A 115,343-nucleotide genomic window follows, 5' to 3' on the forward strand; every position below is an offset into this window, starting at 1 on the left:
TAAAAATCTTCCCTATTCGCACGCCAGCTGCGCAGAAACGCTCATAGGGAATAAAAATCTTCCCTATTCGCACGCCAGCTGCGCAGAAGCGCCAATAGGGAATAAAAATCTTCCCTATTCGCACGCCAGCTGCGCAGAAGCGCTCATAGGGAATAAAAAAATTCCCTATTCGCACGCCAGCTGCGCAGAAGCGAGAATAGCCCGGCACGCATAGGAAAACATTGGTTTTTGGTCAATGTGCAACAAGAAATGGAGTCATCTCGTCAATAATAAGGAATGCAGCAATGACAGTTCAACGAAATGCAAGGAGATGATGTGATGAACCGATTGCTTCAAATGAACAAGCGCGTCGTCATAATGCTCGCGAGCATTGCGCTCACCGCCATGTTGTCCGCATGCGGCTCCAATGCGACGCCTAACGGTCCGCTTCAGCCAACTTCGCCTGCTCCATCGACGGGGACGGAGCAGCAGGATTCCGCGGATCGAACAACAACGCCAAGCCCGAATGTAACGGTACATCCGGTAAAAACCACGAAGCCAACGCCAACCGAGGCGACGACCGATTCGCAGCTTCGCAAGCAATATGTAGAGAGGATTTACAAGCTTGCAAAGTCCGGCAAAATGGTTAATGCAGGCGATTTTGTCGTCGGCAAGACGCTGATCGATGAGGTGCACAAAGCATGGGGCGAGCCGAATAAATCGGAGGGCGGCTACGATTTCTACGCGCCAGGAATGATGAAGGGAACGATTGCCTTCGGCGTTGGCCGTGGCGATGTCGTGAAGGAAATCCGGATTTTCGGAACGGCGCTCGATCCGATTAAAGACGGCGTATTGCTGAAAGTGTCTGATGTGAAGGCTGCGCTTGGCAAGCCAAGTACGACTCGCACAACAGGCAAGCAGCACATTCTGGTTTACAAAACAGGCTCTTATGAACTGAAATTTGTCTATACGCCAGGCAAGTCTAATGATCCAACTTTGGATCACATTAACCTATTCTCGCCGAAAGCCGCAAAAGCAATGGGTGAAGGTTAACCGCTTTTCCTGCTCTCATCGTAAGCCCGCATCCCATATGGGATGCGGGCTTTTTGGCATTTTTGAGCGGAGCAGAGGAAGGAATGAAGGTGGACTATAAGCAATTCTTATTATCCAGATAAGATTTCTTGAAAATATTCGTTGACAACTTGAACGGATGCCTGCTATTATTTTCCCATAACCTACTAAACAGATAGGAATTAAACAAATTCAAATTCGATTGATGAGGGGTGTAAGGAAATGAACAAGTCTAAAACGATCAAATGGTTTGCCGTATTGCTAGCTATCTCGGTGGTGCTAACCGCTTGCTCTTCCAAAGAAAAAGAAACGAAGAGCGACCCGGCACCAGCAGACACGAAGGAGCAAACGACAACGACGGAGGCAGCTAAGGAGCCTCTCAAGCCAGTAGAACTGCTTAACGTATCCTACGATCCAACCCGTGAACTTTATGAAGCTTATAACAAAGCATTCGCAGCATATTGGAAGAAAGAGAAAAACCAAGAAGTTACGATCAAGCAGTCGCATGGCGGCTCCGGCAAACAAAGCCGTGCAGTAATCGATGGACTTAAGGCAGATGTTGTAACGCTTGCACTCGGCTACGATATTGACGCGATTCAACAAAAAGGACTCATTAATGAAGGCTGGCAAAAGAAATTCGAGCTGAACAGCTCGCCATACACGTCGACGATCGTCTTCCTCGTTCGTAAAGGCAACCCGAAGGGGATTAAGGACTGGAACGATCTCGTGAAGGACGGCGTGCAAGTCATTACACCGAATCCGAAAACATCGGGCGGCGCGCGTTGGAACTACCTTGCAGCTTGGGGCTATGCACTGAAGCAAAACGGTAATGACGAAGCAAAAGCGCAGGATTTTGTAGCTAAACTGTATAAAAACGTACCGGTACTCGACTCCGGCGCACGCGGCTCCACGACGACATTCGTAGAACGCGGCATCGGCGACGTCCTGCTCGCTTGGGAGAACGAAGCTTATCTGTCGGTTAATGAGCTGGGCAAAGACAAGTTCGAAATCGTCTATCCATCGATCAGTATTTTGGCTGAACCGCCGGTTGCCGTCGTCGATAAAGTAGCTGACGATCACGGAACGCGTGAAGTCGCAGAAGCTTACCTGAAATACCTGTACTCCGAAGAAGGCCAACGCATTGCTGCTCAGAACTATTATCGTCCGACGCTGCAATCGGTAGCTGACGAGTTCAAGGATCAATTCAAGCCGCTTGAGCTGCTGACGATCGACAAGGACTTCGGCGGTTGGAAAGAAGCGCAAACGAAGCACTTCGCCGATGGCGGCATCTTCGATAAAATCTACGTTCCAGGATCGAAATAATACATTCATGAATGCGAATGCTTAAGGAGCTGACTTCACATGAAAGGTTCCGCTAACCGACGGGCACTTCCGGGGTTCGGATTGTCGCTCGGCTACACCATCTTCTACTTGTGCGTCATCGTCCTCATCCCGCTTGCCGGCGTGTTCATCAAAACCGCCGGCATGGGCTGGACGGACTTCGTGCACACGATATGGAACGCACGTGTCATCGCCGCTTACAAAGTAAGTTTTCTGACTGCGCTAGCGGCAGCTGGCATTAATGCGGTGTTCGGTCTGCTAGTCGCTTGGGTGCTTGTGCGGTATCGATTCCCCGGGAAGTCGCTTATCGACAGTCTGGTGGATCTGCCGTTTGCACTGCCTACCGCGGTAGCTGGCATCGCGCTGACGACGATTTACGCGCCGAATGGCTGGATTGGCTCCAAGCTGGAGCCGCTTGGCCTCAAGGTAGCGTTCACGCCGCTTGGCATTACGATCGCGCTCGTATTCATCGGGCTGCCGTTCGTCGTGCGTACGGTGCAGCCGATTTTGCAGGATCTCGAGAAGGACACGGAGGAAGCGGCCGTCATGCTCGGCGCTTACCGCTGGAGAACGTTCCGACGCATTATTTTTCCTGAGATTGCCCCTGCACTGCTGACTGGCTTTGCGCTTGCTTTTGCCCGCGGGATTGGCGAATACGGCTCGGTTGTCTTCATCTCCGGCAACATGCCGATGAAGACGGAAATTGCTCCGCTGCTCATTATGACGAAGCTAGAGCAGTACGATTATGCGGGCGCTACGGCGATCGCGCTGGTTATGCTGGTCGTTTCGTTCATCGCGCTGCTCATTATCAATTTCCTGCAAGCCCGTATTAGCCGCCGTACGACCTCTGCATAAGAGGCGGGAATCGGCAGGAGCATTGCAAGTCAGGTTAGATCAGGGGGGATTTACATGGCTGGCGTAGTTACCGCGCATCTGTCGGAGAAAGCCGCCGTCAGGCCGCGCCACATTAATGAATCAGGCTGGGTACGCGTCGTACTCATCACCGTTGCACTTGCGTTTCTCGCACTTGTTGTGTTACTGCCGCTTATTACGGTCTTTATTGAAGGACTTAAAAAGGGCTGGGATGTCTATACCGCATCCCTCCGCGATGCGGATGCCATGTCTGCGCTGAAGCTGACGCTTATCGTCTCGCTTATTGCGATCCCGCTAAACACCGTGTTTGGCGTCGTAGCGGCATGGGCGATTACGAAGTTTAAGTTCCGGGGGCGCAACGTCCTCATCACGCTGATCGATTTGCCTTTTGCGGTATCGCCCGTCATCTCGGGTCTCATCTATGTGTTGATGTTCGGTGCGCAAGGCATGTTTGGTCCATGGCTGGATGATCGCGGGATTCAAATTATTTTCGCGCTGCCGGGCATCGTCTTGGCGACGGTCTTCGTCACCTTCCCATTCGTTGCAAGAGAGTTGATTCCGCTCATGGAAGCGCAAGGCGTCCAAGAGGAGGAAGCGGCGGTAAGCTTGGGAGCGCGCGGCTGGAAAATGTTCTGGCACGTCACGCTGCCCAACATTAAGTGGGGATTGCTGTACGGCATCATTTTGTGCAACGCGAGGGCAATGGGAGAGTTCGGCGCAGTATCGGTCGTATCCGGCCATATCCGTGGCGAGACGAACACGCTGCCGCTGCATATTGAGATTTTGTATAACGAGTATCAGTTTTCTGCATCGTTTGCTGTCGCTTCGTTGTTGGTCATGTTAGCGCTGGTCACATTGGCCGCGAAGAAATTTGTCGAGTGGAGGGGATCGAAATGGGAAAACAAGTAGAGCTCAATGAATGGTGGCAGGATCGCATCGCCGATCAACTGGAAGGCATGGAGTATGGTTCCGTCGTCATCACGGTACATGACGGGAGAATCGTCCAGATCGACCGGACAGAGCGCAAAAGGTTCGACCCTTCCGCGGGCGCAGTGCCGGCAGCAAAGGCAGGAGCGGAGCAGCCGCTGAAGGGCGTTAACCCTTCTTTGAAGGCGGCGGGGAAGGTTGCCAACGGGTAGTTAGAACAATTATATGACCGATGGAGCGGTTAATCGCTTCATCGGTTTTTTGTATGGGAAGGCGCAGGCAAGTGCTGTAACGAAAAAAGGCTCCGCATACGGCATGCGCCGAGCGGAACCTTCTAACATCCCTTAGGATTGAACAAACTTGATAATAACCATTGCTGCGAATACGATTGTCATGAAGCCCAGCATGCCGCCGAAGCCGAACATAACATCCTGCATATCGTCGCGTGGTTCTTCGTTAACGTGCGCGCGCGGATCTTCCGCTGTGTATTGAGCGTTGTTCATAACTCCAATATCCCCCTCGTACGTAACCGTAAGTACATATATACTGTAGTATACCCAACACCGTAAACAATTGTAAAGTGAAATCCGGACAAACCTTTGACCTTGCGTATGCTACAATAGTAAGGATGGCGCATCGCGCCGTAATTCATGCATATATTTCGACCATTGGAGGTAGATCGATGGAACGGCGGGGACAGACAAGTGAACGAGATGCCGCCGCGGAGCTTATCCGAGGCAAGCTGGCGCTGCTGCCGGACGCACCGGGCTGTTACTTAATGAAGAACGGCGAAGGCACGATTATTTATGTAGGTAAGGCGAAGGTGCTGAAGAACCGGGTTCGGTCTTATTTTAACGGATCGCATAATGGGAAGACGCAGCGGCTTGTTTCTGAAATCCGCGACCTCGAATATATCGTAACGGGCAGCAACATGGAAGCGCTCATCTTGGAGTGCAACCTGATCAAGCAATATCATCCGCGCTATAACGTTCTGTTGAAGGACGACAAGACGTTTCCATATATTAAAATCACGAACGAGCGCCATCCGAAGCTGGAGGTGACCCGGCGGGTGCTGAAGGATAAAGCCAAATATTTTGGCCCGTATCCGAACGCATTCGCGGCTCAGCAGACGAAGAAGCTGCTGGATCGGCTGTATCCGCTTCGCAAATGCAATACGCTGCCGGACAAAGTATGTCTTTATTATCATATTGGTCAGTGTATCGCGCCTTGCGAGTTTGACGTGGAGCAGTCCGAATACGACCGCATGGTCAGCGATATTACGAAGTTTCTGAATGGCGGTCAGGACGAAGTGAAGTCGGAGTTGCAGCGCAAGATGGAGGAGGCAGCCGAGTCGCTGGAGTTTGAGCGGGCGAAGGAGTATCGCGACCAGATCATCGCGATCGAGGCGATCGTGGAGAAGCAGAAGATTACGATGGCAGATGCAGTCGATCGAGACGTATTCGGTTATGCTGTCGACAAGGGCTGGATGTGCGTGCAGATTCTGTACATGCGTTCGGGCAAAATGGTAGAGCGCCGCTCGTCGTCGTTCCCTTACTATGGCGAAGCTTACGACGATTTTGTTACGTTCGTCGCGCAGTATTACAGCGATAACCCTGCGCTGCCGCGCGAAATCTTGCTGCCAGAGCCGCCGGAGGAAATGCCCGTCGATGTGCAGGAGGGAGAGACGACTGCAAGCGAGTCTGCCTCGATCCCCGTGCAGGAGGAGCGCGCAGCTGGAAGCTCGCGCTCTGGCGCGCAAGCCGAATCTGGCGAGCTGACGGGGGGGACGGAATCCGATGAGGAGGCGCCTGCTGGCTCACGTGCCGATGATGTACGCGAATCGCTTCAGAAGTGGCTGAAGGTCAAAGTGTTCGTCCCTCGCCGCGCGCGGAAGCGGGAGGTCGTGGAGATGGCCTGCAACAACGCCAAGGTGGCGTTGGATGAGAAGTTCCGGCTGATCGAGCGCGATGAAGAACGCAGCGTGAAGGCGTCGGAGTCGCTCGCCGGATGGCTCGGGTTGGAATCGGTACGCCGCATCGAAGCGTTCGATAACTCCAACATTCAAGGCACGAATCCGGTATCCGCTATGGTTGTATTCATCGACGGCAAGCCGGAACGGAAGGAATACCGCAAATACAAGGTGCGTACAGTCGTCGGAGCGGATGATTACGAGACGATGAGAGAGGTTGTGCGCAGGCGCTACGAGCGGGTGCTTAAGGAAGGGCTGGAGCAGCCTGATTTGATCGTCGTCGATGGCGGGAAAGGCCAAATTGCCGTCGCGCTTGACGTGCTGCGCAATGAGCTGGGGCTGCAGATACCCGTATGCGGTCTCGTGAAGGATGCGAAGCATAAGACGGCGCAGCTTATGACAGGCGATCCGCCTGAGGTTGTCCCGCTGCCGCGGGACAGCCAGGAGTTCTACTTGCTTCAGCGCATTCAAGACGAGGTGCATCGCTTCGCGATCACCTTCCACCGCGAGCAGCGCGGCAAGTCGATGGTGGCGTCGCAGCTCGATGCGATACCCGGCATAGGGGAGAAGCGGCGCAAGGCGCTGCTGAAGCATTTTGGCTCGCTCAAAAAGATTCGGGAAGCTTCGGTGGAGGACTTCAAGCCGCTATCGATCGGAGAGAAGCTGGCGGAGCAGATCCTAGCCGCGTTGCGGGAGGGCGAGGAATCGGCGGGAACGGAAGCAGCAGTGGGTGAAGCGGGCGATTAAGATAGCTGACAACGAAAAAAAGCGCTGCAGGACTATGTTCCTGCAGCGCTTTTTGTATTAGCTGTGCAATCCGCCCGCAGACGGCAGGTCGGAGCGAATAGGGAATAAAAAAGTGTGCTATCCGCCCGCAGCATTCATCCGGCGATTGGTGATCGTCCGCAGCACCCAAGCAATGCCAACAGGCAGCACCAAGTAGAAGAGCGCAGCGAGCCAGTTGACGACACTGCCGATTGTAATAAGATCGAATGCCATGAGAAGCGTATCGAGCACAGCATGCGTGAAGACAGCCGCGATGAAGCCGTAACGCAGGAACAACCAGCAGAACAACAGACCGACGATCGTTAGCTCAATAAGCCGGCTGTATGAGGGATAGACGGGATACGTGACATGCCCCAGCGCCCAGATAATCGTCGGAAGCAAGCAGCCTATAAACTTGTTGCGGAACAGCTTCGTAAACAATGCGATGCCGAACAGCCGGTACAAGGCTTCTTCCGAAATAGCCGCACACCATGCAAGCAGCGGATACAGGAGCGGGATCGCAAAATTATAAGGTGAAGATTCGACACTGGTCGTTGACCAAGAGCCGATCGACCGATCGAGGCTGTACAGCAAGATGGACTGTGCGCCAAGCATCGCCAATGCCAGCGGGTAGGACAGCTTCATTGCCCGCCAAACGTGGTCCCCATAACCGGGCTCCCGATAACGCGCCCATAGTCGGCGTCCATCCCGTCTCCAGATGCCGTCCCCGCCGATAAGCGAGAACCAGACGGAAATCGCCATAAGCGCTGTAAATAAATTAGAGAACAACAGCCCGGCGACGGTGAGCGTCTCAGCATTCGGACGTTCGCCGTAGGAAGCCCGAATGCCGTCTGCCATGTTGTAGTTGTTCACCACATAGAACAGCAGGAACAGCCCAGCAAGCAGGAGGCCGCGCCGGAACGATGTGCTCCGTCTCGTACGTATAGCCATGATAATGGCGAGCAGGAACAACAGCGCATTCATCAGCAGGCTTCCGAACAACGAGAGAGAGGCCGCGAGCTTATCCTGCGATTTGACGTTGACAATATAGCCGCTCGGCGCTTCGAAAGCTGCGTGATAGCTGATTGCCGTCAATGTGCCTGAACGGTCCAGCGCCTGAACGGTTACCTGAAGGCGAAGCTGGGCTTCCTCCATTTTATAGCTCTTCGGCTCAAAGGTGGCGACATTGCCGTTAACCTGGCCGTCACGCAGGTCCGTGCTGCGGAAGCCTTCAGCGATTGCGGTCTTTCGTGCAAATTGCAGCTTTGTCCATTCGGAAACGTAACGGGATGAGGCTTTTGTACGATCATCCCCTACAGGGAACAGCCGCCATCCCACAATACGGCCCGATTCCATATGCGTGTAGACGAATAGCTCGCCATACTTGGTATTGACTTGCGATTGAAACGTGTCCGTCGGGAACCGGGCATCGTACGTGTGCGCAAAGTCCGTCAGCTTGTTCTCCTTGGACAAATAGCCGTACAACAGGCTGTCGGATTGATGGACGGTATGCGGCGCTTCCGTAGCTCCGCCGAATCGCTCCTCCGCCAAGGCGAGTGCCTTCTTGTCTGCCGTTTCGCGCGAAATCACGCTGGCGCTCGCCTGATTGTCTGGGTCTTCCGGGGAAGAGACAGCGAAAATCGGGAGCAGCTGAATACATACGAATAATAACAAGCCGACAGTGCCCAAAAACAGCAGAATTCGGGGGATGCGCTGCGGCAACAATGGGTTTTCGGTCATGAGACCCTCCTTGAATGCTGAGTGTAGCGGCGATGAGCTTGTTTCCCTTCTATCTACAGTAGCATATGTGTTTGGCGCTCCGTCAATGTCTGTCTTGTCCGTCATAAGCAGCAAAGCACTCAAAATTCGCGATAATGGATGCAAATACGTAAAATAACGAACAGCGTCCTGATACGGACAAGCTTATTCAGTGGAATTGGCTGTTTTTCGATTCATAGCGCCTCAATCCGTTCGATTTGCCAGTTGGATATTGCAACCATTTCGCTATATAATCGTTTACGTCACTCGACAATAACCGCATATTCAACAGCCGAATTTCCGATGGAAAACGGGGGAACCATATAGTTGCCGTCTTAAAGGATTATCGAATGAAAGCTAGCACTCGATGACTCTCGGCAGCAACTCGGGGTGAATTCTGCGCAGGACATGCTGTTCTGCCGCAGATAGGGCGATCTATCCAGCCCGAATCCGACAGCTAACCTCGTAGGCTGCATGGACAGAACTCATCGCAGACGGCATTGGGTTTCCAATGTCTTTTTTTGTGCCTTGCGGCGGGTTCCGCTTCGTTGGATGAAGGAGAGGAACGTGGAATGGAAAAGAAAAAGAAATGGTTCAAATGGTCTCCGCCGCGCATACTGGTGACTGGATTTGCTCTTATTATTTTGCTCGGCGCTGTGCTGCTGTCCCTGCCAATCTCGAACACGAGCGGCGAATCGCTTCGATTCATCGACGCGTTGTTCACGGCTACCTCCGCTACCTGCGTTACCGGCCTCGTCGTCGTGGACACAGGGCTGGATTTTACCGTGTTTGGCCAGATTGTGATCATCGCGCTTATTCAAGTTGGCGGTCTCGGCTTCATGACGATGGCGACGCTCATCGCGCTGGTGCTGCGCAAACGCATTTCGCTCAAGGAGAGGCTGATTCTCCAAGAAGCGATGAACCAGTCGAGCATGGAAGGTATCGTTCGCTTGATTCGTAAAGTTATCATTTATTCCCTTGCGATCGAAGCGACAGCTGCCGTACTGTTCACTTCCCGTTTTGTGTTCGATATGCCGGTTGGCAAAGCGATTTATTTTGGCGTCTGGCATGCCATCTCGATGTTTAATAATGCAGGCTTTGACCTATTCGGCGAGTATCGGAGCTTGACCATGTACGTGAATGATCCGATCGTCAACTTTACGGCAATGGGACTTATTATACTCGGAGGGCTCGGCTTTATCGTGATGTCGGACCTTATTGAATATCGAACAAACAAACGGCTTTCGCTGCATTCCAAAGTTGTGCTTACGATGACGGGCATTTTGCTTGCCGTCGGCGCCATCGTTATTTTTATTTTCGAATTTTCCAATCCGAAAACGTTAGGCTCGCTGGGCTGGGATGGGAAGATCTGGGCATCTCTCTTCCAATCGGTTACGCCGCGTACGGCTGGTGCGAACACGATCGATATCGGCGCTATGCGCCAAGCTTCCATATTCTTTATGGTCATCCTCATGTTCATCGGCGCATCGCCGGGGTCAACAGGGGGCGGGATTAAAACCACGACGTTCATGACGCTGGTCGGCGCGGTTATCGCGATGATTCGAGGCAAGGAGGACATTGTGCTGTTCCGATTCCGTTTGGCGCGCGAGCGCATTTTCAAAGCATTGACGATTACGCTCTTGTCGCTTGCGCTGGTCATTGGCGTAACGATGCTGCTGTCGACGACGGAAGACCGTGACTTCTTGCGTATCCTGTTCGAAACGACCTCGGCGTTCGGCACGGTTGGGCTGACGACGGGCATTACGACGACGCTGACCGATTTTGGCAAAATCATATTAAGCCTCACGATGTTCGCGGGTCGACTTGGGCCGCTAACGCTTGCATATGCGCTGGGGCCTCGTGCGGAGAAAGAGCTGTACCGACATCCGGAAGGCAAAATCATTATCGGTTAATAAGTCAATACACTCATCGGAGTAGGGGAGAACCACATGAAACAATTCGTTATTATCGGCTTGGGCCGATTCGGCTCCAGTCTGGGGCAAGAGCTCGTCCAGCTCGGTTATGAAGTGCTCGGCATTGATAAGAATGAAGAAACCGTCGACGATATGAGCCGCGTGCTTACGCATGTCGTCGCAGCAGACGCAACGGACGAGGAAACGCTTCGCGCGCTCGGCGTACGCAACTTTGATTGCGGCGTTGTCGCGATTGGCGACGATATTCAAGCGAGTATTCTTGCAACGATTCAATTAAAGGATATCGGCGTAAAAAAAGTAGTGGCGAAGGCGCTAAGCGAGCTTCACGGCCGTGTGCTGGAGAAGCTGGGCGTGGATCGCGTGATCTACCCGGAACGGGATATGGGCATTCGCGTGGCCCATCAGCTCGTATCGCCAAACCTGCTTGATTACATCGAGCTGTCCAAGGAATATACGATTGCCGAGCTGGCTGTTCCTAGCTGCCTTAACGGCAAGACGCTGCAGGACATCAATACGCGCGCGCGGTTTGGCTGCAGCATCGTTGCGATCAACAAGCCGAAGGGCGGCGTTATCATTGCACCGACGGCAGTCGAAGAGCTGGAAGAGAAAGATATTATGGTTGTGATCGGCACGAACGAGCAGATCGAAAAATTTGAAGCTAGCGTGGCTCGTTAACGGATGGAAACTGCAACAGCAATTGATATTCGCCATATTTTATCGTTATTTCTTATTATTGCGGCAGCAGGCATGTTATCGGGCCGAGTAGCGGCGCTGATCCGATTGCCTGACGTCGTCTTGTTCATTGGCGCAGGCATGCTGCTTGGTCAAGGATTGCATTGGATTGATGAGTCGGCCGGCACGCTGCTTAACCAGCTAATTCTTACTGCGGGCTCTACGCTCATCCTGTTCGATGGCGGGCGCAATATTCAGTTGTCAGGCTTGCGCAAGGTTGGCTGGACTGTCGGTTTGCTAAGCGTTCCCGGTGTGCTGATTACCGTAGGTGTCGTAGGCGCGGCAGTCCATTACGTGTTTGGGCTGGAGTGGCTAACGTCGCTGCTTGCGGCGGCGGTTATCGCCTCCACCGACCCGGCATCGATTATTCCGGTATTTCGCCAAGTGGCCGTACGCAAGAAGGTAAGGGAGACCGTTGAAAGCGAATCGGCTTTTAATGATGCGACAGGTTCCATTATTACGTTTGCTTTATTAGCGGCAGTAACCGGCGAGTCTGCCCTTCAAGCCGGGCCGCTGGTTTTCGATTTTGTGAAAACGGCTCTTGGCGGCATCGTTATTGGGATCGTGTTCGGAGTTGCTGTCGTTTATCTCGTTGCGCATCTGCGTTTAGGGCTTTTGCGGGATTATACGACGATCGCGATGATCGGCACGGCGATTGGCGCTTATTTGATCGGGGACATGCTGCATGTGAGCGGCTTTATGGCGGCTTTCGTGGCAGGCTTGATTTGGGGCAACCCGGACGTGCTTCGGCTTCGACTGGATGAGAAGCAGGAGGAGCTCGTTCATTTCTCTGACAACGTAACGATTATTATGCGGATGCTTATTTTCATTCTGCTTGGCAGTCAGGTTGACTTCAAGCTTTTAGCGGACTACGGCTGGCAATCCTTAGCTGCTGTGCTCGTCATGATCTTCATCGCGCGGCCTTTGACCGTTTTCTTGTGTGCGCTGCCAGACAGAAAGTCAAAGTGGACATTGAAGGAAATGCTGTTCATGATCTGGGTAAGGGAGACAGGCGTTATTCCGGCCGCGTTGTCAGGCATGCTCGTCGGAATGGGCGTTCCGCATGCTGACGTTATTGCGTCGATCACGTTCATGGCAATTGTGTTGACGATCATGCTGCAAGCGAGCACGACCGGATGGTTGGCGCGGAAGCTTGGCATGGACGTTGAGGAGAAGGAATAAAGCGGGAGTAACGTGCTCGCTGCTGTATAAATGTGTGAACACAGGCGATTACTGACGAGTTATTTCGTTCATACTACATAGTGACTACGATGAATAAGTCGCGGCTGCTCTCGTGCAGCCGCGACTTCTCGCATGTAGAGGGCCATTCTAATGGGCGCAATTGACGCTAAGCGCGTTGGTTACAGTTACAGTCGAGGGTATGCGGCTGCAAGGCTATCGACCCATAAACGAACGTCTGGACTAAGGCCCGAAGGGGAAGCGTAGATGAGCGATGTCGTTCGTTTGGTTTGCTCCAGCTCGCGGATCGGCGCGACGGTCAGCTCATTATCGTCCAGCAATTCCTCGCGAACGTAGGAGCGGGGCAGCAGCGTTGCGGAACGGCAAGTGACCAGCAAGCGCAAAATCGCTTCGAACGAGTCGATTTCCATGCGAACATCCGGCTCCAGCTTATACTTGTCGAACACTTCATCGGTTAGCGTGCGATACCAGGTTCCTTTGGTAAACAAAATCATCGGAAAGCCGTTCAGCTCGCTGATCGACATGGGACCGCGGTCTGTGACGAACAGGTTGCGAGGCAAGACGAGTACGAGGTGATCATCAAACAACGGGACGCAATGCAGCTGCGGATCCTGGATACGCGAGGCGACGATACCGAAGTCAACCTTTCGTTCGCGCACGAGCGATACGATTTCATGGGTTTTGCCGGTTACGGCCTTGATGTCCAGATCGGGATGGCTGGAGGTTAACGATTTGATAAAGTCGGGCAGCGTGGTTTGAAGCGTTGTCAGGCTTGCGCCAATCGTAACCTCCGTCGGCCCCTCGTTGCGGAAGCCGGATACCGTGTGCAAGTATCGCTGATGAAGCGAGCGAAGCTCCAGCGCGTATTCATACGTTAGCTGCCCGACTCTCGTCAGCTCCAGCCGCTTGCCAATGCGGCGAAACAGCTCGACGCCTAGCTCTTCCTCCAGCTTTGCAATTCGACGAGATAAGGCAGGCTGCGACAAATTCAGCAGCACGGAAGCCTTGTTCATGCTCGATTGCTCAACCACGATGGCGAAGGCTAACATGTCTTCCAGCATAGCGGCAGCTCCTTCTAATAGGAAATACAGGTCTTATGCATAAACGTTATAAGAAATTATCAACAATAAGCAATTCCATTATAAGCGGAAAAGGAGTAGGATGGAAAGTGTGGCTAAGTTGTGTCGACTTTTGTTGACGCTGTACGGGCTCGTGCGTACCATGTAAAATGTTTTGTTGGGTTAAGCAATCTAATCGGGTAAGTCTGGAAAGGAGAACGCAATACTTATGAAAGCAAACTCGTACCATTGGCGGAAGCTTCATTCCCTGTTGGGAGTCATTCCGCTCGGCTTGTTCATTATCGAGCATGCCATTACGAACTACTCCGCATTCGAAAGCGGACCGGAAGGGTTCAACGACAGCGTTAAGTTTCTGAATGACTTGCCGCTTGTGTACTTCCTGGAGATCTTCGGGATCTTCCTGCCGCTCTTGTTCCACGGCGTATACGGCCTGTACATGGCTTATCAGTCCAACATGAATGCTGGCCGATTCAGCTATGGCCGCAACTGGGCATTCGTCGCGCAGCGCGTAACGGGTGTCATTACGTTTATTTTTATTTTCTGGCATCTCTACGAGACGCGCTTCCAAGTGGCCATGGGCAACCTGACGCATGAAGAGCTGGGCGCGCATATGCATGACATCTTTACGCATCCGGTAAGCCTCGTGCTGTACGTCATCGGCGTCCTGTCGGCTGTATTCCACTTCAGCAATGGCTTCTGGGCATTCCTGATTAGCTGGGGCATTACGGTAGGTCCTCGCGCACAGCGGATTTCGTCTGTGATTTGCATGGGCTTGTTCGTCATTATTTCCGTACTCTTCCTGCTGTCGATCGTTGCTTTCACGGGCGATGAATTCAAAGAAGCGGCATCCGCAGCATCTTCGATCTTAGTAGGCTAGCAACAGAACTTCCGAAAGGAGAGCATTCGATTATGGCTAAAAATAAAGTAATCGTCATCGGCGGCGGCCTTGCCGGCCTTATGGCGACGATTAAAGCGGCGGAGGCAGGCGTTCATGTTGACCTGTTCTCGCTCGTTCCGGTTAAACGTTCCCACTCCGTATGCGCGCAAGGCGGCATCAACGGAGCGGTTAATACGAAGGGCGAAGGCGACTCCCCATGGGAGCACTTTGACGATACGGTATACGGGGGCGACTTCCTTGCGAACCAGCCGCCTGTAAAAGCAATGTGCGACGCAGCGCCAGGCATTATCCACTTAATGGACCGGATGGGCGTTATGTTCAGCCGTACGCCTGAGGGCTTGCTCGACTTCCGCCGCTTCGGCGGCACGCAGTACCACCGTACAGCGTTCGCGGGCGCGACGACTGGCCAACAGCTGCTCTACGCATTGGACGAGCAAGTACGCCGTTGGGAGACGGCAGGCCTCGTTACGAAATACGAGCACTGGGAATTCCTCGGTGCGGTGCTTGACGACGACGGCGTATGCCGCGGCGTGTCGGCGCAGGACCTGCGCACGATGGAAGTGCATACGGTACGCGCGGATGCGGTTATTCTCGCAACGGGCGGTCCTGGCATTATTTTCGGCAAAACGACGAACTCGGTTATCAATACGGGCACGGCTGCGAGTGCCGTGTATCAACAGGGCGTTAACTACGCCAACGGCGAAATGATTCAAATTCACCCGACGGCTATCCCGGGCGACGACAAAAACCGGCTCATGTCGGAATCGGCGCGCGGCGAAGGCGGACGGATCTGGACCTATAAAGACGGCAAGCCATGGTACTTCCTTGAGGAAAAATATCCGGCTTACGGCAACCTCGTACCGCGTGATATCGCGACGCGTGAAATTTTCAGCGTTTGCGTCGATCAGAAGCTCGGCATCAACGGCGAGAACATGGTTTACCTCGATCTGTCGCATAAAGATCCGAAGGAGCTGGACGTTAAGCTCGGCGGCATCATCGAAATCTATGAGAAGTTCGTAGGCGACGATCCGCGCAAGCTGCCAATGAAAATCTTCCCGGCAGTCCATTACTCGATGGGCGGCATGTGGGTTGACTACAACCAGATGACGAACGTGCCGGGCTTGTTCGCATGCGGCGAGTGCGAGTACCAATACCATGGCGCGAACCGTCTGGGCGCGAACTCGCTTCTGTCGGCCATTTATGGCGGCATGGTGACGGGGCCGAAAGCCGTTGAGTATATCAAAGGCTTGAAAAAATCGGCTGAGGACGTTGCTTCTTCGATCTTCGACCGTGCGAAAAACGAGCAAACGGCGAAATACGAAAGCATCCTCAAAATGAACGGTACAGAAAACGCGTATGTGCTTCATAAGGAGCTCGGCGAGTGGATGACGAACAACATGACCGTCGTTCGCTACAACGACCGTCTGGAGCAGACGATCGCCAAGATCAAAGAGCTGAAGCAGCGCTACAACAATATCAACATCAACGATACGGCGCGTTGGAACAACGCAGGCGTAGCCTTCACACGCCAATTGTGGAACATGTTCGAGCTGGCTGAAGCGATGACGCTGGGCGCACTGCTGCGCAACGAAAGCCGCGGCGCGCACTACAAGCCGGAGTTCCCTGATCGTAACGACGATGACTTCCTCAAAACGACGATTGCAAAATGGACCAAAGACGGCCCGCAAATTTCGTACGACGAAGTCGATACGTCGCTGATCGCACCGCGTAAGCGCGACTACTCGAGCAATAAGTAATCGATCGAACGGATTCACGCAAAACCTAAGCAAGCGTATGCTTACGTGAGCGAACGGATTCACGCAAAACCTAAGCATATGCTTACGATGTGGTTTTGCTTCATAGGATTACCTCTAAATTCGGTAATCTGATTCACGCAAAACCTTTAGGAGGGATAACCGATGGCCGAAACGACTGTTGCAGCCAAAACGGTGAAGCTCGTTATCTCCCGTCAGGACGGCCCTGATTCGGCGCCGTATACGGAAGAATTCGAAGTGCCTTACCGTTCCAATATGAACGTGATTAGCGCGCTGATGGAAATTCAGCGTAATCCGAAGAAAACAGACGGAGCCGACACGGCGCCCGTCTGCTGGGAATCGAACTGTCTGGAGGAAGTGTGCGGCGCATGCTCGATGGTGATCAACGGCAAGCCGCGCCAGGCGTGCAGCGCGCTGATCGATAAGCTTGAGCAGCCGATCCGTCTGGAGCCTATGCGCACATTCCCTGTCGTTCGCGACCTTGTGATCAACCGCGAGCGCATGTTCAACGCGCTTAAGCGCGTGAAAGCATGGATTCCGATCGACGGTACGTACGATCTCGGACCAGGACCCCGCATGGCGGAAACAAAGCGCCAATGGGCTTACGAGCTGTCCAAGTGCATGACTTGCGGCGTTTGTCTGGAGTCCTGCCCGAACGTAAACGATCGCAGCAGCTTCATCGGGCCAGCAGCCATTTCGCAGGCTCGCCTGTTCAATACGCATCCTACGGGCGAAATGCACAAGGAAGAGCGTTTGGACGCCCTGATGGAAGATGGCGGCATCGAGGGTTGCGGCAACTCGCAAAACTGCGTACGCGCATGTCCGAAGGGCATTCCGCTGACGACTTCGATTGCAGCGATCAACAAGGATACGACCAAGCACTTGTTCAAAAAATGGCTCGGCATGTAGCATAACGCTGCATCCGGGTGGAAGCCGGCAGCTTAAGACGCTGCCGGTTTCTTTTTATGCGAATCGCTTTGCATTCTGGAAGTCTTTACGCTCTCCCGCCCGTATGGTACGCTCATACAAGATTGTTAAGGGGGTCGCTAGAAGGTGGATGTCTCGAACGTAAAAGCCTATTGCCTCTCCAAGCGCGGGGCAGAGGAAACGTACCCATTCGGGCCGGAGCCGCTCGTATGCAAGGTCGGCGGCAAGATGTTTGCGCTGCTGTCCCCGGACTCGGTTTCGTTAAAATGCGATCCCGTCATCGCATTGAATTTGCGCGAGCAGCATGATGCTGTGAAGCCGGGGTATCATTTGAACAAAAAGCATTGGAATACGGTGGAGTTTCATTCATCGCTTACAGAGGGCGAGCTATGGGATATGATTGACCATTCCTATACGCTCGTCGTGAACAGCTTAACGAAAGTGCAGCGAGCTGCTTTGGGGGCTTAGGGCTGCATGTAGGAGGGGAATTTAATGGCCAAGCGCCCAAAAAACAATAACGGTTCGAATCGCGGCCATGCACAGAGCTATCAGCAAGGGCATGAGCTGCCTAAGGATAAGCCAACGACATTGAAAGACTTGCTCGGCGGGGACGTGCTTGAGAAGCTCAAGCAGCAGCAGGATCAGCTGAAGGCTGCCGAGGAGCAGCGGAAGGAAGCGGAGCGCATCCGGGAAGAGGAAGCGCGCAAAGCGGAGCAGAAGCGGCTGGATAACGATTTTGAATATTTGCTGGGCAACAGCAAGCTGGATTGGCGCAAGCACAAGTAAGCAGGACGCGAGTGTGCCTGCCAGCAATAAAAACGTAGCTGCCCGAAAGTCGTTTCCAATCGACTTTCGGGCATTTTTTCATTTGGGATAAAGGAGAGGATGCAGCGCAAGATGCAGGTTGGCGGAGTTAAGCGAGGTTCTTCCTTATTCATCATTCATCTCATTGCGATGCCGTTGCAGTTTGTACAACGAGCAAAACAGGATTCATCTGCCTCGAGGTTTCCCATTGCAGTTCATGCAACGAGAGACGGTCCAGAGGAGTCAAGATGTGCCTAAAACATAAAAAGCAGCCCTCCCCGTTGCACGATTTGCAACGAGGTCTTCTCGCTTCCGCGTTCAAGCTGATTTTATTGCACGAACTGCAATGAGCACGCTGATACACGCTGCGGCAAGCGCCGACAAGCCGCATGTCGCGATGGCATCGCATGCCGCTATGGCGCCGCATGCCGAAAACGGCATAGCTGCTGCGATGGCAGAGCATGCCGGGAGGCGCGCAACACGCCTTCAATACGACGTACGCCGCAATCGACGCAAAATCAACGCCGACGCTGCAGCGCACAAAAAAGGGATGCCTCCAGCCGTTGCGGCTTAGGGGACACCCCTTCTTTGTGTTGTTCAAGCATTCCTGCGAAGCGGATTACATCCACTTCTCGCCCCAATTTTGAATGGAGGAGATGACGGGTTCGAGGTCATGTCCTCTATCTGTCAGTTCATATTCGATACGAACAGGCATCTCAGGGTAAACCGTCCGTTTTACGATATTCGTCGCTTCAAGCTCCTTCATGCGGTCGGTCAGCATCTTGTCGCTCATCTCGGGAATCTGCTCTTTAATTTCTTTGAACCGTTTCGGTCCGCCGAGCAGCACGCGAATGATCAGTCCTGTCCACTTTTTGCCTAGCAGTTCAGCAGCAGCTTCGTATCTCGGGCACATTTTTGAGTAATCCAACCGTATCACCCCTTTATCTGACCTTATTGTAACATATGAACTAAGGAAAGGTAAGTGAATCTGGCTGGTAACGCAAAAAAACTTTATTTTCGTTATATACTTGACTAAAGTAAGTCACTTACGATATGATTAGCTCATCAAAACATTACGCATCGATTCCACGGTGGAATCGGAAAGGTGAGGGTACACATGTTGGATACAGGATTATTGATTATTCGGGTCGTTATTGGTTTGTTATTTGTAGGACACGGCGCGCAAAAGCTGTTTGGCTGGTTTGGAGGCTACGGACTCAAGGGGACGGGCGGCTGGTTCGAGTCGATCGGAATGAAACCGGGCGTACTGATGGCGTTCGGCGCAGGAGCTGCGGAAGTGCTGGGCGGCCTGCTGTTCGGCTTCGGTCTTGTCACATGGCTCGGAGCGGCGTTTATTATCGGCACGATGCTTATCTCGATCGTGAAGGTCCACGGAGCGAATGGGCTGTGGGCAACGCAGAACGGCTACGAATATAACCTGGTACTGCTTGCAGTTGCGCTGGGTGTCGCGTTAACCGGTGCTGGCGAGTATTCGATTGATGCTTGGTTGAAATAATACAAAAAATAAACGAAGCCGGAACTCCGGCTTGCGAGGAGAGATGGCGTTATGATCCAAACTTTTGCGGCAAATCAACGGTACCATACGAACCATGGCTGGCTCGATTCGTACTTTAGCTTTTCGTTCGCTGATTATTATGATCCTAACAACCTGCAATTTGGCCCGATGCGCGTGCTGAACGACGACCGAATCGATGGCGGAACCGGGTTCGGCATGCATCCCCATCGCGAGATGGAAATCGTATCGCTCGTGCTGAGCGGCCAACTGGAGCATCGCGATAACATGGGCAACCAAGCGGTAACGACGTGGGGCGGCATTCAGCGGATGTCAGCAGGGACGGGCGTTCATCATTCCGAGAAAAATCCATCGCCAAGCGAGCCGGTCGAGCTGCTTCAGATGTGGTTTTTACCCGCAGAGCGCGGAATAGCTCCTTCGTACGAGACGAGCTCGTTCGATCCGAATGAGCTGAGCGGCAAACTTGTACCGATTGTAAGCGGCAATGCCGAGCTGCAGCAGCCAGGGCGCGTGGCGAAGATCCATCAGGATATGACGATGTATTTGACGGAGCTGTCGGGAGGACAGTCGGTTACATTCGAGCAGCAGCCTGGACGCAAACAGTTTGTGTTCGTTCTTGCAGGCAGCGTTTCGTTAGAAGGCGGCAGCGAACAAGCCGAGCTTCACCGCCGCGATTCCGCTCGAATTGAAGGGATCACGTCACTGAAGCTGACGAGCAGCGATACGGCGGCGCAAGTGTTATTGATCGACCTTCCATAATAGAAGGAGGAGAGGCAGTAACGCACCAGCTGCGTCCTTGGGAACGATAGTTCCAAGGGCGCGGCTTTTGCCGTTTGTGCGCAGGCATTGGAGAAACCGGGCGAATCGTAGGTTGGTTCCTTCGACCGAGTGCAGTATAATAGGCTCAATGCATGCTAATCAATCGGTTAATGATATAGCGACATCATGGCAGGATAGAGAGGTAACGAGCGGGAGATGGCGGGAGAAGACTGGGGTTTTTTTGAACGGCGCATGAACGGCGAGCACCTGCGGCTGCTCGTTAATTCCGGCTACAAATCGGAATATCCAATCGCTTCGTTCGATGAGCTGTTATCCGTTACCGTGAACGTCTATCGGCTTTCGCACAGCGGGAAGCGTAGAGCGGACGCCGTCGCGCAGCTTGAACAGTGGGCGAGTCGACTAGAAAAGACGATGCAGCAGTCAGGGGAGTTCCATTATATTGGACGGCTGCATACGGAAGCGAAGCTCGAATTTTATTATTATGTGCCCGACAGCTTCGAGGATGAAACGATACGGGCGTTACTTCGTAACGAGGGCGATGTTCGGGCACAGCTTTATCGCAAGCTGGACCCGGAATGGAGCTTTTATGCGTATATGCTGCCCGATGAAAGGGAGCAGCTGCTTATTCATAATGCGCAGATGGTGTATGCGCTGGCGCATCATGGGGATCAGATCAATCGCCAGCGGACCGTATATCATTGGCTGCTATTTCGGCACAATGATGACCGGACGGGCATTAAGCGATCGTTGGAGCAGCTGGGTTATCACATTGAAGACGGCAAGAAAGGCGATCCGGAGCCGGACTATCCGTATCCGCTGGTCATAAGCAGGCAAGACGACGTACGGCTTGATACGCTAAACCGCCGAGTCGATGAGTTATATGGCCTGTTGAAGGACCTGGAGGGCAAATATGACGGATGGGGATCGGCGATGCAGCTGTCGTTAAGTGCTCGCATCAAAGCATATTGGCGCCGTCTGCTTACCGGTTCTGCTAGCAGCAAGCGTAATGGCATGTGGAAATAAAGGATATATAAACAGAACTTTACGCACGAGGCTGTGGTGCGTGAGGTTCTGTTTATTATTTTTGTAAATAATTACATTAATGTATTAAGATTGTGTATGGTTTGACTCGAACGGATTGCGCCCTGCCCTATTCATCCGTACCATAGGTTTTGAAATGGATGACTTGATCACATAATAGATGGTGGAGGAGAGCGAATTCATGAGCAAGCTTATGTTATGGAAAAGCGCGTTAGCTGCCGTTACAGCATTGGGGACGATGGCAGCGCCTGCAACTATTATAGGGGCATCGGCGGCAGAGCCGGCATCCTCAGCTGCAACGGTACAGCTTCGCGTGCTGGAGACGACAGATTTGCACGTCAATTTGATGAACTATGACTATTTTGCGGACAAGTCTACCGATGAGTACGGGTTAGCAAAAACAGCGACGTTAATCAAGCAAGCACGTGCAGAGCGCGCGAACAGCCTGTTGTTCGATAACGGCGATCTCATCCAAGGCAATCCGCTAGGCGACTATGTCGCGAAGGTTGATCCGCTGCAGAAGGGTGAAACCCACCCTGTATACAAAGCGATGAATTTGCTCGACTATGATGCGGGCAATATCGGCAATCATGAATTCAACTATGGCCTCGATTTCCTCAAAACCTCGCTTCAAGGCGCCAAGTTCCCCTATGTGAATGCAAACCTGTATGTGGATGACCATGACAATAACCCGGCGAATGACCAACACTATTTTACCCCTTATCTGCTGCTTGATCGAACGGTAACGGACGATGCGGGCGCAAAGCATGCGATCAAGGTCGGGGTAATCGGTTTCGTGCCGCCGCAAGTGATGCAGTGGGACAAATCGAATTTGCAGGGCAAGGTTATCGCCAAAGATATCGTTGAGACAGCCAAAAAGCTCGTGCCGGAGATGAAAGCGAAGGGCGCTGACTTGATCATTGCGCTGCCGCACTCGGGCTTCGAGGATATTCCGCAGACGGAAAATATGGAAAACAGCGTGCTCTACCTAAGCCAAGTGCCGGATATTAACGTCATCTTGTTCGGCCATGCGCATAAGGTGTTCCCGAGCGCTGCGTTTGACGGCAAGAAGGGCGTCGATCTGGCGAAAGGGACGATTAATGGCGTTCCTGCGGTCGAGCCAGGCTTCTGGGGCAACAATCTTGGCGTGGTTGATCTGGAGCTCGCGCTTAAGGACGGTCAATGGACGGTTCAAAATTCGAAGGTTGACGTTCGACCGATCTACGATGCGGCGAACAAGAAGGCGTTGGTTGATGTCGATCCTGAGATCGCCAATGCGGTCGAAGCGGACCATAATCATACGCTCGATTACATTCGGGGGCCGGTCGGAACGACGAAAGCGCCGATCAATAGCTTCTTCGCTCTCGTGCAAGATGATCCATCGATCCAAATCGTAACGAGCGCGCAAAAATGGTATGTCGAGCAGCATCTGCAAGGAACGGAGTACGAAGGACTGCCTGTATTGTCAGCCGGCGCGCCGTTCAAGGCAGGCGGGCGTCAAGGCCCGAGCTACTACACGAACATTCCGGCCGGCAAGATTGCCATTAAGAACGTGGCCGATTTGTACCTGTACTCGAATACGGTGAACGCGGTCGTGCTGACAGGCGCGGAAATGAAAGAGTGGCTGGAATGGTCGGCGGGGCAGTTTAATACGATTGATCCAAAAGGGACAAGCGAGCAGCCGCTCGTCAATGACAATTTCCCGACGTATAACTTCGATGTCATTGACGGCCTGAATTATCAAATCGACGTGACGCAGCAGGCAAGATATGATGCGGGCGGAAAGCTGACTGCACCGGATGCGCATCGCATCCAGAACTTGTCGTACAAGGGCAAACCGATCGACCTGAAGCAAAAGTTTATCGTTGCAACGAACAATTACCGCGCTTCCTCCAGCAAGTTGGCGAATCCGGACGGCAAGCGGATCGTGCTCGCTTCGCCGGATGAGAACCGCCAAGCGGTCATTGACTACATTAAGACGTTCAAAACGATCGACCCGGCCGCTGACGGCAACTGGTCGTTCCTTCCGATTAAAGCAAACGTGAATGTCACGTTCAAAACGTCGCCGGACGCCAAAGCGTTCGCTGCAAAGCTGCCTTCAATGAAATATGTAGGCGATAGTGAGGATGGCTACGCGAAGTATAGGCTGTCGTTCGATGCGGTGACAAGCTCAACCGGAACGGCTGCGGGAGCGGGGCAATCGACAAAGCCGACGTCGAAGCCGACGACGGGAGGCTCAGCTCCATCCCCGGCAGAAGCGGGAACGAAGTCCGCAAGCACGGGAGGTTCGCATGCAGGCGCCAAGCCGGCACCTGTTGGCTCAACGCCAGCTTCGATTGCGAAGAATACGGTCTATATCGTGAAGTCCGGGGACACGCTGTCGCAAATCGCAGCGCATTATGGCACAACGTGGCAGAAGCTGGCGGCGTATAATGAGCTGCGTAATCCGAACTTGATTTATCCTGGCCAGCAAATCCGCATTCCTGCGAATGAGCTATAAGCGGATCACGACGAGGCCTGCAATGGTAAGCGCAAACGCCATCCATTGCAGCTTCGTCAACCGTTCGCGATAAAGCACGATGGCCCCGAGGGCCACAACCAGGCTATTCGTAGCGAAGATCGGTGCGGCAATGCTGGCTTTTCCCGTTTCCAGCGCGACAGCATACAGCTGAAGCCCTGAATACGAGAATATGCCGGCAAGCAGTCCCCATCGAAACCCGACACGGCTCGCAATCACGGGATTAGCTGCGGAGAGAGGGACGATCGCTGTCCGTTCCTTGTGGTCGAGTGCCCAGAACCAAAGCAGAGACAATGCGTAGCCGACGAACAGGACTGGGGCGCTAGCCAGCCCGAGCTGCTCGGTTACTTTTAGCCCGCCATTGCGGAAGGCGAACAAGAGGATTGCAGCGAACACAAGTACGAACCATCTGCGTTCGGTAACGGTCAGCCGCTCTCGCCCTCGAATGGACACGAAGATGACGGATAGCAGCAGCAGTGCAATGCCAATGGATTCGGCAGCGGATACAGGTTCGTCATAAATGATGATGCCCATGCCGACAACGAGTGCAATATTCATGTTGGTCAGCGGCGATGTCAGGCTGGCAGGGCCGTATTGCAGTGCCTTCATAAACAAGGCGTTTCCCCATGCAGAGCCTGCGCCGATAATAAGCCCGCCGAGCAGCAGGCGCGGATCCAGCAAGCTGCCGAGCGTGCCTTCCACGGCGCTGTGAATGCCGAATCCGAGCGTGCCTGACACATACAGGCCGTAGAGCAGGCCGTTCGAAGCGCCGCCCTTCATTTGGCTCACCTTCATCCACCAGCCGGCTAATCCGAACAGTATTGCGCTTCCAATCGCTGTTAACCACCACATGAGCAACCATCAAACCTTTCTAAGCCGATGCGAATTTGTAACACAACGGTAATGTTCCTGTTATCGTCTCATCACATTAAGGGGCTATTATAATAAGCAAGACCCCCTTTTTAATATACGATTTGAGCCTTCCCTCTTGGGAAGGCTCCTTTTTTTGTCTATAACGCTAATCTACAGCGCAACGGTGATCCGTTCCTTGTTTTTGAAGTACACCCAATGCTTAAAGCCGATTTCCTTCAGCCGCTGCCGGACGAGCTCCCAGTCATCGCCTACGCGCGAAGGGACATGCGAATCCGAACCGAACGTTACATCTACGCCGTAATGATACGCGCGCTCCAGCATGGCGTCGGAAGGGTACCAGCCGCCGACATCTTTCATTTTGCCGGATGTGTTGATCTCGATCGCTACGCCGCACTCGGCAATGACGCGCAGCGCTTCTTCAACTGCATCATCAGCCGCGATGTCCGCGAAAGGCGGATAATAGCCCTTCATTGCATCGATGTGGCCGAGAATATGGAACAAGCCGGTGCGGGCGGATTGCGCGATCAGCTCGTAATAGTGCCGTTTTTCATCGATTTGCTGCTCGGCATTGAGACTTTTCCAACGGTTTTTGTTGAAAATGCTAACCCCTCGCGTCTGATGCACCGAGCCGATCAAATAATCGAACGGATATGGTGCATAAGCTTGGCGATACACCTCGACGTGGTCAGGGAAGTAATCGGATTCCATGCCGAGCAGGACGTCGATCTTCCCTTCATATTTGGCCTTAAGCCGAAGCACCTCGTCCACGTAGTTTTTGAGCTCGCTTCGGGCCATGGCGATTTTGGGAAAAGGCTGCTCGTCCTTGTGTGCAAAGTACGGCGAGTGATCGGAAATGCCAATAGCGTGCAGCCCGGCTTCAATGCCGGCTTGAATGTATTGTTCAATTGTGCCATCGGCATGGCCGCAGCGATAATGGTGGGTGTGCAAGTCGAATTTCATGGAAATCCCCTCCTAATAACTGAACTTCACTATTCGGTACTAACAAACTGGCTTTCCGACATTCCGCGCAAATCGCTAATAAACTGCTTGATCGCGGAATTCAAATAACGCCCGGAACGATAGACGACACTGACGGGATGCGTGAGCTCCAGCTCGTTGACCTTGATCATGCGTAGTGTGCCCAGCTTAAGCTCGTTGGCAATCGACAGCTTGGACACGACAGCCGCGCCGAGATTAATCTCGACCATCCGTTTCACCTCTTCGCTGCTGGACAGCTCCATAACGATGTTCGGCTGAATTTTATATTTCTCGAAAATTTGATCGACGAAACGTCTTCCGAATGTGTCGGGAGAGAGCATGATGAGAGGGGTGTCCTTCAAAGCCTCCACGGTCGTATGTTTCAAATGGCTCATGGGGTGACCGGGCGCGACGACGAGCTCATAGGTATCATAGTAGAGGGCAGCCGTTTCAATGCTGGGGCTTTTATCCGAAATGTAGGTAATGCCGATATCGATTGTGCCGTTTTCCACAGCGGGCGTAATTTGCGAGGAGGGCATGGAATGAATCGTTGTCTTGATCATAGGAAATTGGTTCTGAAAATAAGCTAAGACACGAGGCAAAATTTGAATGGCAATTGTGCTTGTCGTGCCGAGCACGATATGGCCTTGCGGAATTTGGTTCAGGTCGGACAGCTTCTGTTTCAATTCTTCGACAATACCGAGAATTTGCTCCGCGTGTTCAAGGAAAACCTGTCCGCGATCGGTCAGCGTGACGGGCTGATTCCGGTCGATGAGCACGGTTTTGAATTCATCCTCCAGACTTTTGATCTGGGCGGATACGGCAGGCTGCGTCAGATTGAGCAGTTCTCCCGCTTTGCGAAAGCTCATCGTCTTGGATATTGTAAGGAGCGTTTCAAGCTGATTGATGTTCATGAAAAGCCTCCTCGATAAGAGATATTTATCACCACTATCTTTTATTATAAATGAAAGAGCCGTCTAGGGCAAAGTGTAAGTAAACTTTACATAACCTTTAGGAGGAGTCCGAATCAACTTGTCGAACATGTTGTCGCAACCTGTATTTTGAAAGGTTTAGCATGATGAGGAGGTTGGACATTCGTGAATAACAAGAAGGCGATAAGAGGGTGGCTAATGTATGATTGGGCAAACTCCGCATTCGTAACGACGATGATCGCCGCTGTTATGCCTGTTTATTATGAGAAAGTGGCTGCTAAAAATCTCGGCGGCAATTTGCCGGAAGTTTATTGGGCGAATACCTCGAGCATCGCGGCGTTAATTGTAGCCGTATTATCGCCCATCATGGGAGCGCTTGCGGATTATACCGGCTCCAAGCTGAAGTTTCTCGGCTTTTTCGCTGTTCTAGGCTCGATTGCTAGCCTGCTCATGGCCTTGATCGGCGAAGGGGACTGGCTGCTGGCCTCGACGCTCGTCATTCTAGGTACGATTGGCTTTGCCGCAGGCAACACCTTCTATGATGCGCTGCTCGTCGATGTTGCCCCACCGGATCGGCGGGATCGGATTAGCGCGCAAGGTTATGCTTGGGGATATTTGGGCGGAGGCGTTTTGCTGGCGATTAACGTCATGATGATTCAAAAGCCGGCGCTGTTCGGTCTCCCGACTGAGGGGAATTTGAGGACGCAGATCGTCTTCTTAACGGTCGGCGTATGGTGGCTGCTGTTTACGATTCCGATTCTGCGCAGCGTCAAGGAGCGGAAGCGCAGCGAGGCGACGGCTAGCGGCACAGCCATTTCGTTCACGCAAGCGCTCGGGGCTTCCTTCCATCGGTTAGGCCAGACACTGCGGCAATTCAAGCGTTATCCCGAGCTGCTTAAATATATGATCTCCTATTGGTTTTTCAATGACGGCATTAATACGGTTATCGTGATGGCGACGATCTACGGCAGCGGCATCGGAATTGAGATGAACAATCTGATCGTTGCTTTGCTGATTACGCAGCTGATCGGCTTTCCGAGCACGCTGCTGTTCGGGCGATATGCCGAGAAGCTCGGTGCCAAGAAGGCGTTGAACGTTTCATTGGCGATTTATATCGTGATCGTAACGTTAGGCTTCTTTATGGAAAATGCGACGCACTTCTATATTCTCGCGACGATGGTCGGGCTTGTGCAGGGCGGAAGCCAGGCAATCGCGCGCTCGATATACGCCGAGCTGGTGCCGCCGGCGCGGACGGCTGAGTTTTTTGGCTTTCTGACGATTTCAAGCAAATTTTCTTCCGTGGCGGGACCGTTCGTGTTCGCCATCGTAGCTGGCAATACGGATTCGAGCCGAATTGGCATTCTCTCGCTGATCGCGTTCTTTATTATTGGAATTATCCTGCTTCGATTCGTAAATCTGGATAAAGGCAAGCGAGAAGCGTTAGTAGGGGAAGATGGAGGAGCGGCATAAAATAAAAAGCGGGGAGCTGTCCGGCATTAGCCGAATGCTCCCCGCTTTGTTCGTCATAGCCAATCCTTCTTGCGGAAGATGTAGAACATGCCGAGTCCCAGAAACATCATAAACCCGAGCAAAACATAAGATCCGTTGTGCATGTGCAAGCCGGGGATGAAGTCAAAATTCATTCCATAGACGCCCGTTACGAACGTAAGTGGCATGAAGATCGTCGTCAGCGCCGTGAACACGCGCATGATTTCATTGGCGCGGTTGGATAGGCTGGACTGGTAGGCCTCGCGCAAGTTGCTCATGAGATCGCGGTACGTATCGAATGTCTCGGAAATTTTGACCGCGTTCTCGTATATATCGCTGAAGTACTTTTGGAGCTGGTCATCGATCAGCTTCAGGTCCTTCTTATTTAAAGTTGCAATAACCTCGCGCTGCGGGCCCAGCACCTTTTTAAGCCATAGAATCTCGCTTCGCAAGCCGATAATTTCATTCAGATGCGTTTTCTTCGTGTGCATGAGGATATCTTCCTCAAGATTGTCGATCCGAACCTCGATTCGGTCGCCGACGAAGAAATAGTTGTCTACGACAAGGTCGACCAGATGGTACAGGAACCGGTCGGGCTTATCGACCTCTTGCTCCCATAGCACAGGCTTAAGGGAACGAAGCTCGTTGATCTTCTGTTTGGTTACCGTAATAATGAAATGCCGTCCTAGGAAAATGTTCAATGCCCGCAGGAAAATTTCCTCGTCATCGAATCGGATGCTGTTAATAACGATAAAATAATGGCCGTCATGAATTTCAATCTTAGGACGCTGCTCTTCTTCGCTTAAACAGTCCTCTACAGCCAAGTCATGCAGGTTGAACAAAGGCTGCAGGACAATCAAGTCCTCCAAGTCGGCGTCGATCCAATAAAAGCCGGTAGCCGGCGGAACCAACACTGCTTGAATATCTTCAGTAGGTGTAAAAATGCCGTTGTGGACGTGGCGGATTTTCATGCCGCGTTCTCTCCTCTCGTCAAGTCGTCCGATGCCGGACGGCCATGACAAACGAAAGCCGCGTATGCCGCTCCGCCGGTAACGTCACTCATCGGTTAGCGCAGTGGCTCAACAACCTGTAAGTGAAGTCGCATGGCAGACAGATACGGGCGCCGTTTGACCGTCGGTATCGCTATGCGCGAATCATTCGTCTGATTAGGACTAGACCCATCGCCTTCCATGCCGCTACCCCCTTCGTAAATGTACGATTTTTCCAAACGGAATCGTGCTTTGCCGCCCCTTGGGACGGTTTTCAGCCGTTTCACCTTGTCTAGTATACTCCTGCATGGTAAGACGTACAAGAGGCAGTGCAACAAGGTTTTTGGAAGCATAGAGACCAAGGCGAATGCCCTCTATGGCCGTAGCATATGCTGGCATGCCGAATGCGGTTCAACGTCCATTTTTTCGGGTGAATTTCCGGCTTGACGCGTACCGAAGAATAACCTATAGTATAGACTATATTAGCGATTTATCATTCAAGCGAAGCAGAAGCATTCGGTTGAACGACTTCTAATTAAATATCGATCTTTCTTATCAAGAGCAGGCGGAGGGACTAGCCCGATGAAGCCCGGCAACCGGCGTTAAGCACGGTGCTAATTCTTGCGGATCAGATAACAGTTATCTGATCTGGGAGATGAGAGAGTCATTATGGATACCATAAGACCCCTCTCATTTGACGAGCGGGTTTTTTTTCGTTATAATCCGCCATTTTATGAAGTGCAGGCTTGGCAGAAGAGAATACTTAAACCATGCAAGACAGAAGGAGTGATCGTACATGCCGATCAAAGTACCGGACAGTTTGCCGGCAAGAGAAGTTTTAGCGAATGAGAACATCTTTGTGATGGATGAGAGCGTTGCTTATCATCAGGATATCCGCCCTCTGCGCATCGCCATTTTGAACCTGATGCCGACGAAGGAAACGACAGAGACGCAATTGCTTCGTTTGATCGGCAATACGCCGCTTCAAATCGAGGTCGTGCTGCTGCATCCGGCTACGCATACGTCGAAGAATACGTCAGCCGAGCATCTGGAGATGTTCTACAAAACATTCGACGAAATCAAGGACCAATGGTATGACGGACTGATCATTACGGGCGCTCCGGTCGAGCATATGCCCTTCGAGGAAGTAAACTATTGGAAGGAATTGCAGCGCATTATGGAGTGGTCCAAGCGCCGCGTGACTTCTACCCTGCATATCTGTTGGGCCTCGCAGGCAGGCCTGTACCACCATTACGGCGTTCCGAAGCACGACATGGACAACAAAATTTTCGGCGTGTTCCCGCACACGATCGAGAAACAGAATGTGCCGCTGCTTCGCGGGTTTGACGAGTGGTTCCACGTCCCGCAATCCCGGCATACGGAAGTGCGCCGCGAAGACATCGAGAAGGTTGCGGAGTTGGACATTTTATCGGAATCCGAAGAATCAGGCATCTATATCGTAGCTTCCAAGGACGGCAAGCAAGTGTTCGTCTCCGGCCATTCCGAATATGATCCGCTGTCGCTAAAATGGGAATATGATCGCGACAAGGCCAAGGGCCTTCCGATTGAAGTGCCGCGCAACTATTTCCCGAATGATGACCCAACGCGCGAGCCGCGCTCGTCATGGCGTGCCCATGCGAACCTGCTGTTCTCGAACTGGCTGAACTATTATGTATACCAGCAAACGCCATACGATATGGGCGCATACATCTAATCCATCATTCCACCTTCCATATAAAAGGAGATCTCGTTCATGAAAATCGAAAGCCGCTTGGCACAGATTGGCTCCACGAAAGAACCGAAGACCGGAGCAGTCAGCTTTCCTATCTATCATTCGACTGCTTTTCGCCATCCGAAGCTTGGCGAGAGCACGGGCTTTGACTATACGCGGACGAAAAATCCGACACGCTCGGTATTAGAGGAAGCTGCGGCGCAGCTGGAATCCGGCGATGCAGCGTTCGCATGCAGCTCAGGCATGGCAGCGCTCCAGACGGTATTCTCGCTTTTCGGCCAAGGCGATCATCTGATCGTATCGCTTGATCTTTATGGCGGCACCTACCGACTGCTGGAACGGATTATGACTCGTTTCGGCGTTACGGCTTCTTATGTGGATACGAACGATCTCGATGGCATCAGCGAGCTGTGTACGCCGCAAACGAAAGCGGTCCTTATTGAAACGCCGACCAACCCGCTCATGATGATCACGGATATTGAGCGCGTCAGCGCTTGGGCGAAGTCCAAAGGATTGCTCACGATCGTGGACAATACGCTATTGACGCCGTTCTTCCAACGCCCGATTGAGCTGGGTGCAGACATCGTCGTGCATAGCGCGACCAAATATCTTGGCGGCCATAACGATGTGCTGGCTGGGCTGATTGTTACCAAAGGCAAAGAACTGTCAGAAGAAATGGCGTTCTTGCATAACTCGATCGGTGCGGTGCTTGGGCCGCAGGATTCCTGGCTGCTGATGCGCGGCATGAAGACGCTTGCGCTTCGCATGGAACGGCACCAATATAACGCTACGCGCGTTTCGGAGTACCTGATGTCTCACGAGGCGGTCGAGGAAGTGTTCTACCCGGCGCTGCCGCACCATCCGGGACATGACGTGCAAAATCGTCAATCGTCGGGCAATACGGGAATCTTCTCCTTCAAGCTGAAGGATGCGCGCTATGTTGAGCCGATTTTGCGCCATATTCAGTTGATCGCATTCGCGGAGAGCCTTGGCGGCGTTGAGTCGCTGATGACATATCCGGCCGTGCAGACGCATGCGGATATTCCGCTTGAAATTCGCCAGAAGATTGGCGTAGACGATCGGCTGCTTCGTTTCTCCGTCGGTATCGAGCATGCAGACGATCTCATTGCCGACCTTGAGCAGGCGCTTGCTGCAGCAAAGCGCGAAATTGAGGAGGCATAATTAGATGGGCATCAAGTACGATTTTGATAAAGTCATCAATCGCTATGGTACAGCATCGTACAAGTGGGATCAGTCGGAGAAGCTGTTTGGACGGGCTGATCTGCTCCCGCTGTGGGTGGCAGATATGGACTTCGAGCCGCCGCACGAAGTTGTCGAAGCCATCAAAGAACGTGCAAATCAAGGCATCTATGGCTATACGATTCGGACCAAGGGTTATCATGAAGCGGTGGAAGGCTGGCTGCTGCGCCGCCATGGCTGGCAAATCCAGCATGATTGGATTTCGTCGAGCCCGGGCGTTGTCCCTGCGCTTAGCTTGGTTGTACAAGCCTTCACGAAGCCGGGAGACAGCGTTATTCTGCAATCCCCCGTCTATTATCCGTTCTATGACGTTATCCGCATGAATGATCGCGTCGTCGTTGACAACGCGCTGGTTCTCAAAGAAGGTCGTTACGAGATGGACTTCGACTTGCTGGAGAAGCAGGCTGCGGAAGGCGCCAAGCTGCTGCTGCTTTGCACGCCGCACAATCCGGGCGGACGCGTATGGACGCGCGAGGAGCTGGAACGGGTAGCGGAAATTTGCATCAAGCATGGCGTGCTGGTTGTTGCAGACGAGATCCACCACGACCTCGTGTACAGCGGGCATAAGCATACGCCGTTCTCGGCGCTGTCCGAAGAGATTGCCCAGCAGACGATTACATGCATCGCAACGAGCAAGACGTTCAATCTGGCTGGTCTCCAAGCAGCGACGGTTATCATTCCGAATGACAAGATTCGCAATAAATACAATTACTTGCTCAAGACGTTGTCCATACATATGGAGAGCTATTTCGGCTTGACGGCGGTCGAATCGGCTTATAATCATGGCGATGAGTGGTTGGATCAGCTGATTCCTTATTTGGAGGAGAACGTAAATCTTGTGCTCGCGTTCGTACAGAAGCGTCTGCCGCAAATTAAGGCAATGAAGCCGGAAGGCACGTATATGGTGTGGCTGGATTGCCGCGCCATATCGGAGGACCCGCAGAAACTGAAGAAGCTGATGTTTGAACAAGCAGGCGTTGCCTTCAGCGAAGGCTCCGTCTTCGGCAAGCAAGGCGCAGGTTATCTGCGCATTAACGTTGCGTGCCCGAGATCGATCCTGACCGAGGCGTTGGAGCGTTTCGCCGCGGCTATCGAGGCCATTGGCGAATAGCGAGCTTTGCGGTAACGAGCCGGTTTTGGCTCGTTTTGCCGCGGCAGTCACATTTCTGTCGAGTGACTGCCGCGGTCTTTTTGTGTTAGGATAAGGTGATGGACATTACCACGACCGGATGATAGCGTAGATGTTTTTATAAGGCGCAATCCTTAAGGAGGGCTTCAGGATGCATACTGTAGATTCCGTATTGGAAAAGGCGCTTCGCGGCGAGCGAATCAGCCTCGAAGAGTGCGTCGTGCTTCTTGAATCAGACGAAATTGAAAAAATGGGGCAGGTTGCAAACCAAATTATGCTCCGTAAGCATCCCGAACCGATTACGACGTTCGTCGTCGGCCGGAATGTTAACTATACGAACGTGTGCGATGTATATTGCCGATTCTGTGCATTTTATCGCGCGCCAGGCTCGAAGGAAGGATACGTTCTTCCTAACGAGACGATTATGCAGAAAATCCAGGAAACCGTTGATGTGGGCGGTACCGAAATTTTAATGCAGGGCGGAACGAACCCGGATTTGCCGTTCTCGTATTATACGGACGTGCTGCGTGAGATCAAACAGCGCTTCCCGCAAATTACGATGCATTCCTTCTCGCCAGCCGAGATCATGAAGATGAAGGAAGTGTCGAACGGATTATCGCTCGACGAAGTTATCCGCCAAATTCATGAAGCGGGTCTGGACTCGCTGCCAGGCGGCGGGGCAGAAATTTTGGACGACCGGACGCGACGTAAAGTAAGTAAGCTCAAAGGCTCATGGACGGACTGGATGGATGTCATGAAGTCCGCGCATAAGCATGGCATGAACACGACGGCTACGATGGTGTACGGTTTTGGCGAAACGATGGAGGAGCGTGCGCTTCACCTGCTCCGCGTGCGGGATGCGCAGGATGAGTGCATCGCGAACAACTATGATTCCAAAGGCTTCTTGGCCTTTATTTCATGGCCGCTCCAGCCGGACAACACGAATATGCGCGTAGAGAAATCGAAGCCGGAGGAATATTTGAAAATGGTTGCGGTCAGCCGCATCTTCCTCGATAATATCGATAACCTGCAATCGTCTTGGGTCACGATGGGTCCGGAATACGGCAAGCTGTCGCTGCAATATGGCTGCAACGATTTCGGCAGCACGATGATGGAAGAAAATGTTGTCTCGGCCGCTGGCACAACGCATAAGGTCAACATCGAGCTGACGCTGCGCCTCATTCGTGAAGCTGGCAAGATTCCAGCGCAGCGGAACACGAAGTATGAAATTATGAAAGTGTACGAAGAGAACGAAGAAGCGCAAGTCGATTTTGTTATGCAGAACTAATGGATGATATTGATTAAAGGGAGGGTCCCAAAAGCCGCAACGGCTGGGGGACGCTCCTTTTTTTGCATTGCAGCGGTTGGCGTTGTGATTGATGCGGGCTGCGGTGCGGGGTACGTCGTAATGGAGGTAGAGTTGGCGTGTGCAGCGGGCGTACTCATTGCATTTCGTACAATGGAAACAGCTTGAATGCGGTAATGAGGATTTATTCATTGCATATGGTACAACAGGAAAGGCGGCGTTCTATGTTTTAGGCGCATAGTGACCCTTCTGGATCGTATCTCGTTGTATGAACTGCAATGGACCCCTTCGAGGAAGGGTGCTCTTGCCTTTCTCATTGTACAAAATGCAACGGCAGGGCAGATGCATCAGATAAATGGAGCACCGGTCCCGACGGACCGGACAAATCAAAAGCTGTCTTAAAAGTCTATTAGTAATGGCTTTTAAGACAGCTATTTCGATTTATAAGCCTGCCTAATTCCTCAAATAGCTCATTAAGATCTGTTTAAGGATCGCCAGCTGATTTTCAGGCGGAACATCCTGCTCGAATAGCAGAATGTTCTTCTGCAGGGAGAGCTTGCGTGCGAACATACTGAACGTATTCATTACGGTCGTTAGCGTTTCTGGAATCGGCAGGTCTGGACGAATGGAGCCGTCCTGAACCCCTTGCGTGATGACAGAGGAAAAGACGCTAGATATCTCTCGGTAGACGGCGTTGAACGCCTCAATATCTTCGAGAGGCTCCGTATAGTGTGCGGCGTAGTTTTCGAAATTTTCCATAAGCTTCACGTTTGAGCTGTCCTGATTGTGCAGTAATGAAATGGAATGATCGAACAGCAGCTCAATTTTGTCCAGACAGGATACTGACATAGCCGCAATGGATTGGAAGGCGTGCAGCACCTGCTGAAGATTGCTCGTGACAACGGCGACGATCAGCTTATCCTTTCTCGGGAAAAAGCGGAATACGGTAGCGACGCCGAGGTTTGCTTCTCTTGCCACATCCTGCATGGTGGTATTTTCAATTCCTTTTATCGTAAATACACGTTCAGCTGCCTCAATAATATGGCGTGTCCGATTATGCCGGGTCGTTTGAATTTCTTTCTCGTACCTTGCTCTGGGATCCATGTGATACCTCTCGTTTCCTCATCTTGAATGACTTGTATTATAGCATATTGGCTAAAACGATTGTATGAATGAGCAAGGTCTGATATGATTAGTATCAAGGTGATAGACACGCTATCACCCCTCCATTGGAGCATTGAAAGTAGCATCGAGACAAGGGAGAGATCAACATGGCACAACTGACGAATAAAGTGGCGTTGATTACGGGTGCAGGCAGCGGCATGGGACGTGAAGAAGCGCTCTTGTTTGCACAAGAGGGAGCCAAAGTTGTAGCGACGGATATTAACGAAGCGGCTGTACAAGCAGTCGTGAAAGAGATTCAAGCAGTTGGGGGCGAGGCGATCTCATTTGCGCACAATGTAGCCTCGGAGGAGGACTGGCAGCGAGTTTTGGAGGGAGCCTTCGCTTCTTATCATAGAATTGATATATTGGTGAACAATGCCGGCATTTCCTTTGCGCAAGGCATGCTGGACACGACCACTGAGCAATGGGATCGCGTGATGAACATTAACTTATCGAGCGTATTTCTTGGCATGAAGCTAGTTATTCCGCATATGCAGCAGAACAACGGCGGATCAATCGTCAACATTTCGTCGATTGCTGGACTTTCGGGCAGCAGCGGGGCTGGCGCGTATACAGCTTCCAAAGGGGCTGTTCGCATGCTCACGAAGGCGGCGGCAGTCGATTACGGCAAAGATAACATCCGTGTCAATTCCGTACATCCCGGCTTTATTGAAACGCCGATGAGCGCGGAGTTCGTAAACAATGAGCAGATGCGCGCATGGTTCCTGTCGCAGACGGCGCTTCCGAGAATTGGACAGGCGCGTGAAGTGGCGCAGGCTGTATTGTTCCTCGCTTCGGATGCCTCCGCCTATATTACAGGCGTCGAGCTGCCAGTGGATGGCGGCGTCATTGCCAAATAAAAGCATAAGACAAAACAGCCCGTCCTAGTTGTAGGACGGGCTGTTTGTTATTGCTGCTAAGCGCTCGTTGAAGCGGCTTCGGCATTGCCGCTATGCGGGTCTATTTCGTCAGCATGGACGATCTGGTTTTTACCCGATTTTTTAGCCATATAAAGGGCTGCATCGGTTCTAGCGAAAAACACTTCTTTGCCTTCCCACGGGCGATAACGCGAAAATCCGATGCTGATCGTAACTTTCTTCCCATCCAATAGATCATGGGTTTCGGCAGCGATTTTGACCCGAAGCTTCTCGAGAAGAGCGAGCGATTGCTCAGGCATTTTGTCGGTCAGCAGGATTGCGAATTCTTCGCCGCCATATCGAGCCGCTACGTCGTTGGCGCCGGATTCGGTGCGAATAATTTCGGATACTCTTCGCAGAATCGCGTCCCCGGCGCGATGGCCGTATTGATCGTTGACCAGCTTAAAGTTGTCGATATCGATCAAAGCAAGCTGCAGCGACAAATCGTTCGCTTCATGCTGTATGATTAGATGCTCCAGATATTCATGGAAGGTAATGTGATTGTACAGCTCGGTCAATGCGTCTGTCTTGATGAGCTTATCCATAAGCACGGTTTTGACCAGCAGGTCCTGATTCGTGTAGTGGATTTTGGTCGAATATTGAATGAGTGCTTGTCCTCTGCGTATGGTTGCCCATGAGATGAAGGCGACGAATGCAAAAATGATTGTCGTGCCAAGCTGCTCGTGGAGCGGCGGAGAGGTGTGAGCAAATAACGCGCTTCCTGCCCAATAATAAAATTGCAGCGGCAGCAATGCGATGAATGCCGCAAGCAGCAGCTTTCGCGTATCCAGATAATAAATGGTAAGCAGAATAGGTAGCAGCAGCAGGAAACATAAATAGTCGGTATCGTAGCTGAATATGTAGACGGAGGCTAGAAGCGTTGAACTCATAATCATTACATACTCATGTAAGGTTTTATTCAAACGTGTCAAACCATATTGCGTAATGAGCATAATGACGAGCTGAAGGACGCTGGGCATCAAGACGTCGGATCGAGCTGTAACTCCCCAATAGGCTAGCTCAACGAGTACCGACAACGCCAAAAAGGTCCAAAAGCCGAGCATTAATCGTCGATTCCATCTTTCTCGCGCGTCGTTTAATGAATCTAAATCCATGCAGGCCATTCACCACCAAAAAGCTCTCATAATACGTTCCAATATATCATGATTCGACCGCCGTTTAAATACCTTTCCAATCGTGCCAAACGGTTCATCGTATATACACGGGCTGACGGCATATACTTTTAAGGAAGGAAAGGGGTGAGCGCATGGAGCTTTTTTCCATATCCTTGCACGACGCTGAACAAAGTCAGCGAATCAAACTATATGAACTGTTAGTTCGGGAGTACACGCAGTTACATAATATCCCCGCCGTGCCGCGGCTCGAATGGAAGTCGGGGATGGATCGGCTTATCGGCTGGATCGACAAGCAGCCGGAATTCCGTCTGACCCAGCATGGAACAGCATTGTATCAGAGCACGGCTTCGGCTATTGCCGAGTATATTGTATCGGAGCTGGAGCAGTTGCTGCTGTCTTCGATTATTCGCAAGCAATATCGAATCGAACGGCCTGAGGAATTGGATTCGATCGTTCGTTTTTGCTCCGAGATGCTCGGCTCGATTCCTGTTCCATTGCCTGAACGGGATGCTTTCAGCGAAGTAGACCGCAAACGAAGAAAGCAGAAAGTAGCGGACGAGCTGGAAGCGTATCTGCAGGAACAAACGGAGCTTCATCTGACAGGTTTTGTAACGTTTCGATTACAAAACTATTGGAGCGAGCTGCGGGACGCAGCGGAGTATGCAGTTGATGAGTTCGTAATGGATAAACAATATCAGGAGTTTATTTCGCTGCTGAAATATTTTGTCGACCTGCAAGAGCCTAAGCTGCCGCTTGTTCATCTCGTTCATAAAACCGGCCACGAATTTATGGTTTGCGACGAACGGCTGCAGCCGCTTGAACATAAGCCTGTCGATCGAATTGTAGCCGAGATGGTGGAGTATGAAATGAATGTGGAGGATATGGTGATCAGCACGCTGGTGACGATTTCTCCCAAGCAGATCGTTATTCACACAAGGCAGCCGGAGCTCCAGATCATACGGACGATCGAATCGATATTCGGCATTCGCGTTAGCGTATGCGTTGGCTGCGGCTCATGCCACTCGTCATTCGAGCACCATGTTTAGCGCAATGGCCATATTGACCGCATGTGATCGCTTAGGTATAATGAAGCGAGCACAATTGTTAATTGTCGAACAGCGTTGACGAAGACAATAATTTACCGATGATGCGCGGTACAGAGAGAGAAGCCTAGGCTGTAAGCTTCTTCCGAGGCGGCGGTGAATTTACCCCTTTGTAGCTTTGCGGTTGAACCTGAGCGTAATGTAGAGCATTATTTCGCTTGGCTGTAAGCCGTAACGGATCATTCCCGTTATCGAATGTCATGAGGTTCGCGCTTCCCGCTCTTGGCAGTTGGTCTGAAGGCGCGTACGAATGAGGGTGGAACCACGAGTATACAAGCACTCGTCCCTTTGCGGGACGGTGCTTTTTTTGTTGTTTCCAGGCACCCCTCGCTAAACTTGTTGGATGTGAATAACGCATATACGCAGAGGAGAATGAACATGGCAATTCAAGTAACGCTGCCGGACGGCGCAGTCCGGGAATACGAGTCAGGCGCAACGATTGACGATGTTGCTGGGTCGATTAGCAAAGGGCTTCAAAAAAACGCAGTTGCAGGCAAAATTGACGGAAAAGTCGTTGATATTTATACGCCGATCGAAGCGGATGCGAAAGTAGAGATCGTAACGCTGGATTCCGCGGACGGTCTGGAAGTGTACCGCCATAGTACGGCTCACTTGATGGCGCAAGCGATCAAACGCCTGTACGGCAATACAGCGGTTAAGCTCGGCATCGGACCTGTTATCGAAGACGGCTTCTACTACGATATCGATCTGGAGCAATCGCTGACGCCTGAGGATCTTGTGAAAATCGAGAAGGAAATGGCCAAAATCGTCAAAGAAGACCTGCCGATCCGCCGCCGTGTCGTTGGCCGTGAGGAAGCGATCGCGACGTTCACGGAGCTGGGCGACCCGCTTAAGCTTGAGCTTATCCGCGACCTGCCCGAAAATGTTGAGCTGACGATTTATGACCAAGGCGAATTTTTCGATTTGTGCCGGGGCCCGCATCTTCCGTCGACAGGACGCATTAAGGCATTTAAGCTGCTGAGCATTGCCGGCGCTTACTGGCGCGGCGATTCCAAGAACAAAATGCTGCAGCGCATTTACGGCACTGCTTTCCCTAAGCAGGCGCAATTGGACGAGCATCTTCATTTTCTCGAGGAAGCGAAGAAGCGGGATCACCGCAAACTGGGCCGCGAGCTGAAAATGTTCACGTTCTCTCGCGAAGTCGGCCAAGGCTTGCCGCTATGGCTGCCGAACGGTGCGCGCGTACGCCGTACGATGGAGCGTTATATCGTCGATCTCGAGGAACGACTGGGCTATTCCCATGTATATACGCCGGTTCTCGCGAACGTTGAGCTGTATAAAATTTCAGGACACTGGGAGCACTATTCGGAGGACATGTTCCCTCCGATGGCGCTTGATAACGAGGAGCTTGTGCTTCGTCCGATGAACTGTCCGCACCATATGATGGTTTACAAAAGCGACATGCGCAGCTATCGCGATCTGCCGATCCGCGTAGCAGAGCTTGGTACGATGCACCGCTACGAAATGTCCGGCGCGCTGACAGGGCTGCACCGCGTACGCGCGATGACGCTGAACGATGCGCACATCTTCTGCCGTCCGGATCAGATCAAAGAGGAGTTCGCGCGCGTTATTAACTTAATCCGTCAAGTGTACGCAGACTTCGGCATCAAGGAATACCGATTCCGCCTGTCGTACCGTGATCCGCAGGATACGGAGAAATATTTCCCCGACGACAACATGTGGGAAATGTCGCAGCGCATGCTTCGCGAGGTTGTCGAAGAGCTTGAGCTGCCATTCTTCGAAGCAGAAGGCGAAGCGGCGTTCTACGGTCCGAAGCTGGACGTGCAGATCAAGACGGCACTTGGCAAGGAAGAGACGCTATCGACGGCTCAGCTGGATTTCCTGCTGCCTGAACGGTTCGAGCTGGAGTATGTGGGTGACGACGGCAAGAAGCATCGTCCTGTCGTTATCCACCGTGGCATCATTAGCACGATGGAGCGCATGACGGCTTACCTGCTTGAGAACTTCGCTGGCGCGCTGCCGCTGTGGCTGTCCCCGATGCATGCTCGCGTCATTCCGGTATCGTCCGCATACGATGGTTACGCGCGCGAAGTGGAAGAGAAGCTGCTTGCAGCTGGCGTTCGCGCAGAGTCGGATTTGCGCAACGAGAAGCTTGGCTATAAAATCCGCGAGGCGCAGCTCGAGAAGCTGCCTTACATGCTGATCGTAGGCGACAATGAAGCGCAAGCTGGCACCGTATCGGTCCGTAAACGCGGCGAAGGCGATATTGGATCGAAAGAGGTTAGCGAGCTGATTGCGCTCCTGACGGAAGAGATCGCAACGAAAAAAGTGTAATCGATCCAGCAACGGATCAGATGGTATGAAAATGATGGTTGAGCGGCCCTGGGAATGGGCTGCTAAACCATCATTTTTTTTGTGCATAATCGGAAAGCGAATGGGGCAACCTTCTTCATAAGGAGGAGATAACTTATGTTATCAAGCTTCGCTCGGGTACGGCTTCGTGCTGCCTCATTCCTATGCCTAGCGACATTTGCTGCCAGCGCAGCGTTAGTAGGCTGGGAAGGGGGGACGCTAACCGTAAACGCAGCAGTCATCGACAAAGCCGATGGCGATGAATTAGAAGGGCCGGCGACCGTTGAGGTCGTGGCGACCGGCTATACCGCAGGTGTCGAATCGACAGGCAAACGCCCGGGACACCCGCAATACGGCATTACTTATTCTGGGGTTAAAGTGAGACGAGGCCGAATGTCGACGATAGCAGCCGACCCCAAAGTTTTTCCAATCGGCACCTTGCTGTACATTCCGAATTATGGCTATGGCGTAGTGGCGGATACAGGCTCTGCAATTAAAGGTAAACGAATCGACCTGTATTTTGAGTCGATCAAGCAAGTATATTCACAATGGGGCAAGCGTAAAGTGAAGGTGCGAGTACTCAAGAAAGGGAATGGCAAGCTATCGCAAGCATGGCTTAATTCCGTGAACGAGGCACTGGCCGCTAGCCGCTCCATTCCGCAGGCTTATCTAGAATCTTAAACGGCGATGCTGCCGGCTAACATAATGGAGAATGTATTCGTCTATAGCAAGAGCCCCTGTGCCGTCGACACAGGGGCTCTTGCTATACCTTTAGAAAACCTCAAAGCCGTTGCCGGCTTTAAAACGCTTAATGACGAGCTGCGTTTCGACGTTCACGACGCCCTGCAGCGTATAAATTTTTTCGTACAAAAACTTTTCTACATCTTCTTCGTCTTTCAGCTGGGCATGCATATGCAGCGTTGTCGGTCCAGTCATTTGGTAGATGCTGATGACGCATGGCTCTTCCGCCAATTGGTTGCCGACCTGCTCTACAAAACGAGGTTCTACAACGACTTCAAAGAAAGCAGACACCGCTTTGCCAAGCTTGGCGACGTTTACACGAATCGTAAAATGCTCGATGATGCCATCTTCAATAAGCGATTCGACTCGCTTCTGGATGGCAACGCGCGATAAGCTTAACGATTCTCCGATTTTCGCATATGGCAGCCGCCCGTTTTCTAGCAGCAGATCGACGATTCGTTGATCAATTCCGTCCAAATGTGGAAGCACCATAAGCAGTCCACCTTTCCTTCTGTATGTAATAAAACATAACATAAAAATGCTTGTTTGGAAATAGAACTTTCGAAAACCGATGATCAAGGTTGTATTTCACCGCATTTGACGTCAACCAGAGGGCATCTATATAATATGAAGATAGAATAGTTAACATTGGAATTCTGTCGATTCATTATTGAGACGATTCGATAATAAAATTCGTAAAATGAGTTTACGAACGAAAGGGGAATGATCGGTGAAGGTTGCTGATTTGAATCAAATGCCGAAGGAAACGTTTATGGAGGCAGTGGGCTGGGTTGTAGAGCATTCGCCATGGGTGATGGAGCGGGTCTACGAGAAACGGCCGTTTCACAATGTCGAGCAAATGCACGGGGCGTTAAAGCAAGTTATCGCAGCGCTTGATGAAGCCGATAAGGTGAAGCTTCTTCGCAGCCATCCGGATTTAGGCAGTCGGCTTCAGATGACGGACGCGTCGGTAGCTGAGCAGAGCGGTGCGGGATTGGATCGCTTGTCTCCTGCGGAATACGAGCAGCTTGTTGCGTTAAATACCCGTTATACGGCTGCTTTCGGCTTTCCTTTTATCCTGGCGGTCAAAGGAAAAACGAAGGCTGACATTATAGAAGCGATGATTAAGAGGGTGGAGAACACAAGGGCGGATGAGTTGCAAACGGCGATTAACGAAATAGGCAAGATTACAGGTTTCCGCCTCGCAGATCGTGTGCAAGACGAAGTGTGAGTTGAAAATGTGAGCAATTTGAACGCGTAGGCCGAGCTGCCTATGCGTTTTTTATAATGGAAGGAAATATGACGAGGATTTTAAATAATCAGGAGGATTATGACATATCATGTCGAATAAAGTGACATTGGTGGGTTTATTGGATTGAAGGCAAACATCAGACGTGGGAGTGAAGACATATGGCAATCGGACTACAAAAGTTGTGGAAAAGAGGCAGCGCAGCGTCGATCGCTAGTCATTCAGAGGGGGCGTCAGCAGACAAACGGATGTTGGCAAGATTGTTTAATGAATCGGAAGTCATTTCTAATCAATTGCAGGCTGCTGTAGTTGAAGTAAATTCATCGATCGGGCGATTAACCTACGTGGCCGATCATTCCTCCGAGCAGGAGGCGCTGCTGCATGCTCGAAGCAGCCAGGCGGTGTCGCGTATCGAGGAGGCTTTTTCCGCGCTGCAAGAGGTTGCTTCTGCAGCCGACGAGATTAGCGCAGCTTCGTCAAGGCTGAACGTCGAGAGCAAGGATGCCAAGGACGTTGTACTTGATGTTTGCCGCTCCTTGCAGGCTACGGATCAGGTTATGAACGATCTAACGGGGCATAATCAGTCGATGGAGTCGCATTTTAGGTCGCTGATCGACCAAATGTCCAATATTTATGAAATCAACACGTTTATCCAAGATATCGTATCCCAAACGTCGTTGCTGGCGCTTAACGCCTCGATTGAAGCGGCGCATGCAGGAGAGTATGGCAGGGGGTTCTCTGTCGTTGCACAGGAAATCAGAAAGCTGGCAGATCAGAGCCATGCGGCAGTACGTCGTTCGACCGGCATCGTCGATCAGATTGAGCAAGGGATTCAGAATGTGGTGCAATCCGTCGAGCAAGAACGACTGGCAGTCGAGCGCGGCGTGGCCGAGATGGCCAAAAATAAGGAAAGAATGGACATTATTTTTCAACGTATTACTGAAGTGGATCGATTGGTTGGGCATACGGACAAGGCGAGCACGCAGCAAGCCGGGCATATGGAGGAGCTGTCCCAGATGCTGAAGGAGGTTGTTGATTCTGTGAACGAGACGCTGAGCAGTGTCGATGGCACCATTGCGATTTCGCAGCAGCAGCGCCAGCAAATTTCCAAGCTGGGACTCGTTAGTCGCAACTTGAATAAAACATCGGATGAGTTGGGACAAACCTTGCGCCAAATCGGCTATCGTTCCGAAGCGACAACGGTCAGCGTAGATGCGACGGAGTTGCTGAGATGGCTGCAAGCGGAAGCGTCCAATCCTGAGATTAGTGCGATGGACGAGCTCGCGCATGAACGGGTGCTCACGGCGCTTCTGCGCGGCAAAGCGGATATTGAGGCGATCTGGTCCAATCGAGCGGATGGAACATTCGTATTCTCGTTGCCGGAGGCTGGGCTTGTGAATGCCAATGGGCGCGACTGGTGGAAGCGATCGATGGAAGGGAAGGCGTTTACGTCCGACGTTTATATATCGGCGATTACGAAGCGGCCTTGCGCAACGATTGCTGTTCCGGTGTATGATCAAGAGGGGCAGCCGATCGGTGTCATTGGAGCTGACATCAGAGTCAAGGAACTCAACGAATCGACATAAAAAGTTGCGAGACGAAATGATTTTAGGGGTTTTCAAATCGTTTTGGTTCATGTAAAATGGTGATATTGATCAAATGTAATGTATTATTACATGAAAGAGTCAGGTGAATTGACGTGACTGATCCCATTCCTACAATGAGCGCGTTTGGTTTGAAAGCTCCTAATAAGCCTGCGGACGTTGTCCCGTTTTTGGATGCTTACATCGCTAAGAAAGAAGCGGAGATTGCCGAGATTGAAGAGATGGTAGAACGTTATGAGAAGCGCCGATTGAAAGAAGAGCGCGCTTATCAGGCAATGTCCTCGTTTCGTCGGTTGCTGTCAGGAAGAAAGCCTGCGCATCATCTCGCTGTCGAATATATTCATTACGTAAAAAAGCCGATGGAAAAAGCGCGCAAGCTTCGAATAGAAGCTGAACGGGCGCGCCATCTGCTGGATAGCCCGGATTCTTCGGTTGAGAAGCTGTCTGCACTGGAGACGTTGACGTAATGCAAATGAAAACGCCCTGTATCTGATGAGAATCAGACAGGGCGTTCTTTGTTGCGATTGTGGAGCGTATAAGCTAATGAGGGCGCTCTTGCTTGAGTCGTTCGAGATCGAGGAAGTCATGCTCTTGGCTGTAAGCTGGAACGCCGTGGATGCCGACGTCGAGACCGACGAGTTCCTCGTCCTGGCTCACGCGTACGCGTACAAATTTATTAATGATTTTGAGCGAGATCCATGTGAGCGAGAATCCCCACACGCATACGACGACAAGGCCGAGCGTCTGGATGCCGAGCAATTGCCAGCCGCCGCCATAGAAGAGGCCGTAGTAGCCTTGTCCGACTTGGGAAGTCAGCTCCTCCTTAGCGAACAGGCCGAGGGCGATCGTGCCGATGCTTCCGCTTATGCCGTGGACGGCGAATGCGCCGACAGGATCGTCAATCTGGCGCGACTCCAGCCATTCCGTGGCAAGCAGCATGGCAATGCCGCAGATAATGCCGATCAGGATGGCGACATCGTCAGATACATATGCGCAGCCTGCGGTTATGCCGACAAGCCCTGCGAGCGAGCCGTTGATGACCATGGGCGGATCGGCTTTTTTGTAACGGAACATTGTAAATAGGATACAAGCTGCGCCCCCTGCGGCAGCGGACAGCATGGTTGTAACTGCGATATGGCCGATTGAACCGTTCGTGGCGCTCATCGTACTACCGGAATTAAAGCCGAACCAGCCGAACCATAGAATGAACGCTCCGACAGAAGCGAGTGGCAGGTTGGAGGGCGGGACGATGTTGGCTTGTCCATCTGCTGAAAACTTGCCGATGCGCGGTCCGATGAAGATGGCTGCGGCCAAGGCTGCGAAGCCGCCCAAGCCATGAATGACGGCGGAGCCGGCGAAATCGAGCATGCCAAGCTTTCCTAACCAGCCGCCAACTGCCCAGATCCAGTGGCCGGCGATCGGATAGATAAGTCCAGTCATAGCAATCGTAAACAAAATATAAGCACGGAAGTTGATGCGTTCAGCTACTGCGCCTGATACGATAGAAATGACCGCGATTACGAATGCGCTTTGGAATAACCAATAGGTATCGAGTGAAACGTTAAGCTTGATGTGGGACAGATCGCCGTTCATGAAAAATCCAGATAGACCGACGAAGCCTCCGGCATCTTTGCCGTGCATGAGTGCGAATCCGAAAGCGAAATAAATGAGAGCTCCGAAGGTAATATCGACAAATACTTTCATAATAATGCTGACGGCATTTTTTTGGCGGACGAACCCGGCCTCCAGCAATGCGAAGCCGCCTTCCATCAACAAAATCATTGCAGCGGTGAGTACAATCCAAATCGTATCAAGGCCTTGCGATAAGGTTAACAAATCCATATGCGGCTCACTCCTATTTGATCAAGCTACACGTCAGGTTTTATACAAAATATGAAGCCGAAATTTATTATAAGTTTACGAAGTTAACTATGTCAACACGATATGTAACAATACGTTACATAAATTAATGAATTCTGTTAAATCGTGAAGGCTCGGTCTCAAGACGGATACGGGGTTCAACCACGCGACGGTTAACGAAACGTAAACCTTTCGTTATAATCAATCGTAACAACGGCATATTTAGGAGCTGAACGAGAATGAATGGACGACAATACGCAAGTCGTTTCCTGTGGGGATTGTTTATCGTCGCGTTAGGAAGCGGCTTTCTACTTAAGCAGTTCGGCATTATCGACTTCGACATTGGAGAAATTGCCTCCACATTTTGGCCTGTCGTCTTAATGTTTGCCGGATTGAACGGATTATTATTCGCGAGCAGCGTTGGATCGGCCATTTGGAGCGGAGGGGTCATGTTCTCGATCGGCTTCATCTTCCTTGGCCGCAATCTGGATTGGTTCGAATGGTCAGTGGGCGATCTGATGAGATTTGTAGGCCCTGTGATCCTTATCATGTTCGGCCTCAATATGATTTTCAAACCGAAGCATTACGGCAAGCGCGAATATGACAAGAGGGACGATTGGCAATCCTTCAAGCCGACTGGTTATGTGCCGCCCGCGCCGCCGCTGCATCCAGATCCGACCGCATACCCAGGCACGCCTGATGCGATAGGGCAGGAGGAGCCAGCGCCTCCGTCGCCTCCCAATCCGCCAACAGGTCCAAACTTGAGCAAGGAGCCGAATCATAAGTATGAGAGCCGACATGCTCAGCATCTCGCGGATCGTCTGAACCGGCATCAGCAGAAAATCGAGCGAAAAATGGAACGCATTCATCAGAAAATCGAGCGCCATGCAGGGGGCTCCTACCGGAAGCATCGCAATCCATGGGAGCGAGTGGAATGGTGGGATAATGATCCGAATACGCAGACTCGTTCCGGATTTATTGGGGATATTCATATCGGCAACGACCACTGGGAGCTGAAGCCTCTGAACATTTCCCATTTTGTAGGGGACACTGTGCTTGATTTGACGAAAGCTCAAATTCCGGCAGGCGAGACGAAGATCACGATTTCATCCTTTATTGGGGATGTCAAAATCTACTTGCCTAACGATTACGAGATTGGCATTCACGTCGTATCAAGCGCTTTTATCGGCGATGCGCGGGTGCTTGACATGCGGGATTCGAGACTGTTCCGCAGCATGGATGTTGAAAGTCCCTATTATAAGGAAACGGAAAAACGGATTAAACTGGTGTGCAGCACATTTATTGGTGATGTACGGGTGACGAAGGTAGGGTGAATGCGGCATGATGGTTCGGTTGTTTCGCAGCGGTAAGCTAGAAATCATTGCACTGTTCGCCGTGTCCGCCCTGCTGTCGGCAGGAAGCATGTACGCGCTTCGCGGATGGTTCTCGGATGTTAGCGGCATAAAGGGGTTTGAATTCGGCCTCAGTGTGATTGGGGTCATTCTGCTCGTAAGTTCGGGATTTGGTTATTGGACGGCGCAGACGATTCAGAGGCGTGTTGACGCTCTGCATCTGGCAATCAAACAAGCAAATAACGGGAATTGGGCTGTGCGGCTGCCCGCTAGCGGTGCACGATCCTTCGAGGCGGTTAATACGGAGTTTAATGAAATGGCTGCCATGGTGGAGGAGCGTTTGCAGTTGGTTCAAATCGCCGGAGAAGAGCAGGTTATGCGGGAGATGGCGTCTAATGAGGCTGCCGTGCATGAAGAACGCAAGCGTCTCGCGAGAGATCTGCATGATACGGTCAGCCAACAGTTGTTCGCCATTCATATGTCCGCTTCGTCCTTGCCCAAGTTGTTAGAGCTCAGGGCGGACCATGCGGCTGAAGTAATGAAACAGTTGATTGCTATGTCGACGACCGCTCAGAAGCAAATGCGAGGTTTTATTGCCCAACTGCGGCCAATGGAGCTGGAGGGGCGGTCGCTGCAGCAGGCGTTGGACAAGTGGTTTCCGGATTATTGCCGCCAGAATCAGCTGCAAGGCGAGATGGACTGGCGAGTCATCGATCCGTTGTCGGAAGCGAAGGAGCATCAGCTCTTCCTAATTATACAAGAAGCGATGGCTAACATCGTGAAGCATGCCCGGGCGCATCGGGCCGTACTGACGCTTTCGGAGACCGACCATCAAATCATCATGACATTGCAGGATGACGGGGTAGGGTTTAGGCCGGAAAATGTGCGCGAAGGCTCTTACGGACTATCGACTATGCGCGAGCGCGCACAGAAGCTTGGCGGAGATGCGATTCTCTGGAGTAAGCCTGGCGGCGGAACGCGCATTCGGGTCACGATACCGAAATATACGGATAAGCGAGGTTTGATGGATGACGGTGACGGGGAAAAGTAGCTATACGGTAATGATCGTAGATGATCATGATATGGTTCGAGCCGGCTTGAAAACCTACCTGATGCTAGAGCCAAAGTTTGAGGTCATTGCGGAAGCGGGCAACGGGGAAGAAGCGCTCCGCGTGCTGAATGAAATCGAAACGCTGCCGGATCTCATTCTAATGGATTTAATGATGCCCATCATGGACGGCGTGCAAGCGACAGCAGCGATTATGGAACGGTTTCCTGATTTGAAAATCGTCATGCTGACTAGTTTCCTGGAGGATGATAAAGTGTTGGCCGCGGTAGAGGCGGGAGCGGTGAGCTACGTCTTGAAGACGGTTTCGGCCGAGGAGCTTATCTATGCGTTGACTGGCGCGGTCAAAGGAATGCCAGTCATGACATCAGACGTCTCTCAAGCGCTGACGCGCGGGCTTCGGCAGCGTTCTGCACAAGGGGCTGACGAGGGGCTGACCGAGCGTGAGAAGGAAGTGCTGCTGCTGATCGCGGACGGAATGGCGAACAAGGAAATTGCAGAAGAGCTGCACATTAGCATCAAGACGGTTAAAACGCATGTCAGCAACTTACTAATGAAATGCGAGCTGGAAGACCGGACGCAGTTGGCTGTTTATGCGCATCGCAAGGGCTGGGCGAAACCGCAGGTTTAAATGAAAATAAAAGTGCCGAGAAGTCCGTTGGACTTTCTCGACACTCTTGAGACAGCTCTAATGGAGCTGTCTTTTTTCTTGAATTAATTTCGACGCGCCTAGGGGATGCTAACTAAATGAATGTATTTGTTATTTTATATTTCAATTTTTATGATAATTAAATGATTTTTTTGTTTGTTCAGTGTGGTATTCTTATTTTGCGAAAGCTCTTCAAGATTGAATATAATATGCGATGCAGGAGGTCATACGTGGCTAACGATAAAGTGGAAGATTTATTGAAGTATATGGGGAGCAGCCCTAGACCGGATAATTTCGATACTTATTGGATCAGAGCATTGAAGGAGTTAGACAGTCAGTCACTTGAATATGAGTTGGTGCCAGCAAAGTTCCAAACCTCGGTTGCGGAATGCTACCACCTCTACTTTACAGGCGTCGGCGGAGCACGCATACATGCGAAATACGTGAAGCCTATTCAGTCGACCGGTAAGGGGCCAGGCGTTGCCCTGTTTCACGGTTATCACTCTAACAGTGGGGATTGGTTCGATAAAGTTGCTTTTGCGTCTCACGGGATTACGGTGCTGGCAATGGACTGCCGCGGTCAAAGCGGGCTTTCCGAAGATAATCTGTGTGTAAGGGGAACAACCTTGAAGGGGCATATCATACGGGGGATCGATGAGGAAGATCCGGACAGGCTGTATTATCGCAATGTATTCCTTGATCTGGTTCAAACGGTTCGAATCCTGCAATCATTGGAACAAGTGGATCCAAGCCGTATTGGGGTACATGGCTGCTCCCAAGGCGGCGCGTTGACCTTAGCTTGCGCTGCACTTGAGCCGACGGTAAAACTGGCGATTTCGGTATATCCGTTTCTTTCGGATTATAAGAAGGCCTGGGAGATGGAGGCTGTTTCTTCAGCCTATGAAGAGATAGCATACTACTTCCGTTTTATGGACCCTGTTCATTCTCGCCAGGATGACGTATTTGATAAGCTTGGTTATATTGATATCCAAAATCTAGCGGACCGTATACAAGCTAAGGTTATTTTTGTCACCGCTTTGGCAGACTCCATTTGTCCGCCTTATACGCAATTCGCTGCTTATAACAAGATTCAGTCGGAGAAGGAGCTGGTCGTGTACCATGAGTACGGCCATGAATATTTGCCTGATTTGAGTGATCGGGTACTCCAAGCGTTTTTGAAGCTATAAAATTTGGATCTCTGTCAAGAAGCCCTTTGTTTTTGTCGGTTGGCATAAAGCGGAAGCAAGCAGGACAACCTACGGCTATATAGGATGTTACCATCTCGCGGTGCGACGAGCCGCGCAGTTCGAAAGGGGTTTATGCTAGTGATACCGCTGGAGTCCGACATTCAATCGAGAGAATATGCATTTGTGGAAGCTAAAGAACGGCTGGAGCAGCAGGATTTCACGCTCGGAGGCAATTGGGATTATGAGAAAGGATCATTTGACCGCTCCCTTGATGAAGCGAATAAAGTATGGCTTCGGCTGCCGTTTGAGGTGTTGTCCGGCGCGATCGATAATCTGGATTCGGATAATGATGCGACGATCAGGCTCGGTACGCCTTACGTGCTCAAGCATGTATACAATGAAGGCAACGATGAGGAAGCGTCGGTTCGCATTGCCGGCAGCTTGATCGACCAGTTCCAATCGCCCGTTGATCCGGATGCGAAGATCGAGGCGAAATGGATCGATAAAGCGAAGCAAGTATTGTCTGGCGCAGAACAAGGATTGCTGCTGCATTAGTTCTGCATTTCTCATATATCTAGCAGCCTCTTGGTGCGCGTTCTTTTTGAACGAGCTGAAGAGGCTGTTTTTTATAGGCTTTCATCATCCTTTTAATTCTTTTTAAGTTTGTTTTAAGGTAGAATGTGCATGATAGAACTATAGAAACGGCAATCATTTGTTTGGAGGGATTTCAAAATGGACGATCAGAACAAAAAAGGATCTTTTGATGATTTTTTCGCAAATAAGCCCGATCACAATAGCGATCGCAATGATAACGAGCAGACGCGAGCATCTAGCCAGCCGCATGAGCAGCATCATGATGATATAGACAGCCAGCAAGGCGGCGATTCATCTTCCAATAAGTCCTCGTATTATTATTCTTACGGGCCGTTCAAGCCAGGCGCGCAGGACGGCAGATACAACAGCTTCCGCCAGCAGCCTGAATCAGGTGAGCACCCGGAAGACGAGCTGCCGGAGGATGAGCAATATGATCGCGGACAAGTCGTGACGCCCCAAGCGGCTGCTTCGGAGACGGAGCAAGATCCAGAAAACGTGATCGTATCGTCGCCGCAGCTTCGTTCACTAGCGCCAGTAGCGGCAACGCGCAATGGATGGCAGGTGAAGGAGAAGCGCAAGTCTCCTTTGAGGGCTGTATTTATCGCATTTTTAGCAGGCGTGCTTTCAGTGGGCGGCTTGATGTATGCAGCGGATTCGAACAACTGGTTTACGGGCAAAGAATCGCTAGCGGCGAGCGGGACGGTTCAGACGGGAACGAACGTATCCAGCGACGGCTCGGGCGCCGGCGTATCGAATGCAGCCGATGTCGTTCGACCGAACAATATTGCCAAAATTTTCGAACAAGCGAGCCCAGCCGTTGTTAAGGTTGAAACGTATGTCAAGCAGCAGCAACGCGCAAGCAACGGCGGCGGAATGTTTGACGATCCTTTCTTCCGCCAATTTTTCGGTGACGATACTCCCAATGGCGGCAACGGAAACGACCAACAACAGAACCAGTCGCAGGGCCAGCTGACGCCAGCGGGCATTGGTACAGGATTCTTCTTTGACCAAAGCGGCTATATTCTAACGAATCAGCACGTTGTTGCTGACTCGGATGAGATTCAAGTAACTGTGCAGGGCTATGATAAGCCGTTTACGGCCAAGCTGCTCGGTTCAAGCTATGAGCTCGATCTTGCGGTGCTGAAGGTCGAAGGCGCGAAGCCTTTCCCAACGCTGGCGCTAGGCAGCTCCGATGGCATCAATATCGGTGATTGGGTCATTGCGATCGGCAACCCATATGGCTTTGACCATACGGTCACGATCGGCGTATTGAGCGCGAAGGAACGTCCAATCGATATTCCGGATGAAAACGGCACGCGTCAGTATAAGCATTTGCTGCAAACGGATGCTTCGATTAACCCGGGCAACTCCGGCGGCCCGCTGCTTAATCTGAAGGGCGAGGTTGTCGGCATCAATACGGCAGTCAGTTCGCAGGCGCAAGGGATTGGCTTCGCCATTCCGACGAGTACGATTCAAGAGGTGCTTGAGAGCCTGAAAAACAACAAAGAGATACCGAAAGCGCCAGTGCCGTTTATCGGCGTGGAGCTGCAGAATATGACGGAGGAATACGCGAAACAGCTCGGTCTAAGCTCGACTGATGGCTCGTTGGTAAGAGCAGTAACCTTCAAATCACCGGCTTATTTGGCAGATGTTCGCCAATACGACGTTATCACAGGTGCAGATGGTACGAAATACGCGTCCTATGATAAGCTTGTAGAGGCGATTCAGAAGCATCAAGTAGGCGACAAGATCGTCCTGAACGTTATTCGAAACGGCAAGAATATCGATTTGACCGTTGAAATTGGCAACAGAAACGACTTTAACGTTGAACAGCAGCAGCAGCAGCAACAGCAGTTGCAGCCATAATAGAATGAAAAGGGAGACGCAGGCCGGCGCATAACCGCCTGCGTTTCTTGTCGTAGGGGGCATGAAGGATGAGACAACGGATTTTTGTAGTGGATGATGATGAGAAAATAACGTCGCTGCTGCGGCGAAGCCTTGCGTTCGAAGGGTACGAGGTGACGATTGCAAACGATGGTCAGGAGGGGCTTAAGCTGATGGGACAGTCCGATCCGGACCTGCTTATCCTCGATGTAATGATGCCGCAAATGGATGGCTGGGAAGTATGCCGGCGCGTCCGAGAAGCGGGCAGCGGCGTTCCGGTGCTTATGCTGACGGCGATGGACGATGTTCAAGATCGTGTCAAAGGGCTGGATCTCGGCGCAGATGATTATTTGGTCAAGCCGTTTGCGCTTGAGGAGCTGCTGGCGAGAGTCAGGGCGCTGCTGCGGCGCAAGCCGGATCGGCAAGAGACCGATGGCAGGCTGCAATTCGAGGATATGACGCTGGATCTGGACTCGCGGGAGGCGATTCGCGGAGGCAGGCGAATCGATTTGACCGCGAAGGAGTTTGATTTGCTTCATCTGTTCATGCAGAATCCGCGCCGCGTTTTGACGCGCGACTCCATTATGGACAAGATATGGGGCTACGATTACAGCGGCGAATCGAATGTGTTAGAGGTTTATATCGCCATGCTGCGCCAAAAAACGGAGGACGGCACGGCGAAGCGCCTCATACAAACCGTCCGTGGGACAGGCTATGTGCTGCGCGGGGAAGGCGGCTAAACAGCATGACGATACGACTTCGACTTACGTTATGGTACTCGGGGTTGCTTGCGGTGGCGTTAATGCTGCTTTGCGGCTCCATTTATTTTTTTACTTATTATAATTCTTATGGCGAAGTTCATTCGCGGCTTGAAGCCGGGGCGAAGGAGCTGCTGGAGGAGAGCAGGGGCGTCTGGGGTGAGGGGATTCATCTAAATCGCCTGACGCGATCGTCGATTCAAAGCGAGTTATACGTGCAGCTTGTGAATATGAGCGACAAAAATATCGTGGACAAATCCAACAATATGTTGTCCAACAATCTCCAATTTCCAATACCGAACGATACAAGCCTGGACGACGCCGTATACCGTAAAGTAAAAGCGGATGGCTATCCGTTCATGTTATGCGAAATTACGCTCGTCAGCCAAAGCACTAATGAGAAGTGGGTCGTCCAGATCGGCGCATTCACTGGCAGCCAGGCGGATTATTTGTACGACCTGCGCAATATATTAATCATTTCGTCATTGGCGGCGGTCATCATCGCCTTTACGATCGGGATGTTTCTCGCACGCCAAGCGCTGCGGCCAATCGAGAACGTCATTCAAGCCTCGCGCAAAATCGAAACCGGCTCCGATCTGACGCACCGGATTCCGCGCGAATCGCCGAATGACGAGATTGGCCGATTGACCGATACGCTGAACGGGATGCTCGGCCGCATGCAAAACGCCTATAACGAGCTGGACGAGGCCTATAACTCGCAGCGAAGATTCGTGTCTGACGCATCGCATGAGCTGCGCACGCCGCTGACGACGATACGCGGAAATATTGAATTGCTGGAGCGGATGTGGCGTCCGGCGCTTGAGCCGCAAGATGGCAAAGTCGTGGCACTATCAGAGGAAGAGGCGGATCGTCAAGCGATGACTAGGGAGGCGATGCGCGACATTGCAGAAGAAGCGATTCGCATGAGCCGGCTTGTGAACGATCTGCTGTCGCTGGCCCGCGCGGATGCAGGCTTCGTTATGGAGAAGTCTAATGTTGAATTGATGCCTATTGTAGAGGATGTGTGCAGGCGCGCCCAGCATTTGCCTAGAAAAGCAGAATGGATCATCGGCGATTATTCGCAGCTGCAGGATGTGCGTGTTTATGGCAATCCTGATTTTTTAAGGCAGCTCTTGTTTATTTTTATTGAGAATGCGTTCAAATACACGCCAAGCGGAACGGTCGAGCTGACAGCCATTCGACAAGATGACCGTGCGGGCATCGTGGTCCGAGATACCGGAATCGGAATGAAGGGCGACGAGGTACCGAAAGTATTCGATCGGTTCTATCGAGCCGATGTATCCAGAGGCAAAACGTCGGGCACTGGGCTTGGATTGTCCATTGCCAAATGGATCATCGATGAGCATAACGGCTTCGTCGAGGTGACGACGCGCGAGGAGGAAGGAAGCACCTTTACCGTATGGCTGCCCGTTGCCTTTTCTCGACAACATGAATCAGGTATAATGGAGTGAACGGATAACCGACCGAGCTAGCGGGTTGGGCAGAAAGCAGGTGTTTCTTTCATGGAAGTCGTCAAAATATCACCGCGCGGCTATTGCTATGGCGTCGTTGATGCGATGGTTCTAGCATTGCAAACAGCTCGAAATTTAGATTTGCCTAGACCGGTTCATATCTTGGGCATGATTGTGCATAATGCGCATGTAACGGACGCGTTCGAGAATGAGGGCATCATTACATTGGATGGTCCTAACCGGCTTGAAATATTGGAGCAAATTAAGGAAGGCACGGTTATCTTTACCGCGCACGGCGTTTCGCCGGAAGTTCGCCGTCGTGCCGTCGAGAAGGGGCTGACTGTCGTCGATGCGACTTGTCCGGATGTGACGAAGACGCATGATCTCATTAATGAGAAGACGGCAGATGGCTACGATATCATTTACATTGGCAAGAAGGGCCATCCTGAGCCGGAAGGCGCAATCGGCATCGCGCCGGATCGCGTTCACATTATTGAGAACGAACAGGATATCGCGGAACTGGAGCTTAGCAAAGAGCGACTGCTCATTACGAATCAAACGACGATGTCGCAATGGGACATTCGTGTTCTGATCACGAAGCTGCTGGAGAAGTTTCCGAAGGCTGAGATCCATAATGAAGTTTGTCTTGCTACGCAAGTTCGCCAAGAAGCAGTAGCGCAGCAGGCGGATCAGGCACAGCTTGTTCTTGTCGTCGGAGACCCAAGAAGCAATAACTCGAATCGCCTTGCGCAGGTCTCGGAAGAAATCGCTGGAGTCAAGGCATACCGAGTGTCGGATCTCAGCGAGGTCGATATCGAGTGGCTTAAAGGGCTTGAGCGTGTCGCGGTTACTTCCGGCGCTTCAACGCCGACGCCGATTACGAAGGAAGTTATCGCATTCGTTGAGCAATTTGATTCTAACGATCCGACTACATGGGAGAAGGTTCGTACCATCAATATGAACAAGCTGCTCCCGACTATTCGTACGAAATCGGCGGGCGCGTAAAATGAGGGCCATGGAGCGGGGCGGCAAGCGGAAACCGGGCAACGGTACGTCTGCACGTGACCGTGGGCGCAAGCCGCTGCAGTTGAAGCGTTGGTTTCGTCATAAGCTATTGATGCTCTTGCGCGCGCCTGGCGGGGCTGCGTTCGTAGCGCTCGGATTTTCGATCGGCATTGCAATTGAGATGGTTACGCTGCCTACAATGGGTCTTGCGTTTTTCCTCATCTTCCCATTGGTCTACTTGCTGCGTGCAAGCATGGCGGGAGCGCTTGTTGGCTTCCTTATCGGGAAAGTCATATTTATTCCCATTGCTTTCCTTAGCGGGATCGTTGGGGGATGGATTCTTCCAGCCCATTTGCATGTGCATATTTCATTTTTGCCGCACTTCGTCAACAAGTTTATCGGATATAACTTGAAGTTAATCGTAGGCGGCCTTATTAACGGCATTCTGTTGGGCATCTTGTTCTATTTCCCTGTAAGGCAGAGCATCTCGTTCTTTACGGAGCGCAGGCGCAAGAAACGGAAGGAACGTCGTACAGATACGCTGGCATCCAAGCCAGCGGTCGAATAAGCGCAAGCGGCAGTCTTAGCAGCTATAAGCTTGCTAGAGGCTGCCGTTTTTTATTCCGAAAGGACAGCTTGCTCGGAAAGAAAATGATTTTATGCCGCAGGGGTTGACGAAAAGTCCGTTCATCCTGTATATTTGCTTTAGCGGTTAAAAGCATAAAAGCCACAAAGCATAAAAGCATACAAGCGTTGAAGCGCGAAACTATCATTTATTGAATGTCTACTATAATCAATATGATCTTAAAGGGAGATGGATCGAATGATCGTAATTACACAGTCCAATATTACCGAGGAACGTATCGCAGAGATTGTGCACCAAATTGAAAAGACAGGCGTGCAAGCGCATGTATCGCGCGGAACGGACCGTACGGTAATCGGCATCATCGGCAAAGCCGAGCCGACGCTCGCTGAACATTTGCGCCAGCTTAAGGGCGTAGACAATGTCATTAAGATTTCCAAGTCATACAAATTGGCTAGCCGAGAGTTCCATCCGGACGACACGATCATCGAGTCTAAAGGGGTCAAAATTGGCGGCGAGCATTTGGTTATTATGGGCGGCCCTTGTGCGGTTGAAACGCCTGAGCAAATCAACGAAATCGCACGACTTGTGAAGAATGCAGGCGCTCAAGTGCTTCGCGGAGGCGCATTCAAGCCACGCACAGGGCCATACAGCTTCCAAGGCGTTGGCGTAGAGGGCTTGAAGATGATGGCGGATGCAGGCGAGAAGCACGGACTGCTTACGATCACGGAAGTGATGACGCCGGAATACGTCGACGTATGCGCAGAATACGCAGACATCCTTCAGGTCGGCACGCGCAACATGCAAAACTTTGACTTGCTTCGCAAGCTAGGCACGATTAACAAGCCAGTCCTTCTGAAGCGCGGCTTCAGCGCTACGTATGATGAATTCCTCAACGCGGCGGAATATATCCTTGCAGGCGGCAATCCGAATGTTATGCTTTGCGAGCGCGGAATCCGAACGTTCGAAACGTACACGAGAAACACGCTCGACCTGTCTGCCATTCCGGTTTTACAATCGCTCAGCCACCTTCCGGTCATTTCCGACCCGAGCCATGGCACGGGAAGAAGGGAATTGGTGGAGCCAATGTCCAAAGCATCGGTTGCAGCCGGCGCGAACGGCCTTATCGTCGAAATGCATACAGATCCGGATAATTCGATGACAGGTGATGGGGTGCAATCGTTATTCCCTGATCAATTCGCAAACTTATTGAAGGATTTGGAGAAACTTGCTTCATTGGTAGGCAAGCGATTTGATACGCCAAAACAACCGGCAGAAGCATTCGCAACTTGGGCAAAATAGACATGCCATCAACTGGAAAAAAAAGCGCGAACCCCTTGCACAGCAAGGGGTTCGCGCTTTTTTCATAGGCGGTGTCAAGCAGCCAAATGTGAATATTTATAAAAACCTGTAAGCATACCTAACACAAGCGCAAAAAATACCTGACATAAGTCTTGACCACCCAAAAGCCTGAGTTTTATAATAACCACATAGTACGAAGGAAACTTGAACGTTTCAAGTTCAAACTAACCTAAATGTTCGGAAATGGGAGGCTTTCATTCATGTCAGTTCAAAACGTCTTGAACACGATTAAAGAGAACAATATCCAATTCGTAGATTTCCGCTTCGTAGACCTCGCGGGCCGTGCGCACCACATCACGCTGCCAGCAACTGAGGTTGACGCTGATACTTTCGTTAACGGTGTAGCATTCGACGGCTCCTCGATCGAGGGCTTCCGCGGCATCGAAAACTCTGACATGGTAATGATGCCGGATACGGAATCCAGCTTCATCGATCCTTTCACTGATCATCCAACTTTGAATATTATGAGCAACATCCATACGCCAGAAGGCGAGCGTTATGACCGCGACCCGCGTTCGATCGCTCAAAAAGCTGAAGAATTCCTGCAAACGACGGGTATCGGTACGACGGCATTCTTCGCGCCAGAATCCGAATTCTTCATCTTCGACGACGTTCGTTATGAGAGCGGCATGAACAAATCATACTTCGAAGTTGACTCGGAAGAGGCAGCTTGGAACACGGGTCGTAAAGAAGAAGGCGGCAACCTGGGCTTCAAAGTTGGCGTAAAAGGCGGCTATGTGCCAGTTGCTCCAGTTGACTCCCAACAAGATATCCGCAGCGAAATGGTTCGCGTTATGCAAGAATCCGGCCTGCGCGTAGAACGTCACCACCACGAAGTGGCAACGGCTGGTCAAGCAGAAATCAACTTCCGCTTCGACACGCTGACGAAAACAGCTGACAACCTGATGAAATACAAATACATTACGCACAATGTTGCTCGCCAATACGGCAAAGTTGCAACGTTCATGCCTAAACCGCTCTTCGGCGACAATGGTAGCGGCATGCACGTTCATATGTCGATCTTTGACGGCGATTCACCTTTGTTCTACGAAAAAGGCGCTTATGCTAACCTGAGCCCGCTCGCTATGCACTACATCGGCGGTATCCTGTACCATGCTCCAGCGCTGATCGCACTGACGAACCCATCGACGAACTCGTTCAAACGTCTCGTTCCGGGTTACGAAGCGCCGGTTAACCTCGTATTCTCCAAAGGTAACCGTTCCGCTGCAGTACGTATTCCAATCGCAGCAGTTACGCCTAAAGGCTGCCGTATCGAGTTCCGTACGCCGGACTCCACGGCTAACCCATACCTTTGCTTCGCAGCTATGCTGCTCGCAGGTCTGGACGGCATCAAACGCAAAATCGATCCAGTTGCATTGGGCTATGGTCCTTTCGACAAAAACATCTACGAGCTGTCCGATGAAGACAAAAAAGAAATCCGCAGCGTACCAGGCACGCTCGACGAAGCGCTTAACGCTCTCGAAGCTGACTATGAGTTCCTGACGGAAGGCAATGTCTTCACGAAAGAGTTCATCGACAACTATGTTGCAGTTAAACGCAACGAAGCAAAAGCAGTATCGATCCGTATCCATCCACACGAGTACGGCCTCTACTTCGACTGCTAATCTTAAGCACTTATATAAGCAATTCGAAGCGGACCCAACCGGGTCCGCTTTTTATTTTTACAAAATGCGCAAATTGGCGAAAAACCGAATATTTTCTTTGCATTAATCTTGTTTGTTCGACTTTTAGACACTTGAAGCGAGGGCTTAAACTTGCTATCATAGCGATAGCTAATGGAAACGGACTTGTCTCGGGTATAGTATTGAATAGGAGACTTCTCTATTTTCTTAAATCGAGGACAGGAGTGTTAACGGTGACGAAACGGGCTTTTAACTTTAACGCTGGACCAGCTGCATTGCCGCTGGAGGTATTGCAGCAAGCGCAAGAGCAATTCGTGGATTACAATGGTGCAGGTATGTCCATTATGGAAATGTCCCACCGCAGCGCGCTTTACGAGCAAGTGAACAATGAGGCGCAGTCGCTGCTTCGCGAATTGTTCGGAATTCCGTCGAATTATCACGTACTGCTGCTGCAAGGGGGCGCGAGCACGCAGTTCGCATCTGTTCCAATGAACCTGCTTCATGCCGGACAGACAGGTGCTTACGTAATGACGGGCAGTTGGGCAGATAAAGCGATTAAAGAAGCAAAGCTGTTCGGCGAAACAGCAATCGTTGCAACTTCGGAAAGCGACAAATTTAACCGCATCCCAGACTTGTCTTCGATTCAATTGCCTGACAATGCAGCATACCTGCATATTACGTCGAATGAAACGATCGAAGGCACGCAATTTACGTCGTATCCCGACACAGGCAATGTGCCTCTCGTAGCAGATATGTCGAGTGATATCTTGTGCCGCCCAGTCGACGTGTCGAAATTTGGTTTGATCTATGCTGGCGCTCAGAAAAACCTCGGACCATCGGGCGTAACGATCGTTATCGTTCGCGACGACCTGGCTGCTAACAGCCCTAAAACGATCCCGACGATGCTTCGTTACGACACGCATGTCAAAAACGACTCGTTGTACAACACACCGCCTTCGTTCTCGGTGTACATGGCGAACCTCGTGTTGAAATGGCTCAAAGGCAAAGGCGGCGTAGCAGCTGTTGAGCAATACAACCGTGATAAAACGAAATTGATTTACGATACGATTGACAATAGCGGCGGCTTCTACCGCGGATTCGCGCAACCAGAGAGCCGTTCCATTATGAACATCACGTTCCGCATCCATTCGGAAGAGCTGGAGAAGCTGTTCGTGAAGGAATCGGAAGCTGAAGGCTTCGTAGGATTGAAGGGACACCGCAGCGTAGGCGGCCTTCGTGCATCGACTTACAATGCTGTACCGCTGGAGAGCTGCCAAGCGCTTGCTCAATTTATGAGCGAGTTCCAAAAGCGCCACGGTTAAATAGCAGCGCTAATTTCTTGTAAATGAAAACAACCGCCCTTTTCGCTCATCGAGCTGGAAAGGGCGGTTGTCTGTCATGTGCGATTATTCGCTGGGCAAGGGCTACATGCCCGCCAGCGAAGTGGTGTCGATAGCGTGCGGGCCGGTCAGCTTGTAGCCGACGTTTCGTACGGTAATAATATACTCGGGCGTCCGTGCGTTTTTTTCGATTTTGTCGCGAAGATGGCTAATATGCACGTCCACGATGCGCGTATCGCCCAGGAAATGATAGTCCCACACGCCATGCAGCAGCTGTTGGCGGCTGAGCACTTTGCCGCGGTGGCGGCACAAGAAGACGAGGAGCTCGAATTCTTTGGGGGTCAGCTCGATCAGCTTGCCCTCGATACGCACCTCGCGCTGCTCAGGATATACCTTGAGACGGCCGTATTCATAGACGACGGTATCGTTGGAACCTGGCAGTGCTTGTACACGCCTGAAAATGGCTTGAATGCGAGAGATGAGCTCCTGAGGGCTGAAAGGCTTCGTCATATAATCGTCGGCGCCGTTATCGAGTCCAGAAATTTTATCGGTGACATCCTGAAGGGCAGTCAGCATGACGATGGGGACCGCGTTGTTCTGACGGCGAAGCTCACGGCACACTTGAATGCCGTCCATCTTAGGCAGCATGAGATCAAGGACGATAAGATCCGGTCGGAACGGCTTCAGATGCTCGAAGACGGCCTCACCGTCGTGTACGCAACGTACCTCGTAGCCAGCTAACTTCAAGTTAAACTCGATTAGCATTGAGATGGATGGTTCGTCATCGACGATTAATATTTTCTTCTTAAGCATCGTTCTAACCCCTTTGTTTCCATATTATTAACGCGCGTATGCTTGATCTGAGAAGGTTAAGCGGTGTTTGTTTACTGATTATAGGGGTAGACCGTATTCCTAAGATTATGGTAACGTTAACCGGATGTAAAAATCGGCAGCAAATAGCGAAAGGAATGACGTCAATGGCTTTTCATATCGTATTAGTGGAACCGGAGATTCCGGCCAATACAGGCAATATTGCAAGAACATGTGCAGCGACAGGAACTCATCTTCATCTGGTTCGCCCGCTCGGATTCCGTACGGACGACGCAACGCTTAAACGCGCGGGGCTGGATTACTGGTACGCTGTAAATCTGACTTATTACGATAGCTTCAGTGAAGTGGAGGAGCGCTTCAAGGGACATCGTTTCTTCTATGCAAGCACGCGGGCGAATAAGCGCTACAGCGATTTTGAGTATAAAGATGGCGATCTGTTCGTATTCGGCAAGGAGACGAAAGGGCTGCCGCAGGAGCTGCTCGATGCGAATCCGAATCAATTAATCCGGATGCCGATGACGGACAAGGTTCGTTCGCTCAATTTGGCGAATTCGGCTGCCATCGTTGTGTATGAAGCGTTGCGCCAAACAGATTTCCCTGGCATGCTGGACTAGCTTTGTTTCATCTTGTATCCAACGGGGTAAAAGAGACGAAACGCAAGTACGGCAAGTTGAACGCTTTCGGTATGATCATGGTTTAAAATCGCTTGCAGGACTGACAGTAATTGCAGAATCTTAAGAAAAACTAGTTCTGGGAAGGAAAAGTACGCGAACCATCGAAAGTCTATAGAGCATAGGTTTCTCATAACTGGCTTGCGAACGAAGACATAAGGAGTGAAAACAGATGAAGCCGGCAGGTGTTGTTCGGAAAGTGGACCAATTGGGCCGCATTGTATTGCCTAAATCGCTGCGCAAAAGGTACCAAATGAATGAGGGAGATCCTGTTGAAATTTTGGTGCAGGGTGACCATATCATTTTGGAGCGTTATCGCCCAAGATGCGTATTTTGTGGATCAATGGATGATGTTAACGATTTCAAGGAGCGTTATGTATGCGCTGCTTGCATGTCTGACATGGGGCATCTTCGCCGTTAATTATTTATTCATTATTGTTCGACAAACGAAAAGAAGCTTTCCGCCTAGGCGGAAAGCTTCTTTTCGTTTGCTGCGAGCGCGTAAACCGGTCAATAGACGGCGATTTACAGGCCTTTCGTTTTGTCGTCGTTGTACGACGCCGTCAGAATAGCAGTGATAAACAATGCTGTGACGGTACAGAAGATAAGAAAGTTAAGCGTCATCACGCACACCTCCAATTATTGCTTTTATTATACCCAACAGACAGGCAAAAGAAAACGAATTTAATTGTGAACAACTTGTTACAAGTCGTGATTAGGGCTCCATTTTCCGGAATTGCTGCGGGGATAGCCCGCCATGCTTTTTGAATACTTTGCTGAAATACTTTTCATCGACGTAGCCGACCATGGCGGCGATATCGGAAATTTTGTAAGCGCGGTTCGCTAACAGCTTCTTGGCATGCTCCATTCGCAGCCGTTCGACATATTCGGACAAAGTGACGCCAGTCTCCTGCCGGAAGCGTCGGGATACATATTCCCGGCTTAAGAAGAAACGTCCAGCAAGCTGTTGGAGCGATAAATCCTCCTGCAAATGCCGTTCGATATATTCGATAATATCCCGAATGACGTTGCGCTCTTGGCGAATGAGACGGGCTAACCGCTCGGCCTCCGCGTTCAGCAGCTGATTCCAATGCTCTTCGGTCTTGGCAAGCGACAGCGTCGTATCGTCTTCGTACAAAAACGGCAGAGTGAGCGGTGGCGTCGAACTTCGCTCTTCCGTATCCGTATCGCGATGCTGCCATCTCGCCGATGCGATTTCGATCTGTTTGGTCCAGCGTTCAATATGGATCGGCGTGATCGCCGGCAGCTTCTCAACCGCCTCGAACCATTGCCGCAGCGTTGATTGGAGCAGCTGCTCGTCGCGGCTCATCAGCGCCAGCCAGACGGGATCGGCGAGCGCAGTGAAGTCTGGCGCTGCTGGCTGCTGTCCGGAGCCTGTGCCAGCTTCTTTGAGCCCGGGCGACCATACATAGGGTCCGTGCACCGACAATAGGTTGCGAAGCAGGCATGCGGTTTGCGCAGTTTCAACAGCCATCGCAGCATTAGCCGGAAACGGCATCAAATGGCCGACACCGGCATGGAAGGGCAAGCCGAAGGTATCGCGCAGCGCATGAGTGAGCTGCTCCGCCCGCTGGCAGGCACGGTCTGCGCCTCGCCACAGCAGGACGATGAGCTCCTCAGGGTCTCTTGTCGAGCGAAACGCGCAGCCGTCGTTCCATTCGTGGACGACAAAGTCGTTTAATACGTTTTGAATCGCGAACACGGCCAAGTCCCGGTCATGCCCGAATCGTTTGAGCAGCGGCGCCATAACGGGCTGCAGCGAGAACAAAATGGCGCAGCAATCCGTCGCGCTGGCGAGCAGCGGGAATTGCTCGGTCAGTTGGGCGATGACGGTGTCCGTGTCGCATTTGGGCTGAATGAGCTGTCCGAACAGATAGTCGCGGTAGACGGGCTTGTACTGATTCAACGTAATGCCCTGCTCGATCTGCTGCAGCCGCTGCTGCTCTTCTTCATTCAATTGTTCGATCGCCCGATACACGGCATCGAGCAATTGGGCAGGGTCGATTGGCTTTAGCAAATAATCGATGCCGCCATACTTTAATGTATGCCTGACATAACGAAAATCATTAAATCCGCTGATGACAATGAGCTTCGCCAGCGGTGCGTTTTCATTGACCCATTCGAGCAGCCGCATTCCGTCAGCTACAGGCATATGCATATCGGTCACGATGATGGAGGGATGCTTGTTTAAAATAATCGCCTTGGCGCTTTCGCCGTTCTCTGCTTCCAGCAGCTCCTGCACGCCAAGCCGTTCCCAAGGCACGAGCAGCTTCGCTGCCTCGCGAGCATGCTGCTCATCATCGACGATGAGGACGTTCATAGTTTCTTATCTCCTTCCTCATAGATGATTGGTACGACTAACGTAACACGGAGACCGCCTCTTGCGCCATGGTCAAGCTTCAGATCAGCCTCTTCCCCGCAATTAAGCCGCAATCGCGAACGGACATTGGCTAATCCAATATGCTCCTGATCGCCAACGCCTTGATGCTCTACGAGGCTGCGCAGCTCTTTCAGCCGTTCATCCGTCAGCGGCGTTCCATCATCCTCTACGCTAATGATGATGCATTCCTCCTGAAGATACGCCGCGATCCGGACATGCATGAATCCGCCGGCCGGGTCGAAGGCGTGCTTGAATACATTTTCTGCGAGCGGCTGCAAAATCATGCGCGGAACGGGCAGCATTGCGATGCCCGGCGCCGTTTCAATAACGTAATCAAGCTTGTCGCCAAACCGATGCTTTTGCAGCTCCATATATGCCGTCGTGTGCTCGATTTCTTGCGATAGCGTGACGGGCTTATCCGAACCGCTCATCGAATAGCGCATGAGCTTGCCGAGCAGCATGACGAGCTGGTAGACGCTCGGCGCACCGCTCTGAAGCGCAGCCGTACCGATCATTTGCAGCGCGTTATATAGAAAATGGGGCTGTACCTGCGACTGAAGCGCTTTGAGCTGATTCGTTTTGTTCGCGATTTCGAGCTTGTATTCACGCAGGACAAGATTGTTGATCGTTTCCATCATAAGCCGGAAACGCCTTGCAAGCACGCCGATCTCATCCGTTCGGTTCAACCGAATGTCGATGTCGAGCTCGCCGGATTGGATCCGGTTGACGTAGCCAGTGAGCTGGCGAATCGGCGACGTAATCCAGAAGGATACATAAATGGCCATGGCAATTACAATAATAGCGGAGACAACGAGCACGATCGTATTGACCAGCGTTACTTGCCGCGTGCCCGCTTGAAGCGTCGAGTCCGGAATCATTTTGACAATCGTCCAGTGCATGCTGCCTTCATCGAGTCGATCGTAGACATAAACGCCGTTAAAATCATCAGTCTTTGCAACCTTGTAGCCGCTGCCGTCCTTAGCTGCAACAATTTTGCGGCCTTCGCTGTCGCTCCAAAGCTTTCCGATCCCTTCGAGCTGAGGGCCATATACGACCGTGCCGTCTTCCGACAACAGATAAAGCTGCTCTACGCTGCTGTCGTACAACTCGTGGCAGATGACGTCAATGACCGAGGTATTAATGTCAATCGCAAGAGTTCCAAGCTGCTCATCAGACGGAATGCGCAGAATATTACGATGGAGCGTAACGACACGCCGCGGCGTGTAATAAGGGGGCTTGCTTATCCCATAATTGCCGCTTTCATGAGTCGCCTCGAATACTGCAGCCACTTTCGCGTTGCGCAGCTCGGCTGCGTTGGCTGGAGTAGCTTGGTTGTCTTTCTTCGTATTGCCTTCGACCACGAGGTAGCCGCGTTGGACTTTGTCTGCATGGAGGTAGACCTGATGCACTTCTTTGACGGCGAGCGCGATGGCTTGCAGGCTTTTGTAAAACTCTTGTTCTGACAAGTAGTCCTGCCTGCCTTGCTCCAAGACGCGATATAACGTATCGCCGCCAGAGCTTGCCCCGTTATAGACGAGCAATGAAGCTTGCGTAACCGTCGAGAGATAATGCTGAAGATTTGTCTTGCCTTGGTACAGTAAGTTGGATGCGGTTTTCACCTTATCCTCCGTAACGATCGCTGAAGTGCGTGCGTTTGTGATAAGGATGGACGCCGTGAGCGGAACGGCAATCGCCAGGATTAAAAAAATAATCAGCTTGGCGCGAAGGCTGCGTTGGAGCTTGTAAAACCTCATATTGGACATCCTCTCGAGCGATTTGTCAGCATTTGTAGAAGTTAGTCGGGGAATACTGGTTATTATAGTGAATGCGCAACCGATGATCAATATGTTCCACCTTTCCGGTCACGTTCGTCTGTGTGCGGGTTGCGGCGCGGATTTTATACTTAAGGTACAAACACGCTGAAGGGGGCGCTAGCGCCATGACGAAAAAATGGTTTAATGCCGGATGGATGCAGCAACTTGTATTCACGGGACCGGCTACAATCGCTTTCTCTATCATCGTACTGCTGCCATTCGTGCTGGGCATGTATTATGCGTTCACCGATTGGAATGGCGTAGCAGATACGGTTAAATTCGTCGGATTCGATAACTTTGTAGCAGCTTTCAAAGACGATAGCTTCCGTAGTTCGTTCGCATTTACTGCGAAATTGACGATCTTCGCCGTCATTCTGACCAATGTTGTCGCATTTCTGCTTGCGTTGCTGTTAACGCAGCCGATCAAGCTGAAGAACATATTGCGCACCGTTTTCTTCCTGCCTAACGTAATTGGCGGTTTGCTGCTCGGCTTTATCTGGCAGTTCATTTTTATCAAAGGCTTCGCGGCGATCGGCAAATCAACGGATTGGCATTTGTTCAAGCTTCCTTGGCTCGGTGATGAGCAAACGTCCTTCTGGGCAATTGTCATCGTAAGCATCTGGAGCGGAGCAGGTTATCTGATGGTCATCTACATCGCGGCGCTGATCAACGTACCGCAGGATTTGACCGAAGCGGCTTCCATCGACGGGGCTACAGCTTGGCAGCGGATGCGGCACATCATTTTCCCGCTCGTTATGCCGGCTGTCACGATCAGCTTGTTCCTTGCATTATCCTGGTCGTTCAAAGCGTTCGATGTGATCTTGTCGCTGACGAAGGGCGGGCCGTTCAACTCGACCCAATCCGTCGCGCTTAACATCTATACCGAAGCATTCCAAAACAATCGCTATGGCCTCGGTACAGCGAAAGCGTTTATCTTCTTCCTCATCGTAGCGGCAATCACGACGCTGCAAGTGTGGCTGACGAAAAAACGGGAGGTGCAAGCATAATGAAATCCCGTACTTACAATGGCAAAACGTTCACGATGGAAATAGGGGCTATCCTGCTTGCGCTGCTGTTCCTCGTGCCGTTCTACTTCTTAATTGCGAATTCGTTCAAGTCGTTCGCTGATATCCTGCTCGATTCCGCAGCGCTGCCTAAGTCACTGCAGTGGGCGAACTACGAGAAAGCGTTCGATATCATGAACTTTAAGAAAGCGTTCAGCAACTCCTTCATCATTACGGTGACGAGTGTTGCCGGACTCGCGGTATTCGGCTCCATGGCAGCTTATCGCATGGTTCGCAAGCCAAACTGGTACAACAACTTGCTCTTTACGATGTTCGTGGCTGCGATGGTTATCCCGTTCCAATCGATCATGATTCCGCTGATGAAGGTTGGCAACTGGTTCCATCTGATCAATAGCATTCCTGGTATTTGGCTTTGCTATCTTGGCTTCGGATCGTCCCTGACGATCTTCCTCTATCACGGTTTCGTGAAGTCGATTCCTGTCGAGGTTGAGGAAGCCGCAGTCGTTGATGGCTGCTCGCCATATGGCGTATTCTGGCGGATTGTGTTCCCGCTGCTGAAGCCGATGACGGTTACCATCATTATTTTGAACAGCTTGTGGATCTGGAACGACTTCCTGCTGCCGCAGCTTATGCTCGGCCCGGAGCTTCGCACCATCCCGCTGTCGACCTACTCGTTCTTCGGTCAATATACGAAGCAATGGGATCTCGCGCTTGCCGCGCTCGTCATGGGCGTACTGCCAATCGTTATTTTCTTCTTGTTCTTGCAGAAGCATATTATCGAGGGTATTACGGCAGGCTCGGTCAAAGGGTAAAACGGCTAGGTCAACAATCTCCACCTTTTTGTTCAATGTGGTCGGTGTGAGCGGTTTCATCGATCCGGTATACTGAAGTTGTTCAGGCAAGACACTGTGTGACCAAGAAAAAGGGAGGTTTTACAGATGAAAAAGACATTGTTGATCGTAATGACATTCGTATTGATGGCTACGCTTGCTGCGTGCGGCGGTGCGAAAAAAGAAGACTCAGGTACAGATAAAAATACTTCGACTGACAACACGAATACTGAACAAAAGTCCGATGAGCCTGTAACGATTAAAATGTTCCAATTCAAGGTTGAAATTGCAGACGCGCTTAACAAACTGACAGAAGAATACAAAAAAGTTCATCCTAACGTAACGATTAAAGTTGAAACAGTTGGCGGCGGCGCGGACTACGGCGCAGCGCTGAAAGCGAAATTCGCTTCCGGCGACGAGCCTGACATTTTCAACAACGGCGGCTTTAACGAAAGAGAAACGTGGCAGAACCGTCTGGAAGATCTGTCCGATCAACCTTGGGTATCTGACGTAATCGACGTTGCGAAAGAGCCAATGACGAAAGACGGCAAAATCTACGGTATGCCAATCAACCTTGAAGGTTATGGCTTCATCTACAACAAAGATCTGTTCGCAAAAGCAGGCATCACGACGCTGCCTAAAACGATCACTGAGCTGAAAGACGCTGCTGAGAAGCTCAAAGCTGCTGGCATCACGCCTTTCGCTAACGGCTACCAAGAATGGTGGATCCTCGGCATTCACAACTTCAACGTAGGCGTAGCTAACCAAGATGATCCGAATGCTTTCGTAGCTGCAATGAATGCAGGTACGGGCACGACGAAAAACAACCCTGTGTTGGATCAATGGGCTAACCTGCTTGACCTGACGCTGAAATATGGCAACGAAAACCCGTTGACGACGGACTACAACACGCAAGTAACGACGTTTGCTAGCGGTCAAGCTGCAATGATGCAACAAGGTAACTGGACGCAAGTTCAAATCGACGGCATCAACAAAGATCTGAACCTTGGCGTACTGCCAATGCCGATCAGCGACGACGCTGCTAAAAATGACAACCTGTATGTTGGCGTTCCTAACAACTGGGTAATCAACAACAACTCCAAAGTTAAAGCAGAAGCAAAAGAATTCCTGAACTGGCTCGCTACGTCCGACATCGGTAAACAATACACGGTTGAGCAATTCAAGTTCATCCCTGCATTCAAATCGATCGAAGTAAAAGACCCTGCTATTCTCGGCGACATCGCGAACGACATTATCGCGTACAGCAAAGAAGGCAAAACGAAGAGCTGGAACTGGTTCAAATATCCAGAAGGCGTTCAACAAGAACTGGGCGCTTCCATCCAAGCGTACATCGCGAAGAAGCTGGATCGTGCTGGCCTGTTCGATGTTATCGATACGAAGTGGAAAGATCTCGCGAAGAAGTAAGCGAGCATCTCTTATAGTAGCTCCGCCTCCGCAATTGCGGGGGCGGAGCTTTTTTTGTGTGGAATTGAGGGGATCGGGTTAGGAATGGGGGGATAGGACTGAACCTGTAGAAGACGGTGGGGGTTGCGATGGCGTATAATTGAAGCAATAAGCTCATGCGATCGGCGTTTTTGGCATCTGGGGGAGCTGGGGCAAGAATAGGGTCCATTTCATGAGGAGGTCCGGGTAATGGAATATCGGTTTTCACCATTCATTGAACAGGTTAAGTCATCCGTAACGCGCGACATTTTGAAGCTGACGCAGGGCAAAGGCAAATCGATTATATCGTTTGCTGGAGGCATGCCGGCCGAGGAACTATTCCCGCTGGAGGCGATTCGCGATGCGGCGGCGAGCGTATTTACGCGTGGGAGAAGCACGCTCCAGTACGGGCTGACAGAGGGCTACACGCCGTTGCGGGAGCAGCTGGCAGAGCGAATGACAGCCAAGGGAATGCACACGGAAGTCGAGAGCGTATTGCTTACAACGGGCTCGCAGCAGGCGATTGAGCTTGCGGCACGCGTGCTGACAGAGCCAGGGGACGTCGTGCTGGTAGAGAACCCGACATATTTGGCGGGACTCCAGATTTTTGGCATGCAGGGGCTTCGCGTCGTATCGGTTCCGAGCGATGAGGACGGCATGCGGCTAGAAGAGGCGGAGCGGCTAGTGAAGCTACATAAGCCGAGGCTCGTGTATGTGGTGCCGACATTCGGCAACCCGACAGGGCGCGTGTGGAGCCAAGAGCGCCGAGAGGGGCTGCTGGCTTTGTGCAGGCGATATGAAATTCCAGTCATTGAGGACGACCCGTATGGGGAGATCAAATTTGAACCAGCGGCGGATTATCCTTCGATTTATGCGTTGGCAGGTGCAGCGGGCGGCGTACTCTATACCAGCTCGTTCTCCAAAATCGTCGCGCCGGCGCTGCGCGCTGGCTGGGCTGCGGGCGATAAGCCACTCATCGCAATGATGGCGAAGGCGAAGCAGTCTGCCGATCTGCATTCCAGCTCGCTGGATCAGCAGCTGCTTAGCGAGCTGCTGCTGCAGTTCGATCTGGAGCGCCACATTCGAGGCGTCGCCGCCGCTTATCTCGATCGGATGAATGAGATGCAGGAGCTGCTACGCACGCATTGCCCTGCAGGCGTGTCATGGACGGCTCCGAAGGGCGGCATGTTCTTATGGCTGACGCTTCCTGAGGGATTGGACGCTGAGGTGCTGCTCCGCGCTGCAATTGCCAAAGGCGTAGCCTTCGTGCCAGGCGTAGCTTTCTATGCCGAGGAGCCGGAGCGCAATACGGCGCGGTTAAGCTTTACTTTGAATACAGGCGAGCGGATGGCGCAAGGGATTAGGCTGTTTGCAGAAGCGATCGAGGAGTTTACGGCGCGCAGCTAACCGGCCCGGCTATATCGCTCGGCTATAGAAGTTGCACGAACAGGGTGTCTCAAAAGCCGCGACGGCTGAGGGACACCCTGTTTTGCGCTGAGGCGGTCGGCGATGCGATTGCGGACGGCAGCCTGCGGTGTGCGCGGGCCGTACTCGGTTTGATCGCCGACGTGAGACTGAGCACTGCGTGCCGCGATGGCACTGTGTGCCGCGCTAGCACTGCGTGCCGCGCTAGCACCGCGCGCCGCGATGGCACTGCGTGCCGCGATGGCACCGCGTGCCGCGCTAGCACCGCGTGCCGCGCTAGCACTGCGTGCCGCGCTGGCACTGTGTGCCGCGCTAGCACTGCGTGCCGCGCTAGCACTGCGTGCCGCGCTAGCACCGCGTGCCGCGCTAGCACCGCGTGCCGCGCTAGCACCGCGCGCCGCGATGGCACTGCGTGCCGCGCTGGCACCGCGTGCCGCGCTAGCACCGCGTGCCGCGATGGCACGGCGTGCCGCGCTAGCACCGCGTGCCGCGCTAGCACCGCGTGCCGCGCTAGCACCGCGTGCCGCGATGGCACGGCGTGCCGCGCTAGCACCGCGTGCCGCGCTGGCACCGCGTGCCGCGCTAGCACTGTGTGCCGCGCTAGCACCGCGTGCCGCGCTAGCACCGCATGCCGCGCTAGCACCGCGTGCCGCGATGGCACTGCGTGCCGCGCTAGCACCGTGTGCCGCGCTAGAATGGGCGTTGCTGCGTGCAAGAGGCTGCTCATTGCAGTTCGTGCAATAGAATCAACACAAGCGCGGAAGTAGAGAGGCGTCATTGCATTTTGTGCAACAGGAAAAGAGGCTTTCTGCGTTTTGGGCACAGCATGCCCCTACTCGACCGTATCCCGTTGCATGAACTGCAATGGGAACCTTCGTGGCAGGCCAGTTATGCCTTTCTCGTTGTACAAAGTACAACGGCATCATAATGTGAAATGAGATAGCAGTAGAAACCAGCCCGGTCGATTCTAACCGGTCCTGCCCTAACGCTCGAAGTATCACACGTTACCAGCCGAAGCCGAGAGTAGCCACCTCCCCTATAACGATTCAGGCGAATCATTCAGGAGAAGGGCCAACCTAAATGAAAAAGCTGTCCCAAAAGTCACTTGGTAATGACTCTCGGACAGCCCATTATTCGGTCCAGCCAATCACGACGGCATTATGCTCAGCGAGAGCGGCTTCTCCCGCAGCCGTAAGGCGGTAGATGCCGCGCTCGGCGCGCTCGAACCAGCCGTAATAATTGACGCGGAGCATGTCGCCGGCTTTGCTGTTGGCGGTAAGCCGCGCAAGCGAGGCTGGCGAAGCGGGACCTTGCCGGAGCGCGTTTGCGAGGCGGAGGCATTTCTCGCGGTAGGCGGTCATGCGCTTCACCTTCGTCGTGCCGCCGATATTGTAGTCGCCTGAGCGCTCGCGGAACTCGCGGACGAGACGGTCATGCTTCTTCGCGCGGTAGCGGGAGCGAGGCGGATCGCCGGGCTCGCATAGCAGATCGACGAGCGCAGGCTTTGTTTTGAACAGCGTCACGGTCATCAAGCCGAGCCCAAGCATGCGGCACAGCTCCGTAATCTCACCGAAACGTTGGTTCACCGCGCCGCTCTTCTTGCGGTTTCGCTCGACAACGAGCATAACGCGGTCATTGATTCGCAGCCGCTCGACGCCTTGGAGCAAAAGCGCGAGATTGAATGTTCGTTTTAATTCGACAATGAGCACCTCTTCTTCTCCCATTGCCGATTCCTCCGCACGTTGGCGGATTGCCACAAGATCGCAATGCAGCACCTCGCCTTTGACCTCGTATCCTTGTGCTTCAAAATACCGCTTCACCGGTTCGTATAGCTCGGCTTCTTCCTTCACGGCCACCCCGGTTTTCCTCCCCATTATGCACCGGCAGCGGCAGGCGCCAACCGCCGAACATTCATTCGTATCATTGTGTTTTATTATAGGAGAACCGATGCGGCGTGTCGAGCGCTAGCGAATAGTCGTCTAAAAAAGTGGTCAATTTCCTGCTCGGCTACGCATAGGAATGTAATACTTCAACATCGCAACTAGGCATGGCGGGCGGAAGCAGAGAAATCCCAAGGCGGAGAGCAGGGATAGGGCAGATCGCGAGTGATGGGAGGAGGCAAGGCATGGATATATTTAAACGGCTATCAGAGTATCGCACAGAGAGTGATAAGCTTGCCTGGACAGGATCGTTCAAGGATTACATTGGGTTGTTGAGACGGGATGCAACCCCTGCCATGACGGCGCATGCACGCGTATACGATATGATCGAGTCGTACGGCGTTGAAGAGGTGGGTGGCAATAAGCGTTACCGTTTCTTCGAACAAGAGATATTCGGGCTCGATCGTGCGATCGAGAAGCTGGTAGAGGAGTACTTCCATTCGGCGGCAAGACGCCTGGATGTTCGCAAGCGGATATTGCTGCTGATGGGACCGGTCAGCGGGGGCAAATCAACGATCGTTACGATGCTCAAGCGCGGGCTCGAGCAGTTTTCGCGCCAGCAGCGGGGGGCTGTTTACGCGATCAAAGGCTGCCCGATGCACGAGGATCCCTTACATCTGATTCCCCATGAGCTGCGTCCCGAGGTCGAGCGGGAGCTCGGCGTCCGGATTGAAGGCAGCCTGTGCCCGTCCTGCCAAATGCGGCTGAAAACCGAATTCAATAACGATATCGAGAACGTGCTCGTTGAACGCGTCATCATTTCGGAGGAAAATAGGATCGGCATCGGCACGTTCAGCCCTTCGGATCCGAAGTCGCAGGATATCGCCGATCTGACGGGCAGCATCGACTTCTCGACGATCACAGAGTTCGGCTCCGAATCGGATCCGCGCGCTTATCGGTTCGACGGGGAGCTCAACAAAGCAAATCGCGGGCTCATGGAGTTCCAAGAGATGCTCAAGTGCGACGAGAAGTTTCTATGGAATCTGCTTTCGCTGACGCAGGAGGGCAACTTCAAGGCTGGGCGGTTTGCGTTAATCAGCGCCGACGAGCTGATCATTGCACATACGAACGAATCGGAGTACAAGGCGTTCATCAGCAACAAGAAAAATGAAGCGCTTCAATCGCGGATGATCGTCATGCCGATCCCTTACAATCTGCGCGTTTCCGATGAAGAGAAAATTTATGAGAAGCTGATTGCGCAGAGCGATATGAAGCATATTCATATTGCACCGCATGCCTTGCGTGCAGCAGCAATCTTCTCCATACTTACCCGTCTGAAAGAGACGAAGAAGCAAGGCATCGATCTTGTGAAGAAAATGCGGATGTACGATGGGGAAGAGGTGGAAGGCTTTAAGGAAGCCGACCTGAAGGAAATGCAAACCGAATTTATCGAGGAAGGCATGTCCGGCATCGACCCTCGCTATGTCATTAACCGCATATCCAGCGCGCTGATCAAGCAGGATTTGCAGTGCATCAATGCGCTAGATGTGCTTCGCGCCTTGAAGGATGGCCTCGACCAGCATCCGTCGATTACGAAGGACGAGAGAGAGAAGTATCTGAACTTCATCTCTATCGCCCGCAAGGAATACGACACGTTGGCGAAAAAGGAGATTCAGAAGGCGTTCGTCTACTCGTTCGAGGAGTCCGCGCGCACGTTGTTCGAGAACTATCTCGACAACATCGAAGCGTACTGCAATTGGGCGAAGATTAAAGACCCGCTCACGGGCGAGGAGATGGATCCAGACGAGCGGCTAATGCGCTCCATCGAGGAGCAGATCGGCGTCTCCGAGAATGCGAAGAAGGCGTTCCGCGAAGAGATTCTCATTCGCATCTCCTCGTATTCGCGCAAAGGCAAGAAATTTGATTATTCGAGCCATGAGCGCCTGCGCGAAGCGGTAGAGAAGAAGCTGTTCGCTGATTTGAAGGACATCGTGAAGATTACAACCTCGACGAAGACGCCGGATGAGACGCAGCTCAAACGGATCAACGAGGTGACCAAACGGTTGATGGATGAGCACGGCTATTGCCCGGTATGCTCCAATGAGCTGCTGCGTTATGTCGGAAGCCTGTTGAACCGTTAAGGCAAGGAACGATCGCGATTGGACGCATGCAGTCGAGCGCGGAATGCGACGATTGACATGGATGGGATTGGCACAGATTCAATTGAGGAGGGCAAGCGCAAGAGGCGGCGGCTGCAAACCTTCGGGTTAGCGGCCCTTGTTTCTTTAATTGAAATGGCGCGATAAGCGTCCAAAGGAAGGCAGCTCGCCGAAAGGCGGAGCTGCTTTTTGGTGTGCTCGACGATCGTCGCGTGCGGACGCAGCAGCAGCTTCCTAAACGATCTCGCAATTCCGCCGAAGTTGCGGCGATCTATGATCTGCGATTTGTGATCTGTGATCTGCAATCCGCAATCCGCGATCCGCGGTGCGCAGATCTGTCATCCTTCCTGTGGTCTCACGATCCTAACGGACTCCACAGCCGCTATTTGCAGCATATTTGAGCATTATATTTTGTAACGGACTCAGTTGCCGTTATTTGCTCAAAATGACCCGGATTGGAGACCAAATAGGCGAAATAACGGCTCCTCAGTCCGTTACAGTTTTAGCAGGGGCAATATCGACGGAATAACGGCAATGAGGTCCGTTAGCGTTTGGTACAGACGGCAAACAGTAGAGATAGTACAGACTGAGGACAGCACACAGGAACAGAGCGCAAACATCGCAAACATCGCAAACGCCGCAAGCGGCAGCACTGGCAACGCACAACCCGTGCAAGCCGCAAAAGCCGAGCATCCGCCCGTCCCGTCTCACAAACCAACGCTCCAGTAATACCCCAAATTCGTAACATCGGCCATCATCGTCCGTAACATCCGCCATCCCTGCCATGCTGAAACACGGTATGATAAAATCAAGGAATATCGGCAAATGGGCAAATTGCTGCTAGACATCACAGACAAGGAAGTGGCCGGATGCAAGCGATGTTATCGCGCATGTCTATGCTTCATCGATTTTTGCTGCTGTTTATTTTGTTTGTCGTCATCCCCGTTATTTTCATGTACTTTTTCGTTACGCGCAACGTATCGACGATTACGGAGAAGCAGGTCGGCTCCGCGCTGCTTGAGCTTGTCAAGACGAACCATCTCACGCTGGAGCGTTCGATGTCGCACATGGAAGAGACGATGAACAAGATTATGATTACGCCCGAAATTCAAAATATGGTCGACCTTCCGTCGGCCTCCTTATATGAACGCGTTCGCCGGTACGCCCAGCTGGACCGTACGCTGACGCTGACCAATTTGTCGGCGAATTCGGTTTCTTACTCCTTTGTGCTGAAGGATGACAACCGGTTGTTCTCGTTCGTTCCGGGATCAGAAATCCAGCTTCGGGGCATATTTTTCTCAGACAATATCCAGACGCAGCCTTGGTATGACAGCGCATACAACGCGAAGGGGAAGGCGGTGCTAAGCTTAATCCCCTCCTTCGGCAAAGTAAGCGGCGGCCCGCAGACGCTCGCGATGGTGAAGCAGATGAACGACATCTATAACGGGAGCACGCCGGCTCCGGGCTATCTCATTGTAAGCGGGATGGAATATTTGCTCAAAAATGATATGGCGCCCATCAGCGCATCCCAGGAAGGGCAGCTCATGCTGCTCGACGCCAACCATCGGGTCATCTCGCTGTCCGACAGCAACAGTTTGCCGATGGGCACCCTGATTAGCCTGCCTAACGCAGCCATGAGCGCGCCTGAAGGCGTGTACCAAGTCAAGGCCGATGGCCAAAAATGGCTGTACGCCGTTCACCGCAGCTTCGACAGCGGCACAACGCTGCTCTATCGTACGCCGCTGAGCGCAGTCATCGGCGAGCATGCTTCCATTAACCGTCTCGTCTCGTACTCGATGCTTATTTATTTCCTGCTGCTGCTCTTCGTGAGCTTCTACTTTATTCGCTCCATTGTACGCCCGATCGCCAGACTTGCGAGAATCAGCCGTTCTTATGAACCCGGCGAGCCGCTTGCCATACAGCATAAAGCAGGTCCGACGCGGGATGAACTGACGATATTGAACAATCGGTTCGTCGATATGGTGCTGCGCCTGAACCAGACGATTCATGACAAGTATGAGTTGGAGATCAAGCAGCGGGAGTCCGAGCTTGCGATTCTTCATTCCCAGATTAATCCGCATTTGCTGTACAACACGCTCGAATCGATCTATTGGCGAATGATCGTTGACGGCAACACGGAATCGGCAGAGATGGTGATGGATCTCTCGCTTGTTATGCGCATTGGGCTCAGTCGCGGCAAAGAGCTGATTACGATTGAGGAGGAGCTCCAGCATGCGGAGGCGTATGTTCGGCTCCAGCTAAAGCGCCACGAATATTCCTTCCGCGTGAACTGGGACATTGAGGAGGAGGCCAAGCCATTCCTTATTCCGAAGGTCGTGCTGCAGCCACTGATCGAGAATGCGATTTTCCATGGCATTCGCCATATGGACGAAGAGGGGGAGCTGTGGATTATCGTGCGAATGGACAGCAAGCGCGATATCATTGTGACGATAGAGGACAACGGCTTCAAAACGATTGCGGCGGAAGCGGTTCAAGATATTGTAGATGGACGCAACACCGAGATTGGCTACGGCATCCGTAACGTCAACAAGCGGATGCAGCTGCATTTTGGCGAGAGATATGGTTTGCGATACGAGGATAATGAGGGAGACGGCATTCGGGCGATTCTTCATCTTCCAGCCATGCTGACACAAGCGGATGACAACGAGGGGGAGCGCCATGTTTAATGTGCTTGTTGTAGATGATGAAATTATGGTGTGCAAAGGGATTTCGATGATTTTGGGGCAATCGGGGCTGCAGCTGGGCGAGATTTTTATCGCGAAGAACGGATTTGAGGCGTTGGACCTGATCCGGCTGGAGCCGATTGACCTCGTCATAACGGATATTCAGATGGAAAAAATGAACGGAATCGAGCTCATGGAGACGATCTTCCTTGAGGACCCATCGATTCCTGTCATTGTGTTGTCTGCCCATGGCGAGTTCGAATACGCGCAGAAGGCGATGAAGTTCGGCGCGCGGGAATATATCGTGAAGCCGGTCAAGCCGGATCATCTGATCGGAACGGTCAGCAGGGCGCTGCAGGAACGGGAAACGAAAATCCGTTCGATTGGCGAGGCCGAGCTTAACCGCAAATTTAATTTGCAGGATGTGGCGGCGGGCCACAATATGATTTTGCAGCAGTTGGCATTCGAGGGAATGGCGGAGGCGGAGGCGCTGGAGCTGCTCGGCAGCTTAGGCTTCCGCGAGCTTGAATCCGGTTTTACGATGATGGTCATTAAGCCGGATCTCAAAAAAGGCGGCCGGACGGAAACGCTCATCACGTCGCTCAAGGACCGCAATTTATTTCGGTACGCCTGCCGCAATGTGGTGGAAGAGACGATTCATGATTGGAAGCCGATCGTGTTCTACCTGCCGACCGGATCGCTGGCGGCCGTGCTTCAACTGACGGAGAAGGATGCGGCCTATGAAGCGGAGGGCAGCCGTGCGGCAACAATCGCCCAGAAGGTGCATAACAATTTGGAGGCTTATTTGCATGTGGAGAGCATAATCGGCATTAGCGGGGTTGGCTTAGGGCTTGAAAGCTGGCCGGCGCTGTACGGCGATGCGCAGCGTGCGCTGGAGTGGCATAGCCTGCATCCCGATCATTACGTGTTCTATGCAGGCGACTTTGGCGAGCATGCGTCGCAGCCGACAGAATCAGCAACAGTCGATAGCAACAATGAAGCGGCGCAACAGGAGCAGGGTTCAACTATACAAGCAGTGAGCGCCGAGCAAGGCGCAACAAGCGTGACCGCGCAGGCCAAAGCTTTTATCGATGCCAATTACCAAACCAAGGGGCTGAAGCTGCAGGATATCGCGAGCGCGGTCCACCTTAGCCCGAATTACCTGTGTTACCTGTTCAAGAAGGATATGAAGATGAACATGTGGGACTATGTGACGCAGTGCCGTATGGAAGAGGGAAAGCGTCTGCTGCGGACGACCGACAAACGCCGATATGAGATTGCCGACGAGATCGGCTACGAAACACCGGAGCATTTTAGCAAAATATTCAAGCGCTATTATGGCATTAGCCTCTCGGAATTCAAAAAATAACGGAGCCTGTTAGCTTTACTGCCGGTCTGCCCTATGCGCGCTCCAGCGCGAAAGCCGGCCTAATAGGGCAGGAATATCTGCCCTATGCGCGCTCCAGCGCGAAAGCCGGCCCAATAGGGCAGGAATATGTGCCCTATATGCGCTCCAGCGCGAAAGCCGGCCCAATAGGGCAGGAATATGTGCCCTATGCGCGCTCCAGCGCGAAAGCCGGCCCAATAGGGCAGGAATATGTGCCCTATATGCGCTTCGTCATGATAGCTGGCATTATTGTCAGCCGGCTTGCCAGTTTAGCTATTTTGCGCCAAGAAACGGCACCGTCCGCACACATGCGGGCGGTTTTTTATTGCAAAATGGGATAATCTAGGCCCAAACGATCATCTGAATATCGGATATCACGACCGTAATAAGCGCCATCGTTAATCTGATCGTACGGCACTATACTTGGTTTATGAAGCACAACATCATCCAAAAGGGAGTCAAATCAGATGAAAAAACTTACGGCAATTGCAGCTTCGGTACTTTTGCTGTCGATGCTGACAGCGGCTTGCGGATCGAGCGGCGAGAAAGACACGGCTACGAACACGGACAAAACGAACCAAAACACGACGACAACGGAGGCAACGACGACCGAGCAGAAGGACGAGCCGGTAACGATTACGGTACAAGGCCAGAAGCCGGATAAGAAAGAAGCGATTGAACAGCTGAATCTCAAGATCAACCGCTTCAAGGCGGCCAATGCGAACGTCACCATCAAAACGGATGATTGGGAATACAACCCGAACGAGATCGGCATCAAGATGGCAGCGAACAACGCGCCGACGGAATTTACTTCCTACCTGACGGAAGGACGCACGCTCGCTGAGCATAGCTGGGCAGCAGACCTGACGGGCTTGATCGGAAGCTGGGAGCATAAGGACGACCTGAACCCGATCATGACAAAGCCGGTTACGGTAGATGGCAAAATCTATGGCGTGCCGGTTGACGCTTACGTCATGACGATTACGCTGAACAAGAAAATTTTCGAAGAGAAGGGCGTTCCGCTGCCTCCGCTGGACTGGACATGGGATGAACTGATCGACGCAGCCAAGAAGGTTAACGATCCGGCTAAGGGCATCGCGGGCTTTATCCCGATGGGTAAAGGCAACGAAGCAGGCTGGAACTGGACGAATTTCCTGTACGCAGCTGGCGGCGACCTGCAAACGGTTGTTGACGGCAAAGTAACGGCAGCGTTCAACAGCGAAGCGGGCTTGAAGGCGTTGGAGCTGTACAAAAACTTGAAGGACGCTGACGTGCTGCCTAAAAACTGGGCGCTTGGCTACGGCGATGCGCTGAACCTATTCAACCAAGGACGCGGCGCGATGGTCATGTGCGGCAGCGGCAACGCAGCCGACGCGGCCATCAACACAGGCGGCATCAATAAAGACGACATCGTCGTTTATCCGATTCCTTCCTTGACGAAGGGCGGCAAGCATACGGGCGTTCTCGGCGGCAGCTTCAAGGTAATCAACCCGAAAGCGAACGAAGCCGAGCAAAAAACAGCATTCAACTGGATCACATCGGAGTATTACACGGATGATTTCCTGAATGCCATCGACAGCGAAATTACGACGCGCAAAAACGAAGGAAAAATCTACATCCCGCAAACGATCTTCTACTGGAAGCCGGAATCCGAGTTTGGCAAAAAGTTCACGGACATGCTGGCGAAACACGACAACGTGTTCCAATATGACCCAACGCTCATGAGCCTGCTTGAAGGTAAGCCAGAGGCTGAATATGAAGCGCAGCAAACGTACGCAGAAATCGCAACGGTTGTTCAGAAGGTGCTTACGACCAAAAATCTCGACCTGAAGAAAACGCTGGACGATTCCGCGAACAAGATCCAATCCGAAGTATACAACAAGATTAAAGTACAGAAATAAGTCTGCAGCAAAGCAGCGATAAAGAAGGAGGAACGGGTCAATGCCGGCAGCCATGGTATTGGCCCGTCCCCGATTGTGGAGGAAGAAACGATGCTGAACAGTGAAACGATACACCCCGATAACATGCAATCGCAGCTGCGGGCAGAAGGCGACCGAGCGCTTGGAGCCGTTAACCGAGTCGAAGGGCCGAATAACGGCGTCATCCGGCTTCATTATGGACAGGGTACCGCCGACATTGCCGTTCTTGGCGAGCATATCGCCCAGATTACGCTGCTAGCCGCAGGCGAATCCGAGCTTGGCATAGGCAGCGGTGAAGTGACTTTGCCGCCAGCCCAGACGGAGCCCGATGTGACGAAGAAGGAGCAAACGCTCGCCATTCGCGCAGGCAAGCTGCAGCTTCAGATCGATCTGCAAGCCTCCTCGATAATGTTCTGTGACGAGAACGGCGCAGCATTCGCGCAGCAGACGGAGCTGACGTGGGGCGATAAGTGGAAGGCGACGGCTTATTTTGCGAAAAATGCCGCTTCCCGCTTCTACGGCTTGGGCGAGAAGGCAGGCTTCCTGAACAAGTCGGGCGAGCGATATGAGATGTGGAATACGGACGTGTATTCGCCACATGTGCAGGACATCGATGCCCTTTATCAATCGATTCCGTTCCTCATTCACGACAGCGGCTCGGCATGTTACGGCCTATTTCTCGATAATCCGGGCCGGACGTTTTTCGACATGCGCACATTCGAAGACTCGTACAGCTTTGGCTGCGAGACGGGCGCGCTGCAATACTACGTAATCGCTGGGCGAGACATGAAGGAAGTGATCGGGCGCTATACGGCGCTGACGGGCCGAATGAAGCTGCCGCCGAAGTGGTCGCTTGGCTATCATCAGTCCCGGTACAGCTACATGGACCAAGAGGAAGTGCTGACGCTGGCGCGTACGTTCCGCGAGAAGCAAATTCCATGCGATGCCATCTATCTGGATATTCACTATATGGACAGCTATCGCGTCTTTACCTTCGACCCCATTCGGTTCCCGGATCCTGCCGGCATGATGGCGGAGCTGAAGGAGCTTGGCGTTCGCATCGTCCCGATCGTCGATCCAGGCGTGAAGAAAACCCCTTCGGACGCGGTCTATCGCGAAGGGTTAAGCCATGATTATTTTTGCCGCTATATCGAGGGCGAGCTGTTCTCGGGCAAAGTATGGCCGGGCGAGAGCGTGTTTCCAGACTTCTCGGACGAGAGGACCGCGAACTGGTGGGGCCATCTTCATGCCTTCTATACGGAGATGGGCATTGCAGGCATATGGAATGACATGAACGAGCCGTCGGTATTCAACGACTTGAAGACGATGGACCCGAATGTCATGCATAAGAACAACGGAGCAGCGAAGATGCATGGCGAAGTGCATAACCTGTACGGGCTATGGATGTCCAAAGCGACGTTTCTTGGCTTGGAACGGCTGCTGGGCGACGAACGGCCATTCGTCCTGACGCGTGCAGGATATGCGGGCATTCAGAAGTACGCTGCCGTATGGACAGGCGACAATCGCAGCTATTGGGAGCATCTGGCCCTATCCATTCCGATGATTATGAATCTAGGCATGTCGGGCGTCGCCTTCACAGGAGCGGACGTCGGTGGTTTTGCTGCCCATAGCGGCGGCGAACTGCTGGCGCGTTGGACGCAAGCAGGGGCGCTGCTGCCTTACTTCCGGAACCATAGCGAATTAAGCGCGATACGCCAAGAGCCGTGGGTGTTCGGTCCCGTTGTGGAGGACATTTGCCGTGCATCGATCAATCTGCGTTATCGGCTGCTTCCGGCGATCTACAGCTTGTTCCGGGAAGCGAGCGAAACGGGCCTTCCGGTCGTTCGGCCGCTCGTGCTCGAATATCCGCAAGATGCCGCCGTGTCGAATCTGAATGATCAATTTCTGCTCGGTGCCGATATTCTCGTTGCTCCGGTGCTGCATCCGGGCGTGAGCTGCCGCTCGGTGTACCTGCCGGAAGGACAGTGGTACGACTTCGCTACGGGCGAGGTACACAACGGCGGGCAGCATATTCTCGCAGACGCGCCGCTGGAGCGGCTGCCGATGTTCGTGCGAGCTGGCGCGATCGTGGTGCAGGCTGCTGCCGACGCCGGGCATGCGCATCAGCATACGTCCGAATTAACGTCAGGGAGTCGTGCGATCGACATTTATGTGCCGCAAGCGGGGACGCATGCTCGAAGCCATTATGAGGACGACGGCTGTACGACTGACTATCTGAAGGGCGCGTTCGACAGCATCGATATGATGCTACAAGTCGAAGGCACAGGTGCAGGCGAACATATCGTCTTCGCGGCATCCTCGAAGCAACAAGGCTTTGGTATAAGCCAGCGGCCGGTGGAAGTGACGTTCCGCGGCATTCGCAGCGCGAACGCTGCTGTCCGCGCCTATCAGGCGGACGGCACGCCGATGGAGGCGGCTGTCAGCAGCCGGTTGAACGAAACGGCGGGTTACCACGTGGTTACGATGGTTTGCCAAGCATGGCCAGCACGCATTGACATTTTATCCGGGAGGGAAGCTCGATGAAACAAGCAGCAGTCGCGCGCTCCGCGACGCAGACTTCGAAGAAGAAATTCAATTGGCAGATGTGGGGACTGCTCTTTGTCCTCCCGGAAATTGTTATTTTCTTGTTATTCCTATGGATCCCGATCGTCAAAGGCATTGTTTACAGCTTCTATGACGTCGATTTGGCGAACGGGAACCATTTTGTCGGCTTACAGAACTATATCGATGTCATTCATTCCTCCGAGTTTTTGATTTCCATCCGCAATACGCTGTACTTCATGTTCCTGTGCGTCGTGATCGGCTTCTGGGTGCCAGCGGTCGTGGCGATCGCCGTATCCGAGTTGAGACGATTCCAAGGGGTGGCTCGCGTTGCCGGCTATTTGCCAAGCGTTATTCCGGCCATCGTGCTGTACGGCATGTGGATATGGTTCTATGATCCGATCGGCCCGATCAATACGTTCCTGCAGTGGCTGGGCCTTGAGCCGGTCGACTTCTTAAGCAAGAAGATGTCGATGATCTCGATTGTCATTATGGAAACGTGGCAAAACTTCGGCGGCGCCGTCCTAATCTACATTGCGGCAATCGTCGGCATTCCAAGAGACTTGTACGAGGCAGCCGAAATCGATGGCGCAGGCGTGTGGCAGCGCATTCGGAGCATTACGCTCCCGACGATGAGGCCGCTGCTCATCCTGATGTTCCTGCTTCAAATCATTAACACGTCCCAGAGCTTCCAGGCGCAGATGGCGATGACGGGCGGCGGCCCGGACAACGCGACGCTGACGTATCTGCTGCTTATGAACCGCGAAGCGTTCACGTATTTGCACTTCGGCAAGGCGACGGCGCTTGGCAGCATGCTGTTTGCAGTGATGGTCGTTCTATCCTTCGTTTATCTCAAAATCCAGAACAGGAGTGATGCAGCATGAAGCCGTCGGATCGGGGGATATTGTCCAACTACGATTTCAAAAAAACGTCCGTGAAGATCGGCTATGGCATCATGTGCCTGCTCATCGCACTGATTATCGCCTCCATGCTGTATCCGTTCTTGAATACATTCCTGAACTCGGTGAAGTCGACGCAAGAGTTTTTCGCTTTCCCAGCGCCCTTCTTCCCGGAGAAATGGCTGTGGCATAACTATAGCGAAGCGCTGACGCTTATTCCGATCTGGACGTTTCTGAAAAACACGCTGATGATTTTCGTCGGGACGGTCATCTTCGCGCTGTTGTTTATCGGGATGGCGGCGTTCGCGCTGTCTCACTTGAATGTGCCGTTGAAGAAATGGGTTACGCTGTTTTTCCTGTCGACGCTCATGATTCCATCGGCTACGTACCTCATTCCGAACTACCTGAATCTTCAGGAGCTGGGGCTGCTGAATACGTATTGGGCATTCTGGCTGCCTGCTGGCGCCAACGCGTTTTATCTCATGCTCATGAAAACGTTCTTCGATGGCATCCATAAGGAGCTGTTCGAAGCGGCGCGCATCGATGGCGCGAATGAATTCCAATGCTTCGTGCGGCTCGCAATGCCGTTATCGACGCCGATCGTCATTACGCTGCTGATTTTCTACTTCTCGGCAACGTGGAATGATTTTTACTGGCCGTCGCTCGTCATGCTCGACAAGGAGATGTACCCGCTGGCGACAGGCATTTACAAGTACGTCGTATATCCGAACTCGACGATTCAATGGAATGTGAAGTTCGCGCTGCTGACGCTATCGATGCTGCCGCCGCTCGTGTTCTTCCTCATTTTCCAAAAATACATCACGCGGGGGCTTAACGTCTCCGGTGTAAAAGGTTAAGCGTATTCCAACTTACGGAGGGATCGAATCATGCAACTGAAATCGAAACGATCGATATTGCTGTTCGCTCTCGTTCTGCTGATGGTCATCACGTCCTTCCCCGCCTTCCCAGGCGGGGCACGGACGGCTTTTGCGAGTGCAAATAGCAGCGGATCGCAGAACGAATGGATCAGAATGAAGAACAGCTACACAGGCAAGTATTTGTATGAAACGAATGGCAAGGTAGCGTACGGCTCGCCGGTTGAGACTGACCGTGCCTCGCAGTGGACGGTTGAGGACAACGGCAGCACGCAGCGATTGAAAAACCGCGAGAGCGGCCATTATATGTCGATGGCGAATGTCGCTTCCTTTGGCGATCCGTTGGAAGCGCTTCCAGATTCAAATGGCGGCAATCCGCTTGCCGGCGCAGACTGGCATGTGCTCGATGCTCCCAATCCGGGGCTGAAGGTGATCCAGAGCGCGGGGGATGCCAATCTGTATATTCACGTGCAGGACAACACGGGGTATGCGCAATCGAGCCAAATTCCGCCGAGCTGGGGAACGCCGCAATGGGCGTTCGAGCCGGTCGTCGATTACGTAAGGCTGAAGAACAGCTATACGGGCAAATATTTGTTCGAATCGAGCGGCAAGGTTGCCTATGGTTCGCCTGCCGAAGCGGACCCGTCCTCGCATTGGGTCGTGGAGAGCAGCGGTGCGACCGAGCGGATTCGCAACCGGGAGAGCGGCCATTACATGTCGATGGCGAACGTCGCGAGCTTCGGCGATCCGGTAGAGGCGCTGCCGCTGCCCGCGAATGGAGGCGCACTGGCAGGCGCGGACTGGCATGTCCTCGATGCTTCTAATCCGGGGCTGAAGGTGATCCAGAGCGCAGACGATGCCAACCTGTATATTCACGTGCAGGACAACACGGGGTATGCGCAATCGAGCCAAATTCCGCCGAACTGGGGAACGCCGCAGTGGGCGCTGGAATCCGTCGAGGTGAAGGACGCCTACAATCCGAACCCGTCGACTGGCCCGCAATATGTGCGTATCAAGAATGATTACCTTGGGCTGTACATGATGGAGGACAACGGTCAACTGCTCTATGGCAATGCGACGGCGTCCGACCAGACGGCGCAATGGGAAATAGTGAAGGAGCAGGGCTACCAACGTATTGTGAACCGGGCGACGGGCCATGCGGTCAGTTTGGCTGGCGTCGCTTCGGATAAGGTGGCCGTTGCGGTCGAGACAGCTGATCCTGACGCGCAGGCGCAGCGCTGGGTCATCGATAATTTAAGCACCGAAGGCGCGAAGCTGATCCATACGACGGTTGATCCTGCGGACGGGCAGTATTTGCATGTGGAGAAAAAGCTCGGCTTCGTCCAATTCGGCACGGTTCCGCCTTCATGGGGCAGCCCAAGGTGGCTGTTCTTGCCGGTGACCGATGACGGTCCGCATTATGTTCGGCTCAAAAACCGTTATACGGGCAAGTACCTGTTCGAGGAACCGGGAACCGGTGCAGCGGCAGGCAGCGGGAAAGTCGCCTATGGCGATCCGGATGTATCCGACGGGCTGTCCCATTGGCTGCTTGAAGACGGCGGCAATGGCAGCGTCCGCATTCGCAATCGGGTAACCGGGCATGCGATGGCGAACGAGCATCTGGCAGGCTTCGGCGATCCGCTCGAGAGCATCGTCGTTGAGGACGGCTGGTCCAGCGCCAAATGGGCGGTGAGCGAGCCTGCGCCAGGGTTTTTCGTCTTCACGAACAAGTATAAGACGAACGAGACGATCCATGTGCAGGACGCGACGGGCTATGCGCAATCGAGCGGCGTGCCGGCGGACTGGTGGAGCGCGCAGTGGTCGCAGGAAGCAGCGCCAGATGCGCTGCCTGTCGCGATTCCGCAAGGCTATGTACGCGTGAAAAGCGCAGGCTCGGACGCCTATCTCTATGAGAATGAACGCGGGGTCGTCCTGTATGGCACGCCGGAGGAAAAGGATGCGCGCTCGCATTGGACGATCGCGGCCCTTGGCGATGGCTACGCGCTCGTGAATCGGGCGACGAATGACCGGATCACGGTCGGCGCGGGCGCTTCGATGCAGGCAACGCCAGCGTTGAACGGCGATCCATCACAAAAATGGTACGTGGAGCAAGCGCCGAACGCGGGACGTGTGCTGCTGCGCAGCGCGCTTCAGCCGAAGCAGTACTTGCATATGATGGACGGCACGGGCTTTGCCCAGCTGGGCTTGCGATCCATTGAATCGGCTGCGCTGCAATGGATATTGGCTGACGCCCCTGCGGACAGCTTCGTGCCGGATCTGGCTGGCGCTGCCGAGCCGATTCAGATGGAGCGGCTCAGCGATGCGCGGCACTATAAGCTGGCGAATGCCGCTGCCGGACGGTTATTGCTGGACAACGGCGGGACGCCGGCGCTTGCAGCGGCAGGCAGCTCGCCGGGCGGCGACTGGCAGCTGCAGGACGAGAACGGATACAAGCTGCTGCGCAGCTTGTCGAGCGGCAAGTATCTCGCAGTTGATAGCAGCGGGAACGTGGAGCTGCTATCGCTGGCCGAGGGGACGCCGGCTCCGCTGGCTGCTTCGTGGCAGCTGACGCCGCGCAGCGGGCAGCTCGTGCTGGCAAGCGCGGCATTGCCGGGCAAGCTGCTGCAAGCAGGCGGCGGCATGCCGCAATTGGCGAGCGGCAATGCGGCAATGCCGACGGATGCCCAGCTGTGGACGGCAACGGCTGTTGCAGCCGTTGCAGCGTATGAGGCGGAGCAGGCGTTCATCGCTGGCGGAGCGAAAGCGGGCAGCGGCGTGAAGGCGGCATCGGCAGGACGGTACGTGGCTGGCTTTGAGCAAGCAGGTGCGGAGGTTGTGTTTGCGATCTATGCCGAGCAGGCAGGCATGTATGAGACGGGCTTCCGTTATGCGAATGGGCAATCTTCGTCTGCTTCTTTAGCCTTGCAGGTGAACGGCGAGCAAGCTGCCGCTGTTGCTTTCGCGGCAAGCGGAGGCTGGGACAGCTGGCAGGAGCAAACGGTGCAGCTGCATTTGCGCCAAGGAATGAATACGGTAGCGGTCAGCTCTGCTGCCGCGGCAGCGGGCGATGTGCTCTATCTTGATCAGTTGAAAGTAAAAGGCATTGTGGCAAACGCTTATCGCGGAGCGAGCTTAGCCTATGATTCCTACGAAGCGGAGCATATGGCGACCAATGGCGTTGTGATCGGACCCGATCGCACGTATAAGCAGCCGGCATCGGAAGCTTCCGGCCGTCAAGCGGTGACGCTGACCGCAGCAGGCGACTATGTCGCGTTCAAGCTGAATCGGCCAGCGAACCGATTGACGATTCGCTATTCGATCCCGGACAGCGCAGATGGAGCAGGTCTGCAAGCGAATGTGGGGCTGTCGGTGAATGGCAGCAGCAAGCCGGACGTTGTCTTGTCCTCCAAGCATGCTTGGGTGTACGGCACTTATCCGTGGTCGAACAACCCGAATGACGGGGACGCCCATCGGTTCTATGATGAGACGTCGGTCGATACGGGCGCGTTAGCGGCAGGGGATACGGTTCGGCTGGAGAAGCTCGCGGGTACAGCGGCTGCGACGGTTATCATCGATGTAGTGGAGGCCGAGTGGGCGGATGCGCCTTATGCGAAGCCTGCTGATTTTGTATCGATTATCGATTACGGCGCGGCTGCTGATGACGGCCAAGACGATACGGCTGCGATCCAAGCAGCGATTGCGGCTGCGAAGGCAGAGGGCAAAGGAGGCGTTTGGCTGCCCGCGGGCGTATTCAATCTCACAGATGGTCCGATCGCATTAGCAAATATTACGATTCGCGGCGCAGGGATGTGGCAGACGACGATTGCCGGAGCGGGCTTCCTGGGCAAAGGCAGCAGCATTCGCGTATTCGATTTAGCGATTGACGGCGGGGTAACGGGTCGCCATGATGATCAAGCCGAGTCGGGCTTCGACGGCACATTCGGCAAGGGATCAACGATCCAGCATGTACGCATCTCGCATACGAAGGCAGGGATTTGGGTTACGGCGCAGGAAGTGAACGGGCAGACAATGCCTACGACGGGGCTATATATTGCGGATGTTCGCATTCGTGACACGTACGCCGATGGCGTGAACTTCAGCACAGGCACGATGGGCTCCATGGTCGAGCAAAGCCAGCTGCGTAACACGGGCGATGACAGCATGGCCATATGGTCCAATGGAACGCCGGTAACGGGCAATACGTTCCGTTTCAATACGGTTGAATTGCCATGGCTGTCGAACAACATTGCGGTGTATGGCGGCGGAGACAATCATGTGACGGACAACATCGCATCGGATACGGTTGCGTTCGGCGGCGGCATTAGCGTCAGCACGCGCCACAATCCGACGCCGTTTACGGGCACGACGACGGTCGAACGGAACACGCTGGAGCGCACGGGCGGCCGCGAGCATAACTGGCCGGCGGATATCGGCGCCTTGTTCCTCTATACGAGCGATATCGCGATGAACGGGGATATTCGGATTACGAATAACCTGATCCATGACAGCACGAATCAAGGCATCTCGTTCCTCGGCGAGAAGCCAGTGGCGGGCCTCGTTCTGGCGGGCAATGTAGTGGATGGCACGGGATCGTGGGGCGTTAATGGGGCAGGAAATATAACGGGCTCTGCGCTGTTCGGCAACACGACGGTTCGAAATGCGGGCGTAGGCAATGCGTTTAATGGAGCAGGCGGGCTCGCTTGGCGTACGGTGGACAGCGGATTGGCTTACGTGAAGCCGCCTTTCGCTGTACAGGTAGATGGGGTGGCGGCATCGCCTTACCGTATCGCGGCGGGGACGGAAGCGCAGGGCGCTGTCTGGAGCGGCAGTCCAGCGACGTTGGCGGCTTCAGGCGCTGCTTGGTCGAGCTCCGATGCAACTATTGCAGCCGTCGATAGCACGGGCAAAATTACTGCAAAGCGGCACGGGCAAGCCATCTTAACCGTGCAATACGGCGGCGAGACGCGTGATTTTACACTGGTTGTAGAGGATACGACTGCGCCTGTCTGGCCGACGGGCGCGAAGCTGGCGGTGAGTGGGGTATCCGATAGTAAAGTGACGCTCAATTGGCCAGCTGCTCAAGATAATGGCACGGTGAATGCTTATCGCGTCGATTGGGGCAGCGGAAGCAAAATGGTGGCTGGCAACGTGTACGAATTGACCGTTTCGGGCTTAACGCCAGGAGGTGTCTACACCTTCAAAGTGAATGCAGTAGACGAAGCAGGACTTTGGACGGCAGAAGCATTGTCGTCTGACTACACGCTGCCTTCAGGCGGTGGAAGCGGGGGATCAGGGCAGCCAGCTGGTCCGAGCGGCAGCGGCAGTGGGACCTCGGTTGGATGCGTTGCAGATACGGCGAAAGGAAATGTTCTTATGGCAGCAGCGAGCGTGCGTGCATCGCATGAAGCAGTCGTCCAACCGGACGTGCTGACGGCAGCGCTGGATCGAATAGGAGAAGGCCAGTGTTCAACGCTCGCGGTTCATTCCGGATCGGATCAAGCATCCGTCACATTCGTCCTTCCGGCAGGTCCAATTGCAGCAGCAGCAGCGGATTTAGCGCACGGTGTGCTGACATTCCACCATCAAGGAGCAACTTATCAGCTTCCGCTTGAACGCGCGGTTGAGCTGCTGCAGGGTGCAGCGTCCGGCGAACTGCGGATTACGATTCAGCAGTTGGAGCGACAAGCGGCAGAAGGGTTGTTCCACGGCGCTGCGGGCGTTTGGAAAAGCGGCGCTTATTCGTTCAAGTTGGAAGTCTCGTCAGGCGGGTCTGTGACAATTGCCGCAGCAGTCGACGGGTATGTACGCGGCAGCCTGATCATTGACAGGAGCATTGATCCGATTCATGCGACCGTCGTTGTCTATGATGAGCAAACGGGCAAATGGCGCCATGTGCCTACGGTGTTCCGCAAGCTGCCGGATGGCCTTGTGGAGGCGGTCTTCGCAAGCATGCTGAACGGCATCTATGCGGTGAATGAGCTGAACGTTAGCTTCACAGATATGGCGAAGCATTGGGCGAAGCATGCGGTAGAAACGCTCGCATCGAACCGCATTTTGTCCGGCGTAGGCAAGGGCAGCTTCGAGCCGAACCGCGCTGTCACGCGTGCGGAATTTGCGGCGATGCTCGTGGAAGCGTTCGGTTTGCCATATGATTCTGGCGCTAAGCCAGCATTCCATGATGTTGATTCAGCGGCGTGGTATGGCCGTGCGGTTGGCGCGGCTTCGGAAGCTGGCCTCATTACGGGCTATGCGGATGGCAGCTTCCATCCGAATGAACGGATCACGCGTGAGCAAATGCTTGTCATGCTGATGCGCGCATATCGCTTGACGAACGCGAAAGATGCAGCATCGGATGAAGCCGATGCGTCCGATGCGCTCTCCGGCTTCCGGGATGGTGCAAGCGTCAGCTCGTGGGCAGCAGATGATGTTCAGCAGGCGTTAGCGCTAAAGCTGGTGCAGGGACGGGCAGCGGGCGAATTCGCGCCGCAATCGCAGGCTACGCGCGGCGAAGCGGCGATGATGCTGTACAATGCGCTGCTGGCTTTAGCGTTTGTTAGCAACGAATAGGCAGCGAATGAGACGGTAGCTTGTTGTCAACCATACCAAAAGAGAGAGAATTGAAGGGCTCTCGCCATGCTAATGGCAGCGGCGAGAGCATCCCCGATTCTCTCTTTTTTGTTTGTTCCGAGGGGAATTATCGTGTAACATCCCTCTATTTATTAACTTTACCTATAAAGTTAATATCATTTATCTATTTCACCTATCATGAAATCGCATGGTATAACTATAGCAAGCAAAACGAGCTGACAATATCAGGATAGGAAGTGGTTGGGATGAAGAACGAGCAACGCACGCAAGTACAAGAACAACATGCAGGCAATGAGACGAAGGTATGGCAGTCTGAGAGCTATGATCATCAAATGGCATTCGTATCGGCTTATGGCGCGCCGCTGGTCGATCTGCTGAATATTCAGCCCGGAGAAACGGTCATCGATTGGGGCTGCGGCACAGGCGACCTGGCTGCAGGGATCGCGGACAAAGGGGCGGTCGTCTTCGGAATCGATGCCTCCGTCGACATGATCGAGCGAGCACGGGTGAAGCATCCGTCCATCAAGTTTGCCGTAGAAGATGGCCAGCGCTATCGTTCCGAGCAGCCGGTGGATGCGATCTTCAGCAATGCGGCGCTGCACTGGATGACGGATGCAGCTGGAACAGCAGCAAGCATTGCGGCATCGCTGAAGCCGGGCGGACGATTCGTCGCCGAATTCGGCGGAAGCGGGAACGTGAAGGCGGTAACCGATGCGCTGCAATCCGCGTTCGAGACGGTGAAGCCTGCGAAGCCATTCCGGCACCCGTGGTATTTCCCGACCATTGGCGAATATGCTACGCTGCTGCAGGAGGTCGGGTTCGAGGTCAATACAGCGATGCTGTACGACCGCCCGACGCCGCAGGTTGGCGGAGACAATGGCATTCGCGGCTGGCTGGCGACCTTTGCTGACGTCATTATGGAAGGCATCGACGCGGAGCAAGCGGCTGCGATTATCGCGCTGACGGAAGAGCGCCTGCGCCCTGCACTGTACCGCGACGGGGAGTGGATCGTCGATTACAGAAGGCTGCGTGTTACAGCGACGAAACAATAAACGCATATTCACAAAAATGGGTTGACAGTAAATTATTGTGAACGGTATACTCATTCCAATTCATAGGATAAACGCAAAGATTGGGAGTAATAAGGAATAACTATTGCCAAGAGAGCTGTCGGCAGGTGCAAGACAGTCAGTAGTTTCCCCAACTCGCCCATGAGCGGCAAGGTCGACAACGGTAGATCTTGACAGCTAACCCCTGTAATCGGGTTCTGAGATTCGTTGTCTCTTTTTTGATCACAACGAGTAAGAAGAGTGGTATCGCGTGGGTAAAACCTATCGCCTCTTTGCAGGCGATAGGTTTTTTCTATTTTCCTACTAAATCATGTGAGGGCAGGTGCAAGAAGAGATGGACAATGTCATCGATTATTACTCCCACTTTGACGAATGGGGGAGGCTTGACAGGGAACCGTTGGAGTTTACGATAAACCTGCATTTTATCCAACAGTATTTGGAATCAGCTGGCGTAAGCAACGTGCTGGATAATGGCGCAGGGCCAGGCAAATACGCCATTGCGCTTGCGAAGCTGGGATATAACGTAACGCTGTCTGATTTGACGCCTAAATTAGTAGAGATCGCGGAACAGAAAGCGGCCGAACAGCAAGTACGTGATCGATTTGACGGCTTTCATGTGTTGAATGCAACATGTTTAGCTGGAATCCAAGATGAGGCTTACGATGCTTCCCTCATGCTAGGTCCACTGTACCATCTCCAAAAGGAAGGGGAGCGAGTAGCGGCCGTTAAGGAGCTGCATCGCGTAACCAAACGGAATGGCCTTGTTTTCGTTGCGTTCCAGAGCCGGATGAGAATGGCGATTACTTCGCTGTCGCAGCCGCAGGCTTGGAAGCCGAACGATAGCTTGAAGGCGATAAAAACGTTCTTCGAAACCGGCGCGTTCAATCATCATGATCAGGGCCGATTTACGGGCGCCTATTATTTTCATGTTGATGCCGTGAAGCCTTTCATGGAGAGCAACGGATTCGAAACGGTCGATTTGATTGGTTCCTCAAGCATCGGCTCATTGCTTTCGAATGAACAAAAGCAGTATTGGATCGATCGGGGCGAGTATGATGAATTGATGCAATTTCTGATCGCCATCGCGAATGATCCGTCCGTATTAGGCGCATCCTCGCACTTGCTGTATATCGGAAGAAGGGTGTAAACCTTCTCTGCAAACGTTGACTTGCAGCGCTCGAATGGGCACAATAAGGTCAACTTCTGCAGAAAAGAGGCACAGCATGTTTCGCAACTGGAAGGAAATATTAGCCCTCGCGTTGCCTTCGCTAATCGCATTCGCGACCCAGACGGTAACGGCTACGATCAATTTGGTCATTCTCGGCAAGCTCGGTTTTCTCATTATTGCGGTTGTTGGCGTCGTCAACATTATTATGTATAACGCATTTGCAATTTTCTCGGGCATCGGCCACACGGTTAACTATCTTGTCGCGCAAAATGACGGCCAAGGCAATATGCGCAAAGGGATTGAACGAACGTACTTCGCTTTTTATTTGTGCGGGATATTCGCGGTTGTGCTAGGCATTGTCGGATGGACGCTTGCCGATCAGCTGCTGCGTTGGACAGGCGGATCGGAGGAGCTCGTGCAGGCGGGGACGCTGTATACCGAGCTGCGGTTCTATGCGATGGCATTCGGCATCATCAATTTTGCGTTCCACGGCTTCTTGCGCGGGATTGGAGCAACGCGGCTGTCAATGACTGTATCGATGCTTGGCAACGGTATCATGGTCGTCGGCACCTACGCGATGGCTTATGGCAAGCTTGGCCTCCCAGAGCTTGGGCTCAAAGGTGCAGGCTATGCGATCGTTATTGGGGAAGCGGTGCAGCTGCTCATCTGCGCTTATCTCTTCTTCTTCCCGCTCCATCGCAAATACAACACGCGTACATGGGCGAGAATCGATTGGCGTGAAATGCGTCTGATCGCCGTAGAGAGCGGAAAGCTTGGCGTTCAGGAGTTTTCGCTTAGCTTGGCGATGTACTTGTTCACCGCATTCGTTGCCCGGCTTGGCGACCAAGCGCTGGCAGCGAATGAGGTTGCGCTTAGCATTATGTCGTTCGGCTTCATGCCTGCGTTCGCCTTCGGCGCGACAGCGACGATACTCGTCGGGCGGCATGTCGGGCAGGGCAATCCGAAGCATGCCCGGCGGACCGGCACCGACGTTGCCATACTAGGAACGCTGTTTCTGATTATGCTCGGGACGGCCGAGCTGATCTTCGCCGAGCAGATCGCGCATTTGTATACGAATGACCCGGCTGTGTACGAGCTTGCTGCGTATTTAATTAGCATTTCGGCTTATTTGCAAATATTCGATGGCTTGCTTAACATTTATGCAGGCTGTATGCGAGGGCTCGGGGAGACGACCTACCTGCTTCGGGTATCCATTATTTGCTCATGGATATTGTTCGTGCCGCTCGCGTACCTGTTAGTCGTGCAGCTCGATATGGGCAGCATGGGCGCTTGGTTAGCATTGTATTCTTACTTAACCGTGTTCGGGCTGGCGGTAATGATCCGCTTCTACCGAACGGATTGGAGCAAGATTCGAGTTCGCGAAGCGCAGGGCGCCATGTAGCGAGAGCTCTCGAAATAGAACCATTTTATTTTCGATTCGTAGGCATATTTGACGCAGTACCCACATATAATCCAGTAAGGCGTTCTTTCACGAAATATTGATCCTGTTGGACGACCCCATGACAAGGAATTGCGGTCGTGGCGACGAATGGATAAATATAGCATGTGGCTGGATATTCACAAGGCAGGGTCCCATAAGCGGATCCTGCCTTCATGTTACTATAATGTAACGTAAATGTAATTAAAGTTGACATTTATAACTTGTTTGTAGTAGGATTTAGCTAATAAACCTAACATATTGCGGCTAAAATGTAACATTCGTGGCATTGGCTTAGCGACAACGCAATTGGCACGATTGGGCAGGTTGCTGCAGCACCTTGGAGGAGGCGGTTGGCATGTCGACGGCCAGACAGTCGCAGACTCATTATTATGATTCGCAATCGTTCTACGACGAAATGTTTGACAAAGACCTTGCCGTTCGTCCGCATTACGAATCGGTCCATCGGCTATTTTCTCGCATGAAGCCGACGGAGCAAGCCGCAAGGCAGCAGGCGCTCAACCAGCGAATGCTGGAAGAAGGCATCACCTTTACCCTGTACAGTCCTAACCAACAAGAACCCCTTGAACGCACCATTCCTTTCGACTACATCCCGCGCGTCATCCCGAAGCATGAATGGGAAGCCATCGACCGCGGACTCCGCCAGCGCGTCCAAGCGCTGAACGCTTTTATCCATGACATTTATCACGAGCAGCATATTGTAAAAGACGGGGTAATTCCGCGTCGCATGATCGTTTCCAACACGTATTTTCGTCCCGAAATGATTGGGGTCGATGTGCCTGGAGGCGTATATATTACAGCCTCAGGAATTGATCTCATACGAGACGAGAAAGGTAAATATTATGTATTAGAGGACAACTTGCGTTCGCCGTCCGGCTTTTCTTATTTGTATAAAGGGCGGACGATGATGAGCGAGCTGTTCCATGATTTATATTTGTCCTGCTCGGTTCAGGACGTTGAACGCAGCTTGAACGTGTTTCTAAGCGCGCTTCGCTCGCTGTCGCCAACGGGAAAACGCGATCCGGTCATCGCGCTGCTTAGCCCGGGCTCCTTCAATTCGGCGTACTTTGAGCATACGTTTCTTGCGCAGCAAATGGGTCTCCACCTTGTCGAGGGGCGAGACCTCGTGTACAAGGATCACAAAATTTACGTTCGCAGCCTAAGCGGGCTTCGCCAAGTCGATGTGATTTATCGCCGTATCGATGATGATTTCCTCGACCCGCTAGCCTTTAATCCGAACTCCATGCTTGGGGTGCCGGGACTTATGAATGCGTATCGCGCAGGCAATGTGGCGATTGCCAATGCGCCAGGCACGGGCGTCGCCGATGATAAAGCGGTGTACGCGTACGTGCCGGATATGATCCGGTATTACCTTGGCGAGGAGCCGATTCTTAGCAACGTGCCGACGTACATTTTGTCGCGCAAGGAAGATCGGGAATACGCGCTTGCGCATCTGGATCAGCTTGTCGTGAAGGAGACCTCGCTCTCCGGCGGGTATGGCATGCTAATCGGCCCGACAGCTTCGGCCAAGGAAATTGCGGCATTCGCCGATGCGATTCGCAAATCGCCAGAGCGTTATGTCGCCCAGACGACGATGATGCTTTCACGTGCTCCGGTCATGCTGGATGGCGCGATGGCGCCTCGCCATATCGATCTTCGGGCGTTCGTGCTCAAGGGAACGGAATCGCATGTTATACCGGGCGGGCTTACGCGCGTTGCGCTTAGCGAGGGCTCGCTGGTCGTCAATTCCTCGCAAGGCGGGGGCGTCAAGGATACTTGGGTATTGAATCGTTAAAGAAAGAACGGCTAACGAGCGGGTGCAGTGGAATAGGGATGGAGGGATTGCCGTGTTGAACCGGAATGCCGAAGCGCTGTTTTGGATCGGCCGCTATATGGAACGTGCGGAAAACCATGCGAGGCTGATCGATGTGCATTACCATTTGCAGCAGGATGAACTTCGCGCAAGCGAGGGCGACCAGACGGTAGAAACGATGTGCAAATGGGCGCGAATCGTCGATGCGCTGGGCAGCAGGCAAGCGTTCGAGCAGCAGTACGACTCGTATGATGAGCGAGAAGTGCTCATGTATGTCACGCTCGATCGCGATAATCCGAATTCGCTCGTTTCCTGCGTAAATCATGCCAGAAACAACCTTCGCACGCTGCGCGAGAAGGTGCCGAGCGAGCTGTGGGATACGATCAACGGCTTCTATTTGTGGCTGAGAGAGAAGCAGCCGGAGGATTTGACGAACGAATCGCCGCATCAGTTTTTTGGGCAGACCAAGGATTGGGCCGCCCTGTTCCAAGGGTACAGCCAATCGGTGATGCCTCGGGAAAATGAGTGGCATTTCATCGAGTGCGGACGGTACTTGGAGCGTGCGGAAAATACGCTGCGCATCATGCAGGCAGTGGAGCATGCGGTAGCGGGCGACGGCTGGAACAGCGCTGCGGCCTATCCGTATCTGCATGCCGTTCTGAAGTCGGTCAGCGGCTACCAATCGTTCCGCCGCTACTATATGGATAGCGTCGCAGTGGAGGCGATCGTGGAGTTCGTTGTGTTGAATCCCTCGTTCCCGCGGTCGGTCCATTTTGCCCTGCATGAGCTTGTCGATCATATGCGGGCTATCGATCTGCAGGATCAGCAGCTGCGCGCCTCGCATGAACGGATCGTTCGGCAAGTCGGCAAAGTGATTGCGGACATCGCCTGCCTAGAGCGGGAGGACCTGGTGCTTGATCGCGAGGGGCGGATCACTTCCCATCTGCTGCATGCCTGCGAATCACTCGGCACGACGTTTGCCAAAACGTTTTTCCGAATGGGGGAAGCCAGCGCATGAAGCTCTATATCTCGCATTTGACGCAGTATAGCTACGGGGATCCAGTCACGGACAGCGTGAACGAAATCCGGCTGACGCCCAGCACGAATGAGCGGCAATCGTGTTATAACCATTCGATCTCGATCGAGCCCAACGCTTCGTTATTTACGTACGAGGACAGCTTCGGCAACCGCGTGCATTCCTTTTCCGTGAACGCGCCGCACACGAAGTTGATGATCAAGACGAACATGACGGTCGTGACGACCGAATCGTTCAGCAAGGAAGAGAGCGCTTATAAACAGCAGCTGAAGCCTTCGGACGCTTGGGCGAAGCTCCACTCTGACGAGTCTGTCGATCGGTTTATTGAGTTTCTGCTGCCGACAGAGTATACGGAAGTGACGCCCGAGATTTTCAGCTTCATGGAAAATGTGCCGGTCGTCGGCACGGTTCATGAGGCGGAGGCATCGGAAGGCGGCGTGACCGTGAGCGTAACGCCAGCTATCGGCGTCTATGATTGGCTGGCGGCGTTGTCGAAGCATATCCGCTCGGCCTTTATTTATGATCCGTTGGCGACGGATGTGCGTACGAAGGCGTTCGAGATGATCGCCAAGCGGCGCGGCGTCTGCCAAGACTTCGCACATCTTATGGTGGCGGTTTGCCGGGCTCGCGGCGTGCCGGCGCGCTACGTGAGCGGCTATCATTTTGTCGGCGATCTGCAGGGCGGCAGCGCGGAATTCGAGCAGGCATCCCATGCGTGGGTCGAGGCCTACGTGCCGAAGCTCGGCTGGTGCGGTTTCGATCCGACGAACGAATCGCCGATCGGCGAGCGTTACGTCAAGCTGGGGCATGGCCGCGACTACAAGGACATCGTGCCTGTGAAGGGCATTTATCACGGTACAGGGAAGCAGAGCTTGCAGGTGACGGTGGATGTTCGGAAGGTTGAGGAGTAAAGCAGACGAGCAGCTTCGACTGGAGTGTGGATTGTGCAGAGCAGCACTTCGTGTGCTGGGATAGTAGCGTTATATGCAGCCGTAGACGGGGGTGGCCGTCTGCGGTTGTTTTTGTGTTGTGAAGGCGCATTGCGGGAGGAGGAACGGATTTGCTCATAGTGCATTTGCTGCTCATGTTGCATTTGTTGCTCGTTGCTGCTCTGATTGCGCATGCTGCTCTGGTTGGACTTGTTGCACATGTTGGCATTTGTTGCTCTGGTTGCACATGTTGCTTGTGTTGCTCGTATTGCTCGTGTTGCTCATGCTGCTCGTGTTGCTCGTGTTGCTCATGCTGCTCTGCTCTGGTTGCACATGTTACACTGGTTGCATTTGTTGCTCTGGCGTTCTGGTGCGCTTGCTGCTCACTGCTCACGTCGCTCGTCACGCTTATTAGCCGTCGGCTGCGTCGCCCCCACTGCGCTCGTTGTATTTTGTACAACGAAAGGTAGGGATGATCGCGGCCATAATGATCTCATTGCAGAACGTGCAATGGGAAATTCGCGCAATGTTCCAAGAGGCCGAATAAACAATGTTTAGGTCCATTTCCGTTGTATAAACTGCAATGGGAATCTATTTGACCAGCAAAAACTCGCTTTTCATTGTACAAAATGCAACGGTTGAGGCGGACATCTGCGCGTGATTGTCGTGGTTGGAGCGAATGCATTCGCGTATAAACGCTAGAGTAGATTCCAAGTGTTTTGTCCAACACACATGCCACATTCGGGCGTGGTTGTCACAAAATCGTTACCGGTGTAGCCCTAACGAGTTATGTTAATCCTCTTGATATACGCTAATATTAGAGAGAAGCAGCTTGGAGGGAGTTTTGACCATGAATGAAAACAAACATCGGGCAGTCAGCCATCGTATTTTTTCGAAGTCTACGCGGCTGTTGTCGCTTATTGTGATCGCCATAGTGATGATTGTCGCATTGTCGGCGTGTTCGGCGAAAGCGGGCGAGTCGTCGGAAGTCCATCCGAAAGACGTGACTGTCGATTTCTCGACATCTCCGCAAGTGGTGCACACGAGAGAAGCGACGACGTTGATTGCAGACGTGAAGGGCTTGAAGACGCTGGAGGGCGCTTCCTTGGCGTTCGATATCCGTAAGGCGAACTGGAAAGGGCTGCCGGAAGTCGTCAATGCACAGCTGGTGGATGGGAAGTATACGATTTCGAAAAAATTCGAGGAAAAGGGCGAATTTTTTATTTATATTCATCTGTATCAGGACGAGCTGCACATTACGAAGAAGAAGCAGATCGTTGTCGAATAGTAGAGCAGCTAGGCAAGAAGGGTGTCCCGAGAGCATAAGCTTGGGGCGCCCTTTTAAGTTTGGACAAATTGGGGGGATCCGTCCAGTGTCGTCGACGCTAGCCGAGGTGAGGCTGGGCGGGACGAAGCGGGACGGGCCAAAGCGGAGCTAACGGACCCGGGAGCCCTTATTCGACCGAAATCGGGCATATTTGCGCTCTAACGGACCGAGGAGCCGCTATTCGACCAATTCAGCCCCCACGGGGCATCAAAATGGCGAAATAACGGCCGTGGGGTCCGTTGCATTTGAAATTGGCGCGTTTGGAGCGAAATAACGGCGCTGCGGTCCGCTAGATTTCAGTACGCTGCACTGTTACTCGCGCGATGTAGATGGCACGCAGATTATACGCGGTATGGATGATGATTGGCAGCAGCAATGAACCTGTAACCATGCATAGGTAGCCCATGATCAGCCCGAACATGACCGAGTTGGATATGCCGCGCAGCCCTTGCATGAAGTGACTGGCCCCGAAGAGCACGGAAGTGATAAGGTACGACATGGTCGGAGAAAGCGCGAATTGGTCGATGAAGCTGTGATACATAAACCCCCGATAAATGATCTCCTCGCAAATGCCTACCGTTAACGTGACGAATGCGAACTGAATTTGCTGGCTAGTGGTTGTCGGATACAGTCGATCGTCGTAATGGCTTCTGACCATTTCTTTGAACTGCTGATTATAGGGCATAAGGGCTAATGGGACGATTGTTGTAAGCGTAACGTAACCGATCAAGATCCATAGCACGATGCGCCAGAGGAGAGCGAAGGTTACGGTTGTAGCTGGCCAAAACAGCTCGCCAAGCGGGCTGACGCATACAATCCATAGCAGCGTTGCCCAGTAAATCAGGTGCATCAGGAGGTAGCCATGCTCTTTGCTGGCGGCGCCTGCTTGCTGTTTTTTCGTCCGGTAGTAATTAAAGATCGGAAGCAGAATAAGAATGAAAGCGTAAACATAAAATTCCACAGGCAGGACGCTCCTTTGATTGACGCCCGATATCGGGCATGGTACGATCGAATCATAAGTGTGCCCGATTTCGGGCGAAAGGGGTGGTGGGCGTTTTGAGTCGAAAGTCAAACCCACTTGACTTAATTATAGGAACGGATGATGCGGCGAAGCTTTGGAATATATCGCAAGACCACGTAAAACGACTCTGCAGGGATGGAAGGTGTATCGCAAAGCAGATCGGCAAGACATGGATCATACTTAAGGATCAGGAGAACCCAACGCAACAGAATAAGGATGTGTGAATGGGATGTTTGAACTAATAATCAAGTTTGCAATTGCATTAATATTTTGTTGTTCAATGACCATTTTGATATTCACAATGTTTAAAGTTCCGATTAAGACAAATGATAAACAAATTACTACTTTTACATTAATAATAGGCTTTGTGAATTTTTATTTCAAATTTATTCTTGGTTCTCCATACGGGTTCTTCTATCATGTTATCTCTTTCATTATTTTACTAATGATCCTAAGGAGATACCCTATATTATATGCTGTAATTGTATCAGCAACAGGATTTATTTGCTCAGGTTTGATTGATGCTGTGATTTCATCTGTTGCACAATTACTGAATGTATCTGTTGAACAGATGATTAATGAAATGCCTGTTTATATAATTTTGCATGTCACAACTACAGTTTTATATTTGATGGTTGCTTTCATGTTACACAAGTTTAATATAGGGTTCTCATTTGTTAAACGGAGGTTTTCTGGAAAAAGTAACATTTCAAATGCTAACTATTTATGGGGTGCAATGATGATAGTAGCAATGATCGTCATGACTTTTTTATCGCAGCCCTCCGTCATTAATACGCTAAATATGTATATTATTATTTTGGTTGGTTTATTGTTTATATGCAGCATCTGTTATGCTTATATACAAAATAAGGTGTCATTAACTGATCGGTATGGAAATCAAGATAGGAGTGTTCAAAAATAAAACTATCACAGTCGGTTTCTAATAGAATTGTTACATCAATAAAAACGAATGATCCAGACTCTTCCTCGGCAGCGGTATTAAAGTATGCTTTGGAGAACTTGATAAATCTGGGTATCTACATGCTTATTGTACTTATTATTAGTATGATCACTGGCGACTTCGTAACTGCGCTTATTGCAGTAGTTGTCTTTCCGCTCTTGCGTTATTTTAGTGGCGGCTTACATTTTAAATCAGAAAATGTTTGTAATATTATTTCCAGCTTACTTGTATTAATTTGTATATATTATAAAATTGATTTTTGGTATACTGGTGTTGTTATGAACGTAATAGCTTTAATTACTTTGGTAATAACTGCACCAGCAAATGTGCCAAGAAGTAATTTGAAGCGACACGAGTTCAAATATTTAAAAATGATCGTAGCAGTGATTGTTGGATCGAATCTTTATTTTCAAATGTCTGTGCTGTCTCTTGTTTTTTTTATTCAGGCTCTTACTACTTTACCAGTAGCTCAACGGTTGCTGGATAAGTATAAACTGTAGGAGGAAAGGGAGGGTGAAGCAATGCGTGTAATGGCTGCTAAATTGGCGAATAAAGTTCTCACATCGGTCGCAAAGAAATTGGTGAAAACGAATTGTATGTTCATTTGCCATCGCTCAGAAGCTCCAGAAGAATTATTTCACCAATAAAGTAAAACAAAGCCCAGATCGTAGAGCGATCTGGGCTTTTCTTATCCATTATCGTGTTTAACCATCGCGAACATCGGAAGCACGTTAAGGAATGTCTTGTGAATCTGATCGACTCCGTTAAGCAGATTGAATCCGAATGCCATCTTATCCTTGTATACGACCCGCTCAACGCCTCTTAGCTCCGAATTGTGATGCTGGATCAGCGCGTGGACCGTATCTTCCTGTCGATCGTTGTCCATCATGGAGTTAAGTATAATCTGGTAACCGTTAAGATCGGCGTAAACGCCAACGATCTTTTTGCCGAGGAGACAGTAGTCGATCTTTATACCTAGACTTCTGGCTACCTCATAGGGTGATGCGTTCATAATATTAGGCCTCCAAACATTAAGGGAATATTTTTTTTGAAGATAGGTGTATGCAAGGGGTATGATCGGTATGATTTATAAGATAGATACCCGTTTTTCTGAAGGCTGGCAATCGATGAATCGTGTAATTGGTTGTTTTTGTATATTAGATTGTAGCATTGGAAAAATGAGAAGTTTGTCACTATTTGTCGATCCGCGCCAATTATTTTTTTCGTTGTAAATTTCTTTGGTTCAAAAATTCAAAGAAATCGATCGCAGAGATTAAATCGGTTTTGGTTAAATCATTTTTAATTAACTCGGCTATCCGGTAAATGACATTTTTCTGCTCAGGGCTCATGTCTTCTTCTCGGGTGAAGAGCTGGTAGGGATCGTTGGTCCGGCCGAACATGTAGTCAATGGAAACTTTAAATAGATCGGCTAATCTCCTAACAGTTTCGATGTTTGGGGATGTGCCTTTCGTTTCATAGCCGGCGATATCCGTTCTGCTTTTATTAACCGCTATTGCTACATCCTGCTGCGTCATGTTGCGTTGTTCTCGAAGTTCTTTAAGACGTTCGCCAAAAGTCATTGGATTTCCTTCCTTTTCCGCATTTATCTATATTCACAATTTGAATATATCGTGTGGTTTTAAAGCACGCAATTGGAACAGTTGTTCGAGAGAAGTAGGAGAAGAGGTGCATGCAATGACAACCATTGGACTTATCAGGCATGGGATAACCGATTGGAACGTTCTTGGGAAGGCGCAAGGCATTACCGACATCCCTCTTAACGAGGAAGGAAGAAAACAAGCGAGTGCAATCGCTGACAGGCTTTCGTCCGAAACTTGGGAGATTATCTATTCCAGCGACTTGGGAAGAGCACAGCAAACTGCTGAGGCGATAGGCAGCTCTCTAGGAATCAAGTCGTTGCTAATAGATGAACGATTGCGAGAAATCAATTGTGGACAAATCGAGGGTACAACGGAGGAAGAACGAATCGCTAGATGGGGAGCGAATTGGCGCGAGCTGGAGCTCGGTATGGAAAGGTTTGATCTCGTTGCAAAACGCGGTGTGGAGGTTATCGAGGAGATAACGATAAAACATCAAAATAAGAACGTATTAATCGTTAGTCACGGAGCATTAATTGGCCTGTCCTTGCAGCGCCTGCTTCCGCAGATGTTTCCTAAAACCTATATCGACAACACCTCCTTGACAGTCATAGCGAAGCCTCAAGATGTATGGGAATGCCGCTTATACAACTGCACCAAGCATCTGTAGTATGATAGGGATCATCGTACATTTACACGTCGGACATACGTTTTGCCTATAGCATTGTATAAGTAAAAGTTATAACAAAACCAATTGGTTTTCCTGTATCATAAAGTTAAATAAGCATGCTACGTGCCCGAGGATGTGAACCTATGTTAAAGCAATCGATTTTGAATAAAAAAACCGGCATCATTACGTACGGCATGACGCCGCCTAAAAATACGCACACACCTGAGAAAATTGAAGAAATTTCGCAAAAGCAAATCGAACGGCTCACTGGCTTGGACATCGATGCGTTAATTCTATACGATGTGCAGGAAGAGGCTGACCGGATCGACGAAGAGCGGCCGTTTCCGTACTTGCCGACATTGGACCCGGAAATCTACAGCCAGCAGTATCTGTCTTCCCTCGATATTCCCAAAATCATTTACCGCTGCGTAGGCAAATATTCGGAAGCCGAGCTGACGGAATGGCTGGCCAAGGATGTCGAGCGGCAGCGCTATACCGTGTTTGTTGGCGCTTCGTCGAGCCAGCAGCAGGTGCAATTGCAGCTATCCGATGCGTACCGGTTAAGCAAGCAGCATAACGACGAGCTGACCTTCGGCGGCGTCATCATTCCGGAGCGCCATATGAAGAAGAATGACGAGCACATTCGCGTCGTGGACAAAATGCTGCGCGGCTGCGATTTCTTCGTCTCGCAAGCGACTTATAATGTTGAGGCGTCCAAAAACTTCTTGTCCGACTATTATCACCATTGCCAGCAGAATGAGCTCGACATGGTTCCGATTTTATTCAACCTAGCGCCATGCGGCTCAACGAAAACGCTGGAGTTTATGAAATGGCTGGGCATCAGCATTCCGAAGTGGCTGGAGAACGAGCTGAAATTTTCGACGGATGTGTTGGACAAGTCCATCCAGCTGACCCAAAAAATATTCGAGGAGCTTCTCGAATTCGGCTTGGAGAAAGGAATACCGGTCGGCTGCAGCATCGAGAGCGTATCGACTCGCAAGGTCGAGATCGAAGCGTCGATCCAGATGGTCAAAGACATCAAGTCGATGCTTGACCGCAAGCAGCTGATCGAGGCTATTCGATAACCGAATACGAAATGCGCATACAGCGGCAGAACAGGCGTACAAGCCTGTTCTGCCGCTGTTTTTTTTAATTGCTGTAGTAAAAAAAAGCCGCTCCGGGCAATCTGAGGAAGAGAATTTTTGACTAGGAGAAATAACGATGATGGCTGAACGAAGCTGCATGAAAGCGCTATTGGCATTTACTGTTATCTGCATCGGAACGGTGGCTGCTGCGAACACAGCGTTCGCTGCCCCGATTCGCAAGGACCGATTTTATTATGAGAAGCGCGGAGAGGTCGTATGGGAGGTGCCGACCGACCGTCCGATGATTGCGCTGACGTTCGATGACGGGCCGAATCCGAAGCAGACGAACGAAATACTGGATGTGTTGAAGCAATACGAGGCCAAGTGTACGTTTTTCGTCGTTGGCAAGCGCGTGGAGGCGTACCCGGACGTCGCGAGGCGCATTGTCGGAGAGGGACATGAGATTGCGAACCATACGTATCATCATATTTATTTTCAATCGTCAAGCTCGGAGCGGCAGGTGCAGCAGGAGCTGGAGCTGGCAGAGCAGGCGATTAATCAAGCGACAGGTCAGCATTCGGTTTTGTTTCGCCCGCCCGGAGGCATGTTTGATGAGAAGCTGGTCTCGGTCGCTAACCATATGGGGCTGAAGCCGGTCATCTGGTCATGGCATCAGGATACGAAGGATTGGGTTCGCCCTGGCGTCTATCGCATAACGAGCCGCGTGCTGCGCAATGCGCATCATGGCGATATCGTGCTGTTCCATGACTTTGTCGCAGGCAAGTCGCAGACCAAAGAGGCGCTTGAGACGATTTTGCCCGAGCTGCACAAGCGAGGCTATCAGTTTGTCACCGTATCCGAGCTGATGAAGCATGCGATGCGGTGAGTGAAGCTTAGCTTATGCGGAACGGAGTTTACTCACGCGACTGTTTGCGATACGCGCCCGGCGAAATCCCATATTGCGCTCGGAAGATCCGATGGAAATAAGCATAGCTGCCAAGTCCCGTTTCTGCTGCAATCTGCTCGAGCGACAACGGGCTATGGTCCATCAGCTTCACGGCGCGCGTCAAGCGAAGCTTCTGCGTATAGCCGATAATCGACATGCCAAAATGCGCTTTGAACAAATGGACAGCTCTTGAGACGCTAAGGCCCGAATGCTGCGCAACATCCTTGAGATGGAGCTCATGGGCGGCGTGCTCCTCAATATAATGCCGCATTCGCAGCGCGTGGTAAGCAGCAGCGGATTGGACGACAGGCGCTTCTTCAATCGCGCGATCCAGCAGCTGCAGCAGCGACCAGACGAGCGAGGTGACGAGCGCGGGACTGCCGCCGTCGAGCCGATTTTTCTCCGCAATAAGATGATGCCAGATGGACTTGATGCGGCTGTCCTCGGCAATCTTGGTACGCGTTTGGCGCTCCTTGCTGTTCCACCACTCCTTCATGCCAGGACCGGTGCTCATGACATAATAATCGCCATTTGGCTTAATCGGAGTTGGCTCATGCGGAGAGCCGATGCGCAGATCGTACATATCGCCTGGCTTGTACAGAAGCAAGTCGCCGGGGCGTACATCGGTCAAGGCGCCGTCGACGAGCGCTTGGCTGATCCCTTCGGATTGCAGTCGGATTAAATAGGTGTCGATACCGTTTGCAAATAAATGGTGAAAAGGTTCCTTATGCTGGGAATAAGCGGTTAAGTGGACGTGAATGTCGTTCAATTCTGGCTCCGCCCTTTCTATATATGCACACGAGATCAATCAGATTGTTGATGTATTCGATCATATTGTTTCTTCAATGGTCGGACTGGCTCCTATTATAATAAATGAATCACAGTAGTGGAAAGGGGATTTCATCTCATCATGGCTAACCGCACAATTCGAATGATTCAAACTTCGCAAGGGTCGGAGGACCGTCTTACCGAGGTAGCGCCGATTACGCTCGTCGACGACGCTAAAGGCGTTGAGAACCAGCTTATTAACGTTTATGACGATGTTGAATATCAACAAATTATCGGCTTCGGCGGCGCGATCACGGAAGCTTCTGCCGTAACGACGTCCAAGCTTGGCGAAGCGAATCAAAAGCGCATCCTCGATGCGTATTACAGCCTGGAAGAAGGCATTGGCTACAACATCTGCCGCACGCATATTAACAGCTGCGACTTCTCGCTCGGCAACTATACGTACGTAGCAGACAATGACGTTGCATTGGAAAGCTTCGATATCAGCCATGATCGCGAGCTTATCATTCCATATATCAAGCAAGCCAAAACGCTGTCCGGCGAGGAGTTCCTATTCTACGCGTCGCCTTGGAGCCCGCCGGCTTGGATGAAAACGAACGGTGAAATGAACAATGGCGGTTTCCTGAAGCCGGAATACCGCGAAGCTTGGGCGAACTATTTCATCAAATATGTTGAGGCAGTAGAAGCTGAAGGCGTTCCAGTATGGGGCTTGACGGTTCAGAACGAAGAGAAGGCTGTCCAAGTTTGGGATTCGTGCATTTTCTCTGCGGAAGAAACGCGTGACTTCGTTCGCGACTACCTCGGACCTGCACTTGAGAAAGCAGGCCGTTCCGATATCCGTCTCATGATCTGGGATCATAACAAAGAGCGTCTGTACGATCGTGCGAAGGTTGCATTCGAAGATGCGGCAGCATCCAAATACATTTGGGGCATCGGCTTCCACTGGTATTCGGGCGACCATTTCGAATCGCTGCAGGTTGTTAACAAGAAATACCCGGACAAAGCGCTTATCTTCACAGAAGGCTGCCATGAGGGCGGCGTACAGCTGGGCTCGTGGAAGAGCGGCGAGCGTTATGCGCATGACATTATCGGCAACCTGAACAACGGCATGGCTGGCTGGACGGACTGGAACATCGTATTGGACGAGCAAGGCGGCCCTAACCATGTCGGCAACTATTGCGACGCGCCAATTATTGCGGACACGATCAACGATTCCCTGACGTTCCAATCGTCGTACTACTACATCGGACATTTCAGCAAATATATCCGTCCAGGCGCAGTGCGTGTCGCAGCTACGAAGTACTCGGAGCATCTGCATACGACGGCGTTCAAAAATCCGAATGGCGAAGTTGTTCTTGTTGTTATGAACAAGTCGGACGTTGAGCTCCCGTACATCGTACGCAATCGCGAGCAAGTTGCAGAAACGGTTATTCCAGCTCACACGATTCAGACGCTGATTTTCCCATGTCAGTAAGCGTAATGGCAGCAGCGCCGTCCAAGAAGCAATGGATTACAACTGAAATTCGCGAGCAAGCTGAACAGTTGTTGTCTAAAATGACACTCGAGGATAAGGTCGGCCAGATGACCCAGTTTGACTGGGGCTATAACCCAATTAATCCCGAAACAGGCGAATCGGAGCATGATTTGATCATCGAGCTGATTCGTCAAGGCAAAGTAGGATCGATTTTTAACTTATCCGGCGCTGCGGAAGCGAACGAGCTTCAAGGGCTGATCGAACAACATACAGAGCTGAAGATTCCGATGGTAATCGGACGCGATGTCATCCATGGCTACCGTACGGTATTCCCGATTCCGCTTGCGATGGCAGCGGCGTGGAATCCTGAGGTAGCAAGACAAACATCAGCTGCAGCGTCTACGGAGGCGCTGACGGATGGCGTCACTTGGGTATTCGCGCCAATGATCGACGTTAGCCGCGACCCGCGCTGGGGACGGATTGCCGAGAGCATCGGGGAAGACCCGTATTTGACGGCTGCATACGGACGCGCATGGGTGGAAGGATCGCAGATTGACAATGGCCCGGGCCGAGCGACAGCAAGCTGCCCGAAACACTTTGCCGGCTACGGCATGGCAGAAGCAGGGCGCGACTACAACACAGTCGATCTGTCGGACCGCGAGCTGCGCGATATTATTCTTCCGCCGTTCCAAGATGCGGTCGAAGCAGGCGCGCTCAGCATTATGGCTTCGTTCAATGAAATCAACGGCATTCCGGCATGCGCGAATGAGTACCTGCTGAAGACGATTCTTCGCGACGAGTGGGGCTTCGAGGGGGTAGTCGCGAGCGACTATAATGCGCTTGTTGAATTGATTGTGCACGGCGTGGCTGCGAATGAAGAAGAAGCATGCGAAATGACCGTGCTCGCGGGCTGCGACATGGACATGCATTCCGGCATCTTTACTCGCCAGCTGCCTAAGCTGGTAAGAGCCGGCCGCGTGCCTGAGTCTGTAGTCGACGATTCGGTGCGCCGCATTCTTGCGATGAAAATCAAGCTTGGACTGCTCGAGCAGTCCAAGTCTGACGTGTCGCAATCGGCTGCAACGCAACCATTGAAGTCGGAGTATGTAGAATTGGCTCGCGAGGCTGCGCGCCAATCGATCGTTCTGCTTCAGAACAAAGAGCAGGTGCTGCCGCTTAGCAAAGCTGGCGCATCGATAGCTGTCATTGGACCGCTCGCTGACAACGCGACCGATCCGCTCGGCTGCTGGGCGCTCGACGGCCGTTCGGACGAGGTTGTTACGGCTTTGGAAGGCATTCGTCAGGCAGCAGCTGAGGGCACGTCCATTCGTTATGCGCAAGGCTGCGATATCGATTCCGACTCCGAAGAAGGCTTCGAAGCAGCGTTGGAAGCAGCGCGCAGCAGTGATGTTGTCGTCATGCTGTTAGGCGAATCGGCTACGATGAGCGGGGAATCGCGTTCCCGTGCAGCGCTCGATCTGCCAGGCAAGCAGCGCGCTTTGGTAGAAGCTGTTGCAAAGCTCGGCAAGCCGATTGTAGCGGTTATTCTAAGCGGCCGACCGTTGACATTTGCTTGGCTGCCTGAGCAAGCGTCTGCAATCGTTCAGGCGTGGCATCTCGGCGTACAAAGCGGCAATGCCATTGCAGATGTGCTGTTCGGCGACTTTAATCCGAGCGGCCGTCTGCCTGTCACATTCCCGCAAAACGTGGGACAGATCCCAATTTATCATTACCGGAAGAAGACGGGGCGTCCGCCTGCCGGCGCATACTCTTCTTACTACATCGATTCGACGACGGAGCCGCTTTATCCATTCGGATACGGCCTGACGTATACGGAGTTTGAATACGGCGCGATTCAAACGAGCAAATCGTCCATCGGCGCTGACGAGCAGCTCGATGTGACGGTATCCATTCGCAACGTCGGCAACCTGGCTGGCGAAGAGGTCGTGCAATGTTATGTGCGCGACGAAGTAGCTAGCGTGACGCAGCCATTGAAGCGATTGGTGGCGTTCCGCAAGGTCAAAGTGGCAGCGGGCGAATCGGTTGACGTAACGTTCACGATCGGGGCTGCTGAGCTTGCGATTTTGGATAAACATATGAAACGAACCGTTGAACCCGGCGACTTTACGCTGTGGATCGGACCGAGCGCAGGAAGCGGCGAATCGGTGTCCATAACGGTGGAAGGCCGGTAGTGCAAGCAATAGAGAAAGGTATTGATCTGCGATTTTATCGCAGGTCAATACCTTTTTTCATGAGGCGGAGCCCCGAAACAAGCGATTTGGAGCGGTTCAATAGTCGCATTGACAGATCGACACGGTTCGTTGATTATGTACAGTTTTCGTTAACCAGTGTCCTAGAATAGAGGGGTATTCTGGCTTACTATTAAAGCACTAAGACAAGATAAGTTGGTGGAAAAATGAAGGCAGTAAACGGAGGCGTGAGTCCTCAAGCCGCTGCGGCGGCAGTAGGAAAACCGGAGAAGAAGATGTCACTAGGACGCCGATTCATCAAGCAATGGGACTTCCAATTGATGATCTGGCCTGCCATGTTGTTCATCCTAGTGTTCAGCTACGGACCGATGTGGGGCGTGTTGTTAGCTTTCAAAGAGTACAACATTTTTGCTCCATTCAGCGAAAGTCCATGGGTAGGAACGCTGCAATTTAGAATGTTTTTTGAATCGCCGGAGTTTTGGGACATTATGCGCAACACGTTTTGTATCGCACTGCTGAAGCTGGCAATCGGCTTCCCGGCCCCAATCATTTTGGCGCTTTTGCTCAATGAGGTTGGCGGATGGTTCAAGCGGGTTGTACAGACCGTCACGTACATTCCTCACTTTATGTCCTGGGTCGTTATTTCGGGTATGGCATTCTCCATGCTGTCGGTCGACCAAGGCACAGTGAATGACGTTTTGCTTTTCTTCCACCTTATTGACGAGCCGATTAACTGGCTGTCCAAGCCGGATTACTTCTGGGGCATTCTCGTCTCCTTGAATGTATGGAAAGAAATCGGCTTTGGTTCGATCGTATACTTGGCTGCAATCGTCGGCATTGACCCGGCCATGTATGAAGCAGCATCGATCGATGGCGCAAGCCGCTTTAAGCAGATTTTCCTCATCACCATCCCGAGCATTATGCCAATCATGATTATCTTCTTGATTCTAGGCATCGGCAATACGCTGAATGCAGGCTATGAGGACATTCTCGTTCTGACGAAAAACATGAACAACGGTATCGTGATGCCGGTTGCGAATGTCATCGATACGTATGTGTATCAAATGGGCGTACTCAATCAACGGTACTCTTATGCAACGGCTGCAGGCGTGTTCAAATCCGTGCTCAGCGTTACGCTTCTCTTGGTTGCGAATGGATTCGCAAGAAGATTCGGTAAGACAAGCTTATGGTAGTGCATGATCTGGAATTTGGGGTGAATCATCAATGAAATTAACTCTAGGCGACAAGGTATTAAAAACGGTCGTATATGTGATTCTTTTAGCGCTAGCGTTCGTTACCTTTTACCCTTTTTGGAACTCGTTAGTCCTGTCCTTTAATACGGGTTCGGACACATCGCTTGGCGGTGTAACGTTCTGGCCGCGTGATTTCACGTTTGAGAACTACGGGATCGTGTTTAAGGAAAGCGGCATCTATCACGCCTACCTGATTACGATTCTGCGTACGATTATCGGTACATTCCTCGCGATGTTCTTTACGGCGATGTTTGCATACGCGATGTCGAAGAAAGGGATCGTGTTCAAAAAAACGTACATGATTCTTGCAGTTATCACGATGTTTTTCAACGGCGGGTTAATACCATACTTCATCATCGTCTATAACCTGCATTTGTATGATACGTTCATGTTCCTGGTTCTTCACGGCATGATCAACGTGTATAACATGATTATCTTCCGGACCTTCTTCATGGAGATGCCGGATGGGCTTGAAGAGTCGGCTAAGATCGACGGATGCTCCAACTTCGGCGTCTTCTTCCGAATCGTTCTGCCAGTATCCGGTCCGGTTATTGCAACGCTGTCTCTGTTCACGGCGGTCTTCCTTTGGAATGACTGGTTTATCCCGGCTGTATTCATCAGCAATCAAGAGTTGATTCCGCTGCAGACGCTGTTGGTTCAAATTATTAACACCGGCGCAACGGACAACCTGATTCAGAATATGAACACCTTTGCGCAGAACATGGTTGAGAACACCGTAACGGTTAAAGCGCTGCAAATGGCGACAATGATGGTAGCGACGCTTCCGATTCTCATGATCTATCCATTCCTGCAAAAGTACTTCGTTAAAGGGGTACTGGTTGGTTCCCTGAAAGAGTAGTTTTATATCTGGTTATTAGTCGGCTTGACGGTCTCAAGCCGACTCCATAACATATACATTAAGTGGTCGAGAGGGGTATAAGTATGCTTAAAAAGAAAACATTCAGTTCGCTCTTGATGTTGACCGTTTGCTCCGCAGTGGCATTGACTGCATGTTCCAGCAAAGAAGAAACGAAAGAGCCAACAACTACGGAACAGACTCAAACAGAAACGAAAACAGAGGGAACGGCAACTACGCCTGATGCAAACGCTGACGCGAAATCAAAAGTGAAACCGGTTACGTTTACGCAATTCGTTAACTATGACTGGTATACGGCTCCAAAATGGGACGAGCGTCCTCATGCAAAATGGATCACGGACAACCTGGGCGTAACGATGGAGCCTGTTCAATCGAACGGCGCTGCAGCATCGAAGCTCAATTCGATGATCGTATCCAAGAAACTGCCAGACGCAATCGTTCTGGACCGTGGTAAAGACGTAGAGCGTCTCGTTGCAGCAGGCCAACTCGTTGCACTCGACGACTACCTCGCCAAATACCCGGAGTTCGTAAAAACGATCGGCGAGCAAACGCTGAACATGCTTCGCAGCGCTGACGGCAAGCTGTACCAAATCCCGAACTGGTTCATTAGCGGCGACAACGGTAACGGTAACGCTGGCTACTTCATCAACAAAAAGATCTACAAAGAGC

Annotated in this window: 98 protein-coding genes and 2 riboswitches (1 of these 100 running past the window's edge); of the genes, 78 read left to right on the top strand and 20 right to left on the bottom strand. The window is 52.2% G+C overall.

The genetic code is table 11. From position 1 onward, the window contains the following. From PAECUDRAFT_RS26410 to PAECUDRAFT_RS14910, 6 genes are all read left to right on the top strand, one after another. Positions 1-214 (top strand): hypothetical protein (locus tag PAECUDRAFT_RS26410; RefSeq protein WP_233516773.1); only part of this gene is annotated, 214 nt, incomplete at its 5' end. A 104-nt stretch (positions 215-318) separates the two neighbouring features. Further along, on the top strand, positions 319-1,032 hold the full coding sequence (locus tag PAECUDRAFT_RS14890) for a YjgB family protein (protein ID WP_006038933.1): 714 nt from the start codon (positions 319-321) through the stop codon (positions 1,030-1,032). A gap of 240 nt (positions 1,033-1,272) precedes the next feature. Beyond that, entirely contained in the window at positions 1,273-2,373 is a 1,101-nt protein-coding gene (locus tag PAECUDRAFT_RS14895; protein ID WP_006038934.1) for a sulfate ABC transporter substrate-binding protein, read from the top strand. 39 nt (positions 2,374-2,412) lie between these two features. Beyond that, positions 2,413-3,246 carry a sulfate ABC transporter permease subunit CysT gene (cysT, locus tag PAECUDRAFT_RS14900; RefSeq protein ID WP_006038935.1) on the top strand — a complete coding sequence of 278 codons (834 nt, stop codon included), beginning with the start codon at positions 2,413-2,415 and terminating at the stop codon, positions 3,244-3,246. Positions 3,247-3,300: 54 nt separating this feature from the next. Further along, positions 3,301-4,173 (top strand): sulfate ABC transporter permease subunit CysW, encoded by an 873-nt coding sequence (cysW, locus tag PAECUDRAFT_RS14905; RefSeq protein ID WP_006038936.1) that lies wholly within the window; start codon positions 3,301-3,303, stop codon positions 4,171-4,173. Then, positions 4,158-4,403 (top strand): YezD family protein, encoded by a 246-nt coding sequence (locus PAECUDRAFT_RS14910; protein WP_006038937.1) that lies wholly within the window; start codon positions 4,158-4,160, stop codon positions 4,401-4,403. The genes cysW and PAECUDRAFT_RS14910 overlap by 16 nt, the downstream gene beginning before the upstream one ends. A gap of 132 nt (positions 4,404-4,535) precedes the next feature. On the opposite strand, the gene PAECUDRAFT_RS25535 is transcribed toward PAECUDRAFT_RS14910, so the two are convergent. Next, positions 4,536-4,694: a hypothetical protein gene (locus PAECUDRAFT_RS25535; protein WP_006038938.1), complete on the bottom strand. Its 159-nt coding sequence runs from the start codon at positions 4,692-4,694 to the stop codon at positions 4,536-4,538. Positions 4,695-4,873: 179 nt separating this feature from the next. Between PAECUDRAFT_RS25535 and uvrC the strand changes: the two genes are divergently transcribed. Then, positions 4,874-6,907 carry an excinuclease ABC subunit UvrC gene (gene uvrC / locus PAECUDRAFT_RS14915; RefSeq protein WP_006038939.1) on the top strand — a complete coding sequence of 678 codons (2,034 nt, stop codon included), beginning with the start codon at positions 4,874-4,876 and terminating at the stop codon, positions 6,905-6,907. A gap of 117 nt (positions 6,908-7,024) precedes the next feature. Here uvrC and PAECUDRAFT_RS14920 read toward each other — a convergent pair whose 3' ends face one another. Next, entirely contained in the window at positions 7,025-8,665 is a 1,641-nt protein-coding gene (locus PAECUDRAFT_RS14920; RefSeq protein WP_006038940.1) for a CPBP family intramembrane glutamic endopeptidase, read from the bottom strand. A gap of 298 nt (positions 8,666-8,963) precedes the next feature. After that, a riboswitch (cyclic di-AMP (ydaO/yuaA leader) is annotated at positions 8,964-9,170 on the top strand. Between the two features lie 85 nt (positions 9,171-9,255). On the opposite strand from PAECUDRAFT_RS14920, the gene PAECUDRAFT_RS14925 reads away from it, so the two are divergent. From PAECUDRAFT_RS14925 to PAECUDRAFT_RS14935, 3 genes are read left to right on the top strand one after another with little or no spacing between them, the layout of a single operon-like run. After that, the gene (locus PAECUDRAFT_RS14925; protein ID WP_006038941.1) at positions 9,256-10,596 is read left to right on the top strand and encodes a TrkH family potassium uptake protein; all 1,341 of its coding nucleotides are present in this window, start codon (positions 9,256-9,258) and stop codon (positions 10,594-10,596) included. 36 nt (positions 10,597-10,632) lie between these two features. After that, on the top strand, positions 10,633-11,292 hold the full coding sequence (locus tag PAECUDRAFT_RS14930) for a potassium channel family protein (protein WP_006038942.1): 660 nt from the start codon (positions 10,633-10,635) through the stop codon (positions 11,290-11,292). Between the two features lie 3 nt (positions 11,293-11,295). Next, the gene (locus tag PAECUDRAFT_RS14935; RefSeq protein ID WP_006038943.1) at positions 11,296-12,531 is read left to right on the top strand and encodes a cation:proton antiporter; all 1,236 of its coding nucleotides are present in this window, start codon (positions 11,296-11,298) and stop codon (positions 12,529-12,531) included. Between the two features lie 185 nt (positions 12,532-12,716). Here the strand turns inward: PAECUDRAFT_RS14935 and PAECUDRAFT_RS14940 are convergent, their stop codons facing one another. After that, a complete protein-coding gene (locus tag PAECUDRAFT_RS14940; protein ID WP_006038944.1) occupies positions 12,717-13,610 on the bottom strand; it encodes a LysR family transcriptional regulator in 894 nt (297 codons plus the stop codon). Between the two features lie 226 nt (positions 13,611-13,836). Here PAECUDRAFT_RS14940 and PAECUDRAFT_RS14945 point away from each other — a divergent pair, with 226 nt between their 5' ends. The 6 genes from PAECUDRAFT_RS14945 (at position 13,837) to PAECUDRAFT_RS14970 (ending at position 18,606) form a co-directional block, all read left to right on the top strand. Beyond that, positions 13,837-14,505 (top strand): succinate dehydrogenase cytochrome b558 subunit, encoded by a 669-nt coding sequence (locus tag PAECUDRAFT_RS14945; protein WP_006038945.1) that lies wholly within the window; start codon positions 13,837-13,839, stop codon positions 14,503-14,505. Between the two features lie 32 nt (positions 14,506-14,537). Continuing rightward, positions 14,538-16,283 carry a succinate dehydrogenase flavoprotein subunit gene (sdhA, locus tag PAECUDRAFT_RS14950; protein ID WP_006038946.1) on the top strand — a complete coding sequence of 582 codons (1,746 nt, stop codon included), beginning with the start codon at positions 14,538-14,540 and terminating at the stop codon, positions 16,281-16,283. 162 nt (positions 16,284-16,445) lie between these two features. Next, a complete protein-coding gene (gene sdhB, locus PAECUDRAFT_RS14955; protein ID WP_006038947.1) occupies positions 16,446-17,210 on the top strand; it encodes a succinate dehydrogenase iron-sulfur subunit in 765 nt (254 codons plus the stop codon). 144 nt (positions 17,211-17,354) lie between these two features. After that, positions 17,355-17,696, top strand: a complete 342-nt coding sequence (locus tag PAECUDRAFT_RS14960; RefSeq protein ID WP_006038948.1) for an MmcQ/YjbR family DNA-binding protein — start codon at positions 17,355-17,357, stop codon at positions 17,694-17,696. Positions 17,697-17,720: 24 nt separating this feature from the next. Further along, complete coding sequence (locus PAECUDRAFT_RS14965) at positions 17,721-18,014, top strand: YqkE family protein (RefSeq protein WP_006038949.1); 294 nt, start codon at positions 17,721-17,723, stop codon at positions 18,012-18,014. Between the two features lie 364 nt (positions 18,015-18,378). After that, a complete protein-coding gene (locus tag PAECUDRAFT_RS14970) occupies positions 18,379-18,606 on the top strand; it encodes a hypothetical protein (RefSeq protein ID WP_040712822.1) in 228 nt (75 codons plus the stop codon). Between the two features lie 45 nt (positions 18,607-18,651). Here the strand turns inward: PAECUDRAFT_RS14970 and PAECUDRAFT_RS14975 are convergent, their stop codons facing one another. Further along, positions 18,652-18,960, bottom strand: coding sequence for a winged helix-turn-helix transcriptional regulator (locus PAECUDRAFT_RS14975; protein WP_040712824.1), 309 nt, complete (start codon positions 18,958-18,960; stop codon positions 18,652-18,654). Positions 18,961-19,149: 189 nt separating this feature from the next. Here PAECUDRAFT_RS14975 and PAECUDRAFT_RS14980 point away from each other — a divergent pair, with 189 nt between their 5' ends. The 4 genes from PAECUDRAFT_RS14980 to PAECUDRAFT_RS14995 all read left to right on the top strand — a co-directional run bounded on the left by PAECUDRAFT_RS14980 (position 19,150) and on the right by PAECUDRAFT_RS14995 (position 23,887). After that, on the top strand, positions 19,150-19,548 hold the full coding sequence (locus PAECUDRAFT_RS14980) for a DoxX family protein (RefSeq protein ID WP_006038951.1): 399 nt from the start codon (positions 19,150-19,152) through the stop codon (positions 19,546-19,548). Between the two features lie 51 nt (positions 19,549-19,599). Then, entirely contained in the window at positions 19,600-20,325 is a 726-nt protein-coding gene (locus PAECUDRAFT_RS14985; protein WP_006038952.1) for a pirin family protein, read from the top strand. Between the two features lie 216 nt (positions 20,326-20,541). After that, on the top strand, positions 20,542-21,369 hold the full coding sequence (locus PAECUDRAFT_RS24775; protein WP_006038953.1) for a DUF695 domain-containing protein: 828 nt from the start codon (positions 20,542-20,544) through the stop codon (positions 21,367-21,369). Positions 21,370-21,568: 199 nt separating this feature from the next. Next, the gene (locus PAECUDRAFT_RS14995) at positions 21,569-23,887 is read left to right on the top strand and encodes a bifunctional 2',3'-cyclic-nucleotide 2'-phosphodiesterase/3'-nucleotidase (protein WP_006038954.1); all 2,319 of its coding nucleotides are present in this window, start codon (positions 21,569-21,571) and stop codon (positions 23,885-23,887) included. Here the strand turns inward: PAECUDRAFT_RS14995 and PAECUDRAFT_RS15000 are convergent. The 3 genes from PAECUDRAFT_RS15000 to PAECUDRAFT_RS15010 form a co-directional block, all read right to left on the bottom strand. Then, positions 23,882-24,757, bottom strand: coding sequence for a DMT family transporter (locus PAECUDRAFT_RS15000; protein WP_006038955.1), 876 nt, complete (start codon positions 24,755-24,757; stop codon positions 23,882-23,884). The two genes, PAECUDRAFT_RS14995 and PAECUDRAFT_RS15000, sit on opposite strands and share 6 nt — an antisense overlap. Positions 24,758-24,928: 171 nt before the next feature. Next, positions 24,929-25,738, bottom strand: a complete 810-nt coding sequence (locus PAECUDRAFT_RS15005) for a histidinol-phosphatase (protein WP_006038956.1) — start codon at positions 25,736-25,738, stop codon at positions 24,929-24,931. 29 nt (positions 25,739-25,767) lie between these two features. Beyond that, a complete protein-coding gene (locus PAECUDRAFT_RS15010; protein WP_006038957.1) occupies positions 25,768-26,670 on the bottom strand; it encodes a LysR family transcriptional regulator in 903 nt (300 codons plus the stop codon). Between the two features lie 183 nt (positions 26,671-26,853). Here PAECUDRAFT_RS15010 and PAECUDRAFT_RS15015 point away from each other — a divergent pair, with 183 nt between their 5' ends. Beyond that, positions 26,854-28,158 carry an MFS transporter gene (locus tag PAECUDRAFT_RS15015; protein WP_006038958.1) on the top strand — a complete coding sequence of 435 codons (1,305 nt, stop codon included), beginning with the start codon at positions 26,854-26,856 and terminating at the stop codon, positions 28,156-28,158. A gap of 53 nt (positions 28,159-28,211) precedes the next feature. On the opposite strand, the gene corA is transcribed toward PAECUDRAFT_RS15015, so the two are convergent. Next, positions 28,212-29,147: a magnesium/cobalt transporter CorA gene (gene corA, locus PAECUDRAFT_RS15020; RefSeq protein ID WP_006038959.1), complete on the bottom strand. Its 936-nt coding sequence runs from the start codon at positions 29,145-29,147 to the stop codon at positions 28,212-28,214. Between the two features lie 567 nt (positions 29,148-29,714). Further along, positions 29,715-29,827: riboswitch (SAM riboswitch) on the top strand. Positions 29,828-29,961: 134 nt separating this feature from the next. Here corA and metA point away from each other — a divergent pair. The 4 genes from metA to mqnC all read left to right on the top strand — a co-directional run bounded on the left by metA (position 29,962) and on the right by mqnC (position 34,574). After that, positions 29,962-30,879, top strand: a complete 918-nt coding sequence (gene metA, locus PAECUDRAFT_RS15025; protein WP_006038960.1) for a homoserine O-acetyltransferase MetA — start codon at positions 29,962-29,964, stop codon at positions 30,877-30,879. Between the two features lie 39 nt (positions 30,880-30,918). After that, positions 30,919-32,079 carry a PLP-dependent transferase gene (locus PAECUDRAFT_RS15030; protein WP_006038961.1) on the top strand — a complete coding sequence of 387 codons (1,161 nt, stop codon included), beginning with the start codon at positions 30,919-30,921 and terminating at the stop codon, positions 32,077-32,079. A gap of 4 nt (positions 32,080-32,083) precedes the next feature. Then, positions 32,084-33,268 (top strand): MalY/PatB family protein, encoded by a 1,185-nt coding sequence (locus tag PAECUDRAFT_RS15035; protein ID WP_006038962.1) that lies wholly within the window; start codon positions 32,084-32,086, stop codon positions 33,266-33,268. 169 nt (positions 33,269-33,437) lie between these two features. Next, entirely contained in the window at positions 33,438-34,574 is a 1,137-nt protein-coding gene (mqnC, locus tag PAECUDRAFT_RS15040; protein WP_006038963.1) for a cyclic dehypoxanthinyl futalosine synthase, read from the top strand. A 471-nt stretch (positions 34,575-35,045) separates the two neighbouring features. Here mqnC and PAECUDRAFT_RS15045 read toward each other — a convergent pair whose 3' ends face one another. After that, on the bottom strand, positions 35,046-35,696 hold the full coding sequence (locus tag PAECUDRAFT_RS15045) for a TetR/AcrR family transcriptional regulator (RefSeq protein WP_006038964.1): 651 nt from the start codon (positions 35,694-35,696) through the stop codon (positions 35,046-35,048). Positions 35,697-35,863: 167 nt separating this feature from the next. Between PAECUDRAFT_RS15045 and PAECUDRAFT_RS15050 the strand changes: the two genes are divergently transcribed. Continuing rightward, positions 35,864-36,616: an SDR family NAD(P)-dependent oxidoreductase gene (locus tag PAECUDRAFT_RS15050; protein WP_006038965.1), complete on the top strand. Its 753-nt coding sequence runs from the start codon at positions 35,864-35,866 to the stop codon at positions 36,614-36,616. A 56-nt stretch (positions 36,617-36,672) separates the two neighbouring features. Here the strand turns inward: PAECUDRAFT_RS15050 and PAECUDRAFT_RS15055 are convergent, their stop codons facing one another. After that, positions 36,673-37,737: a GGDEF domain-containing protein gene (locus PAECUDRAFT_RS15055; RefSeq protein WP_006038966.1), complete on the bottom strand. Its 1,065-nt coding sequence runs from the start codon at positions 37,735-37,737 to the stop codon at positions 36,673-36,675. 335 nt (positions 37,738-38,072) lie between these two features. On the opposite strand from PAECUDRAFT_RS15055, the gene ytxC reads away from it, so the two are divergent. The 3 genes from ytxC to PAECUDRAFT_RS15070 all read left to right on the top strand — a co-directional run bounded on the left by ytxC (position 38,073) and on the right by PAECUDRAFT_RS15070 (position 41,927). Further along, positions 38,073-38,855, top strand: a complete 783-nt coding sequence (gene ytxC / locus PAECUDRAFT_RS15060) for a putative sporulation protein YtxC (RefSeq protein WP_158306252.1) — start codon at positions 38,073-38,075, stop codon at positions 38,853-38,855. Positions 38,856-39,290: 435 nt separating this feature from the next. Then, positions 39,291-41,228 carry a threonine--tRNA ligase gene (gene thrS, locus PAECUDRAFT_RS15065; RefSeq protein WP_006038968.1) on the top strand — a complete coding sequence of 646 codons (1,938 nt, stop codon included), beginning with the start codon at positions 39,291-39,293 and terminating at the stop codon, positions 41,226-41,228. A gap of 135 nt (positions 41,229-41,363) precedes the next feature. Beyond that, complete coding sequence (locus PAECUDRAFT_RS15070) at positions 41,364-41,927, top strand: 3D domain-containing protein (RefSeq protein WP_006038969.1); 564 nt, start codon at positions 41,364-41,366, stop codon at positions 41,925-41,927. Positions 41,928-42,017: 90 nt separating this feature from the next. Here PAECUDRAFT_RS15070 and PAECUDRAFT_RS15075 read toward each other — a convergent pair whose 3' ends face one another. Continuing rightward, a complete protein-coding gene (locus PAECUDRAFT_RS15075; RefSeq protein ID WP_006038970.1) occupies positions 42,018-42,479 on the bottom strand; it encodes an Lrp/AsnC family transcriptional regulator in 462 nt (153 codons plus the stop codon). A gap of 238 nt (positions 42,480-42,717) precedes the next feature. On the opposite strand from PAECUDRAFT_RS15075, the gene uraD reads away from it, so the two are divergent. From uraD to PAECUDRAFT_RS15090, 3 genes are all read left to right on the top strand, one after another. Next, complete coding sequence (gene uraD / locus PAECUDRAFT_RS15080; protein WP_006038971.1) at positions 42,718-43,218, top strand: 2-oxo-4-hydroxy-4-carboxy-5-ureidoimidazoline decarboxylase; 501 nt, start codon at positions 42,718-42,720, stop codon at positions 43,216-43,218. A 179-nt stretch (positions 43,219-43,397) separates the two neighbouring features. Continuing rightward, positions 43,398-44,822, top strand: coding sequence for a methyl-accepting chemotaxis protein (locus tag PAECUDRAFT_RS15085; protein WP_006038972.1), 1,425 nt, complete (start codon positions 43,398-43,400; stop codon positions 44,820-44,822). Between the two features lie 113 nt (positions 44,823-44,935). Beyond that, positions 44,936-45,307 (top strand): hypothetical protein, encoded by a 372-nt coding sequence (locus PAECUDRAFT_RS15090; RefSeq protein WP_006038973.1) that lies wholly within the window; start codon positions 44,936-44,938, stop codon positions 45,305-45,307. A 73-nt stretch (positions 45,308-45,380) separates the two neighbouring features. Here PAECUDRAFT_RS15090 and PAECUDRAFT_RS15095 read toward each other — a convergent pair whose 3' ends face one another. Next, a complete protein-coding gene (locus PAECUDRAFT_RS15095; protein WP_006038974.1) occupies positions 45,381-46,682 on the bottom strand; it encodes an ammonium transporter in 1,302 nt (433 codons plus the stop codon). A gap of 257 nt (positions 46,683-46,939) precedes the next feature. On the opposite strand from PAECUDRAFT_RS15095, the gene liaF reads away from it, so the two are divergent. From liaF to serC, 13 genes are all read left to right on the top strand, one after another. Next, positions 46,940-48,034: a cell wall-active antibiotics response protein LiaF gene (liaF, locus tag PAECUDRAFT_RS15100; RefSeq protein WP_006038975.1), complete on the top strand. Its 1,095-nt coding sequence runs from the start codon at positions 46,940-46,942 to the stop codon at positions 48,032-48,034. 7 nt (positions 48,035-48,041) lie between these two features. Beyond that, positions 48,042-49,103, top strand: a complete 1,062-nt coding sequence (locus tag PAECUDRAFT_RS15105) for a sensor histidine kinase (RefSeq protein WP_006038976.1) — start codon at positions 48,042-48,044, stop codon at positions 49,101-49,103. Then, complete coding sequence (locus PAECUDRAFT_RS15110) at positions 49,081-49,749, top strand: response regulator (protein ID WP_006038977.1); 669 nt, start codon at positions 49,081-49,083, stop codon at positions 49,747-49,749. Before PAECUDRAFT_RS15105 ends, PAECUDRAFT_RS15110 begins: the two co-directional genes overlap by 23 nt. 227 nt (positions 49,750-49,976) lie before the next feature. Further along, on the top strand, positions 49,977-50,954 hold the full coding sequence (locus PAECUDRAFT_RS15115; RefSeq protein WP_050794375.1) for an acetylxylan esterase: 978 nt from the start codon (positions 49,977-49,979) through the stop codon (positions 50,952-50,954). A gap of 132 nt (positions 50,955-51,086) precedes the next feature. Then, entirely contained in the window at positions 51,087-51,509 is a 423-nt protein-coding gene (locus PAECUDRAFT_RS15120) for a YugN family protein (protein WP_006038979.1), read from the top strand. Between the two features lie 177 nt (positions 51,510-51,686). Continuing rightward, the gene (locus PAECUDRAFT_RS15125) at positions 51,687-53,414 is read left to right on the top strand and encodes a S1C family serine protease (RefSeq protein WP_006038980.1); all 1,728 of its coding nucleotides are present in this window, start codon (positions 51,687-51,689) and stop codon (positions 53,412-53,414) included. Between the two features lie 68 nt (positions 53,415-53,482). Next, a complete protein-coding gene (locus tag PAECUDRAFT_RS15130; RefSeq protein ID WP_006038981.1) occupies positions 53,483-54,172 on the top strand; it encodes a response regulator transcription factor in 690 nt (229 codons plus the stop codon). Positions 54,173-54,177: 5 nt separating this feature from the next. Beyond that, positions 54,178-55,662, top strand: coding sequence for a sensor histidine kinase (locus PAECUDRAFT_RS15135; RefSeq protein WP_006038982.1), 1,485 nt, complete (start codon positions 54,178-54,180; stop codon positions 55,660-55,662). Positions 55,663-55,713: 51 nt separating this feature from the next. Beyond that, complete coding sequence (locus PAECUDRAFT_RS15140; protein WP_006038983.1) at positions 55,714-56,667, top strand: 4-hydroxy-3-methylbut-2-enyl diphosphate reductase; 954 nt, start codon at positions 55,714-55,716, stop codon at positions 56,665-56,667. A gap of 1 nt (position 56,668) precedes the next feature. After that, positions 56,669-57,235, top strand: a complete 567-nt coding sequence (locus tag PAECUDRAFT_RS15145; protein ID WP_006038984.1) for a DUF2062 domain-containing protein — start codon at positions 56,669-56,671, stop codon at positions 57,233-57,235. Positions 57,236-57,490: 255 nt separating this feature from the next. Then, complete coding sequence (aroF, locus tag PAECUDRAFT_RS15150; protein WP_006038985.1) at positions 57,491-58,552, top strand: 3-deoxy-7-phosphoheptulonate synthase; 1,062 nt, start codon at positions 57,491-57,493, stop codon at positions 58,550-58,552. A 260-nt stretch (positions 58,553-58,812) separates the two neighbouring features. Next, positions 58,813-60,237 carry a type I glutamate--ammonia ligase gene (gene glnA / locus PAECUDRAFT_RS15155; protein WP_006038986.1) on the top strand — a complete coding sequence of 475 codons (1,425 nt, stop codon included), beginning with the start codon at positions 58,813-58,815 and terminating at the stop codon, positions 60,235-60,237. Positions 60,238-60,488: 251 nt separating this feature from the next. Further along, the gene (gene serC / locus PAECUDRAFT_RS15160) at positions 60,489-61,577 is read left to right on the top strand and encodes a 3-phosphoserine/phosphohydroxythreonine transaminase (RefSeq protein WP_006038987.1); all 1,089 of its coding nucleotides are present in this window, start codon (positions 60,489-60,491) and stop codon (positions 61,575-61,577) included. A gap of 102 nt (positions 61,578-61,679) precedes the next feature. Here serC and PAECUDRAFT_RS15165 read toward each other — a convergent pair whose 3' ends face one another. Continuing rightward, positions 61,680-62,408, bottom strand: coding sequence for a response regulator transcription factor (locus tag PAECUDRAFT_RS15165; RefSeq protein WP_006038988.1), 729 nt, complete (start codon positions 62,406-62,408; stop codon positions 61,680-61,682). Between the two features lie 164 nt (positions 62,409-62,572). On the opposite strand from PAECUDRAFT_RS15165, the gene trmL reads away from it, so the two are divergent. Both trmL and PAECUDRAFT_RS15175 read left to right on the top strand, forming a co-directional pair. Next, positions 62,573-63,040, top strand: coding sequence for a tRNA (uridine(34)/cytosine(34)/5-carboxymethylaminomethyluridine(34)-2'-O)-methyltransferase TrmL (trmL, locus tag PAECUDRAFT_RS15170; RefSeq protein ID WP_006038989.1), 468 nt, complete (start codon positions 62,573-62,575; stop codon positions 63,038-63,040). Between the two features lie 229 nt (positions 63,041-63,269). Beyond that, positions 63,270-63,518, top strand: a complete 249-nt coding sequence (locus PAECUDRAFT_RS15175) for an AbrB/MazE/SpoVT family DNA-binding domain-containing protein (protein WP_006038990.1) — start codon at positions 63,270-63,272, stop codon at positions 63,516-63,518. A 294-nt stretch (positions 63,519-63,812) separates the two neighbouring features. On the opposite strand, the gene PAECUDRAFT_RS15180 is transcribed toward PAECUDRAFT_RS15175, so the two are convergent. Both PAECUDRAFT_RS15180 and PAECUDRAFT_RS15185 read right to left on the bottom strand, forming a co-directional pair. Next, positions 63,813-65,438, bottom strand: coding sequence for a helix-turn-helix domain-containing protein (locus tag PAECUDRAFT_RS15180; RefSeq protein WP_006038992.1), 1,626 nt, complete (start codon positions 65,436-65,438; stop codon positions 63,813-63,815). Further along, complete coding sequence (locus tag PAECUDRAFT_RS15185) at positions 65,435-67,252, bottom strand: sensor histidine kinase (protein ID WP_006038993.1); 1,818 nt, start codon at positions 67,250-67,252, stop codon at positions 65,435-65,437. The genes PAECUDRAFT_RS15180 and PAECUDRAFT_RS15185 overlap by 4 nt, the downstream gene beginning before the upstream one ends. A gap of 185 nt (positions 67,253-67,437) precedes the next feature. Here PAECUDRAFT_RS15185 and PAECUDRAFT_RS15190 point away from each other — a divergent pair, with 185 nt between their 5' ends. The 4 genes from PAECUDRAFT_RS15190 (at position 67,438) to PAECUDRAFT_RS15205 (ending at position 72,017) form a co-directional block, all read left to right on the top strand. Continuing rightward, on the top strand, positions 67,438-68,319 hold the full coding sequence (locus tag PAECUDRAFT_RS15190) for a carbohydrate ABC transporter permease (protein ID WP_006038994.1): 882 nt from the start codon (positions 67,438-67,440) through the stop codon (positions 68,317-68,319). Continuing rightward, positions 68,319-69,149 carry a carbohydrate ABC transporter permease gene (locus PAECUDRAFT_RS15195; RefSeq protein WP_006038995.1) on the top strand — a complete coding sequence of 277 codons (831 nt, stop codon included), beginning with the start codon at positions 68,319-68,321 and terminating at the stop codon, positions 69,147-69,149. The genes PAECUDRAFT_RS15190 and PAECUDRAFT_RS15195 overlap by 1 nt, the downstream gene beginning before the upstream one ends. A gap of 126 nt (positions 69,150-69,275) precedes the next feature. Continuing rightward, complete coding sequence (locus PAECUDRAFT_RS15200) at positions 69,276-70,592, top strand: ABC transporter substrate-binding protein (RefSeq protein ID WP_006038996.1); 1,317 nt, start codon at positions 69,276-69,278, stop codon at positions 70,590-70,592. 228 nt (positions 70,593-70,820) lie between these two features. Next, positions 70,821-72,017 (top strand): aminotransferase-like domain-containing protein, encoded by a 1,197-nt coding sequence (locus tag PAECUDRAFT_RS15205; protein ID WP_006038997.1) that lies wholly within the window; start codon positions 70,821-70,823, stop codon positions 72,015-72,017. Between the two features lie 1,148 nt (positions 72,018-73,165). On the opposite strand, the gene PAECUDRAFT_RS15215 is transcribed toward PAECUDRAFT_RS15205, so the two are convergent. Continuing rightward, positions 73,166-73,891, bottom strand: a complete 726-nt coding sequence (locus PAECUDRAFT_RS15215) for a DUF2161 domain-containing phosphodiesterase (RefSeq protein WP_006038999.1) — start codon at positions 73,889-73,891, stop codon at positions 73,166-73,168. A gap of 269 nt (positions 73,892-74,160) precedes the next feature. Here PAECUDRAFT_RS15215 and PAECUDRAFT_RS15220 point away from each other — a divergent pair, with 269 nt between their 5' ends. The 15 genes from PAECUDRAFT_RS15220 to PAECUDRAFT_RS15300 all read left to right on the top strand — a co-directional run bounded on the left by PAECUDRAFT_RS15220 (position 74,161) and on the right by PAECUDRAFT_RS15300 (position 101,751). Beyond that, positions 74,161-76,056 carry a PrkA family serine protein kinase gene (locus PAECUDRAFT_RS15220; RefSeq protein WP_006039000.1) on the top strand — a complete coding sequence of 632 codons (1,896 nt, stop codon included), beginning with the start codon at positions 74,161-74,163 and terminating at the stop codon, positions 76,054-76,056. Between the two features lie 887 nt (positions 76,057-76,943). After that, complete coding sequence (locus PAECUDRAFT_RS15230) at positions 76,944-78,761, top strand: cache domain-containing sensor histidine kinase (protein WP_006039001.1); 1,818 nt, start codon at positions 76,944-76,946, stop codon at positions 78,759-78,761. Then, positions 78,754-80,127, top strand: coding sequence for a response regulator transcription factor (locus tag PAECUDRAFT_RS24780; protein ID WP_006039002.1), 1,374 nt, complete (start codon positions 78,754-78,756; stop codon positions 80,125-80,127). Before PAECUDRAFT_RS15230 ends, PAECUDRAFT_RS24780 begins: the two co-directional genes overlap by 8 nt. Before the next feature lie 485 nt (positions 80,128-80,612). Beyond that, complete coding sequence (locus PAECUDRAFT_RS15245) at positions 80,613-82,046, top strand: ABC transporter substrate-binding protein (RefSeq protein WP_006039004.1); 1,434 nt, start codon at positions 80,613-80,615, stop codon at positions 82,044-82,046. A gap of 90 nt (positions 82,047-82,136) precedes the next feature. Next, positions 82,137-84,608 (top strand): glycoside hydrolase family 31 protein, encoded by a 2,472-nt coding sequence (locus PAECUDRAFT_RS15250; protein WP_006039005.1) that lies wholly within the window; start codon positions 82,137-82,139, stop codon positions 84,606-84,608. Next, positions 84,605-85,510, top strand: a complete 906-nt coding sequence (locus tag PAECUDRAFT_RS15255) for a carbohydrate ABC transporter permease (RefSeq protein ID WP_006039006.1) — start codon at positions 84,605-84,607, stop codon at positions 85,508-85,510. Before PAECUDRAFT_RS15250 ends, PAECUDRAFT_RS15255 begins: the two co-directional genes overlap by 4 nt. Continuing rightward, on the top strand, positions 85,507-86,382 hold the full coding sequence (locus PAECUDRAFT_RS15260) for a carbohydrate ABC transporter permease (protein WP_006039007.1): 876 nt from the start codon (positions 85,507-85,509) through the stop codon (positions 86,380-86,382). The genes PAECUDRAFT_RS15255 and PAECUDRAFT_RS15260 overlap by 4 nt, the downstream gene beginning before the upstream one ends. Before the next feature lie 30 nt (positions 86,383-86,412). Continuing rightward, on the top strand, positions 86,413-92,967 hold the full coding sequence (locus tag PAECUDRAFT_RS24785; protein ID WP_006039008.1) for an S-layer homology domain-containing protein: 6,555 nt from the start codon (positions 86,413-86,415) through the stop codon (positions 92,965-92,967). A gap of 266 nt (positions 92,968-93,233) precedes the next feature. After that, the gene (locus tag PAECUDRAFT_RS15270) at positions 93,234-94,040 is read left to right on the top strand and encodes a class I SAM-dependent methyltransferase (RefSeq protein ID WP_006039009.1); all 807 of its coding nucleotides are present in this window, start codon (positions 93,234-93,236) and stop codon (positions 94,038-94,040) included. A 352-nt stretch (positions 94,041-94,392) separates the two neighbouring features. Beyond that, positions 94,393-95,205 carry a class I SAM-dependent methyltransferase gene (locus tag PAECUDRAFT_RS15275; protein WP_006039010.1) on the top strand — a complete coding sequence of 271 codons (813 nt, stop codon included), beginning with the start codon at positions 94,393-94,395 and terminating at the stop codon, positions 95,203-95,205. Between the two features lie 76 nt (positions 95,206-95,281). After that, positions 95,282-96,628: an MATE family efflux transporter gene (locus tag PAECUDRAFT_RS15280; protein WP_006039011.1), complete on the top strand. Its 1,347-nt coding sequence runs from the start codon at positions 95,282-95,284 to the stop codon at positions 96,626-96,628. Between the two features lie 394 nt (positions 96,629-97,022). Next, the gene (locus PAECUDRAFT_RS15285; protein WP_006039012.1) at positions 97,023-98,480 is read left to right on the top strand and encodes a circularly permuted type 2 ATP-grasp protein; all 1,458 of its coding nucleotides are present in this window, start codon (positions 97,023-97,025) and stop codon (positions 98,478-98,480) included. Positions 98,481-98,532: 52 nt separating this feature from the next. Then, positions 98,533-99,516: an alpha-E domain-containing protein gene (locus PAECUDRAFT_RS15290; RefSeq protein ID WP_006039013.1), complete on the top strand. Its 984-nt coding sequence runs from the start codon at positions 98,533-98,535 to the stop codon at positions 99,514-99,516. After that, positions 99,513-100,445 (top strand): transglutaminase family protein, encoded by a 933-nt coding sequence (locus PAECUDRAFT_RS15295; RefSeq protein WP_006039014.1) that lies wholly within the window; start codon positions 99,513-99,515, stop codon positions 100,443-100,445. The genes PAECUDRAFT_RS15290 and PAECUDRAFT_RS15295 overlap by 4 nt, the downstream gene beginning before the upstream one ends. An 868-nt stretch (positions 100,446-101,313) precedes the next feature. Further along, positions 101,314-101,751, top strand: a complete 438-nt coding sequence (locus tag PAECUDRAFT_RS15300; RefSeq protein WP_006039015.1) for a hypothetical protein — start codon at positions 101,314-101,316, stop codon at positions 101,749-101,751. Positions 101,752-102,079: 328 nt separating this feature from the next. Here the strand turns inward: PAECUDRAFT_RS15300 and PAECUDRAFT_RS15305 are convergent, their stop codons facing one another. Continuing rightward, on the bottom strand, positions 102,080-102,751 hold the full coding sequence (locus tag PAECUDRAFT_RS15305; protein WP_006039016.1) for a CPBP family intramembrane glutamic endopeptidase: 672 nt from the start codon (positions 102,749-102,751) through the stop codon (positions 102,080-102,082). Between the two features lie 38 nt (positions 102,752-102,789). Between PAECUDRAFT_RS15305 and PAECUDRAFT_RS26645 the strand changes: the two genes are divergently transcribed. Genes PAECUDRAFT_RS26645 through PAECUDRAFT_RS26740 form a run of 4 tightly spaced genes read left to right on the top strand, consistent with a single transcriptional unit; the run spans position 102,790 to position 104,419 of the window. After that, positions 102,790-103,035: a helix-turn-helix domain-containing protein gene (locus PAECUDRAFT_RS26645; RefSeq protein WP_324603674.1), complete on the top strand. Its 246-nt coding sequence runs from the start codon at positions 102,790-102,792 to the stop codon at positions 103,033-103,035. Between the two features lie 5 nt (positions 103,036-103,040). Further along, positions 103,041-103,733 carry a hypothetical protein gene (locus tag PAECUDRAFT_RS15315; protein ID WP_006039017.1) on the top strand — a complete coding sequence of 231 codons (693 nt, stop codon included), beginning with the start codon at positions 103,041-103,043 and terminating at the stop codon, positions 103,731-103,733. 26 nt (positions 103,734-103,759) lie between these two features. After that, positions 103,760-104,272: an accessory gene regulator B family protein gene (locus PAECUDRAFT_RS15320; RefSeq protein ID WP_267879183.1), complete on the top strand. Its 513-nt coding sequence runs from the start codon at positions 103,760-103,762 to the stop codon at positions 104,270-104,272. A gap of 30 nt (positions 104,273-104,302) precedes the next feature. After that, complete coding sequence (locus tag PAECUDRAFT_RS26740) at positions 104,303-104,419, top strand: cyclic lactone autoinducer peptide (RefSeq protein WP_407636296.1); 117 nt, start codon at positions 104,303-104,305, stop codon at positions 104,417-104,419. Between the two features lie 41 nt (positions 104,420-104,460). Here PAECUDRAFT_RS26740 and PAECUDRAFT_RS15325 read toward each other — a convergent pair whose 3' ends face one another. Next, the gene (locus tag PAECUDRAFT_RS15325) at positions 104,461-104,784 is read right to left on the bottom strand and encodes a hypothetical protein (RefSeq protein WP_006039019.1); all 324 of its coding nucleotides are present in this window, start codon (positions 104,782-104,784) and stop codon (positions 104,461-104,463) included. Positions 104,785-104,986: 202 nt separating this feature from the next. Beyond that, a complete protein-coding gene (locus PAECUDRAFT_RS24790; RefSeq protein ID WP_006039020.1) occupies positions 104,987-105,352 on the bottom strand; it encodes a helix-turn-helix domain-containing protein in 366 nt (121 codons plus the stop codon). Positions 105,353-105,467: 115 nt separating this feature from the next. On the opposite strand from PAECUDRAFT_RS24790, the gene PAECUDRAFT_RS15335 reads away from it, so the two are divergent. From PAECUDRAFT_RS15335 to PAECUDRAFT_RS15345, 3 genes are all read left to right on the top strand, one after another. Further along, positions 105,468-106,040: a histidine phosphatase family protein gene (locus PAECUDRAFT_RS15335; protein WP_006039021.1), complete on the top strand. Its 573-nt coding sequence runs from the start codon at positions 105,468-105,470 to the stop codon at positions 106,038-106,040. A 143-nt stretch (positions 106,041-106,183) separates the two neighbouring features. Then, on the top strand, positions 106,184-107,125 hold the full coding sequence (locus tag PAECUDRAFT_RS15340; protein WP_006039022.1) for a methylenetetrahydrofolate reductase: 942 nt from the start codon (positions 106,184-106,186) through the stop codon (positions 107,123-107,125). A gap of 136 nt (positions 107,126-107,261) precedes the next feature. Continuing rightward, positions 107,262-108,011 (top strand): polysaccharide deacetylase family protein, encoded by a 750-nt coding sequence (locus tag PAECUDRAFT_RS15345; protein WP_006039023.1) that lies wholly within the window; start codon positions 107,262-107,264, stop codon positions 108,009-108,011. Between the two features lie 28 nt (positions 108,012-108,039). On the opposite strand, the gene PAECUDRAFT_RS15350 is transcribed toward PAECUDRAFT_RS15345, so the two are convergent. After that, positions 108,040-108,840 (bottom strand): helix-turn-helix domain-containing protein, encoded by an 801-nt coding sequence (locus tag PAECUDRAFT_RS15350; RefSeq protein WP_006039024.1) that lies wholly within the window; start codon positions 108,838-108,840, stop codon positions 108,040-108,042. A gap of 141 nt (positions 108,841-108,981) precedes the next feature. Between PAECUDRAFT_RS15350 and PAECUDRAFT_RS15355 the strand changes: the two genes are divergently transcribed. The 5 genes from PAECUDRAFT_RS15355 to PAECUDRAFT_RS15375 form a co-directional block, all read left to right on the top strand. Next, entirely contained in the window at positions 108,982-110,334 is a 1,353-nt protein-coding gene (locus tag PAECUDRAFT_RS15355; protein ID WP_006039025.1) for a glycoside hydrolase family 30 protein, read from the top strand. Next, positions 110,325-112,526, top strand: coding sequence for a glycoside hydrolase family 3 N-terminal domain-containing protein (locus PAECUDRAFT_RS15360; RefSeq protein ID WP_006039026.1), 2,202 nt, complete (start codon positions 110,325-110,327; stop codon positions 112,524-112,526). The genes PAECUDRAFT_RS15355 and PAECUDRAFT_RS15360 overlap by 10 nt, the downstream gene beginning before the upstream one ends. 293 nt (positions 112,527-112,819) lie before the next feature. Continuing rightward, complete coding sequence (locus PAECUDRAFT_RS15365) at positions 112,820-113,737, top strand: ABC transporter permease (protein ID WP_050794377.1); 918 nt, start codon at positions 112,820-112,822, stop codon at positions 113,735-113,737. A 31-nt stretch (positions 113,738-113,768) separates the two neighbouring features. Continuing rightward, a complete protein-coding gene (locus tag PAECUDRAFT_RS15370) occupies positions 113,769-114,656 on the top strand; it encodes a carbohydrate ABC transporter permease (RefSeq protein WP_006039028.1) in 888 nt (295 codons plus the stop codon). Positions 114,657-114,739: 83 nt separating this feature from the next. After that, a protein-coding gene (locus PAECUDRAFT_RS15375; RefSeq protein WP_006039029.1) for an extracellular solute-binding protein crosses the window boundary here: on the top strand, positions 114,740-115,343 show its 5' end (the start). 1,100 nt of this gene lie beyond the right edge of the window; the window shows 604 of its 1,704 coding nt (coding positions 1-604); the start codon lies at positions 114,740-114,742; its stop codon lies beyond the right edge, outside the window.

The organism is Paenibacillus curdlanolyticus YK9 (assembly GCF_000179615.1).
In the GTDB taxonomy this organism is placed as follows: Bacteria; Bacillota; Bacilli; order Paenibacillales; family Paenibacillaceae; genus Paenibacillus_T; species Paenibacillus_T curdlanolyticus.

What these genes read in the sequence shown, in the direction of transcription:
- PAECUDRAFT_RS14930 (WP_006038942.1), top strand. Translation starts at nt 10,633, where the DNA reads ATGAAACAATTCGTTATTATCGGCTTGGGCCGATTCGGCTCCAGTCTG.
- PAECUDRAFT_RS14985 (WP_006038952.1), top strand. Translation starts at nt 19,600, where the DNA reads ATGATCCAAACTTTTGCGGCAAATCAACGGTACCATACGAACCATGGC.
- PAECUDRAFT_RS15295 (WP_006039014.1), top strand. Translation starts at nt 99,513, where the DNA reads ATGAAGCTCTATATCTCGCATTTGACGCAGTATAGCTACGGGGATCCA.
- PAECUDRAFT_RS15195 (WP_006038995.1), top strand. Translation starts at nt 68,319, where the DNA reads ATGAAATCCCGTACTTACAATGGCAAAACGTTCACGATGGAAATAGGG.
- PAECUDRAFT_RS15035 (WP_006038962.1), top strand. Translation starts at nt 32,084, where the DNA reads ATGGGCATCAAGTACGATTTTGATAAAGTCATCAATCGCTATGGTACA.
- PAECUDRAFT_RS26645 (WP_324603674.1), top strand. Translation starts at nt 102,790, where the DNA reads ATGGTACGATCGAATCATAAGTGTGCCCGATTTCGGGCGAAAGGGGTG.
- PAECUDRAFT_RS24780 (WP_006039002.1), top strand. Translation starts at nt 78,754, where the DNA reads ATGTTTAATGTGCTTGTTGTAGATGATGAAATTATGGTGTGCAAAGGG.
- PAECUDRAFT_RS15300 (WP_006039015.1), top strand. Translation starts at nt 101,314, where the DNA reads ATGAATGAAAACAAACATCGGGCAGTCAGCCATCGTATTTTTTCGAAG.
- glnA (WP_006038986.1), top strand. Translation starts at nt 58,813, where the DNA reads ATGTCAGTTCAAAACGTCTTGAACACGATTAAAGAGAACAATATCCAA.
- PAECUDRAFT_RS15190 (WP_006038994.1), top strand. Translation starts at nt 67,438, where the DNA reads ATGACGAAAAAATGGTTTAATGCCGGATGGATGCAGCAACTTGTATTC.
- PAECUDRAFT_RS14940 (WP_006038944.1), bottom strand. Translation starts at nt 13,610, where the DNA reads ATGCTGGAAGACATGTTAGCCTTCGCCATCGTGGTTGAGCAATCGAGC.
- aroF (WP_006038985.1), top strand. Translation starts at nt 57,491, where the DNA reads ATGATCGTAATTACACAGTCCAATATTACCGAGGAACGTATCGCAGAG.
- PAECUDRAFT_RS15335 (WP_006039021.1), top strand. Translation starts at nt 105,468, where the DNA reads ATGACAACCATTGGACTTATCAGGCATGGGATAACCGATTGGAACGTT.
- PAECUDRAFT_RS14980 (WP_006038951.1), top strand. Translation starts at nt 19,150, where the DNA reads ATGTTGGATACAGGATTATTGATTATTCGGGTCGTTATTGGTTTGTTA.
- sdhA (WP_006038946.1), top strand. Translation starts at nt 14,538, where the DNA reads ATGGCTAAAAATAAAGTAATCGTCATCGGCGGCGGCCTTGCCGGCCTT.
- PAECUDRAFT_RS15005 (WP_006038956.1), bottom strand. Translation starts at nt 25,738, where the DNA reads ATGAAATTCGACTTGCACACCCACCATTATCGCTGCGGCCATGCCGAT.
- PAECUDRAFT_RS15345 (WP_006039023.1), top strand. Translation starts at nt 107,262, where the DNA reads ATGATGGCTGAACGAAGCTGCATGAAAGCGCTATTGGCATTTACTGTT.
- cysW (WP_006038936.1), top strand. Translation starts at nt 3,301, where the DNA reads ATGGCTGGCGTAGTTACCGCGCATCTGTCGGAGAAAGCCGCCGTCAGG.
- PAECUDRAFT_RS14970 (WP_040712822.1), top strand. Translation starts at nt 18,379, where the DNA reads ATGAGCACGCTGATACACGCTGCGGCAAGCGCCGACAAGCCGCATGTC.
- PAECUDRAFT_RS15250 (WP_006039005.1), top strand. Translation starts at nt 82,137, where the DNA reads ATGCTGAACAGTGAAACGATACACCCCGATAACATGCAATCGCAGCTG.
- PAECUDRAFT_RS14925 (WP_006038941.1), top strand. Translation starts at nt 9,256, where the DNA reads ATGGAAAAGAAAAAGAAATGGTTCAAATGGTCTCCGCCGCGCATACTG.
- PAECUDRAFT_RS15105 (WP_006038976.1), top strand. Translation starts at nt 48,042, where the DNA reads ATGATGGTTCGGTTGTTTCGCAGCGGTAAGCTAGAAATCATTGCACTG.
- liaF (WP_006038975.1), top strand. Translation starts at nt 46,940, where the DNA reads ATGAATGGACGACAATACGCAAGTCGTTTCCTGTGGGGATTGTTTATC.
- PAECUDRAFT_RS15340 (WP_006039022.1), top strand. Translation starts at nt 106,184, where the DNA reads ATGTTAAAGCAATCGATTTTGAATAAAAAAACCGGCATCATTACGTAC.
- PAECUDRAFT_RS15120 (WP_006038979.1), top strand. Translation starts at nt 51,087, where the DNA reads ATGCTAGTGATACCGCTGGAGTCCGACATTCAATCGAGAGAATATGCA.
- PAECUDRAFT_RS14945 (WP_006038945.1), top strand. Translation starts at nt 13,837, where the DNA reads ATGAAAGCAAACTCGTACCATTGGCGGAAGCTTCATTCCCTGTTGGGA.
- PAECUDRAFT_RS15245 (WP_006039004.1), top strand. Translation starts at nt 80,613, where the DNA reads ATGAAAAAACTTACGGCAATTGCAGCTTCGGTACTTTTGCTGTCGATG.
- PAECUDRAFT_RS15095 (WP_006038974.1), bottom strand. Translation starts at nt 46,682, where the DNA reads ATGGATTTGTTAACCTTATCGCAAGGCCTTGATACGATTTGGATTGTA.
- PAECUDRAFT_RS14895 (WP_006038934.1), top strand. Translation starts at nt 1,273, where the DNA reads ATGAACAAGTCTAAAACGATCAAATGGTTTGCCGTATTGCTAGCTATC.
- PAECUDRAFT_RS15070 (WP_006038969.1), top strand. Translation starts at nt 41,364, where the DNA reads ATGTTATCAAGCTTCGCTCGGGTACGGCTTCGTGCTGCCTCATTCCTA.
- cysT (WP_006038935.1), top strand. Translation starts at nt 2,413, where the DNA reads ATGAAAGGTTCCGCTAACCGACGGGCACTTCCGGGGTTCGGATTGTCG.
- uvrC (WP_006038939.1), top strand. Translation starts at nt 4,874, where the DNA reads ATGGAACGGCGGGGACAGACAAGTGAACGAGATGCCGCCGCGGAGCTT.
- PAECUDRAFT_RS26740 (WP_407636296.1), top strand. Translation starts at nt 104,303, where the DNA reads ATGGCTGCTAAATTGGCGAATAAAGTTCTCACATCGGTCGCAAAGAAA.
- PAECUDRAFT_RS15200 (WP_006038996.1), top strand. Translation starts at nt 69,276, where the DNA reads ATGAAAAAGACATTGTTGATCGTAATGACATTCGTATTGATGGCTACG.
- PAECUDRAFT_RS15180 (WP_006038992.1), bottom strand. Translation starts at nt 65,438, where the DNA reads ATGAACGTCCTCATCGTCGATGATGAGCAGCATGCTCGCGAGGCAGCG.
- PAECUDRAFT_RS15360 (WP_006039026.1), top strand. Translation starts at nt 110,325, where the DNA reads ATGTCAGTAAGCGTAATGGCAGCAGCGCCGTCCAAGAAGCAATGGATT.
- PAECUDRAFT_RS15260 (WP_006039007.1), top strand. Translation starts at nt 85,507, where the DNA reads ATGAAGCCGTCGGATCGGGGGATATTGTCCAACTACGATTTCAAAAAA.
- PAECUDRAFT_RS24790 (WP_006039020.1), bottom strand. Translation starts at nt 105,352, where the DNA reads ATGACTTTTGGCGAACGTCTTAAAGAACTTCGAGAACAACGCAACATG.
- corA (WP_006038959.1), bottom strand. Translation starts at nt 29,147, where the DNA reads ATGAAAATCCGCCACGTCCACAACGGCATTTTTACACCTACTGAAGAT.
- PAECUDRAFT_RS24775 (WP_006038953.1), top strand. Translation starts at nt 20,542, where the DNA reads ATGGCGGGAGAAGACTGGGGTTTTTTTGAACGGCGCATGAACGGCGAG.
- PAECUDRAFT_RS15135 (WP_006038982.1), top strand. Translation starts at nt 54,178, where the DNA reads ATGACGATACGACTTCGACTTACGTTATGGTACTCGGGGTTGCTTGCG.
- PAECUDRAFT_RS15115 (WP_050794375.1), top strand. Translation starts at nt 49,977, where the DNA reads ATGCGATGCAGGAGGTCATACGTGGCTAACGATAAAGTGGAAGATTTA.
- PAECUDRAFT_RS14995 (WP_006038954.1), top strand. Translation starts at nt 21,569, where the DNA reads ATGAGCAAGCTTATGTTATGGAAAAGCGCGTTAGCTGCCGTTACAGCA.
- PAECUDRAFT_RS15110 (WP_006038977.1), top strand. Translation starts at nt 49,081, where the DNA reads ATGACGGTGACGGGGAAAAGTAGCTATACGGTAATGATCGTAGATGAT.
- PAECUDRAFT_RS15130 (WP_006038981.1), top strand. Translation starts at nt 53,483, where the DNA reads ATGAGACAACGGATTTTTGTAGTGGATGATGATGAGAAAATAACGTCG.
- metA (WP_006038960.1), top strand. Translation starts at nt 29,962, where the DNA reads ATGCCGATCAAAGTACCGGACAGTTTGCCGGCAAGAGAAGTTTTAGCG.
- PAECUDRAFT_RS15140 (WP_006038983.1), top strand. Translation starts at nt 55,714, where the DNA reads ATGGAAGTCGTCAAAATATCACCGCGCGGCTATTGCTATGGCGTCGTT.
- PAECUDRAFT_RS15325 (WP_006039019.1), bottom strand. Translation starts at nt 104,784, where the DNA reads ATGAACGCATCACCCTATGAGGTAGCCAGAAGTCTAGGTATAAAGATC.
- mqnC (WP_006038963.1), top strand. Translation starts at nt 33,438, where the DNA reads ATGCATACTGTAGATTCCGTATTGGAAAAGGCGCTTCGCGGCGAGCGA.
- PAECUDRAFT_RS15280 (WP_006039011.1), top strand. Translation starts at nt 95,282, where the DNA reads ATGTTTCGCAACTGGAAGGAAATATTAGCCCTCGCGTTGCCTTCGCTA.
- PAECUDRAFT_RS15075 (WP_006038970.1), bottom strand. Translation starts at nt 42,479, where the DNA reads ATGGTGCTTCCACATTTGGACGGAATTGATCAACGAATCGTCGATCTG.
- PAECUDRAFT_RS15000 (WP_006038955.1), bottom strand. Translation starts at nt 24,757, where the DNA reads ATGTGGTGGTTAACAGCGATTGGAAGCGCAATACTGTTCGGATTAGCC.
- PAECUDRAFT_RS15270 (WP_006039009.1), top strand. Translation starts at nt 93,234, where the DNA reads ATGAAGAACGAGCAACGCACGCAAGTACAAGAACAACATGCAGGCAAT.
- PAECUDRAFT_RS15315 (WP_006039017.1), top strand. Translation starts at nt 103,041, where the DNA reads ATGTTTGAACTAATAATCAAGTTTGCAATTGCATTAATATTTTGTTGT.
- PAECUDRAFT_RS15285 (WP_006039012.1), top strand. Translation starts at nt 97,023, where the DNA reads ATGTCGACGGCCAGACAGTCGCAGACTCATTATTATGATTCGCAATCG.
- PAECUDRAFT_RS15165 (WP_006038988.1), bottom strand. Translation starts at nt 62,408, where the DNA reads ATGCTTAAGAAGAAAATATTAATCGTCGATGACGAACCATCCATCTCA.
- thrS (WP_006038968.1), top strand. Translation starts at nt 39,291, where the DNA reads ATGGCAATTCAAGTAACGCTGCCGGACGGCGCAGTCCGGGAATACGAG.
- PAECUDRAFT_RS15010 (WP_006038957.1), bottom strand. Translation starts at nt 26,670, where the DNA reads ATGAACATCAATCAGCTTGAAACGCTCCTTACAATATCCAAGACGATG.
- PAECUDRAFT_RS15365 (WP_050794377.1), top strand. Translation starts at nt 112,820, where the DNA reads ATGTCACTAGGACGCCGATTCATCAAGCAATGGGACTTCCAATTGATG.
- PAECUDRAFT_RS15085 (WP_006038972.1), top strand. Translation starts at nt 43,398, where the DNA reads ATGGCAATCGGACTACAAAAGTTGTGGAAAAGAGGCAGCGCAGCGTCG.
- ytxC (WP_158306252.1), top strand. Translation starts at nt 38,073, where the DNA reads ATGGATCGGCTTATCGGCTGGATCGACAAGCAGCCGGAATTCCGTCTG.
- PAECUDRAFT_RS14965 (WP_006038949.1), top strand. Translation starts at nt 17,721, where the DNA reads ATGGCCAAGCGCCCAAAAAACAATAACGGTTCGAATCGCGGCCATGCA.
- PAECUDRAFT_RS15125 (WP_006038980.1), top strand. Translation starts at nt 51,687, where the DNA reads ATGGACGATCAGAACAAAAAAGGATCTTTTGATGATTTTTTCGCAAAT.
- PAECUDRAFT_RS14920 (WP_006038940.1), bottom strand. Translation starts at nt 8,665, where the DNA reads ATGACCGAAAACCCATTGTTGCCGCAGCGCATCCCCCGAATTCTGCTG.
- PAECUDRAFT_RS15050 (WP_006038965.1), top strand. Translation starts at nt 35,864, where the DNA reads ATGGCACAACTGACGAATAAAGTGGCGTTGATTACGGGTGCAGGCAGC.
- PAECUDRAFT_RS15275 (WP_006039010.1), top strand. Translation starts at nt 94,393, where the DNA reads ATGGACAATGTCATCGATTATTACTCCCACTTTGACGAATGGGGGAGG.
- PAECUDRAFT_RS15205 (WP_006038997.1), top strand. Translation starts at nt 70,821, where the DNA reads ATGGAATATCGGTTTTCACCATTCATTGAACAGGTTAAGTCATCCGTA.
- trmL (WP_006038989.1), top strand. Translation starts at nt 62,573, where the DNA reads ATGGCTTTTCATATCGTATTAGTGGAACCGGAGATTCCGGCCAATACA.
- PAECUDRAFT_RS25535 (WP_006038938.1), bottom strand. Translation starts at nt 4,694, where the DNA reads ATGAACAACGCTCAATACACAGCGGAAGATCCGCGCGCGCACGTTAAC.
- PAECUDRAFT_RS15355 (WP_006039025.1), top strand. Translation starts at nt 108,982, where the DNA reads ATGGCTAACCGCACAATTCGAATGATTCAAACTTCGCAAGGGTCGGAG.
- PAECUDRAFT_RS15175 (WP_006038990.1), top strand. Translation starts at nt 63,270, where the DNA reads ATGAAGCCGGCAGGTGTTGTTCGGAAAGTGGACCAATTGGGCCGCATT.
- PAECUDRAFT_RS15185 (WP_006038993.1), bottom strand. Translation starts at nt 67,252, where the DNA reads ATGAGGTTTTACAAGCTCCAACGCAGCCTTCGCGCCAAGCTGATTATT.
- PAECUDRAFT_RS24785 (WP_006039008.1), top strand. Translation starts at nt 86,413, where the DNA reads ATGCAACTGAAATCGAAACGATCGATATTGCTGTTCGCTCTCGTTCTG.
- PAECUDRAFT_RS14910 (WP_006038937.1), top strand. Translation starts at nt 4,158, where the DNA reads ATGGGAAAACAAGTAGAGCTCAATGAATGGTGGCAGGATCGCATCGCC.
- PAECUDRAFT_RS15255 (WP_006039006.1), top strand. Translation starts at nt 84,605, where the DNA reads ATGAAACAAGCAGCAGTCGCGCGCTCCGCGACGCAGACTTCGAAGAAG.
- PAECUDRAFT_RS15220 (WP_006039000.1), top strand. Translation starts at nt 74,161, where the DNA reads ATGGATATATTTAAACGGCTATCAGAGTATCGCACAGAGAGTGATAAG.
- PAECUDRAFT_RS15045 (WP_006038964.1), bottom strand. Translation starts at nt 35,696, where the DNA reads ATGGATCCCAGAGCAAGGTACGAGAAAGAAATTCAAACGACCCGGCAT.
- PAECUDRAFT_RS15370 (WP_006039028.1), top strand. Translation starts at nt 113,769, where the DNA reads ATGAAATTAACTCTAGGCGACAAGGTATTAAAAACGGTCGTATATGTG.
- PAECUDRAFT_RS15055 (WP_006038966.1), bottom strand. Translation starts at nt 37,737, where the DNA reads ATGCTCGGCTTTTGGACCTTTTTGGCGTTGTCGGTACTCGTTGAGCTA.
- PAECUDRAFT_RS14890 (WP_006038933.1), top strand. Translation starts at nt 319, where the DNA reads ATGAACCGATTGCTTCAAATGAACAAGCGCGTCGTCATAATGCTCGCG.
- sdhB (WP_006038947.1), top strand. Translation starts at nt 16,446, where the DNA reads ATGGCCGAAACGACTGTTGCAGCCAAAACGGTGAAGCTCGTTATCTCC.
- PAECUDRAFT_RS15030 (WP_006038961.1), top strand. Translation starts at nt 30,919, where the DNA reads ATGAAAATCGAAAGCCGCTTGGCACAGATTGGCTCCACGAAAGAACCG.
- PAECUDRAFT_RS15145 (WP_006038984.1), top strand. Translation starts at nt 56,669, where the DNA reads ATGAGGGCCATGGAGCGGGGCGGCAAGCGGAAACCGGGCAACGGTACG.
- PAECUDRAFT_RS14935 (WP_006038943.1), top strand. Translation starts at nt 11,296, where the DNA reads ATGGAAACTGCAACAGCAATTGATATTCGCCATATTTTATCGTTATTT.
- PAECUDRAFT_RS15230 (WP_006039001.1), top strand. Translation starts at nt 76,944, where the DNA reads ATGCAAGCGATGTTATCGCGCATGTCTATGCTTCATCGATTTTTGCTG.